The following is a 109326-nucleotide window of genomic DNA, read 5'->3' as shown; positions in this document are numbered from 1 at the left end:
GGACCTGGCTCCCGCGTTGCAGCGCGGCTTGGCGCTGATGATCGCCGGCGCCGCGGCGCGCACCAGCGGCTGACCGGCCCTCGAACGAGGTAAGGCATGCGGGCAAGCTCATTTGCTAGCATGTGGGCATGCCCTCCGACACCAAGCGGCAGTTCAGCGTCTACCTGCCGGCCGAGCTCATCCGGCGGGTGAAGCACGCCTCTGTCGACGCCGACGAGTCCCTTTCGGCCTACGTCGAGCGCGTGCTCGAGGACCACCTGCGACGAAGCGAGGAACGCCCGTGATGCGAGTGCTGCCGATCCGCTACAGCCCGGACGTCGAAGCCATGACCCGGTTCTACGCGGTCCTCGGCCTGAGCGTGGGGCCGGTGTCGCGGCCCGGCGGGTGGGTCGAGCTGCCCGCCGGCGGTGGCACGCTGGCCGTCCACCGGGGCGACGACGTCGGCCGGTGCGAGCTGGCCTTCGAGACCGACGAACTCCTGGAAGACGTCGCCGAGCGGCTGCGCGAGGCCGGGTACGAGCCCGGGCCCGTCATCGACGAAGGCTTCGGGCGCTCGCTGCGCGTCCCGGACCCCGACGGCGTCCGGGTGCAGATCAACGCCTACGACCGCGACCTGTACACGTGAGCTTGCCGGTGCGGGAGTCGCGGCTCCTCGCCGGAGGCGTCGTCGCGCTCGAATTCTCGGCCGCCGTCACCAGTTTCGTCGCTTCCACGCTGCTGCCGGTCGTCGCCCGTGACCTCGACGCGGGGGACCGGCTCGGGCTCCTGATCGCCGGCTCGACCCTCGGGTTGTTCGTCGCGCTGCCACTGGCGAGCCGGGTCCTCGGCCGGCTGGGCACGCGGGGCACGCTCGCCGCCGGGATGCTCGCCTACGTCGGCGGGCTCGTTCTCGCGGCCACCGCCCGGAACGCGGAGGTGTTCGCCCTGGGCCAGCTCGGCACCGGGCTCGCCAGTGGCCTGCTCGCGGTCTTCGGCGTCAGTTCCGCGATCCGGCACCTCGACGAACGGCTGCGCCTGCGCGTGGTCGCGGCGTCGTCGGCGATGTGGATCCTGCCCGCCCTCGTCGGCCCGGCCGCGACGCTGGGCCTCGAACACCTCGTCGGGTGGCGCTGGACCCTGCTGGTGCCGGTGCCCTTCGTCCTCTTCGGACGGTTGCTCGTCGTGCGCGCCGTCCGCGACGACCCGCCCGCCGGCGCCGCGCCGCGGCCGCTCGGCCGGACGTTGCTGGTGCCCCTGGGCGCGGCGGGAGTCGTGCTGAGCGAGGGGTGGTGGCCGCTCGCGGTCGCCGGCGCCGTGGTCGCCGCGGCCGGGATGGTCGCGATCCTGCCGGCGGGCACCGCCCGCCTCCGCCGCGGGACACCGGCCGCGCTCGCCGCGATGGTCCTGTTCGCGGTCGGCTACTTCGGTGCGGACAGCCTGATCACCGTCCTGCTGACAACGGGGTTCGGGATGAGCCTCGGCCAGGCCGCGATCGTCTTGAGCGCGGCCCCGCTGGCCTGGGCGGTGACGAGCCTGTTCGCGCGCCGCCTGCCCGCGACCGGCTTGGCCATGACGGCTCTCGGCACGGCCGTCCTGGCCGTCGGCGGCCCGTTTCCCGTGGTCCTCGCGGCCTGGACGATGGCCGGGATCGGCGTCGGGCTCGCCTATCCCGGCCTGTACGTCCGGGCGAGCACCGCCGGCCCGGCCGGGCTGACCGCGACGGAGCTGGCCACGGCGGTGATCACGGCCGAGTGCGTCGGGCAGCTCCTGGGCCGCGCGATCGGCGGCACCCTCAGCTCGGCCGGCGCATTGTCCGCCTCCTACGCGGTGTTCGCGGTCGCCCTGGCCGCGGCCGCCGCGGTCAGCCGAAGGTGACCCACGGGGACGTCTCCGTGTGCTCAAGTGCCGGAACCTGTGGCCGGAGGACAACCCGTGGGGCGCAAGTGAACGGCGCCTGCGTCAGGGGGTGCGGAACGCCCGGCGGTAGGCGCCCGGCGTCGTTCCCACCTGCGCGCGGAACCGGCGCCGGAGGTTTGACGGCCGACGTCAGGCCGACGCGGGCGGCGATCGCCTCCACCGGCAGGTCCGTCTCCTCCAGCAGCGTGCGGGCCTCCGTCACCCGGCGCGCCAGCAGCCACGCGCCGGGGCTCGTGCCGAGCTGGCCGGCGAAGCGCCGGGCGAGTGTGCGCGGCGAAACACCGGCGTGCGCCGCCAGGTCCGCCACCGACAACGGCGTCCCGAGCCGGTCGCCCGCCCACGCGAGGAGCCCGTCCAGGGCGTCCGGCGGCGGGGGCGGCGGGGCGAACTGCACCTGGCCGCCCTCGCGGTGGGGCGGCATCACCATGTGCCGCGCGACCAGCGCGGCGTGCGCGGCGCCGTGGTCCTTCCGGACGAGGTGCAGGCACAGGTCGATGCCCGCGCCGGCCCCGGCGCTCGTGGCGACGTCGCCGTGGTCGACGTACAGCACGTCCGGCTCCACGCGCACCCGCGGGAACTCGCGCCGCAGCTGCTCGGCGCGGCCCCAGTGGGTCGTCGCGGACCGGCCGTCCAGCAGGCCCGTGCGGGCGAGCGCGAACACCCCGGAGCAGATGGTGACGAGCCGGGCGCCCCGCGCGTGGGCCCGCAGCAGCGCGCGGCGGACGCGCGCGGGCAGTGGCGCCTCCACCGGTGCCCAGCCCGGGATGATCACCGTGTCGGCGGAGTCCAGCGCCGCGAGCCCGCGCGAGACGGACATCGCGTACCCGGCCGTCGTCGGCACCGGGCCGGGCGTCTCCGCGCACACCTCGAATTCGTAGTGCCGCGGCACCCCGGCCCGCGGCGTGCCGAAGACCTCGGCGGCGCAGCCGAGCTCGAACGTCGACTGCACCGGCCGCACCAGGGCCACCACGCGATGCATGGCAAGAAAGTACCCCAAGGTGTCTTCCCGGACACTGGTCCGGCCTCTGCCCGAGCGGGCACCGTGGCGGTCATGCACCCCGAGATCCTCGACCAGGACGGCTACACCTGGTCCACCGTCAAGGAAGCACCCGTCCGCGAACTGTTCCCCGGCATCCGCCTGCGTCCACTGTGGACCGGACCCACCGGCGCGCACGCGAACGTCCTGGAGATGGACGCCGGCACGTCGTGGCCGCGCAAGGACGTCCACGAACCCGGCCCGGAGGAGGTCTACGTCGTCGCGGGCACGTTCGACGACGGCGCGCGCGACCACCCGGCGGGCACGTTCCTGCACGCGCCGGCCGGGACGTGGCACGTGCCCGCGAGCGCCACCGGGTGCACCCTGTTCCTCTTCTACCCGGAGGGCTGAACGCCCCCGCCGCCGGTCCTTCGGCCCGGCGGCTCTGGTGCGGAGCGATCCGCTGCGGTACAACCGGAGGCGTGGCCGAGCGCGTACGGCGCCCCGACCAGCATGCCGCGGTGGAACGGGATGTGCTGGTGCGGTACCTCGACGCGTGGACGGCGAAGGCGCTGCGCTCCCAGCGCGGCGGCACGTACGTCGAGTGCGGCGGGTTCGCGGCCGACGCGCTCCGGGTCTTCGGCGAGTTCTCCGACCGGCTCGACGGGCACCACCTGGAGCTGGTGGTCGTCGGTTCGGCCGTGCCGGAAGGAGTGCCGGCGGGCCTCACCGTGCGGGTCGCCGACGATCCCCGTGACCTCGGGGTCACCGGGCCGGTGCTGACCCATTTGGACGGTCCCGGGGCGTGGCCGCTGGTCGCGCCGATGGCCCGCGGCAAGGGGCACGAGGTCGTGGTCACCGCGCCGGCGGGGGATCACGGCGACCACGGCTGCGCGATCGAACTGGTCGCCGAAGACGGCGAAGCGCGCGTGCTCGTGTTCGTCACGGCGGACGAGAAGCACCTCGCGACGTTCAAGAGCGAGCTGTGGGCGGTGGACGAGTTCGCGGGCATCCGCTACCGCGACCCGCGTGACGCCGAGGGAATCCTGGTCGACATCTCGCTGACGCCGCAGCTGCTGCCGTTGCGGCGGGCCCTGCTGGCGGAACTGACGCGGCGGGGGAGCCGGACGGTCGCGGAGCTGCAGCGGTTCACGCTGCTGGAGACGATCTACCGCCCGGAGGACGCGATCGGGGCGCTGACGTCGGCAGTGACGGCGGGGGAGGTCACGCGGGATCCGGAGAAGGGCCGGCTGACGCCGCGGACCGTGGTCGGCCTCCCGTAGCCGGTCGTGAGGGCGAAACAGGGCTGGAACACTGTTTCCCGCTCACGACGGCCGCGGCAGGGAGTCGGTCTCCAGAGCGGCTTCGCGCAGGGCCGCGGCGACCCGGGCCGCCGCGTCGGACAGGGGGCGCGGGAGGTGGGCGAGCAGGACCCGGCGTTGCTCACCGGGACCACCGCGGACGGCCAGCACGCGCACCCCGGCCGGCACGACGGCGCCGAGTGACCCGGGCACCGTCGTGATGCCGCAGCCGGCGGCGACGAGGTGCAGTTTCGCGAGCCAGTCGCGGGCGGTGTGGGCGATCTCGGGCCGTTCGTCCAGGCCGGGCCACACCCCCAGCACACGGTCATCGCCCGAGCCCCCGATCCAGCGTTGCCCGCGCAGGTCGGCCACGTCGACGTACTCCCGGCGGGCGAGCGGGTGGCTCGCCGGGACGGCCACGCGCAGGCTGCGCTCGGCCAGGGTGCGCAGGACCAACGCCGGGGTCTCGGTGTCCGGTGGGCGGAACGGCGGCGCCGAGGCCACCAGCGCGAGATCGAGGGTGCCGGCGCGCAGCGCGCGGACCAGTGCGGGCGTGCCGCCTTCCCGGCTGAGCACGGTGATCGCCGGGTGCGTGCGCCGCAGGGCGGTCAGCGCCCGGGGCAGCAGGTCGGCCCCGGCGGTGGGGAACCAGCCCAGCCGGACCGTGCCCTGCTCGCCGGGCAGCCCGGCCAGCTCGCGCGCGGTGGCGTCGAGCTGGTCGAGCACACCGGCGGCGCGGCGCACCACGATCTGCCCGGCCGAGGTGAGCCGCACGCCGTCGTGGCGCCGTTCGAGCAACGGCGTTCCCGCCGCGCGTTCCAGCGACGCGATCTGCCGGGAGACCGCGGACTGCGTGTAGCCGAGCGCGGTGGCCGCGGCGGTGAGCGTGCCGCGCTCGGCCACCTCGCGGAACACCCGCAGCGCGGTCAGCGAAGCGTCGGCGATGGTCATGACTTCTACGCATACCAGGTCTGCGTATCTTTCGCTTTTCGCATGGCCGAGCCGGACCTAGCTTGGAGTCGTGAACACGACCCCGAAAGTCGCTCTCGTCACCGGTGCCACCCAGGGCCTGGGCCTCGCCCTGGTCGAAGGGCTCGCGGCCCGGCTGTCCACAGCGGACACCGTCTACCTGACCGGCCGCGATGCCGGGCGCGTCACCCAGGCCGTCGAAGCCGTGCCGGCCGGCGGCGCCGAGGTCCGCGGTGAGGTCCTCGACGTCGCCGAGCCCGGCGCGTCCGGCCGCCTCGCCGCGAAGCTGGCCGAGCGGCACGGCGGCGTCGACATCGTCCTCGGCAACGCCGTCATGCGCGTCGGGCCCGACGACGACCCGCGCGCGATCGCACGCGACTACGCCGAGGTCAACAACTTCGGCACCACCCGGCTGCTGCGCGCTTTCGCGCCGATGCTGCGCGACGGTGGCCGGTTCCTCGTCGTGGCCAGCTCGTTCGGGACGCTGAACCACCTGGCGCCCGCGCTGCACGACCGGTTCGACGGACTGTCCTCATTGGACGAGGTGGACCAGCGGGTCGCCGCCTGGCGCGACGCGGTCGAGGACGGCAGCGCCCGCGCCGGCGACTGGCCGGGCTTCGTCAACATCCCGTCCAAGATCGGCCAGGTCGCGGCGGTGCGCACGCTCGCCGCCCGACGCCGTGACGACGACCTGGCGCGCGGCATCCTGCTCGCCGCCGTCTGCCCCGGGATGATGAACACGCCGACGTCCGCCCTGTGGTGGGACGTCAGTGCCGCGCCGAGCCCGGCGCAAGCGGCGGACCCCTTGCTGGACCTCGTGTTCCGGCCCGTCGATCCCGCTCAGTACGGCGAGCTGGTCCGCCACGGCGCCGTCCTGCCCTGGCGTTAGCCGAGCGTGGCGTCCAGCGAGCGCGACAGGACCGCGTCCAGGGCGGCCAGCGTCCCACCGTCGAGCACGAGGTGGCCGGCGGCGATGTTGGCCTCCAGGTGGTCCGCGCTCGCGGTGCCGGGGATGAGGTGGACGTTCGGGGCGTGGTGCAGCAGCCACGCCAGGCCGATCTGCGCCGGCGTGTGGCCGAGTTCGCGGGCGGCCGCCTGCACCGCGGGCTCGTCGGTCACCTTCGGCAGGCTCGGGAAGGCGCCGCCGAGCGGGAAGAACGGGACCCAGGCGATGTCGTGCTCGAGGCAGAGCGCGAGCATGTCCTCGTCTTCGCGGCCGACGAGGCTGTAGGCGTTCTGCACGCACGCGATGCCGGCCGGGAGCGCCCGGCGCAGGATGTCGAGGGTGACGCTGCTGAGGCCGATCGCGCCGATCTTGCCCTCGTCGCGCAGGGCGGTCATCACCGCGAGCTGGTCGTCGAGGCCGACGAGCTGGTCGCCCTCGGCCACCACGCCGGGGCGCCGGTCCGCGCGGCGCAGGTTCACCAGCGGGATGCGGTCGAGGCCGAGGGCCCGCAGGTTGTCCTCGACGCTGGCCCGCAGCTCCTCGGGCTTTTGCGCCAGGCGCAGCGGGATCGGGCCGCCGGGGTCGGGGTCGGCGCCGACCTTGCTGGCGATCAGGACGTCGTCCCCGGGCCGGACGGCCTCGCGGAGGACGTCGTTGACGAAGCCGTTGCCGTAGAACTGGGCGGTGTCGACGTGGTCGACGCCGAGGTCGAAGGCCCGGCGCAGCAGCGCGACGGCCGCGGCGCGGTCGCCGTGGAGGCGTTCGAGCTGCATCGCCCCGTACCCGACGCGGGAGACGGTCCGGCCGGCGAGCGCGCCGGCGCCACCCGGTCGCGGGGCACTTTCGGTGGAAGGCATGGGTAGTCCCGTCCTCGTGCGATGATGGTGAAGCGGAGGAACCTCCGCTAAGCCGACCGTAGCACAACCGGAGGTACCTCCGCTTTGACTCCGCCCGAACCTGACCGCCCGGTCCGCTCCGACGCGCGCCGCAACCGGGAAAAGCTCGTCGCGGTCGCGCGGTCGGCCTTCGCGACCGCCGACGGCACCGTCGCGCTGGAGGCGATCGCCCGCGAGGCCGGCGTCGGGATCGGCACGCTCTACCGCCACTTCCCGACCCGCGAGGCGCTCGTCGAGGCCGTCTACGCGGCCGAGCTGGACGACGTCACCGCGAGTGCCCCGGCGCTGCTCGAACAGCTCCCGCCGGAGGCCGCGCTCCGCGCGTGGATGGACCGCTACGCGGCTTTCGTGGAGACGAAGCGCGGAATGGCCGACGTCCTGCGCGCGAGCATGGCGTCCGGCCGCATCGCAACCCCGGCAACGCGCCGCCGCATCACCGCGGCGATCGGCGCGATCCTCGACGCGGGAGCCCGCGCGGGCACGCTGCGCGCGGGCGTCGACCCGGAAGACGTGACCCTGATGCTGCTCGGCGTGTTCCTGTCCACTTCGGCCGTCCAGGACGCGGAGCGGGTCGGCCGGATGCTCGACCTGATCCTCGACGCCGTGCGCCCGGTGCCCGGCACGCCTTGACCCGGCACGGCCGCGCACCCGGGTTTCTCCGCCTTTCCGGAAACGCGCCGAAGACGGCATTCACGGTGAAGCTGACGGACGGCGGGCCACCCGAGCCCGCCGCCCTTCCGCAGGGAAGCCCCCTCGGTAGTACGTTCCGCAAAACCGGGGGGTGATCAGCCGCCCGAACGGGGTTGCGGAAACGCACAGTATCCGGACCGGCGGGATTGATCCGCCATGCGGACCCTCACAAATCCCGTTTCGTGTTGCATGATGATTACTCCCCCGATCGTGGGGGCGTGTCGTGAGGGAGGACCTGACATGGGACAGGCTCGGGGCGAAGTCACCACGAGGATGGTCGATCTGAGCACGTTCCCCTTGGCCGAACTGCGCGGGAGTGACGACCCGGCGCTCCTCCGATCACTGCGGCAGCTCGCCGGCCGCGCCGAGTGCAGCCGGACCGGGTTGCTCCAGAACCAGGCACCGGACGCACGCTGAGCAGGGTTTAGGGAACCTGCGACCCGATGCTGGACACCCACCGGGTGTCACTGACGAACCTCGACGCGATGGCCGCGGGGCGGAGTGACGCTGCCGTCGTCGCGCAGCTCGGGCAAGCCGACCGCAGCCGGCGGCTGACGTTGCTGCGCGCGGTTCTCGACAGTGCGGCCGAGCTGAAGCCCGCGATGTCCCCGCTGCCGCCGCTCGACGAGGCGTGGGCGTTGCTGATCGAGGCGCAGCACTGTGATCCCGCCGCGACCGACCGCGTCCTCGCGCACCCCCACACCGGCCTGTGGGCGTCGAACGTCCTGCAGCGGCTGGCCGGTGGCGGGCTCGGCGACCCGCCGCTGTGGGCCGATCTCGGCGGCCTGCACCGGCTCGCCACCGCCGCGGCGATCCGTGCCGGGCACGACTTCCGCTCCCGGGTTCCGGTGTGGCGCGGCCGGCTCATGCTGCCCACTCTCGGGCTCGCCGACGTCCGCAGCCGCCGGGAATGGGATTTCGCGCAGGTGCACGCCGAACGCGGCCACGTCCTCGTGCGGGGCCCGGCCGGCAGCGTGCAGCTGCCCGACGACAGTTCCGCCGACGGCCCGGGCTGGTCCACCCTGCGCACCGTGCGCGCCGGTGACGGCGAGTTCGTCCTCGACGACCTTGACCCCTACCGCGAGTTCGACGGGCCCGTCCCGCCGCAGCGCCTCGACGCCGGCGAAGTGACGCGATGGGCGGAAATCCTGGGCGACACCTGGCAGCTGCTGACCGAGCACCACCCCGCGATCGCGGCCGAGCTGACCGCGGGGCTCACCACCCTCGTGCCGAGAGCGGCGATCGACCGGTTCACCCCCTACAGCGCGTCCCACAACGACGTCTTCGGTTCAGTGGTGCTGTCGCGCCCACCGGACGCGACGACGTTCGCGGCCACCCTGGTGCACGAGTTCCAGCACAACAAGCTCGGCGTCCTGCTGGTCCTCGTCGATCTGCTCGATCCCGCCGGGGACAACGACTCCCCGCGCCTCTACGCGCCGTGGCGCGATGATCCGCGGCCGGCCACCGGCCTCCTCCACGGCGCCTATTCCTTCCTCGGCGTGACCGCGTTCTACCGCGGGCACTACCCCGTCGAAAAAGGATTGGCGGCGAGGGCCGCGCAGTTCGAGTTCGCCTACCGGCGCGAGCAGACGGCCCACGCCGTGCGCACCTTGCTCGCGGAATCGGTCCCGTCGGCACTGGGGCGCCGGTTCCTGACGATCGCGGGGGAGCGGCTGCGCGAGTGGGGCACCGAGCCGCTGCCGGACGACATCGGGCACGCGGCCGGGCGGGCCACGCTCGACCACCGCCTGACCTGGCGGCTGCGGCACCTGCGGGTCGCGGACCGGGTCGTGGCGGAGCTGGCCGAGGCCTGGCTGCGGAACCGGCCGTGCCCGCCCGTCCCGGCGGTGCCGCCGGCTTTGGTGCCCGCACCGGGCTCCGCCGGGCACGCCCGGCTCACGCTCACCAGGACCTGGCTGACCGACCCGGACCTGTACGACGTCTACCGCGCCGAACCGGAGCTGGCGATGGCCGAGATCAGCGGGATGTCCGCCGCGGACCTGGCCCTCGTCGACGGCGACACCGTGACCGCGGCCGACCTCTACCGGCGGCGGCTCACGACCACTCCCGGCTCGACGGCCACGTGGGCCGGGTTCGCCTTGGCGACCCGGCACCCGGTGCTGCTGGGCCGTCCGGAACTCGTGCGGGCCGTGCACCGGGAAGTCCTGCGGCAGCGCGGGATCGCACCGGACCCCGACCGGCTCGCCCGCTGGCTCGGCTGACCCGCGACGGGAAAAGGCCCCCGGTCGAGGGAACGGATTCCCTCGACCGGAGGCCCGCGTGTCCGGTGGCCCGGTGCTAGATCTGCATCGGGTCGATGTCGCAGTTGGCGCGGTGGTTGAACTGCGCGTCCGCGGTCGCCGGGTGCTCCGAGCCGAGGACCTGGCGCAGCCGCTGGACCGCGTTCAGCTGGAGACCGTCCGCTTCTTCGCCGCGGCCGAGCCCCCGCAGGTCGAGTGCCTGGTTGACCAGCAGCGCCAACGTCGACGGGTGGTCCGCGCCGAGCACCCGCTCGGAACGTTCGAGCGTCGCCTGATCGAGTGCGTAAGCGCCTTCGTAGTCACCCGATTCGGCGAGGTCGCTCGCGTGGTTCGTCGCGCAGACCAACGTGAACGGGTGGTCCGCACCGAGCGCTTCGGTCATGTCGGCCAGTGCTCGTTCGCCCAGTTCGCGTGCCTGCTCGACGGAACCGAGCAGGCGCAACGTGACCGCGAGGTTGGTCGCGGCGGCCACGCTGAACGGGTGCTTTTCGCCCCAGCTCGCTTCGTAGAGGCCCTTGACGTGGTCGCCGAGCCGCCGCGCCTCGGCGAGGTTGCCGTCCTGGCGGTGCTCGATCGACAGGTCCATCGTCGCCGACATCGCGTCGGGGTGGGATTCCCCGTACTTGGTGACCAGCCCGTCGGTGGCCTCCATGGCCAGGGTGAGCGCCTTCTTGTCGCGGTGCAGACCCGCTTTGCGGTAGGCGATCGCGAGGTTCTTGATGGCCGCGAGGGTCATCGGGTGCCGGCCGCCCAGCTGCGAGCGCATCCGGCGGACGGTGTCCTCCTGCTCGGTGCGCGCCCGCAGGTAGTCGCCCGTCTCGCGCAGGTCGACCGACCAGTTGTCCAGGGTCAGCAACGTGTGCCGGTGGTCCGCGCCCAGGACGGTCTGCTTGCGCTGCGCCGTCCGCTCGTCGAGGTCGCGGGCGGCGGCGAAGTCGCCGACCAGCCGCAGGCTGAGCGCGTAGTTGTTGGCCGCGGCGAGCGTGTCCGGGTCTTCGTCACCGAAGCGGTCCAAGGCGCTCAGGTAGGCGAACTCGTTCATCTGGCGCGCCCGCTCGAAGTCACCCTTGGCGCGCAGGTCCGAGGCGACGCCGTGCATGGTGAGCAGCGTTTCCTCGTGTGTTTCGCCCAGGGTCTCCTGCATCAGCGCCAAAGTCCGCTCCGCGACGGTGCGGCCCTCTTCGAACCGGCCGAGCGCGCGCAGCATGCGTCCCCACCACCGCGAGACGACGAGCGTGTCGGGGTGTTTTTCGCCGAGCTTCTCGTTCCAGAACTGCGCGTAGTCCTGGGCCATTTCCAGGGCGCCCGCGGGGTCGCCGAAGGCGAAGAGGTAGTTGACCGCGTTGATCGCCATCCGGCGCACCCAGCGGTCGGTGCAGTTGCGGGCGTCGACGGCCCGGATGTGCGGGAGCAGTTCGGCGTAGCGCGACCAGTAGTCCACCGAGTCGGGCTGCTTGGGGTCGCGGTTGGCGAGCAGCAGGTGGGCGGTGTGGCGCACCCGCTCCTGGTCGTCCGGCCCGAGCTTGTTGCGCAGCACCAGCTGGACGAGGCGGTGCAGCTGCAACGTGTCGCTGCGGTGGTCGATCTTGGCGAGGCTGTAGCGGTTGATCTCGCGGATCGCGCGGCCCAGCTGGATGGGGTCGCCCAGGGTCTGCTCGAGCGCCTCGGAAGTCGGGACGTTGCGGACCCCGCTGAACATCGCGCGCGGAATGGGCTCCGGCGAGAAGAAGGCACACACTTCGAGCAGTTCCAGCGCGCCGGGGTTCTCGTCGCGCAGCCTGTCCAGCGAAACGTTCCACGCGGCTTCGACCGCGACGTCGTAGTCCGCCGGCGGCCGGGACTGGAGGAGTTCGGTGCGCTTGTTCTCGAACAGTTCCAGGTACTCGTCGGTCGCCATGCCGGTTTCGGCGCGCCAGGCCGCGGCCTGTTCGACGGCCAGCGGCAGGTCGCCCAGCACGGTGGCCAGCCGGTCGGCGTCCTCGTCGGCGAGGTCGCGGTTGCGCCGCTGGAGCAGTTCCCGGCTTTCCGAACGCCGGAAGACGTCCACCTCGACCGCCTGCGAAACTTCGGACCACTGCGGGTTCCGGGACGTGACGAGGATGTGGCCCTCACCGCGCCGCGGCCAGAACCGGCGGACGTCCTCGGGCCGGTCGGCGTTGTCGAACACCAGCAGCCAGCGGCGATAGGGCTCGCCGCCGCCCAGTGCCTCCAGCACGGCGGGCACCGCGGTGTCCACCGACTGCTCCACCGGAAGATCGAGCCGCTTCGCCAGTTTTACCAGCGACGCCTGGATTTCCGAAGGGTTCTCCGAGGGAATCCACCAGATCAGGTCGTATTCTTCGGCGTGCCGGTAGACGTATTCGACCGCGATCTGGGATTTGCCGATGCCGCCCATCCCGTGCAGCGCACCGGGCAGTACGGCCGTACGGGTCGATTTGGAGAGTTCACCGTGCAACGCGCGCAGGATGTCTCCGCGCCCGATGAAGTTGACGTTGCGCAGCGGAACGCCGCCCCAGACGGCGGGCTGCTGGCCGGAGTGGCGGACCTCAGTGCCCGCCTCCGAACTCGTGGTGGTCACTGAAATCCCTCGAGGCTTGATCGGTTCAGCTTGCGAATCGGATGCGGCGGACCTTACATCACCGTCAATCGCGCGCGGCGCGAGGTCGTTACGGGTGTTTCGGAACCGGTCCAAGGCTTCACCCAATCGGTTCGCCCTCCGGGTGTACGGTCCTGAGAGGGCTCTCAAAGTGTCACGCTGAACAGTCAACAAGGGTTCAGTGTGCGACGTAACCGCCGGTAGGTTTACTTCATCGGGCCTGCTCAGCACATCGCGCAGATTCGCCACCACCGGTTCTTGCGGGCCCAGGACGTCCTGGACCACCCGTTGGACCCGGGCGGTGTCCGCGCGCGACACCAGAGCCAGCAACCGCCGCCGCAGTCCCGGCGCGAAGTCGTACTCGACCGGGCTTCCGCCGTCCGGGTCCGGGGGGACGCGGTGCAGCAACCGGCTCAGCAGGATTTCCGCCAGGTGAGCGGGACGCGCCTGGTGCGTCAGGGTTCCGTGCACCGCCTGCATCACACGCAGGGTGAGCGGTGCCGCGGCCAGCAACCCGGCCAATCGGATCGCGGGCGAAGTGCCCGTGGCGAGGAACTTTTCCAGCCTTTCGGTGGGTGAAGGTGGTTCCTCAGTATGCTCCGCGTCATCCGCGATGTCTTCGTTCATAGGGGGGACCAGTACGGGGAGCCGCACGCCGGGAGTACCGGAGACCAGTTCGGCCCAGCGGCGCACGTGCCGGGGCTCCAGTTCCAGCACCGGGATCGGGTTCGCGGTGCCGGGGCGGACACCGCGCAAGGTCTGTGACACCACGCTCACGCCTGTCCAGCTCCAGCGTTCGGCAGGCAGGAGGTGGAAGAGCGTCACCGGGCAGGTTTTGGCCCACAGCGACAGGACCTCGAACATCGACCCGCTGCGCCACGCGGGGCCGACGCCGTCGCTGAGCACCACGATGACGCGCCGCCCGGTGGGGTCGGCCAATTGCGCCGGCTCGCAGCCGGTGCCCGGTGCGGTTTCCACGGACCGCACGACGGAATCGTCGGTGTCCACCGAAACCGTCTTGACGTCGGAAAACGCGCCCTGCCTTTCCAGCAGGGCGCGAAAGGCGCGGGAAGTGCGTTCCCAGAGCACCATGGAAGAACCGCGGTCGACGACCAGCACGACCTCGAACGGGTGACCGCGGGAGGGCCGGTGCACCGGTAGCCAGACCTTGGTTTCCGCCGCGGCGATCGCGGTCTCTTCCTCGTCCAGTTCGGTTCGGTGCTTCAGGCGGGCGACGCGGTTCAGCGGCCGCAGCGCCTTCGCCAGTCCCTGGGGCAGGCTCGGCGGAACCACCCGGGCCGGCGGGGGCGCCAAGGGTTTCGGCCGCGCGCGCGGCCGGACCGGGACCGGTTCGAGGGGGAGCGGGGGCGGTTCCGGGTGCTCCGGCGGCCGCGCCGGGTCCGGGCGGCCCGGCGGCGGGTGCTCGGCGCGGAACTCCGGTGGCGACTCGGGTTCCGGTTCCGGCTCGGGTGGGGCTGGTGGCGGGCGTTCGGGACGCGGCCGCGGTTCCGTTTCCGCGCGCGGCGGTTCGCTCGCCGCGATGCGGGCGGCGAGCCAGACCGCGTCGGCGATCTCGTTCGCGCTGAGCGCCTCGGTGGCGAGGCGGTCGACCGGGTCGGCCATCCCTCAGTCCGTTCCCCGGACGTTGAGCCGCCGCCACAGGGTGTCGCGCAGGACCCCCCAGTTCGCGTCGTGCTGGTGCGCGCCCGACGTCGTCAGGTGCAGGGCGTTGAGCAGCTGGTCGTTGGCGAGGCCGCCCTCCTGCCCGCTGCTGGTGAGGAACTCGTGGATGAGGTCGTCGCTGCGCGGCGGCACGTCGCGGAAGTGCGCGGCCACCATGCTCACCAGCTCTTCGAAGCCGGGCTGCGGCATGTCGAGCCGCAGGCAGCGGCGCAGGAACGCGGGCGGGAAGTCCCGTTCGCCGTTGCTCGTCACGACCACGACCGGGAAGGCGCGGCACTGGACGTGGCCTTCGCGCACGGTCGCCCGGCCGCCGCGGTCGTGCGTGAAGACGGTGACCTCGGGCTGGCTGGCGGCGATCCGGGTCAGCGGCTGGATTTCGAAGTCGCCGTCCTCGAACACCGACAGCAGGTCGTTGGGCAGGTCGATGTCCGACTTGTCGAGCTCGTCGATCAGGAGCACGCGCGGCCGGTCGTAGGGGAGCAGGGCGGTGCCGAGCGGGCCGAGGCGGACGAACCCGCCGATGTCCGCGCCCTCCTCGGTCGCCGCGGCCTGGACGCGGCCGATGGCGTCGTAGGTCCACATCCCGTCGCGGGACACGGTGCGGCTGCTGATCGGCCAGCGCAGCACGGGGCCGAGTCCCAGCTCCCGCGCGATCTTGTAGGCCAGGCTGGACTTCCCGGTACCGGGGTTGCCCGTGACCAGCAACGGGCGCCGGAGGTACAAGGCGGCGTTGACGGTCAGGACCTCTTCGAGCGTCGCGTCCCGCGACGAGGCTACGGCCGGCACCCCGAGCCGGCGGACGAACTCGGCGTCGGTCACCGGCGGGACGGGCAGCGCCGGCCCGCCGTCGAAGGTGCGCCAGCTGGGCGCGGCGGGCAGCTCGGGAGCGTCCTCACCGGCCGGCGGCGGCAGCCCGTGACCGCGGTAGACGCACCATGGCGGGATCTCGGCACCGCTCATCGGGCGGGCACCTCCTCGATCGGGGCCGCGGGGGGATCCTGCGGCTCGACGGGTCTGTCCGGGTCGTCCCAGAGGAGCGAAACCCGGCTGCCCACGTGGGAATCGGGCCGGGCCGCCTGCCGGGCCCGGCTGCGCAGCAGGCGCAGGTGTTCGACGAGCTCGGGCAGGAAGTCGCGCAGGGACTTGATCTCCGCCTCGAACGCCGACCGCGCGGCTTCGGTGCGGTGCCAGATCATCACCGGAATCCCGGTCCGGACGCCGACCAGCACCTCGCCGGGGTCCGCGCTGTCCGGCACCGAACGCAGCACGAGCGACACGACCTTCTTCTGCTCGGCCAGTTTCGCGTCGAGCGCGGTCAGGTGCCGCCGCTTCGCGCCGTCGCTCCACAGCCAGTGCTCTTCGGGTGTCGTCAGCCCGGCGGGCACCTTCTTGAGCAGGTCCCACCGCCGTCGCCATTCGCGGTGCCAGCGGGGCGAGCGAGCGCGGTCGAGGCTGCGGACGACCACCTGGTAGTGCAGCCCCAGCGGGCGCGGCAGCGAACTGCCCTCCTCCAGGTCCCACTGGTCCACGGGCAGGTTCAGCAGCTCGTACGGGAGCAGGAACTCGATCCGGATCGCGGAGGCGTCCCTGGCCCAGCCGGTCTCGGCCGCGGTGACCAGGTCGGCGACGTGTGCGCGGACGGCGTCGAGGTCTCCGGTGAACGGCTCGCTGCGCCGGGGCCGCCAGCCGGTCGGATCGTTGTGCCGCCAGTGCACGACGACGAGCCGGCCGGCGTCGAGCAGGTCCGGCTCGATGCGGACCACGAGGTAGGCGACGACCTCCTCCGGCGTGGCGGGTTCGGTGGCCTGAGCCAGCCGGACGGCCAGGATCTGCTCGGTCACGCCCAGCCGCGCGGCCTGCCGGTCGTTCCAGTCGCGCAGACCTTCGGCCCGCTGGTCGCCGGCCGCGGCCGCGAGGTACTCCACGAACAGCAGCAGCGGTGGAATCCCGTCCGGCTGCGCGTTCATCCGTTCGAGCGTCGCCAGTGCGTCCGCCGGCCGGTGGTCGGCCGAGGTCAGCTCGGCCGCGGGCCCGGCGGCGGCACGCACGAGTTCGGCCAGCCGGCTGCTGGGGTTCTCGCCCAGCAGGTTCAGCAGTTCCCGCCGGTCGTACTCGGTGACCAGATCGAGAGTGGCCATGTCTTCGACGGCGGCCCGAGCCCGTTGCACGGGGATGGACCCGGGCTCCATCTGTTCGACGGCATCGACGAAGGCCGCGAGCGCGCGCGGGTGCTGCCGCCGGCAGGCCTGCACGATGCCGATCAGGCTCGCCCGGGTGGTCGGCAGGTCCTCGACGACGAGCGGCATGCCGAGGTGGTCGGCCAGCAGTTCGAGACAGAGGCGCCGGCTGCCGGGATCGCGCAGGCACGGGATCTGCTCCAGGCAGTCGATGAGGAACGCGAGGGAACTCGGGTACTCAGAGCCGCTCCACGACGTCACCCCGCCCCCTCCCGCACCCTCCGGAAGTAACGGAATATCCCAGTAGTACCGGCGGGGACAACCGCTGAGGTGCTATCTCAACCGGACGGCCTATTGCAAGCGGCCGGACGGAGCCGGGGTTCTGGCGCTTCGTGACGGTTCTTGACGAGACGGCCACGGCCGAGCGGAGCCGCGTCCGGGTGTCTTCCATCCACCGCAGCACGTCCGACCAGTGATCCACATCGCCGGTCGATGGCGGCGATCGCCTCGGACGCGTCGTCGGCGGTGATGGGCTTCTTCGCGGCGATCTGTTCCGGATCCCGATCGGCTTCGTGCGCGATCCGGTTGCGCCGTTCGACGATCTCGAAGTGCCGATCTGGAGCCGTTCGAGGTGCCGGCCGGGCAGTATGACCGCCGTTCCGGAAAAAGAACGGGCCCGGCCGATCCCGAAGGATCAGCCGGGCCCGGCACCGAACCGGAATCAGACCAGATCGAACCGGTCCAGCTCCATGACCTTCGTCCACGCCGCCACGAAGTCCGACACGAACTTCTCGCGCGCGTCGTCGCTTGCGTACACCTCGGACAGTGCTCGCAGCTGGGAGTTCGACCCGAACACCAGGTCGACCGCCGTTGCGGTCCACTTCAGCTTGTCCGTGCCCGCGTCGAGGATCTCGTACACGTTCTCCTCGGACTCCGACGCCTTCCAGCGCGTTCCCGGGGAAAGCAGGTTGGCGAAGAAGTCGTTCGTGAGCACGCCCGGCCGGTCGGTGAAGACGCCGTGCTGCGTGGTGCCCGTGCCCAGCGCGCGCAGCCCGCCGACCAGGACCGTCATCTCCGGGGCCGTCAGGTTGAGCATGTACGCGCGCTCGACCAGGAGCGTCTCCGGCTGGAGCTTCTCGCCCGCCCGCAGGTAGTTGCGGAACCCGTCGGCGCGCGGCTCGAGCACCTTGAACGAGTCCGTGTCCGTCTGCTCCTGGGTCGCGTCCGTGCGGCCCGGGTGGAACGGCACGGTCGTCTCGACGCCGGCGTCGCGCGCCGCCTTCTCGACCGCCGCCGAACCCGCCAGGACGATCAGGTCCGCCAGCGAGATCTGCGCGCCGCCCGCCTCGTTGAACTCGCGCTGGATGCCCTCGAGCTTCGACAGGACCGTCGCGAGCTGCTCCGGCTGGTTGACCTCCCAGTTCCGCTGCGGCTCGAGGCGGATGCGGGCACCGTTCGCGCCACCGCGCTTGTCGGTGGAGCGGAAGCTGGCGGCCGACGCCCACGCGGTCGACACCAGCTGGGACACCGACAGACCGGACTCCAGCACCTTCGCCTTGAGAGCGGCGATGTCGGCGTCACCGACGAGCTCGCCCTCGACGGCCGGCACCGGGTCCTGCCACAGCTGCGGCTCGGCGACCCACGGGCCGAGGAAGCGGCTGACCGGGCCCATGTCGCGGTGCAGCAGCTTGTACCACGCCTTGGCGAACGCCAGCGCGAACTCGTCCGGGTTCTCCAGGAACCGGCGCGAGATCGGGCCGTAGACCGGGTCGAAGCGCAGCGACAGGTCCGTCGTCAGCATCGTCGGCTTGTGCTTCTTGGTGGGGTCGTACGGGTCCGGGATGATCTCCGGGGCGTCCTTGGCGACGTACTGCTTGGCGCCGCCGGGGCTCGTGGTGAGCTCCCATTCGTAGCCGAACAGGATCTCGAAGAAGCGGTTGCTCCACTCGGTCGGCTTGTCGGTCCACGTCACCTCGAGGCCACTGGTGATCGTGTCCGGGCCCTTGCCGCTGCCGTGGGTGCTCAGCCAGCCGAGGCCCTGGGCCTCCAGGTCCGCGCCCTCGGGCTCCGGGCCGACGTGGTCGTCGGCGACACCGGCGCCGTGGGTCTTGCCGAAGGTGTGGCCACCGGCGATGAGGGCGACGGTCTCCTCGTCGTTCATCGCCATCCGGGCGAAGGTCTCCCGGATGAAGTGGGCCGCCGCCTCGAAGTCCGCGCTGCCGCGGGGACCCTCGGGGTTGACGTAGATGAGGCCCATCTCGGTCGCGCCGACCTCGGGCGCCATCTCCGAGTCGCTGACGTAGCGCTCGTCACCCAGCCAGTCGTCCTCGGGGCCCCAGAAGATCTCCTCCGGCTCCCAGGTGTCGACGCGGCCGAAACCGAAGCCGAAGGTCTTGAAGCCCATCGACTCCAGCGCGACGTTGCCGGCCAGCACCAGCAGGTCGGCCCACGAGATCTTCTGGCCGTACTTCTGCTTGACCGGCCACAGCAGGCGGCGCGCCTTGTCGAGGTTGGCGTTGTCCGGCCAGCTGTTGAGCGGGGCGAACCGCTGGCCGCCGTCACCGGCGCCGCCGCGGCCGTCGTGGATGCGGTAGGTGCCCGCGGCGTGCCAGCTCATCCGGATCATCAGGCCGCCGTAGTGGCCGAAGTCCGCCGGCCACCAGTCCTGCGAGGTGGTGAGCACCTCGGTGATGTCCCGCTTGAGGGCCTCGACGTCGAGCTTCGCGAACTCCTTGGCGTAGGCGAAGTTCTCGCCGAGGGGGTTGCTCTTCGACGAGTGGGCGTGCAGCACCGTCAGGTCGAGCTGGTTGGGCCACCAGTCCTTGTTGGTGCGCGGACGGCCACCCGTCTTCGGCTGCGGCGAATCGATCGCCGGGTTCTCGCTCTCGCTGCCGTGCGAGGTCACCGAGTCGTGCGCGACCGGGCAGCCGGCCGCCGCCTTCTTGTCCACACCCTGTGCGCTCGAGGGGGTGCTGTCCTGGGTGTTGCTCATCTACTTCCTTCCGGAGCCGGCGTTCATTCGGGAGTTCGGGCGGCCGCGCAGCCGGGGCAGGTGCCCCAGTACACGACCTCCGCCTGGTCGATCACGAAACCGTGGTCGTCCGAGGCGGTCAGGCACGGGGTGTGGCCGACGGCGCAGTCGACGTCCGCGATCGCACCGCAGGTGCGGCACACGACGTGGTGGTGGTTGTCCCCGACCCGGGACTCGTACCGCGCGGTCGCGCCCGCGGGTTGGATGCGCCGCACCAGGCCGGTGTCGGTGAGCGCCCGCAGGACGTCGTAGATCGTCTGGTGCGACACCGTCGGGTGCTCGGCCCGCACCAGTTCGATCACCGTCTCGGTGTCGACGTGCGGGTGGTCCCGCAACGCGCTGAGCACGGCCAGCCTCGGCCGCGTCACCCGCAACGAGACCGCCCGCAGCTGCGCCTCGAAGTCGGTCATCACAGAGTTCACCCTAGGGGGCTTCTCTGGAATGAGTCAAGTTACGGCGGGGGGAATTTTCATGATCGTGTCACCGAGGGTGACGAGATCGACAGCTCCTGTCACTGGGACGGCGTACTGTACCGCGGCGCCGACTGGTCCGCACGTCGGTGCCGGGGCCCGCGAGGGAATGGGGCAGACCCCGGTGCCCCGACGGGCACCGCGCGCGCCATTCCGCCCGGGTCGTCGTACTTTCGAAAGAAGAAGATCTTTCCGTTTTCGCAGAAAGGAACCACAATGGTGGGCAAATGGACCAGAACAGCCATGACGACGACGGCCGCGGCGGCGAGCATGAGCCTTTTCGGTGCTCTTCCGGCGGCTGCCGCCGACGGCACCCGGCACTGCGTGCTGAACTCGGAAACCGGGGTGGAGAAATGCGCCACGGGAACCCAGCGTTCGGCACTGGTCGCGCAGGAAGCCGGCCAGGTCGTGCAGGGCACCTTCTTCGACGGGCCCGACTACACGGGGAACTCGCTGACGATCACCGGACCCGAACTGTGCAAGAAGGACGGCTGGGTCAACTGGCAGTTCGACCTCGGCGACGACTGGAAGAACAAGATCAGTTCCGTGCAGCCGTGGGGTGACTGCTGGGTCTGGCTCTACCCGGAGCCGAACCTCGGCGGCGACCGCGACGGCCCGTTCAAGGAGAACACCGGCAACGTCGGGTCCTTCATGGACGACCGCACCCAGTCCATCGGTTTCAGCTGAGCGAAGGAGTGATCACCATGACGGGCAAGCGCACCGCGTGGACGGCGGCGGGCCTCGGCCTGCTGACCGCCGCCGGCCTCGTCCTCACCGCGCCCGGCGCGTCGGCCGACGGTCAGCCCACCGCACGGGAACTGCTCGACAAGTGCGGCAACGGCACGGACTCGTGCGTGTTCCACCCGGCCGGCCCGCCGGAGGAGCACACCGGGGCCGGGCACCAGGTCGGCGAAGCGGCCTTCAACTGCACCGGCGACCTGCAGCGCAGCACGGTGAACTGGTCCGACACGACGGGCGAGTCGAACAGTTTCGGAGTATCCCTTTCGGCCGAATACGGATTCTCGGAAGTGTTCAAGGTTTCGATCGAAACTTCGTACCAGCACACCTGGGAGTCTTCGCACACCGAAGGACAGGCGACGAACGTCGACGTCCGGCCCGGGGAAAAGGGCTGGGTCGAACGCGCGCCGAAGATGCAGAAGGTGCACGGCACCTACGAAATGCATTTCCCGGACCGGTTCTACGACCACTACATCTGGTACCAGGACTTCGACGCGGACGGTCCGGTGCCCGGCTCGACCGGGGACATCACGCAGCGCACCGCGCCGATGACCGACCAGGAACGCGCCGAGCACTGCGGCTGAGCTCCCCGGCCGCCGCCGCGCGAGGGGTGCGGCGGCGGCCGGTTCGCCCACGCCGGGAATCATTTCCCGCCGCCGGACGCTGGGAGAGGTGTGAAGAAGATCGGTTTCCTCTCGTTCGGCCACTGGTCGGCGAGCCCGCACTCCGAGACCCGGTCCGCCGCGGACTTCCTGCACCAGTCGATCGACCTGGCGGTCGCGGCCGAGGAACTCGGCGTCGACGGCGCGTACTTCCGCGTGCACCACTTCGCGCGGCAGGCGGCGAGCCCGTTCCCGCTGCTCTCGGCGATCGGGGCGCGCACGTCGAAGATCGAGATCGGCACCGGCGTGATCGACATGCGCTACGAGAACCCGCTGTACATGATCGAGGACGCGGGAGCCGCCGACCTCATCTCCGGCGGCCGGCTCCAGCTCGGCATCAGCCGGGGATCCCCCGAGCAGGTGATCGAGGGCTGGCGCTACTTCGGCTACGCCCCCGCGGACGGGCAGACCGACGCCGACATGGCCCGGCAGCACACCGAGGTCTTCCTCAAGCTGCTCGACGGCGAGGGCTTCGCGCAGCCGAACCCGCGGCCGATGTTCGCCAACCCGCCGGGACTGCTGCGGCTCGAACCGCACTCCGAGGGCCTGCGGGACCGCATCTGGTGGGGCTCGAGCTCGAACGCGACCAGCGTCTGGGCCGCGAAGCTGGGGATGAACCTGCAGAGCTCCACGCTCAAGGACGACGAGACGGGCGAGCCGCTGCACGTCCAGCAGCGCAAGCAGATCGAGGCCTACCGGGAGGCGTGGCAGGAGGCCGGGCACACCCGCGAGCCGCGCGTGTCGGTCAGCCGCAGCATCTTCGCGCTGACGAACGACCGTGACCGCGCCTACTTCGGCGGCGACCGCAACTCGCGCGACCAGGTCGGCATGATCGACGAGAACACCCGCGCGATCTTCGGCCGCTCGTACGCGGCGGAGCCGGACGAGCTGGTGCGGGAGCTCAAGGAGGACGAGGCGGTCCAGGCCGCGGACACCCTCCTGCTGACCATCCCGAACCAGCTCGGCGTCGACTACAACGCGCACGTGCTGGAGAGCATCCTCACCCACGTGGCCCCGGAGCTCGGCTGGCGCTGACGCCCACCCGGCCCGGTGCCGTCGGGGCACCGGGCCGGTGGCGGTCAGCCGTGCGAAACCGTCAGGCCGTAGAACGCGACGCGCGCGCCCTTGGTCGTGCTGTCCGACGAGGACTGGTTGTACGAGCCCGCCTTGAAGTACTGCTTGTACGCCTTGAACGACGACGGGATCGAGTAGTGGGTGGTGCTGCCGTTGACCGTCAGGTCGATGGTGTTGCCGCCCGAGATGCCGATCGTGTACGTCCAGGTCTTGCCGATCGACACGTGCCCGACGGTGTGCGCCGTCTGGCCGCCGTCGGGGGAGTTCTCCGTGCCCAGGACGATGTCGCCGCTGGAGCGGTAGTACAGCTCCAGCAACGGTTTGGTCGACGAGCCGCCCGTGCCGAGGTGGACCTGGCCCACGCACACGTTCGACGTCACCGACACCACGCGCAGCGTCGCGCTCAGCTTGTGCGACCCGCTCAGCGACCAGTTCGCGGCCGAGCCGTCGCGGTTCATCTCGCGCAGCTCGGACCGCGCGTAGTTCGAGTTCGGGGTGGTGACGCCCTTCTCCGGCGCCCAGAAGGTCATCGCGCCGTCGCGGGTGTCGGTGTAGAAGTAGCTGTCCTGGAAGCCGTTCGGGCCCTTGAGCCGGGACGACGAGATCGTGGTCGGCGAGCCGGGGGAGCCCACCGGCTCCTGCAGCTGCCAGATTCCCAGGTCGAAGTTGCCGCCCGGGGCGACGGACGGGTCGGCCGCCCGCGCGGGGAGGGCGGCGCCGGCGAGCAGGGCCGGGACCGCCAGCAGGACGAGCAGGGAACGCACGCGCATCGAGGATGTCCTTTCACGGGATAAATGGTCTGGACAACTCGGCGGCGTGAGAAAACGTTAAGACGGCGTTGGCAGGTTGTCAAGGATTGACGGCGCTACCGTGCAAGCTGCCGGCCCGCCACCTGTGTCGGACAAAAACCAACCATCGTCGGCACATGGTCAGGAAGCGACTTTCGTAGCTAACCGCGACCACGGCTGGTCTGGTCTGCTCCCGGGTACCACCTCCACAGGTCCCCGAAGGGAGATGTTCATGCAGGTAGACGGACGTTCCGTGGTCCGGCGGGCCGTGACGGTCCTCGCCGCGGCCGGAGCCCTCGCCGTCGTCGTCGCACCCGGTGCTTCGGCCGGTGATCCGCGGATCGTGGGCGGTACGCCGACCACGATCGACGAGTTCCCGGCCACCGTGATCTTCAACGTCAACGGCGCGCAGCACTGCGCCGGCACCCTGGTCGCGAAGAACAAGGTGCTGACCGCCGCGCACTGCACCGACGGCGTCGAGGCAGCGCAGATGGAGATCATCGGCGGGCAGACGAAGCTCGGCGACACTTCCGGCACGAAGGCCGGCGTGAGCGACGTCTGGCAGAACCCGGACTTCACCATGAGCGGGATGCAGCACGACAACGCCGTGCTGACCCTCGACAAGGAGCTGCCGTACGAGCCGGCCACGCTGGTGCAGTCGGCCGGCGACGCCGCCTACCAGGCGGGCAAGGACGTCACGGTGGTCGGCTGGGGCACGACGTCCGAGGGCGGTGACGTCTCCGACACGCTGCTCGAGGTGACGGTCCCGGTGGTGGACAACGACACCTGCGCGGAGAAGTACAGCGCGGGCAGCACGACCTACGACAAGGCGTCGATGTTCTGCGCGGGCGTGCCCGAAGGCGGCAAGGACTCCTGCCAGGGCGACTCGGGCGGTCCCGCCTACGTCGACGGCAAGCTCGCCGGCATCGTCTCGTGGGGCGAAGGCTGCGCCCGCAAGGACTTCCCGGGCGTGTACACCAACGTCGGCAACGACTACCCGGTGATCAGCTCGCACCTGGGCTGAACCGAGGCGGCGGTGGATCAGGCCGGACAGCTGAAGTCGTGGTGGGGTGTCTTCAGCGTCAGCAGGTACTGGTCCACCACCCCCAGAGTGCACGGCGTGCGCCGGTAGGCCCCGTGCCCCGCGCCTTCGTAGGTGACCAGCGTGGTGTTCGCCGGCGCCTGGCGGTGGGCGTTCACGGCCCAGGCGTACGGCGTCGCCGGGTCGTAGCGGCTGGTCAGCAGCAGGATCCGCGGCGCTCGCGCGATGTCCAGCCGGTGCGGCGGGTTCGCGGGCGGGCCGGTGACACCGAGGCACGCCATGGCTTCGTCGTGGCCGATCGTGCTGCCGCGCATGATCGGCGACCGGCGCAGCTCCTCGGCGTACAGCGCCGAGTACCGCGTGAAGTCCCGGATCCGCAGGTCGAAGTCCTGGCAGACGACGGCGAGGCGGATCGACGGGTAGTTGGGCGTGAACTCTGCCCGCACCGGCGGAGTGCCGGCCGCGGTGTCGGCGATCACCTGGCCCACGTCGTCCCAGTCCGGGACCCGCATGTCCCGGTACACCTGGTCGCGCAGCCAGTTGTGCGGCAGCGGCATCCCGTCGGCGGCGACCTGGGCCTGACGCCAGGTCGCGAGCACGTCCCGGCCGTGCAGCGCGCAGGTCACCGTCCGTTCGCACCACGCGGTGAACTGCCCGAACAGCTCGTCCACGGCGGCGGCCCGGTCGCCGACGAAGTGCGCGAGATCCACGCTGTGGTCGATGACGCCGTCCAGCACCATCGCACGGACGTGGTCGCCGTACCGCTCGGCGTACTGCTGGCCGAGCAGCGTGCCGTAGGACGCACCGTGGAAGCTGATCTTCTCTTCGCCCAGCGCGCGGCGGACGGCGTCCAGGTCGCGGGCGTTGGTGGCGGTGTCGGCGTGGTCGAACAAAGGCAGGTACCGGGCCCGGCAGTCGGTGACCACCTGGCGGTTGATCGCCCGCAGCGCGGCGAACCGTGCCGGGTCGGCGGGCTCGTTGGCGGGCTCGGGCTGCGGGAGGTCGCAGTCGATGTACCCGCTCGCCCCGGTTCCGCGCAGGTCGAAGCCCACGATGTCGAGCCGGGCGGCGAGCTCCGCGCCGAAGTAGCCGGGGGAGAGCGGGATCTGCGCACCGGATGTGCCCGGGCCGCCGGCGTCTGCCACCAGGACACCGAGGCGGTGGGCGGGGTCGGTGGCGCGGTGCCGGGCCACGGCGAGGCCGATCGACGGCCCGTGCGGCCGGTTCCAGTCGAGCGGCACCCGCAGCGTGCCGCACTCGCCGTCGGGGACGCCGGGGATGTCCGGGTCGTCCGGGCAGGTCGTCCAGGCGATCGGGGACGGCGACCAGGCCGGGTCCGCGATCGCGGACGTCGCGCCGGTGAGCAGGAAAGCGCTTGCCAGGACAGCTCCGAACGCCCGCACGGCGCCCCCTCCACGTGTCGGTCCGCAGCCGACCGTAGGCCGCTCGCGGCGGGACCACAAGCGTTCCGGGGCGGGAAAGAACGAACCGGCCGGGCGCCGATCGTGCTTATGCTGGCGGCCTTCGTTCTCTCGCGAAAGGGTCCCCGCCATGGAACAACCCGAGAGCCACGCAGCCACCGCGACCGCCGACGGCGTCAACCGGCGCAGCCTGCTCGCCGGCGTCGGCGGTCTCCTCGCCGCCGGAGGAGCCGTGTCGGCGCTCGCCCCGCCCGCCGCGGCGGATCCCGCCGCCCGGCCCGAACGGAATCCGCGGGTCGAGGACCTGCTCAGGAAGATGACCCTCGCCGAGAAGCTGGGTCAGCTCCAGCTGGTCGGGACCGAAGACCTCGCCCGGACGTCGCTCGCGACGGGACAGCTCGGCGGGGTGTTCTCCGTGGTGGGTGCCGCCAAGCTGAACGCCCTGCAGAAGATCGCCGTCGAGCAGACGCGGTTGCGCATCCCGCTCATCTTCGGGCTCGACGTGATCCACGGCTACACCACGAACTTCCCGATCCCGCTGGCGCAGGGCGCGAGCTTCGACCCCGGCGTGCCGGCCGCCGACGCGACGGTTTCGGCGAAGGAAGCCCGGCGCAGCGGCATCCACTGGACCTACGCGCCGATGATGGACGTCACCCACGAGCCGCGCTGGGGGCGCATCGCCGAAGGGAACGGCGAAGATCCTTACCTGGTCAGTCAAATGGCCGTGGCGAAGGTCCGCGGCTACCAGGGCGGCGACTACTCGTCGCCGGACCGGCTCGCCGCGTGCGCCAAGCACTTCGTCGCCTACGGCGGCGCGGAAGGCGGCCGCGACTACAACACCGTCGACGTCTCGCTGCAGCGCCTGCACAACCTCTACCTGCCGCCGTTCAAGGCGAGCGTCGAGGCCGGCGTGGCGACCGTGATGGCCAGCTTCAACACCATCAGCGGCGTCCCCGCGCACGGCAACGGCTACGTCCTGCACGACGTCCTCAAGGGCGCGTACGGCTTCCGCGGGTTCGTCGTCAGCGACTACACCGGCATCGAAGAGCTGATCAACCACGGCCTCGCGGGAGACGGCGCTGATGCGGCGGCCGCCGCACTGCCGGCCGGGGTGGACATGGAGATGGTCAGCACCAACTACGTCAAGTTCGGGGAACAGCTGCTGGCCCAGCGGCGGATCACGCGCGACCAGATCGACGACGCCGTCCGCCGGATCCTGCTGGTCAAGGTCAAGCTGGGCCTCTTCGAGCGCCCGTACGTCGACGAGGCCGGCGAGGTGAAGGCGCCGTCGCCGGCCGCGCTCGCCGCGTCACGGCAGGCCGCCGGGCGGTGCATGGTGCTGCTCAAGAACGACGGGCCGGTGCTGCCGCTGGCCAAGTCGGTCGGCTCGGTGGCCGTGGTCGGCCCGCTGGGCACGGCGACCTACGACCTCAACGGCACCTGGTCGGGCCTGGGCACCGGCGCGGGCACGACCCCGCCGGTGACGGTGGTCGACGGGATCAAGGCCGCCGCGCCCGGGGCCACGGTGACCTACACCGCGGGCTGCACGGTCGACGGGACGGACACGAGCGGGTTCGCCGCCGCGCAGCAGGCCGCCCGCGCGGCCGACGTCACCGTCGTCGTGGTCGGCGAGACCGCCGCCATGAGCGGCGAAGCGGCCGCTCGCAGCAATATCGACCTCCCCGGCGTGCAGCAGCAGCTGGTGGCGGCGATCAAGGAGACCGGGAAGCCGTTCGTGGTGGTGCTGGTCAACGGCCGGCCGCTGACGATCCCTTACCTGCACGACAACGCGCCCGCGATCCTCGAAGCGTGGGCGCCGGGAGTGCAAGGCGGGCACGCGGTCGCGGACGTCCTGTTCGGCACGGTCAACCCGGGCGGCAAGCTGCCGGTGAGCTTCCCGCGCGCGGTCGGCCAGATCCCGATCTACTACAACCACGAGAACACGGGACGGCCCGCCGATCCGGCCAACAAGTACACGTCGAAGTACCTCGACCTGGAGACCGGGCCGCTCTACGAGTTCGGCTTCGGCCTGTCGTACACGACGTTCCGGGTCGACAGCCTGCGGCTTTCGGACACGCGGATGTCGATGCGCGGCGGCCGGATCCAGGTGAGCGCCCGGGTGACCAACACGGGCGGGCGCGCGGGCGACGAGGTCGTCCAGCTGTACCTGCGTGATCCGGTCGCCACCATCGTGCAGCCCGTCCGGCGGCTGCGCGGGTTCCAGCGGGTGACCCTGGACGCGGGTGCTGCGAAGACGGTGTCGTTCACCCTGACCCCGGACGACGTCGGCTTCTACGACAACGCCGCGAAGTTCCGCGTCGAGCCGGGGAAGATCGAGGTCTACGTGGGCACCAGCTCGGCGGCCACGCTGTCCGCGAGCTTCACCGTGGGGTGACGCCGAGGACGCAGGCGACCGGCGGATCGAGGTCGAGGGTCTCCACCCGCAGGCCGGTGAACCCCGCCTTCGTGAGCAGGTCCCGGAGTTCGCCCGCGGCCCTGGTCGTGGTGTCCCGGTTCGCGCCGGGGCACCGCGGCTGGGACGCGAGCGCGATGCGCCCGCCGGGGCGCAGCAGGCCCCGCAGCTCGCGCAGCCGCTGCGGGGGATCGGGCCAGAAGCCCGAGGAGTTCACGGCGAGGACCGCGTCGAGCGGTTCGCCGAACGACGGCAGCCGGTCGACCGAGGCGTGGATCAGCTCGATCCGGTCGGCCGCGGCTCGCGTGCGCCGGCTCGCGCGCTCGACCATGACCGCGGAGTGGTCGATGCCGTAGACGCGGCCCCGGGTGGCGCGGGCGGCCACTTCACCGAGGGCGATCCCGGGGCCGAAGCCCACTTCGAGCACCCGGTCGTCCGGCTGGACGTCCAGCAGTTCCACCACCCAGACGTTGCGCCGCCGGTTCGACCCCCGGTGGGCCATCACCCACCCGGCCACCCGCCCGCCGATGCCGCGCGGGTGGTGGAACTGCCCGATCATCCGTCGCTTGAGCCGTGTCATCACCATGCCGCGAGTCAACGGCTTCAAGTACGCTCGAAGTCAAATGCCCGAGGAGCTGCTGACGATCGGCGAGCTGGCCGCCCACACCGGCGTGGCCACTTCCGCGCTGCGCTACTGGGAGGAGCAGGGCCTCCTGCCGGCAGCCGAGCGGGTCGCGGGCCAGCGGCGTTACCCGCCTTCGGCCGTCGAGCTGGTCGGCGAGATCCTGATCTTCCGGGACGTCGGGTTCACCCTGCGCGAACTGAAGACCCTCATGGACCTGCGCACGTCGGCCGCGGAGGGCTGGCGCGAGCTGCACGAACGCAAGCTCACCGAGCTCGACCGGCGCATCGCCCGGGCCCAGGCCGCCCGCACGGCGATCGCGCACGGCCTGGCGTGCCCGCGCGAGGACGTCCACGACTGCCCGAACTTCCGCCGCGGAGTCGCGGCGCGCCTGGCGGGTGCCTCCTTGGAAGAGGCCCACTCGCACTGACGCGGCTACCGGACCGGGGCCGGAGTGCCGGTGCCCAGGGCGCGGGTGAACGTGTCCGGGATCCGGACGTCGTCGCGGCTCAGGTCGTGGACGCCGCGGTGGCCCAGCGCCAGCAGCGTCGAGTCGATTCCGTTGCGCAGGACGTCGAGGACGTTCTCGACGCCTGCCTGGCCGTTCGCCGCCAGGCCCCACAGGTACGCGCGGCCGATGAGGACGGCCCGGGCGCCGAGGGCGAGTGCCTTGACGACGTCGCTGCCGCGCCGGATCCCGCCGTCGAGCAGGACTTCCACCTGCTCGCCGACCGCGTCGGCGATCGCCGGGAGCGCCCGGATCGTGGCCGGCGTGCCGTCGAGGTTGTTGCCGCCGTGGTTCGACACGGAGAGCGCGCTGACCCCCGCGTCGACCGCGCGGCGGGCCTCGTCGACACGGATGACGCCCTTGAGGAGGAACGGCCCGTCCCACTCCGAGCGCAGCCAGGCCACGTCGTCCCACGACGGCGGCGCGGTCTGCATCCACTGGCCGTACGCCCCGAAGAACGTGGGGACCGGCGCCCCGGGCTCGGCCATGTTCGGCACGCTGAGGTCGGGCAGGCGGCGGGTGCGCGCGTAGTCCAGCAGCCACCGCGGGCGGGCCAGGCCTTCCGGCGCGAAGCGCAGCAGCTCGCGGAAGGTGAGCTTCTCGGGGATGTGCGGGCTGCCCCAGTCGCGGCTGTGGGAGAAGGACCAGTCGAGGGTGAGGATGAGGCCCGCGGCGCCGGCGCGGCGGGCGCGGTCCAGCCGGGCGAGGATGTCGTCACGGCCGCCGGTCCAGTAGACCTGGAAGAACGTGTCCGGGTTGGCGGCGACGACGTCCTCGATCGGCTTGCTCGCGAAGGAGCTCAGGCCCATCGCGGTGCCGCGCGCGGCGGCGGCGCGGGCGACGGCGACCTCGCCGTCCGGGTGCACCGCCTGCACGCCGGTGGGGGAGATGACCACCGGCAGCGAGATCTCCCGGCCGAGCACGGAGGTGGCGAGCGTGCGTTCGCCCGACATCCCGGCGGTGCGCGGCGCGAACGTCAGCTCGTCGAACGCGTCGAGGTTGTCCTTGAGCGTCAGGCCTTTCTCGGAGCCGGCGATCAGGGCCGAGTAGACGGACGCGGGCAGGCGCTTCTTCGCACGCCGCTGGGCTTCGGCGATCGATTCGAACCAGGTAGTGGTCATCGGTTTTCCTTACGGTCGACGCGCAGGGGGCGCCAGGCGATCTCGGGCAGGACCGGCGCGGCGGTCCGGTGGGTCAGGCAGCCGGCCCAGACGCCGGCGCCGTAGGCGATGTCGTCGGCGAGGGCGCCGGCGGTGTAGCGGACGGGGTCCAGGCCGGGCCGGTCGGCGAACCACCGGGTCAACGGCGGGCCGAGCAGCAGCGACGCGACGGCGGCGCGGCGTCCCCACCCGCGCGGCACCAGGAGCGCGGCCAGCGCCGGCGCGGCGAACTGCGTCCCGTAGCGGCCGGCGCCGAGCCAGGTCTGGTGGACGGCGGTGCCCATCGCGCGGACCACGCCTTCGGTGGGGATGTCGTGGTCTTCCAGGGTTTTCCGCATGGTCAGGACGGCGCCGGCGAAGCCTGCGGACGCGAGCAGGGGCCGCCGGGCGAGCAGCGCGGCGACGGTCAGAGCCGGCCACGGGTGCAGCACGAGCGGCGCGAGGTCCCCGGGGTGGCGCCGCGCGAGCGGGGCGGCGGAGGTGCCGTACCGCGCGCGGCGGCCGAGGAGCTCGCGCCAGGTCGCGGGTTCCTGGTGGCCGACGTGGACATCGGGGGCGTACCGGACCCGGTGGCCCGCGGCGTCCAGCCGCCAGACGAGGTCGACGTCCTCACCGACCCGCAGGTCCGGATCGAACCCGCCGATCTCAGTCAGGGCGGACCGGCGCGCGACGAGGGCGGCGGTGGGCACGTACGAGAGCCGGGTCCGGGGCGCGACCCGCGCGGGCCGGTCACCGAGGTCGAGGCCGCTGGTCGCTGGGGTGTACCACCCGGTCGTCTCGGGAGCCAGGGCGCGCACGCGAGGCGCGATCGCGGCGAGGAGGGGGTCGGCGAAGTGGGCGGCGAGCCGGTCCGCCCAGTTTCCGGTGGCGACGCAGTCACTGTCCACAAAGGCCACGAGCTCGGTGGAGACGTGGTGGAGTGCGGTGTTCCGCGCGGCACCGGGCCCGCGGTTGACGTCGTGACGCACGAGGTCCGCCCCGTGCGCGACGGCGACGGAGGCGATGGCGGCGGGATCTTCCGACCCGTCGTCGACGACGAGCACGGGGTGGGTGCCGCCGAGCGAAGCCAGACAGCGGGCGAGGGGGCCGGGCCGGTCGAGGACCGGGACGACGACGGTGAGGTCCGGAGGTTCGGCCGGTTCGGGAGGCACGGGCTGGGCGAAGCCGGCGTCGGTGAGCCGCCGGGCGAGCGCACCGGTGGCTGCGTCCTCGACGGGGCTGTGGGCGAGTGCTCGCCAGGCTCGTCGGCCGGCCGCGGTGAGGCGGAGGACGCGGGCGGGCGAGCCGCCGAACCAGAGATCATCGCGGAGCCGCTTGACGTCGGGATCGAGCACGATCCGGAAGCCGGCGGGAAGGGGCGTGGGCGCGGGGGCGCCGGCCGATAGGGTGCCGCGCGGGGGAGTCACAAGGCCAGCCCTCCGTCCACCGGCACCACCGCGCCGGTCGTCGCGCCGCTGTCGGGTTCGGCCAAGAACGCCAGTACCCGCGCGACCTCCGCTGGCTCCAACAACCTCCCCACCGGTTGCTGCGCGGCGAAATCCGATGCTCCGGACAGCCCGTACAGCCGGGCGCTCTCGGCGAGGATCGGGGTGTCGGTCGAGCCGGGGCTGACCGCGTTGGCCGTCACCCCGGTGCCGCCCAGCTCCGCGCCCAGCGCGCGGACCAGGCCGGCCACCCCCGCCTTTGCCGCGCAGTAGGCCGCCAGCATCGGCAAACCGCGCGTCGCGGCGGCGGACGCGACCGCGAGGAACCGGCCTGACCTCGGCTCCGGGCGGCGCAGCAGCGCCGGGATCGCCACCCGGGCCAGGTTGACCACCCCGCGCAGGTCCACGTCGAGCACCGCGTCCTCCTGCTCCGGCGGGACCTCCCACAACGGCACGCCCCCGGCGATCACCCCCGCCGCCGCGATCGCCACGTCGAGGCCGCCCCACCGCCGTTCCGCTTCCGCCACCGCGGCCGCCAGCGCCGCCGGATCCCGGACGTCGGCGACGAACGGCTCCGCGCCCGTCCGCGAGGCGACCGCCGTCAGCTCCGCCTTGCTTCCCAGCGCGTACGGCAGCGCCGGGTCGTCCGCGGCGACGTCGACCGCGAGCACGGCGTAGCCCTGACCGGCCAGGTGCGTCACCGTCGCGGCCCCGATCCCGCGCGCCGCGCCGGTGACGAGCGCGGTCCTCATCGCCAACCGTCCACAAGGGACACGAGCTGAACCGTCCATTCGTCCAGCAACGCGTTCCCTTCCCGAGCCGTCGCGGCGGTCGGGTCGCCGAGCACGCCGGTGCGGCTCACCGCGCGCACCCCGCCCTCCCTCAGCAGCGGCAGCACCTCGCCGAGCGGACGCCGATCGCCCGCCACGGCCTGGTCCATCCGTACGACGGAGGGCCGCAAAGCCAGCTGCAGCGCGGTTTCCGGACGCCCGGCATGCGGGTCGCTCGCCCACCGGGGCCGGAACACCTCGACGTCGTGCGACTCCGCCCGCAGCCGCGCGACCGCCCGGGCGACCGGTTCCGCGTTGCCGCCGTGCGCGGAGACGAACAGCAGCCGCGCGAACGTCTCCGCGGCGGACCGGCCCAGTTCCAGCAGGAGCAGCTCGGTCGCGGCCTGGCCGATCGAGAGCGTCCCGGCGAACCCGGCGTGCTCGCCGCTGGACCCGAACGCCACGGCGGGCGCCACCAGGACGTCCGGGCGCTTGTCCGAGAGCCGGTCGCACAGTGCGAGCGCGATGTCGGTGTCGGTCGAGAGCGGCAGGTGCGGGCCGTGCTGCTCGGTCGCGCCGACCGGCACGGCGAGGATCGCGCCGGCCGCCGCGCGCTCGGCCACGTCCGGCCAGGACAGCTCCGCGAGCCGCACGGTCAGCGCCTGAACCCGGCGAGCGGGTTCTCGTCGCAGGCCCGGTCCGGCGGCCGGCGCATGCCGATGGTGACCGGGACCGGCCGCCGCCGGTGGGAGTGGTCGAGCGACGGCTTCGGGACGCTCGTGACGCTCGCGAGGGCCAGTTCGCCGTGGCCCCGCACGCATTCCGGGTCCGGGCCGTCGAGCGGCAGGCCGGTGAAGAACTTCGCGGCCATGCACCCGCCGCGGCAGGCGTCGAACGCCGAACACGACTCGCACGCGCCGCCACTCTGCGGCGAACGCAGCGACGTGAACAGCTCCGATTCCCGCCAGACCGAAGTGAACCCACCACCGCCGCGGACGTTGCCGGCGAGGAAGGTGTCGTGGATGGCGAACGGGCACGCGTAGACGTCGCCGACCGGATCGACCAGGCAGACCACGCGCCCGGCGCCGCACAGGTTCAGCCCGGGCAGGTCGCCCTCGCCGTAGCCCGCGAGGTGGAAGAACGAGTCCCCGGTCAGCACGTTCTCGCCGTGCGCGACCAGCCAGTCGTACAGTGCGCGCTGCTGGGCGGCGGTCGGGTGCAGCTCGTCCCAGGTGTCGGCGCCGCGGCCGGACGGGCGCAGCCGCGTGATCCGCAGCTGGGCGCCGTAGCGGTCGGCGATGGCCTTGAACTCGTCGAGCTGGCCGACGTTGTGGCGGGTCATCACCACGGAGATCTTGAAGTTCTCGAAGCCGGCGTAGGCGAGGTGGCGCATCGCGCGGATCGCGGTGTCGTACGAGCCGGGGCCGCGGACGTGGTCGTTGACCTCGGCGGTGGCACCGTCGAGGGAGATCTGGACGTCGACGTAGTCGCTGCCCGCCAGCCGGCGCGCCACCTCGGGCGTGATCTTGACGCCGTTGGTGGAGAACTTCACGCCGACGTGGTGCTCGGTCGCGTAGTCGACGAGCTCCCAGAAGTCCGGGCGGACCGTGGGTTCGCCGCCGCCGATGTTGACGTAGAAGACCTGCATGCGCTCGAACTCGTCGATCAGCGCCTTGCACTCCGCAGTGGACAGTTCGCGCGGGTCCCGCCGTCCCGAGGAGGAAAGGCAGTGCACGCAGGAAAGGTTGCAGGCGTAGGTGAGTTCCCAGGTGAGGCAGATGGGGGCGTCGAGCCCGTACTGGAACTCGTCCACGAGGGACATCAGCGACTCCTCGGCTCGATCATGCGCGACGCGGCGAGGGCGGCCAGCGCCGCGCGGTACCTCGGCAGCTCGCCGGCTCCGACGCCGGCTTCGGTGCAGGCCGTCCGCGCGTCGGGCTGCTCGGCGAGGCCGCGGACGACGGTCAGGAGGGTCGGGCTCTTCAGGAAGGAAAGCCGGCGGGTCCCGAAGTGGTACAGCAGGGCGCCGAACCGCTCGGGCCGGATCGAGACCCGGTCGTCGAGGCGCCACGCGCCGTCCAGGTCGAAGCCCGCCGGCGAGTCCTCAGTAGACACCGCACATGCCGTCGATCGAGACCTCTTCGACCAGCAGTTCCTCGGTCAGGACCTCGTCGGTCCCGGCGGGTTCGGCGGTGGGTGCGTTCTCGGTCATCCTGACTCCTTCGGCAGAGATGATTTTCGGCACTCGGTGACGAATAGAGGGGAGGGTAATGTCACTCCGTGTCGATAATCAAGACTCGCGAGGGAACGGCACCCGGATGACCGATGACGTGCTCGCCCGGCCCGCGAACCGCCGGGGGCGCCCGCCGGGCACCAGCGCCCGGGAGCTCGAGCTCGCGGCGCTGCGGCTGTTCACCGAGCAGGGCTTCCACGAGACGACGGTCGACCAGATCGCCGCGGCGGCCGGCGTCAGCAGGCGGACGTTCTTCCGCTACTACGACGCCAAGGCGGATGTGCTCTGGAACGAGTTCGACACCGAGGTCGAGACGATCCGGTCACTGCTCGCCGACTCGCCCCCCGACCTGCCGGTGTTCGACGCGGTCCGCCGCGCGGTGCTCGAGGCCAACCACTACCGCGCGGACGACGTGCCGGAGCTGCGCCGCCGCATGACGCTGCTGAGCACGGTGCCCGACCTGGCCGCGAGCGCCGCGGTGCACTACGACGCGTGGGAGCGCGCGGTGAGCGCGTTCGTCGCCCGCCGGTCCGGGCAGCCGGAGGAGTCGCTCTACCCGCTGGTGGTGGGCCGCGCGGTACTGGCGGCCTGCCGCGCGGCTTACGACCGGTGGTCCGCGCGTGCGGACGCCGACTTGACGGTGTACCTGGACGCGGCGCTGCGGGCGCTCGCGGCCGGGCTCACCGACGACGTGCTGGGGATGGAGCCGGACCCGGTGCCGTAACGAGGGCGGTCACCTTCACCAGTCGCCGGCGGCGAGGACTTCGGGAAAGCCTTCGGTGAGCATGCGGCGGCGGACGCGGTGCAGCAGGCGGGCCATGAAGAACCCGCCCGCGCCGCGGAATCCCGTGTGACGGTAACTAAGGCGGGTGCCCGCCTCGGTCTCGGTCAGGTGGCACGTCACAGTGCTGGGCGGGTCGGTTTCCTGGTTGCGCCAGCTGAAGCTCAGGAGTTCGGGCTCGTCGGCCGCGAGGATTTCGCAGCGGACGGTGCCGTCCCAGCCCGGGACCGGCCGGCCGACGAAGCGGAACCGCGTGCCGACTTCCGGCGCGAACCCTTCGGGTCTGCCGCCGCGGCCGGTCGACGTCCAGCGCGGGACCAGGGCCGGGTCGGTGAGGGCGCGCCAGACCCGGGGGCGGGGCTGCGGGTACTCGCGGACGATCTCGAACTCGCTCATCGGTCACTCCATTCGTTACAGTCACTGTAAACAGTACTCCTGCTGTACGATGTCGTGGTGCTGAAACCCGAGACGCTGCGCGAGCGGCGGAAGCGCGAACTGCGGCAGCAGCTGTCGGACACGGCGACCGTGATGTTCCTGGAGCGCGGGTTCGACGCGGTCCGCGTCGCCGACGTCGCGCGCGCGTGCGGGGTCACCGAAAAGACGGTCTTCAACCACTTCGGCAGCAAGGAGGCGCTGCTGGCCGACCGCTGGGACACCCAGGTGGACGCGCTGAGCGCCCGGCTCGCCGACACCCCGCCCCTGGACGCGGCGCTCGAGGTGCTCGGCGAGGAACTCGACTTCCTGCTCGCGTCGGCGCGCCGGCACGGCTGGGAGGAGGTCCGCCGGTTCGGTGAGCTGATCCGCACCACCCCGGCACTGGTGGCCCACCACCGCGCGGCCCGCGACCGCCTGACGGAGGCGGCGGTCGAGGCGCTGGCGAAGCGGGCCGGCACGGCGCCCGACGACCCGATCGTCCGCATCACGGCGGCGGCGGTCACGGGACTGTGGAACGTGTACGCGCTCAGCCTCCAGCGGCACCAGTCGAAGGGCGCGGCCCGAGTGGCGCGGGAGGTCCGTGCGGACCTGGCCCGGGCGGCGGACGCCCTGAGGCAGGGCCTCTGACCGGCAACCGGGCGGTACGGCGCCGCCGGATGGCCGCCCGGCCTGCGCGCAGCGGCGGATTGTGACGCCATTTCGTCCCGGATTGCTTGTCGCCCGATGGAGTGACCGCCTACAGTTTTTCCTCCGGTTCCGGGGAGGAAACATGCACGCCAGACGCCGGTCGATCCGGTTCAGCGGCACGGAAGTCACCATCAGCGCGGCCCTCAAGGACGGCTTGTTCGGCAACGACCGCAAGCACACCTTCAGCGTCACCAAGATCAAGGACATCAGCAATGCCGAACCCGGGTTCTCGCGCCCCGGACGGCTGACGTTCACCGTCGAAGGTGCCTCCACCGACGTCGTGGAGAATCCCGCGAGCGGCGGCGACCAGGTGGACATGAACACGTTCTGTTACAACAGCGTGGACGCCGGCCAGGTCCGCAAGCTCGTCGCGGAGATCAAGAAGGCCATGGGCGGGTCCTAGGCGTACCCGTTGCGCTCCGAGGCGGCGAAGCTATACCGTGAGCAAACTAGAACAGGTTATAGTTTGAGGCGGGCCGGATCGAGGAGCGGACATGGCGAAGAAGGCGCCGCGCGGCGACGAAGCCGACTACGTCGTCGTCGGGTCGGGGAGCTCGGGGGCGGCGATCGCGGGCCGGCTGGCGCAGTCCGGTGCCAGCGTGATCGTCCTCGAGGCCGGGAAGAGCGACGAGCGGCTGCTGATCAAGAAGCCGGGCCTGGTCGGCCCGATGCACGCCGTGCCGCAGCTCAAGAAGCCCTTCGACTGGGGCTTCTACGGCATCCCGCAGAAACACGTTCTCGATCGCCGGATGCCGGTGCCGCGGGGCAAGGTCGTCGGCGGCTCCAGCTCCATCAACGGCATGGTCTACGTCCGCGGCAACCGTGCCAACTTCGACTCCTGGGCCGCCGAGGGCAACACCGGCTGGGACGCCGACAGCGTCAACGCCGCGTACAAGCGGATGGAGGACTTCGAGGACGGCGAGAACGCGTTCCGCGGCGCGGGGGGTCCGATTCGCGTCACCCGGAACAAGATCCCGCAGGAAGGCTCGCTGCAGTTCATCGAGGCCACCTCCGACGCGCTCGGCTGCAAGATCCTCGACGACTACAACGCCGAGTCCCAAGAGGGCGTCAGCCGGATGCAGCAGAACGCCGCCGACGGCCTGCGCTACAGCGCCTCCCGCGGCTACCTCCACCACCTCGCGCCGCCGACGCTCGAGCTGCAGTCCGGCGTGCTGGTGAAGAAGGTCCTCTTCGAGAACGGCCGCGCCATCGGCGTCGAGGTCGCCGACGGCCGGGGGAGCCGCGTCGTCCGCGCCGGCAAGGAGGTCATCCTCTCGGCCGGGTTCGCCGGCTCCGCGCAGCTGCTCATGCTGTCCGGGATCGGCCACGCCGAGCACCTCGAGGAGCACGGCATCGCCGTCCGCGCCGACTTGCCCGTCGGTGACAACATGCACGACCACATGTTCCACGCGCTGACGTTCCACGTGTCGTCCAGCAAGAACAAGGGCGCGGCGTCGTACTTCGCCCGCGGCCTGGCGCGTGAGCTGCTGAAGCCCGGCACCACGTTCCTGGCCAACTCCGTTTTCGAGGCGGTCGCCTTCCTCCGGACCTCCCAGGCCGACGCCGTCCCCGACCTCCAGCTGCACCTCCTGCCGTGGGCCTACGTCTCGCCCAACCAGGACGCGCCGATCCGCCACGACGTCGACAAGCGCCCGGCGCTCACCGTGCTGTCCACGTTGATCTACCCGAAGAGCCGCGGCACGCTGCGGCTCGCCTCGGCCGATCCCACGGCCGCCCCGCTGATCGACTTCCAGTACCTCTCCGACCCGGCCGACCTCGAAGTGCTCGCCGAAGGCTCGGAGATGGTCCGCGAGATCTTCGCGTCGAAGGCGTTCAAGGGCGCGGTCAAGGAGGAGATCCACCCGGGGACGAACCTGCGCGGCCAGGATCTGCGCGACGCGATCCTGAACCGCGCGACGTCGGTCTACCACGGCGTCGGCACCTGCCGGATGGGCGTCGACGAGCTCGCCGTCGTCGGTCCCGACCTCAAGGTGCGCGGCGTCGAGGGCCTGCGGGTCTGCGACGCCTCGATCATGCCGTCGATCACCGGCGGCAACACCAACGCGCCCGCCATCATGATCGGCGAACTGGGCGCGCACCTCGTTCTCGGGAGCGGATCGTGACCGTGACTCCGCTGCAGCTCACCCGACCGGCCTCGGTGACCGACGCCTTCCTGCGGCAGCTGGTCGCCCGCGTGCCGGGTTCGGCCGGCGAGACCTGGAAGCTCACCGAGGTCTACACCGGCGAGACGCTCGTCGAGCTGCCGCAGTCGACACCGGCCGACATCGAGCAGGCGTTCGCCACGGCCCGTGCGGCGCAGCGGAAGTGGGCCGCCACGCCGCTCAAGCAGCGCCTGACGGTGTTCAAGCGGGCACACGCGCTCTTCGTCGACCGCGCGCGGGCCGTCGCCGACCTCATCCAGGTCGAGAGCGGCAAGAACCGGCGGATGGCGATCGAAGAGACCTGCGACCCCGCCATGGTGATGAGCCACTACCTGCGGCGTGCCGCGAAGCTGCTGGCGCCGGTGAAGCGCGGCGGCCCGGTGCCACTGCTGACGACGTCGACCGAGGTCCGGCAGCCCAAGGGGGTCGTCGGCATCATCGCGCCGTGGAACTTCCCGTTCGCCACCGGCATTTCCGACGCGATCCCGGCGCTGATGGCCGGCAACGCGGTCGTCCTGAAACCGGACAACAAGACGGCATTGTCCCCGCTCTACGGCATCGAGATGCTGGAGGAGGCCGGGCTGCCGGAGGGCCTGTTCCAGGTCGTCTGCGGCGAGGGCCCCGACGTCGGCCCGACGCTCATCGACCAGGCCGACTACGTGATGTTCACCGGCTCCACGGCCACCGGGCGGGTGATCGGCGAGCGGGCCGGGCGCAACCTCATCGGCTGCTGCCTGGAGCTGGGTGGCAAGAACCCGATGATCGTGCTCGACGACGCCCACATCGCCGAAGCCGTGCGGGGCGCGATCTTCGGCGCGTTCGGCAACACCGGCCAGATCTGCATGCACATCGAGCGGATCTACCTGCCGCAGTCCCGCTACGACGAGTTCAAGGACGCTTTCGTGGCGGCCACGCGCGCGCTGGACGTCCGCGCGGCCTACGACTTCGGGCCCGACATGGGTTCGCTCGTCTCGCCCGAGCACCTGAGCCGCGTCAAGGAGCACGTCGACGACGCGGTCGCGAAGGGCGCGACCGTGCTGTGCGGCGGCAAGCCGCGCCCCGACCTCGGGCCGGCGTTCTTCGAGCCGACGATCCTCGAAGGCGTCACGAAGGACATGGTCTGCGGCGTCACCGAAACCTTCGGGCCGGTGATCGCCCTGCACAAGTACCGGACCGTCGACGAAGCCGTCGAACTGGCCAACGACACCGACTACGGCCTCAACGCGTCGGTCTGGAGCCGTGACATCGGCGCCGCGCGCGCGGTGGCGGCCCGCCTGGAGTCCGGCAACGTCAACATCAACGACATCCTCGCGACCGCGTTCGCCACCAAGGGGACGCCGTCCGGCGGTGTGAAGAGCTCCGGGGTCGGCGCCCGCCACGGCGACCAGGGCCTGCTCAAGTACACCGACGGGCAGAACCTGGCCGTGCTGAAGAAGCAGGTCATGGGCCCGCGGCCCGGACAGGGCTACGAGAAGTACGTCGAAAGCATGCTGTCCGGGCTCAAGCTCATGCGGAAGCTGCGGATCCGCTGATCAGTTGAGCTTGCGGGTGTCGGCGGGCAGGCCGCCGCCGGCGTAGACGTCTTCGGCGAGCTTGGCCAGCGCGGTCAGGGCGACGTTCTGGCTCCACGGCCCGTAGGACACGCGCGAGACGCCGAGCTCCTGCGCGCGCTTCAGCGGGATCGAGCCGGGGATGCCGATGAGGTTGACCTTGCGCTCGCCCAGCTCTTCGACGAGCCGCGCGACCTGGTTCTCGTCGAGCTTGCCGGGTACGAAGAAGTTGGACGCGCCCGCGTCGAGGTAGGCGCGGCCGCGGGTGATCGCCTCGGCCAGCGCGGTCTCGGGGTCGGTCTTGAGGAAGGCGTCGGTGCGGGCGTTGAGCACGAAGTCGACGCCGGCCTTCTGCGCGGCCGCGACGGCGGCTTCGACTGCCTTCACGGCTTCGCCCAGCGGCTTCATCTGGTCTTCCAGGTTGGCGCCGACCGCGCCGGCGTCGATCGCGCGGGCGATGGTGCCGCCGGGGTCGCCGTAGCCGGCTTCGAGGTCGGCGGTGACGGGCAGGTCGCCCGCGGTCCGCACGATCAGCGCGACCTCGGCGATCATCTCGTCGCGCGGGATCTTCTCGCCGTCGGGGTAGCCGCGCGAGGCGGCGATGCCGTGGCTCGGGGTGGCGAGGGCCTGCGTGCCGGGCGTCTCGGCGACGACCTTGGCGGTGATGGCGTCCCAGACGTTGACGACGAGCAGCAGCTCGGGCGCGGCGTGCAGCTCCTGCAGCCGGGTGGCCTTATCGGCGGTGGAAGTCATGCCGCCCAATCTAGAGCGGGCGGGCGATCTTCGCTTCAGCCGTCGACGAGGAGTCCACGCAGTGGTCCCTGCAGCCGGCCTGCCCGCCGGGAGACGCCGGGGAGCAGTACCAGCCGGTGGGTGCGTCGCTCACCGCGGCGTTCCCGCTCGGCCTGCTCCTCGGCCAGCGGCCGCCAGAGGTGGTCGACGACGTCCGCCGGGTCGCCGTCCACCTCGGCCACGTCCCGGCCGAGGTGCTCGGCCCACAGGCGCAGCCGCGTCGCGCGGACGACGTCGGGGTCGTCGGTCGCGATGTTGACTTCGGTGTCGTTGAACAGCGAGTGCTCGTTGAGGTTCGCCGACCCGACGGTCAGCCACTCGTCGTCCACGATGCCGAGCTTCGCGTGCACGTAGACGGGGGAGGAGGCGTCCCCGGTGTCGGCGCTGTGCGCGCTGATCGTCGTCGCGAGCAGGCGGCGGTTGCCGTCGTCGGCGTCGAGGAGCCGGCCCAGCTGGCCGCGGGTGGTGTCGGAGCCGTTGCTCGGCTTGCGCGGCAGCAGAAGGACCACGCGGAAGCGGTCGTCCGGCGGGTTCCGCAGCTTGTCGAGCAGCACTTCGGCGATCTCGGGCGACCAGAGGAACTGGTTCTCCAGGTAGACCAGCCGCCGCGCGGACCGCAACGCCCGCAGGTACCCGTCGAGGATCGTGAACTCGCCCTTCGGGGCGAAGTTGTAGGTGTTGTTCGGGACCGTGCGCAGCAGCTGGACGCGGCTGCCGCCGGCCGGTTCCGGCGCGTGCGGGGCCGGCAGGTCCTCGTCGGCGACCTCCGTCCACCGCCGCCGGAAGTGGTCCGCGACGTCGGCGACGACCGGCCCTTCGAGCCGGGACGCCAGGTCGTGCCAGCCGATCGGCCGCGGCGGGTGGTCGGGGCTGTCGTGGCGGTCGCCCTCCAGTGCGGTGAAGTCGACCCCGCCGACGAACGCGACCGCGTCGTCGACCACCACGAGCTTCTCGTGGTGGCAGTGCATGGTCCGTTCGCGGGAGTCCAGCACGCAGCGCACGGCCGAGCCGTCGGTGAACTTCCGCTGCTCGCGCCGGGCGAGCTTCCGCGTCGGCTGGAACGCCGGGACCGGCGGCCCGGCCCACAGCAGCACCCGTACCTCGACGCCGCGGGCGGCGGTCTCGGCCAGCAGCTCCCGCAGGGTGAGGGCGCCGGGCTCGCGCGTGAGCCGGAAGTCGGCGCTCGCGTGCCAGTTGGCGATGTGCACGTGGGACTTCGCGCTCCGGATGGCGTCCTCGATCGCCGGCAGGCTTTCCTCGCCGTCGATCAGGACCTCGACGCGGTTGCCGTCGCGGACCGCCGCCCGGCCGCCGAGCCGGTCCGCCGAGCCGCCGGGCTCGAGCACGTCACCCCAGCCGAGGTCGCGCAGCCGTCTCCGGTGGTGCGCGCACAGGACGTGCTCGAGCCCGTCACCCAGTCGTTCGTCCACCTTGTCCAGGAAGGAGTGAAAAGTCTTCATCCGTCCTATGGCACTACAGATCGGCGCGGTCCGCCGATCAGCGCCGGCCGCGCAGGGTGGCGCGGCCGGCGTACCGGGCCTCGGCGCCCAGCTCCTCCTCGATGCGGATGAGCTGGTTGTACTTGGCCGTGCGGTCGGACCGGGACAGCGATCCGGTCTTGATCTGGCCGCAGCCGGTGGCGACGGCGAGGTCGGCGATCGTCGTGTCCTCGGTTTCGCCGGAGCGGTGCGACATCACCGCGGAGTAGCCGGCCTTGTGCGCGGTGTCGACGGTGAGCAGCGTTTCGGTCAGCGTGCCGATCTGGTTGACCTTGATCAGGATCGAGTTCCCGATCCCGCGGTCGATGCCGTCCTGCAGCAGCTTGACGTTGGTGCAGAAGACGTCGTCGCCGACGAGCTGCACGCGGTCGCCGATCCGGTCGGTCAGCTGCTTCCAGCCGTCGTAGTCGTCCTGCGCGAGGCCGTCCTCGATCGAGACGATCGGGAACCGCGTGGTCAGCTCGTCGAGGTAGGCGACGTGCTCTTCGACGCTGCGCTTGATGCCTTCGCCGCGGTAGTCGTAGACGCCGTTGTCGTAGAACTCCGACGCGGCCGGGTCGAGCAGCAGCGCGATGTCCTCGCCGGGGGTGTATCCGCTCTCCTCGATGGCGCGGACGACGAACTCGAGCGCTTCGTCGGCCGAGGCGAGGTTGGGCGCGAAGCCGCCTTCGTCGCCGACGTTGGTGCCGTGCCCGGCCTTCTTCAGTGACGCGCGCAGGGTGTGGAAGACCTCCGAGCCCATCCGCACAGCCTCGGCGAAGGTTTCCGCGCCGACCGGGCCGATCATGAACTCCTGGAAGTCGATCGGGTTGTCGGCGTGGGCGCCGCCGTTGACGATGTTCATCATCGGCATCGGCAGCTGGTGGGCGAAGACGCCGCCGACGTACCGGTACAGCGGCAGCGTGTTCGCCGCCGCGGCCGCCTTCGCGACGGCCAGCGAGATGCCGAGCGTCGCGTTGGCGCCGACGCGAGCCTTGTTCGGCGTCCCGTCCGCGGCGATCAGCGCGGCGTCGACCTCGGCCTGGGCTTCGGCGTTCAGCCCGACGACCGCCTCGGCGAGCTCGGTGTTGACCGCGGTGACGGCCTTGCGGACGCCCTTGCCGTGGTAGCGCGCTTTGTCGCCGTCGCGGAGCTCGACCGCCTCCCGCGTGCCGGTCGAGGCACCCGAGGGAACCGCGGCGCGGCCCAGCGAGCCGTCCTCCAGCACGACGTCGACCTCGACGGTCGGGTTGCCCCGGCTGTCGAGCACCTCACGACCACGGACACGGGCGATTGCCGTCATTCCATCTCCTCGGAGTCGGTCCCCAGGGCACCGGCCGGAGCCGTCCCGCGACGCAGGCTAGCAGAGGATCTCTGAATCGATAAGGGGCGCTTCACCAGGGTGAGCACGAGGACGAGCACCAAGACACCCGCGCCGGCCCACATCGACTGCCGCCAACCGTCCACAAAGGATTCTCGCGCGGCATCGGCCACCGCCGGACCGGCCGCGACGGCGTTCGCGACGCCCCGGAGCGCGACCTCGGCCGGCACCCCGGCCAGCCGGGACTCGACGGCACCGCGGTAGCCGGCGGTCAGGATCGTGCCGAGCAATGCGACGCCGAGCGCCGTGCCCAGCTCCCGCGTGACGTCGTTGAGCGCGGACGCCACGCCCTGCTGGTCCCGGGGCAGCGAGCCGGTGATGGCTTCGGTCGCCGGAGTCATCGTCAGGCCCATCCCGAGCCCCATGAGCAGCATCCCGGGCAGGATCGAGAGGTAGCCGCCCTCGACGGAGACGAAGGCGGCCATCAGGCCCAGGCCCGTCGCGCTCACGACGAGGCCCGCCGCCATCACCGGGCGGCTGCCGATCCGGGCGGCGACCCGCGGAGCGAGGCCGGACGCGGCCATCATCAGCAGCGCCGTCGGCATCAACGCGCACGTGGCGCGGAAGCCGGACCAGCCGAGCACCGCCTGCAGGTAGGGGAAGAGGACCACGAAGATCCCCGCCTGGACGCCGAAGACGGCCAGCAGGGTCCCGGAACCGCCGGCCAGGCCGCGCTCGCGGAAGAGCCGGACGTCGAGCAGCGGTGCGGGGTGGCGCAGTTCCCACGCGGCGAACCCGGCGCCGCCGAGGACCCCGGCGGCGAGGCTCAGCAGGGTCAGCGGTGCCGTCCACCCGCGGTCCGGTCCTTCGTGGAGTACGAAGACCACCGCGACGACGGCGACCGACGACAGTCCCGCGCCGACCGCGTCGAACCGCTGCCGGTTTTGCGAGCGGGAGTCCGGCACCGACCGCAGGGTCACGACGGCGGCCGCCGCGGCCAGCGCGATCGGCAGCACGAACAGCCAGCGCCAGCTCGCGAGGTCGACCAGGACCGCCGAGAGGAACATGCCGAGGATCCCGCCTCCGCCGGCGACCCCGGTCCAGACGCCGATCGCCCGGGACCGCTCCTGGTCCGGGAACGTCGACGTGATGACGGAAAGGGTGACCGGCATGATCATCGCCGCGCCCGCGCCGGCGAGGAGCCGGGCCGCCAGCAGGGTTCCGGTGGACGGCGCGAGGCTCGCCGCGAGGTTCGCGACGCCGAAGAGCGTCAATCCGGTGAGCAGTACGGGTTTCCGGCCGAGGCGGTCGCCGGCCGCGCCGAGCGGCAGGAGCAGCGCGGCCAGCGTGATGGCGTAGCCGTTGACGATCCACAGGACGGTGGCCTGTGACGCGCCGAGCTCGACCGCGAGCTGCGGCTGGGCGACGGTGAGCCCGGAGACGGACGCGACCACCGCCATCAGGGCGAGGCAGACGCCGATCAGGATCGCGCGGCGCCGGCGCGGGTCGTCGATCGTGGTGTTCATGCCGTCCTCCTGGCCCGCACGACGACGTCGGGGCCGTGGTCGCCGGCGGTGCCGATCTCCCAGCCGTCGAGGAGCGCGGTGATGTCCGCCGCCGTGGCCGACGCTTCGGCGACGTGGTGTCCTCGCGCGTGGCCGACGACGAGCAGCGTGCCGCCGGGGGCGACCCATTCGGAGATGCGCTCGTAGAAGGCGAGCTGCGGCATCGCCGGGTGGGCGTAGTGGGTCGTGACCAGGTCGAAGTCCGTGCCGGGCGTCCAGGTCGTCAGGTCCGCCCGTACCCAGGCCACGGTGTTCGCCGCGGCTTGGTTGAGGGCTTCGATCGAGATGTCCACGGCCGTGACGGCCCAGCCGCGGGCGGCGAGCCAGCCGGCTTCGGCGCCCCGGCCGCAGCCGGCGTCCAGTGCGGTGCCGGGCGTGAGGCCGGCGATCTCGCGGACGAGGTGGGGGTTCGGTTCGGTGCCGTGGTGGCGGGCGTGCCGCCAGTGCTGGTCCCAGTAGGGCCGGTCGAAGTCGTTCACCCGGCCACCGTGCCTTCGGCACGACCGGATTGGCAAAGCTTCTTGCCGATCGGCAAAATGGGGGGATGGACGACTCGATCGACCGGGCCCTCGATGCCGTGGGGCCGCGGCTCAAGCGCCTCCGGCAGCAACGGGAGACCACACTCACCACGCTGGCCGAGCAGACCGGCATCTCGGCGAGCACCCTGTCCCGCCTGGAGGCCGGCTTGCGCCGCCCGACGCTGGAGCAGCTCCTGCCGCTCGCGCGCGCCTACGGCGTGACGCTCGACGAGCTGGTCGACGCGCCGCCGACGGGCGACCCGCGCGTCACCCTGCGGCCGATCGCGTGTGAGGACGGCTCGGCGATCATCCCGCTGACCCGGCGGCCGGGCGGGATCCAGGCGTACAAGTTCGTCCTGCCCGCCGGGGACCGCGAGCCCGAGCTGCGCACCCACGAGGGTCACGACTGGGCCTACGTGCTGAACGGGACGCTCCGCCTGGTGCTCGGCGAGCACGACCTCGTGCTCGGGCCCGGCGAGGTCGCGGAGTTCGACACGCGCACGCCGCACTGGTTCGGGGCCACGAGCGTCGGCCCGGTCGAGTTCCTGAGCTTGGTCGGGCGGCAGGGCGAGCGCGCGCACGTCCGCGTGACAAGTAGTCCGAAAACGTGATAGTCATGAACTTGGACTAATTGGAAGGGATGCCATGGCCGTCATCGAGCTGACCACGTTCACCGTCCGGGCCGACCGGACGTCGGCGATGCTCGCCGCGCGGCCCGGGATGCTGGCCGCGTTCCGGGAGGGACGCCGCGGGTTCGTCTCGGCGAAGCTGGTGCGGCTGGACGCCGAGACGTGGCTGGACGTCGTCGAATGGACCGACGACGCCGCGTGGGACGAGTCGAAGGCCAAGGGCGGCGACGACCCGCGGATCGCGGCGTTCTTCGGCACGATCGACGCGCTGGTGAGCGCGCGGCGCGGCGCCCGCTACGACGACGAGCGCGGGCGGGTGCGCACGATCGCCTACGGGCCGCACCCGGCGCAGGTGGGGGAGCTGTACCTGCCGCCGGGCGCCGGGCCGTTCCCGGTGGCGGTGCTGCTGCACGGCGGGTACTGGACGGCGATGTTCGACCGCCGTTCGATGACCCGCCTGGCCGACGACCTGGTCGCCCGCGGGTACGCCGTCTGGAACGCCGACTACCGCCGGCTCGGCGACGGCGGCGGCTGGCCCGCCACGTTCGAGGACACCGCGGCCGCGATCGACGCCGTCGCGGACCTGGACCCGGCGCTCGACCTCGCTCGCGTCACGGTGGTCGGGCACTCCGCCGGCGGCCACCTCGCGGTGTGGACCGCCCACCGCGCGAACCTGCCTGCGGGCGCGGCCGGGGCGGCGCCGAAGGTGGTCCCGGTGGCGGCGGTTTCGCTGGCCGGGGTGCTGGACCTGGCTGCGGCCGACCGGGCGGGGTTCGGCACGGTCCTCGCGGACCCGGCCGCCGAGCCACCGGCCGGGGCGCCGGAGCCCGCGTACCCGGAGTTCTGGCCGGCGGTCGTGGCGGGCGTCGGCGAAGGCGTGGTGAACCTGCTGCTGGGCGGCCACGTCGACGAGGTGCCCGAGCGCTACGCGGTCGCTTCGCCGAGCGAGCTGGGCGAGCCGGGAGCGCCGGTGCTGGTGCTGCACGGCGACGCGGACGACGTGGTTCCGGCCGTGTACAGCCGGACGTATGCCGAACATGCCGAGGGCGCCCGGTACGTCGAAGTCGCGGGTGCCGACCACTTCCACGTCATGGACCCGGCGCACGAGAGCTGGCAGCAGGTGGCCGGGTGGCTCGCGGAGCGCGTGTGACAGCCCGGGCCGCAGGTACCCGGACGGTCGGTTCGCGTGCCTGGAGGGTCGGTTCGCGTGATTGGACGGGCATCTCGTGTGATTGAGCGGGCATCACGTGTGATTGGAGGGGCATCACGTGTGAGTGTCAGTCGGCGGCCGGGGTGAGGTGGGCGCGCTGGTGCTCGGTGATGTCGGCCAGCGTGCGCTTGAAGCGTTCGTAGTCCTCGTGGCCCAGGCGGTCCGCGTGGCGGCGCTGGATGGCGGCCATGATCTCGTCCGCCGCGCGCATCTGGGCCAGGCCGCGCTCGGTCGGGCAGATCAGCTTCGCTCGGCGGTCACTCGGGTCCGGCCGGCGTTCGACGTACCCGAGCGATTCCAGCTCGTCGATCAGGGTGCCGATGATCTGCTTGTACTGCCCCGAAAGCCGGGACAGCTCGGTCGCCCGGACACCGTCGGCGTCGAGGTAGGCGAGCACCGCGCCGTGGCGGTGCTTCAGATCGTCGAACCCTTGGGAAGCCAGCGTGGCGAACAGCTCCCGCTGCACCGCGAACAGGAGCCGTCCCGAAAGGACACCCAGGTCGGGGTCCGTCGCGTTCCGCTCCGCGCGGGTGACCATCGGCTGCCCTCCTCACCGTCGGCCCCCACCTTAACGAGAGCCGGGCAGGAAGGCGGGGGCCCGGCGCGCCGGGGCGGCGCGCTCGAACGCCGCGGCGAAGGCGAGGACACGGGCGTCGGCCCAGCGGCCGGCGAAGAACGAGACGCCGATCGGCAGCGGGCCCGCGAACCCGGCCGGGACCGACACGTTCGGGTAGCCCGCGACGGCCGCCGGCGTCGACGAACCGAGGACGTACGCGTCACCGGCGGCGTAGTCGGTCTTCCACGCCGGGCTGTTGGTGGGCGCGACGATCGCGTCCAGGTGCAGCCGCGCGAGTGTCTCGTCGATCGACCGCCGCGCCAGCGAAGTGGCCGTCGCCCGCTGCTGCCGGTACGTCGGATCGCTCGGGGTGGCCGCGACCGCGGCCTGCTCGAACAGCTCCTGGCCGAACTTCGACAGCTCCATCGGGTCGCGGCGGTTGAAGGCGATCAGTTCGTTCAGCGTGGCGGGGTGCCCCGGCCGGTGCGTGAGGTAGGCGTTCAGGTCGCGCTTGAACTCGGTGAGCAGCGCCGGCGTCTCGGCGGCCCCGATCTGATCCTGGTACGGCAGGTCCACTTCGACGACCGTGGCCCCGCGGGCGGTCAGCGTCCGGACGGCGTCCCCGACGACCCGGTCGACGTCGGCGTCCAGGCCGGCCAGCCGCCAGACGCCGATCCGCGCCCCGCGCAGCGCACCCGGGTGCAGGAGCGCCGCGTAGTCCCGCGGCTGCCCGGCGGGGATCGCCGCCGTCGCGGGGTCGGCCGGGTCGCGGCCCTGCAGCACGGACAGCGTGACGGCGGCATCGACGACGTGCCGCGCCATCGGCCCGGCGGTGTCCTGTTCGGCGGAGATCGGCACGACGCCGGTCCGGCTGACGAGCCCGAGGGTCGGCTTTTCGCCGACGACGTCGTTGGCGCCGGCCGGGCACACGATCGAGCCGTCGGTCTCGGTGCCGATCGCGACCTGCGCCAGCGTCGCCGCGACGGCGGCGCCGGAGCCCGACGACGAGCCGCACGGGTTGCGGTCGAGGACGTAGGGGTTGTTCGTCTGGCCGCCGATCCCGGACCAGCCCGACGTCGCGTGCGTGGAGCGGAAGTTGGCCCATTCGGACAGGTTGGTCTTGCCGAGGATGATCGCGCCGCCGCGCTGGAGCCGGTCGACCAGCGCCGCGTCGGCGGCCGGGCGGCTGCGCGGCAGCGCCCGCGACCCCGCGGTGGCCGGCTGCGCGCGCGTGTCGATGTTGTCCTTGAGCAGCACCGGGATGCCGTCCAGCTGCCCGAGGGTGCGGTGCGCGCGGCGGCGGGCGTCGCTGGCGGCGGCGGCCCCGAGCGCACCGGGGTCGACGGCGACCACCGAGTGGACCTTGCCGTCGAGGACGTCGATGCGGTGCAGGTAGGCCGTGGTCAGCCGGACGGCGGTGAGACCACCGTGATCCATCCGCTGCTGGAGTTCGGGGATGGTGGCCGCGTCGAGGTCGAAACCCAGACCGGTTCGAGCAGCGGCGGAGGCGGGGACCGGGGCCAGGAGGGAACCGGCGAGGACGACGAGCACGGCGGCCGAGCGCAGACGATTCACGGCGTCCATCGGACTCCTGAACGCGGCGCCGGTCAACCCTCCGTTGGTCGGGCGCCTCTGTCCACAAGGGACTCGATGCCGGGCGGGAGGCTCGCGCGATCGGCCACGAACCCGACGATCGCCGTGCGCAGCGCCCGGACGGCCCGGGTGGGTTCGACCTCCTTGCGGTAGGCCAGCTGCACGATCCGGGTCATCCCCGCTTCCGGCACGAAGCGCGTCATCAGGAAGCGCTCGCCGGCGACGGTGCTCGGCACCACCGCGGACCCGACGCCGGCGCGCACCAGCTCCAGCACGGCGTCCATCTCCCCGCCCTCGATGGCGAACGACGGTTCGAACCCGGCCGTGCGGCAGGCGTTGACCGTCGCTTCCCGGACGTCGTAGCCGCGGCGGAACATCACCAGCGGGACGTCGGCGAGCTCGCGGACGTCGAGCCGGGCGCCCGCGCGCGGCACCGGTGCGTCCGCGGGGGAGATCACGACCAGCTCCTCGAGCAGCAGCGGGGTCGTCGCCAGGTGGAGGTCGCCGGACATCCGGGCCCCGGCCAGCAGGGCCAGGTCCAGCGCGCCTTCGGCCAGCCGCTGCCGGAGGTCGCCCGACCCGCTTTCGTGCAGCTCCAGCTGGATGCCCGGGTACCGGCGCCGGAACGCCGAGAGCATCGTGGGCAGCAGGCCGGTGCACAGGCTGGGCGGTGCGCCGAGCCGCACCCGGCCGCGGTCCAGCTCGTCCAGCTCCCGGATCGCGAGCCGCGCGGATTCGGTCTCCGCCAGGATCCGCCGCGCGATCGGCAGCAGGACCTCACCGGCTTCGGTGAGCGAGACGTTGCCGCGGATCCGGTGGAACAGCGGCGCGCCGAGATCGTGTTCGAGCGTGCGGATCTGCTGGGACAGCGAGGGTTGCGCGACCCGCATCTCTTCGGCGGCGCGGGTGAAGTGCCGGTGCTCCGCGACGGCGACGAAGTAGGCGAGCTGGTGCAGCTGCATCGCGTCATGATAGCTGCTGACTATCGAGGGCAGAGTCATGATGTCTTTGACCTCTGGTGCGCGCGCTCCTAACGTCGGTCAGGTGGCAAACGACCTCGCGGTGCGGCGGCGCTCGGACCTCCGCCGGTTCTGGGACTCGACGATCGGCAAGAAGATCGTCATGGCGGTGAGCGGCGCCCTGCTGCTCGCGTTCGTGTTCGCGCACATGGTCGGCAACCTGAAGACGTTCCTCGGTGCCGACGACCTCAACCACTACGCGCACTGGCTGCGGACCATCGGCGAACCGGTCCTGCACTACGCGTGGTTCCTCTGGATCCAGCGCGTGGTCCTGCTTCTCGCGCTCGTCCTGCACGTCACGGCGGCGGTGCAGCTGGTCCGGCGCGACCTGCGGGCGCGGCCGGTGCGCTACGTCCACCGGCGGCCGGTGCGCGCGACCTTCGCGACGCGCACGATGCGCTGGGGCGGCGCGACGCTCGCGGTGTTCGTCGTCTGGCACATCCTCGACTTCACCGTGGGCTCGGTGAACCGGGACTTCGTGCCGGGTGACCCGTACCACAACCTCGTGGCGGACTTCCAGGTCTGGTGGGTCAACGTGATCTACCTCGTCGCCCTCGCGATGCTCGGCCTGCACATCCACCACGGCTTCGCCAGCGCCGCGCGCACGCTGGGCGTCACCAGCGCGCGCCGGGAACGGGCGATCAAGATCCTCGGCAGCACGACGGCGGTCGTGATCGCGGGCGGCTACGCGCTCGTCCCGGTCGCGATCATGACGGGACTGGTGGACTGATGGCGGACTACCTGACCGGCGACCCGGTCGCCGACACCAAAGCACCGGCGGTTCCGCTGGAGAACCGGTGGGACGAACGGAAGTTCACCGCGAAGCTGGTGAACCCGGCGAACCGGCGCAAGCACCGCGTGATCGTGGTGGGCACCGGGCTGGCCGGCGGGTCGGCCGGGGCGACGCTGGCCGAGCAGGGCTACCACGTGGTGCAGTTCTGCTTCCAGGACTCGCCGCGGCGGGCGCACTCGGTGGCCGCGCAGGGCGGCATCAACGCGGCGAAGAACTACCGCAACGACGGCGACTCCGTGTACCGGCTGTTCTACGACACGGTGAAGGGCGGCGACTTCCGGTCTCGGGAGTCCAATGTGTACCGGCTGGCCCAGGTCTCGGCGCAGATCATCGACCAGGCCGTCGCCCAGGGCGTGCCGTTCGCGCGGGAGTACGGCGGCCTGCTCGACACGCGGTCGTTCGGGGGCGTGCAGGTGCAGCGGACGTTCTACGCGCGCGGCCAGACCGGGCAGCAGCTGCTGATCGGCGCCTACCAGGCGCTGTCCCGGCAGATCGACGCCGGGAACGTCGAGCTGCACCCGCGGACGGAGATGCTCGACCTGGTCGTCGTCGACGGCCGGGCGCGCGGCATCGTCGCGCGCGACCTGGTGACCGGGGAGATCGAGACGCACCTCGCGGACGCCGTCGTGCTCGCGACCGGCGGCTACGGCAACGTCTTCTACCTGTCCACCAACGCCAAGGGGTCGAACGCGACCGCGATCTGGCGGGCGCACAAGCGCGGTGCCTACTTCGCGAACCCGTGCTTCACCCAGATCCACCCGACGTGCATCCCGCGGTCGGGGGAGCACCAGTCGAAGCTGACGCTGATGAGCGAGTCGCTGCGCAACGACGGCCGCATCTGGGTGCCGAAGGTGAAGGGTGACACCCGGCCGCCGGAAGAGATCCCCGAGGACGAGCGCGACTACTACCTCGAGCGGCTCTACCCGAGCTTCGGCAACCTGGTGCCACGCGACATCGCGTCGCGCGCGGCGAAGAACGTGTGCGACGCGGGCCTCGGCGTCGGGCCCGGCGGCCTGGGTGTCTACCTGGACTTCGCCGACGCGATCGAGCGCATGGGCCGCCCGGCGATCGAAGCCCGCTACGGCAACCTCTTCGACATGTACCAGCGCATCACCGCGGAGGACCCCTACCGGACGCCGATGCGGATCTACCCGGCCATCCACTACACGATGGGCGGGCTGTGGGTGGACTACGACCTGCAGAGCACCGTCCCCGGGCTGTTCGTCATCGGGGAGGCCAACTTCTCCGACCACGGCGCGAACCGCCTCGGCGCGTCGGCGTTGATGCAGGGCCTCGCCGACGGCTACTTCGTGCTGCCGGCCACCCTCAACGACTACCTCGGGGGAACCCGGCTGGACGAGGTCCCGGCGGGCCACGACGAGGTCGCGCGCGTGGAAACCGAAGTGCGCGACCGGATCTCGCGGCTGCTTTCGGTGCGGGGGACGCGGTCGGTCGACTCGTTCCACCGCGAGCTGGGCCTGCTGATGTGGGACCACTGCGGGATGTCCCGCAGCCGCGAAGGCCTGCGCAAGGCCCTCGACCGGATCCCGGGGCTGCGCGCGGAGTTCTGGCGGGACGTCCGCATCCCCGGCGGTGCGGCGGAGCTGAACCAGGAGCTGGAGAAGGCGAACCGCGTGGCGGACTTCCTGGAGCTGGCCGAGCTGCTGCTGATCGACGCGCTCGCGCGGGAAGAGTCCTGCGGAGGGCACTTCCGCGAAGAACACCAGACCGCCGACGGTGAGGCGCGGCGCGACGACGAGCACTTCTCGTACGTCGCCGCGTGGGAGTACGGCGAGAAACCCGTGCTGCACCGCGAGGACCTCACCTTCGAGCACGTGCACCCGACCCAGCGGAGCTACACATGAAACTCACCGTCCGCATCTGGCGGCAGGCCGGCCCGGCCACCGAGGGCCGGCTGGTGTCCTACCCGGTCGACGACCTCAGCCCGGACATGTCCTTCCTCGAAATGCTGGACGTGCTGAACCAGGAGCTGATCGCGAACGGCGAAGAACCGGTGGCCTTCGACCACGACTGCCGCGAGGGCATCTGCGGCTCGTGCGGCGTCGTGATCAACGGGCAGGCGCACGGCCCGGAGCGCACGACGTCCTGCCAGCTGCACTTGAGGTCGTTCTCCGATGGTGACGTGGTCGACGTGGAACCGTGGCGCGCCAAGGGTTTCCCGGTGATCAAGGACCTGGTGGTCGACCGCTCGGCGCTGGACCGGATCGTCCAGGCGGGCGGGTACGTCAGCGCCCCGACGGGTAGCGCCCCGGACGCCCACGCGACCCCCGTCCCCAAGCCGGACGCGGATCTGGCGTTCGACAACGCGACGTGCATCGGCTGCGGCGCGTGTGTCGCGGCGTGTCCCAACGGCTCGGCGATGTTGTTCACCGCGGCGAAGGTGACACACCTGAGCCTGCTGCCGCAGGGCCAGCCGGAACGGGCCCAGCGGGTGCTGGACATGGTGGACACGATGGACGCGGAAGGCTTCGGCGGGTGCACGAACACCGGCGAATGCGTGGCGTCGTGCCCGAAGGGCATCCCGTTCGCCAGCATCGCGAGCCTCAACCGGGAGTTCCGGAAGGCGAGCCGCTCGGGTCGTGGCTGAGCGGCTCGCCGTCCGGTTCTCAGTGGCTCAGCGTTTCAGCGTGAAGGTGAAGCCGCCGGAGAGCTTGCCGCTCAGCCGGACCGCTGAAACGAGCTTTTCTTCCGTGATCAGCCGCTCCACTTCGGCCCGCGAAAGGCCGCACCCTTCGGCGATCAGCCGCACCGGCCGGACCGGGATCCGCGCGGCGAAGCGGACCTCGACGTCGATCACCTCGTGGTCCAGGTCCTCCGGGTCGCCGGTGTCGAGACGCCACGCGCCGTCCCAGTCGAGGGCGATGTGGTTGCGGCGCCGCAGCACCGGGTCCTGGAGGAGTTCGGCGGCGAGACCGGGGTCGTTGTTCTGCAGCCGGTCCAGCAGTTCCGGCCGGACGGAGCGCACGTTCACGCGCTCCAGGACCGTGAGCTTCACCGTGTCCCCGCACGCGGTACAGAGCGCGAGGAGCCAGGCGTCGAGGAGCTTGTGGTGGGCGTTGACGCGAAATTTGCCGTTCGCCCGGAACCGCTCGGCCCCGCACACGTGGCAGCGGCGGAGGACGAGCGGCAGGCAGGTGGGTACGACGACCCAAGTGACGAGCACAGGAGTACACCGGTTTCCGTGAGAAGTCCGCAGCAAAAGGCGGCGCGGCGCAGAGGCGCGACGCGCGACGATTCAGCACTCGGGGTGTCTCACGCGATGTACAACGGCACGTCCTTCGGCCAGGAGACGGGGCTCGACAGGACGATAGCGGCGCGCGGCGGTGGCGTTCCACCGATTTTCGCGCGCCGCCGGCTCGACGTCAGTTCTTGAGCTTGGCGTACACGATGACGTTGTCGAGGTAGTTCCGGTTGGCGGCGTCGTACTTGCCGCCACAGGTGATCAGGCGCAGCTCGGGCTCGGACGTGTTGCCATACACGGCTTCGGTCGGGAAGGACTTCTTCGCGATCTGGTCGACCTTCGTCACCTCGAACGTCAGCTGCCCGCCGTCGGCGCGGCCGACGTGCACGGGGTCGCCCGGCTTCAGTTCGTGCAGCCGCCAGAAGATGCCCTTGCGGTGGTCGCCGTCGATGTGGCCGAGGATCACCGCGGGCCCGATCTCGCCGGGCGTGGGGCCGTACTCGTACCAGCCGGCCTGCAGCGGCTGGTCGACCGGCGGCACCTCGACGGTGCGGTCGGGGTTGAGCCCGAGCGACACCAGCGTCGACTTCGCGTCGATCGCGGGGACGTCCAGCGCGGTCGGCAGGGACCGGCTCAGCCCGGCGGAGACGGGTGCCGGCGGCGGGGCGGCGGGCGTCGCCGTCGCCCCGCCGCAGCCGGCGAGCAGCAGGGCGGAGACGGCGGCGAGGAGGGCGCGGCGCAGCACCGGCTCAGCCCTCCGTGACGAGGCCGGCGAGGCTGCCGTCGCCGGTCTGCGGGGCACCGGCGGGAACGACGACGACCTGGCCGGGCCCGGCCGGCCGCGGCGGCGCCTCGGGAGCGCGTTCCTTCGACGGACCGCAGGTGACGGAGGCCAGCTTGACGTCGCCGCTGCCGAGGGCACCGGTCGTCTTGCCGCCGAGCAGCTTGACGTGCAGGGCGGTGACTTCCAGGGAGCCGTCGTAGCGCTGCTTCTGCTCGTTGACGATCAGCTCGGCGACGCCGGGGATGCCGAGCGTCTGGTTGGGCGAAGTGGCGGCGGGCAGCGTGCCGAGCCGGCCGAGGTTGACGCCGGCGAGGTCGCTGCTGCCGGTGACGTGCCCGTCGGCCGACCCGCAGCGGGCGCTGATCAGCCGGATCGACGGCACGCGCCCGGCGGCCGCGGCGAGCAGCGGCAGCGTCGCCTCGGCGACGCTCGCCTTGGCGGCCACGGAACCGGCACCGCCGACGACGGAGCTGCTGATCGCCTTGGCGGTGACGAGCCCCTTGAGCGGCACGTCGGCGACGCTCGCCTCGGCGGGGCCGGTGCTGCTCGACCCGGCCAGCTGCCCGGTGTCGACGGTGATCCCCTTGCCGTCGGTGAGCACCCCGGGCAGCAGGGAGACGCTCGCCGACGCGCCGAAGGCGGACCCGGTGACGGCGTCGCCGGCGGTGGCGACACCGGCGGAGCCGGTGAGCACGGCGACGGTCACGCCGGCCAGGCTCCCGGCTCGGAGCAGGGTCGTGCGCATGAAGAAAGTCCTTTCGCCGGAACGGAAAACGGGGAGACACCGCGGCGGGACGTGACCCGGCGGCGAGGGAAAGCCCGGCCACGCTATCAAAATCGCCACGGGGGGCAAGGATTCCTTGCGGCGGCGGGAATTCCGGCGTTCGCCAACGGTGATCTTCCGAGTCGCGGGAACCACGAAGCGGTCACGGTGGGGCGGGCTTTCCTGCCGTTCGTCGACAACCAGTAGTGCGCACTGCGGCATTCGGGGAGGGTCGACGCGGGATCAGACACGGACGAGTGATTACTCGGACGGGCGGCGGCGAACACGCAGGGTGATGTGACCACCACGGCCCCAGGCCCGATCCGCCGGCGGCGTGCAGGGAGGTCGCGAAAGAGTCATTCGCGACACTCGACCCGCGCCCGCCGCCCGCCGCCCGCCCGGCTTCCGGCTTCGCCCGCTGGCTTCTGGCTGCGGCCCGCTGGCTTCCGGCCGCTGGCGGCCGCCCGGCCCGCTGGCCGCCTGGCCCGCTGGCCGCCTGGCCCGCTGGCCGCCTGGCCCGCTGGCCGCCTGGCCCGCTGGCCGCCTGGCCCGCTGGCCGCCTGGCCCGCCGGCCGCCTGGCCCGCCGGCCGCCCGGCTCGGCCGCCCGCCCGCCCGGCCCGCCGGGCGCCCGGCCGGTCGGCCGCCCGGCCAGCCTGCCGGAATCGCGGCCCGGATGCAGTGAATGACCCATTCCTGTCGTCGGATGAGGTGAATGAGTCATTCATTGACGTCGCGCTCGCCGGCGGCGTCCGCTCAAGCCCGGTAGGGGCCGTGGTTCCCGAGGTCCGGGCTCACCCGCGGCGGCGGGCCGCTCTGCCCGGGCACCGGCGTCACGGTCGTCTGCTCGACCCCGGCCTCGGCGACCGGCTGGACGTACACCTCGCCCGGCCGGTCGGTCTCCCGCTCCTGGAAGTGGGTTTCGACGATCGTGTCCTGCCGGCGGCGGTTGAGAACGGCCAGGGTCAGCCCGTGGGCGACCGCCAGCAGCAACAGGAACACGCCGAGCCGGCCGACCAGCGCGGCCGTCGATCCCGACCAGCCGGGGCCCACCACCGACAGCAGGGCCAGGACGCCGAACGCGACCAGGTGGAAGACCGTCACCACCATCCACGCCATCGAGCGGGTCCCTTCGCCGCCGTCCGGGCCGCTCAGGTAGCGGCGGCCGCCGCGGTAGAGGATCTGGCCGTCGGCGATCACGAAGATCAGGCCGATGATCAGGAACCCCGGGAGTTCGTTGTCGGGCATCGTCTCCTCCTCCTTTCGGGCGGGGTACCCGGCGACCGCGTCCCGATGAGCCGCTTCACCGGATCGAGCGAAGACGGTCCTGGAGGGACTCCAGGTTTACGATCGCGATCATGCGATTCGCCATCAAGACCTCGCCCCAGAACACCGAGTGGGCGGACATGCTCGCCGTGTGGCAGGCCGCCGACGAGATCGAGCTGTTCGAGTCCGGCTGGACCTTCGACCACTTCTATCCCATCTTTTCCGATTCGACCGGGCCGTGCCTCGAAGGCTGGGTCACGCTCACCGCGCTCGCGCAAGCCACGAAACGGCTCCGGCTGGGCACGCTGGTCAGCGGGATCCACTACCGCCACCCGGCACTGCTCGCGAACATGGCCGCGACGCTCGACATCGTTTCGGGCGGACGGCTGGAGATCGGCATCGGCGCCGGCTGGAACGAGGAGGAGTCCGGCGCGTACGGCATGGAGCTCGGCACGGTCAAGGAGCGCAGCGACCGCTTCGAGGAAGGCTGCGAGGTGCTCGTCGGCCTGCTGACCCAGGAAACGACCTCGTTCCAGGGGAAGTACTACCAGCTGGCCGACGCGCGCAACGAGCCGAAGGGCGTGCAGAAGCCGCACCCGCCGATCTGCATCGGCGGCAGCGGCGAGAAGCGAACCCTGCGCACCGCCGCGAAGTACGCCCAGCACTGGAACTTCGTCGGCGGCACGCCCGAGGAGTTCGCCCACAAGCGGGAAGTGCTGCACCGCCACTGCGCGGACATCGGCCGCGACCCGGGCGAGATCACGCTGTCCTCGCACGTCCGCCTCGGTCCGGACGGCGACCACGCCAAGGTCGCGGCCGAAGCGGAGGCGCTCGGCGAAGCCGGTCTCGACCTCGCGATCGTGTACCTGCCGCCGCCGCACACCCCGGCCGTGCTGGAGCCGCTGGCGAAGGCGCTCGAACCACTGCGCTGAGCCGGGCCGGTGTCGCGGCGGGAAGCGCGGTTCTCACCCCGGCGTGCGGAGTCGATCACCCGGCCGAGTTGCCGCGAATTGCGCGACCCCGGACCCGGTGGGAGCGTCGGGAAACCGAACTGCTTTCCCACCACGGATCCAGGAGTCGCGCATGACCACCACCGAAATGCCCGCCGTGCACGAATGCACCGTCAGCGGCTGTTCCTACAACCACGACGGCTGCCACGCCTTCGCCATCACCGTCGGCGGCGACAACGGTTCCGCCGACTGCGGCACTTTCGTCCCGCTGAACACGAAGGGCGGCCTCGACCGCGTCGTGGCTCAGGTCGGCGCCTGCTCGCGGGCGGACTGCCGGCACAACTCCTCGCTGGAGTGCACGGCTTCGAGCGTCCGGGTCGGTCCGGGCGAAGGCGGGCACTCCGCCAACTGCCTCACCTTCACGAAGTAGTACTCGGCGTACCCGGCGCCGGTCGGCTCCCGGCCGGCGCCGCGGCGCGCCGTCGCACCAGATGCAACCCGGCGGCGGCCACGGCCCCCGCTGCCGCGACGACGCCCGTCGCCACCGGGCTCAGGGACTTCGACAGGCTCGGTGCCGTACTCGGCCCGAGCAGCCAGACCGCCAGCGGGATGACGTAAGCCACCGCCATCAGGCCACTCCACCAGCGGGCCGCGGGGGACCGCAGGGTGCGGGCCAGCACGATCGCGACCGGGATCCCGGCGAGCAACGCGAACTGGCCGGCGACCATGACCGGGAACGCCCACGCCGCGACGAGCACGGCCTTCGACGGGCGAGTGGGTGCGGACATCGCTTTTCTCCTTCGGGTTTTGGAGCTCAGCAGGGGCGGGCTTCGGCGGCGGCCTCGAGGTCGGCCAGCCAGAGGTCGAGACCGAGGGCGAGGTACTGGATGGCCGTGGCGGGGTCGGCCTCGACCTGCGCGCCCGTCCAGCTCTCCTCGGTGCGGACGACCACGCCGCCCCGGGCCGGGGTAAACGTCCAGACGTGGACGCCCCGGTCGATGCGCAGGCCGTCGCCGATCGCCGGGCCCGTCCAGCGGACGCACCGGCCGGGCTGGATCTGGCCGACGGTGGAGGTGATGACGAGGGTCGTGGCGGGGGAGGACGGCGTCGCCGGGGCCGGGGTCGTCCAGCGGAACCGCGAGCCCGGGTGCAGGGGGCCCGGGTCCGGCCGCTTCGCGCTGGTGACCGCGGCCTGCCAGCTCGGCCACCCCTCGACGCCGGTCTGCAGCTTCCAGACGGTGTCCACCGGCGCCTGGACGAACGTCTCCGTCCGGTAGTGCACCTGGGCAGCGGGATCGACGCCCTGACCTCGGCAGGTCAGCGGGCTCGCGGTGGCCGCGTCCGCCGGGGTGGCGGCGAAGAGGGCCGCGGCGGCCAGCGGGACGGCGAGCAGGGCACGGGCGGTCTTGACCATGGCGGGCCTCCTTGGTTTGTTAGTGGCTATCGCTCTAGTTAGAAGCTATAACTTGCAGTGGCTTAGTGTCAATAAGAAAAGTGATAGCCTCTAACTCAACCGGAAGGGAGCCGCTCATGACGGACGCGGGGCCGACCTCACGCGAGCGCTACCGGGCGCAGGTGCGCGCGGAGATCAAGCAGCACGCGTGGGAGCAGATCGCCGAGGCGGGCGTGCCGGCCCTGTCGCTCAACGCCATCGCCAAGAAGCTCGGGATGAGCGGACCGGCCCTCTACCGGTACTTCGCGAACCGGGACGACCTGGTGACGGCGCTCATCCGCGACGCGTACCGGAGCGTCGCGGACACGGTCCGCGCGGCCTACGACGGCGGGGCGGACCTGGCCGGGCTGGCGCACGCCATCCGGGACTGGGCCCGCGAGGACCCCCAGCGCTACTTCCTGATCTACGGCACGCCCGTCCCCGGCTACCACGCGCCCGAGGACACCACCGCGATCTCGCACGAGGTGATGGCGGTGCTCATCGAAGCCTGCGGGGCGCGGCCGGCGGAAGCGGCGCCGACGCCGTTCGACACGCACCTGGAAGACCACCGCGAGTGGGCCGGCGGCCACCCGGCGCCCGCGGCGGTCCTGCACCGCGCGCTGGCGTTCTGGACCCGCTTGCACGGCGTGCTCTCGCTCGAACTGGCCGGCCACTTCGCGGGCATGCGCTTCGACGCCGGCCTGCTGATCGACGAGGAAGTGGCCGCCCTCACCGCCGGGTGAGCGACGCGGGGCCGGCGCGCTCAGGCGGCGGACTTCGCGACCGGCGCCGGGCCGACACCGCCACGATCACTCGGCCGCTGTCGCCTCGTCGGCGGCGAGGCGGGGCCGCTGACCTGGGATCGCGCCGCCCGGCGCGGTGCTCGCCCGGGCGGTCAGGGGGTGAAGCAGCTCAGCGACGGGAGCGCGGCCGCCGAGCTGTCCGACAGCTCGACGAACCACACCAGCAGGTGGATCACGACGCCGACGACGTCTTCGGGCTCCCCGCGGGTCGCCAGCTCCACCTGGATGTCGCGGCTGGCTTCGTCGTCGCCGAGGGTCGCGAGCAGGGCGCGCAGCGCGGCCAGGGGCCCGGGCGGCAGCCGGTCCACCTCGACCGCCCGGGCCTGCTCGTCGGCCACGGCGATGGTGAAGATCGTCCCGGGATCGGCCGGGTGGCGGGCGCGGACCACGGCCGCGCACCGGCTGACCAGGTCCCCGGCGATCTCGGCGGGGACGTGCGGCGAGCCGGCGCGGGCGAGGACGTCCAGCGCGTCGGCCACTTCGTCGTACGCTCCGGCCAGAGCGGATTCGACGAGATCGGTGGTGAACTGCCGGACCGTCCCGGCGGAGTTCCGCTTCTCCGTCATCCGGTCGAGGTACCCGGCCGGCCCGGGCTTAACCGGTCAGCGCGGCTCCGGCAGCGCGAAGAGGGTGTGCTGGGCGGGGTCCTCCGGCTCGCCGCCGAGGCGCAGGCACTTGCGGCAGGTCACCGGCAGGTCGACCGGGGTGATCTCGCCCGCCGCGCCGAGCCCGGACCACCCCTGGTGGCAGGCGGGCGCGGGCAGGGTCAGCTCGTCGAGCCAGGGCACCCACGCCACCCGGTGGGCGACGCCGGACCGGCCGATCCGCAGCCGCATCCCGGTGAAGAGGCGGTGTTGCGCGGCCGCGAACCGTTCGGGGTCGACACGAGTGGCCGGGAACAGCGGGATCGGTTCGCTCACCAGTCCAGTATGCGGGGCCCGGGTGCGTGTGCGCGGTGGCCGGCCGGTCGGGGGGCGTGCCGCCCGGCCACCGCGAACGAACAACGAGAGGGCCGCTTCGCCGCGACTATGACGGCCGGGCGCCCGGTTCACCGATTCGGGTGACGCCGGCTCAGCCGGCGGCCAGCCAGTCGAGGTTGACCGAACCGGTGTCCCCCGCCGCGTACGACAGCGTGACCACCGGATCCCGGCCGGAGAGCGGGACGTCGGCGAAGGTCACGGTGCCCCAGTCGTCCCAGCTGTCGGAGACCTTCGGGAAGCTCACCTGCCGCAGCGGGCGGCCGTCCACCGACAGCGTCATCGTGCGGGCGTCGCTGTTGGCGTTGGCGTAGCGCACGGTGAGCGCGGTCGTCGCCGGGCCGGTCGACGTGCGGTGCAGCGTGAACGACGACGCCGCGCCCGGGGACCAGAGCCCGTCGAGGAACGCGCGGCCGGAGTAGCCGGTGTGGTTCACGTTCGTCTTCACGCCGCCGGTGTTGACCGCGTCCTCCGCTTCGAGGTGACCGGGGGCCGGGCAGCCGTCGACGGTGCCCGCGGTGTCGGCGCACCGGTCGGCCGCGTCGGGCACGTGGTCGCCGTCGCGGTCGCCGGCGGCCGCGCCGGTGAGCGTGATCGCGACGGTGTGGCTCCCGCTCAGCGTGGCCGGGACGGCGTTGCCCGGTGCGGGCCTGCCGTCGATCGTGAACGAGCTGACCCTGGTGCCCGCGCCGCGCAACGAAATCGTGAGGTTCGCGGCGCGGTAGCTCAGGTTCCGGAGGGTGACGTCACCCCAGCCGGCGGGGAGGCCGGGCGCGAACGTCAGGCCGCGGTCGGTGAACGTCAGACCGAACAGGCCGGTGTGGATCATGTCGAGGAACGCGGTGGCCGACCAGGTCTGGTCGGGTTCGGAGCCCCAGTGGAACTTCACGGTGTCGCCGAGCCGCTGGTAACCGCCGTCCACGACGCCGGTGCGGCCGTTGTAGATCTCCCAGAACCCACTGTTGTTGTCCGCCAGCTTCGCCAGGCGCGCGGTCTCCGATGCGAAGGCGCTCTGGTCACCCTGCCCGGCCAGGGCCTTGGCCCACAGCCCCTGCACGAGCGGCCACACGATCGCGTTGTGCCGGCCCGGTTGCGCGTCCGAATAGCGGTCCCAGTTCGGGAAGGTGTCGGGCATGCCCCACGGCATCTCCTGCGCGTGGGCGAGGATCGACCGGGCCTGGGCCGGGTTCGCGATGCCGAAGAGCAGGGCGAACGCCAGCCCGGTGCCTTCCTGGTAGGCGCCGCGGCTGCCGTCGGCGAGCAGCTGGTAGTCGTACAGTCCGGTCCGCGCGTTCCAGAAGTGCCGGTTGATCGCGGTCTTCAGCGCGGTGGCCTTGGTCCGGTAGCCGGCGATCTCCGCGCCGGGACGGCGAAGCTTCTCCGCCATGTTGGCCGCGTTGACGTAGGCGGCGTAGTAGACCTCGTTGGTGCTCAGGTACATCCCGCTCGCCACGCCCGGCCACGGCGAGCTGCCGGTGCTGACCGACTCGGTGGCGTCGGCGGGCGGCGCGGGGTAGCCCGCGATGCCGTCGTTGAAGAAGGACGGACCGGTGAACAGCCCGTACGTCGCGTTGAAACCGGCCGTGGTGGCGTGTTCGCGGATCGTCAGCGTGTTCGCCGTCGTCCGGTAGGCGTTGTCGAGGAACCCGCCGTCCCCGGTCACCAGGTAGTGGTGCCACGCGGCGCTCGCCCAGACGACCTGGTCCCACTGCTGGTCGTCCTGCTGCACGCGCAGGGCGCCACCGGCGTCCTTGTCGACGACCGCCCACAGCGTGTTCTTCGCGAGGGCGGGGGCGAGGAGGCTGGTCGCGTTCCAGCTGTTGATCGAGGCGTCACGGGTCCACGGCTGGTCGTAGCCCCCGCCCGCGCGGACGAGCCCGGTGGCCGGGTCGAGCAGGCCGCTCTTGCCGTACTTCGGGTCGTAGCCGATCGTGTTGGTGCGCAGCAGGTTGTCCAGCGCTTCGCGATAGGCCGTGCCGTACAGGGCTTGGCTCGCGGGGTTCGCGAACTCGAGCTGCGGAGGCGGCGGGCTCGCGGCCGCCGGGGTCGTGGGTGACACAGCGGCGATGACGCCACACGCGACAGCCACGGCGAAGACCGCCGAAGCGACCCGTTTCTTCATGCGCGTACCTCTTTCGGCGCCCGGGGGACCGGGGACAGTCCACCACGGAACGCGAGTTCTTCCCGGGGCACGCGGGAATCCTGTCCGTTTATGTCCGGCGGCCCGGACCGCCGTCACGGTCCGGTAAAGACCGTTGTGCCTGGTAGCACCGTGTGATCGGCTGTCGGGACCCGTGATCGAATCCGGTGAGGAGGGTCGGTGACGTTCTTCCTCTCGCGGCTCTTCGCGCGCTGGGTGCCCCACCGCGGCTGGCTCCTGCCGATCGCCGTGGTGGTGGTCGTGTTCGCGACGAGCTGGCCGCTGATGGCGCTCGCCGAACCGGCCGGCAGCGAGCTCGTCCGGCCCGGCAACTTCTGGTGGTACTTCGTCGTCACGACGACCACGGTCGGGTACGGCGACTTCTCGCCCGAGACGCTCGCCGGGCACGTCGTGGGCGCGTACGTCATCGCCGGCGGGCTGGCCACGCTCACGACGGTGTTCACGAAGCTCGCTTCGGTGCTGGAACAGGCGAAGGGACGGCGGATGCAGGGGACGGAGGCGACGCGGGCGACCGCCCACACGGTGCTGATCGGGTACGCGGCCGGGCGGACCGAGCGGATCGTGGCCCAGCTGCTGGCCGACGGCGTGACCGGGCTGGTGCTCTGCGCGGAGGTGCCGGTGCACCCGATGCCGGGGCAGCCGGTGGAGTTCGTCCGCGGCGAGCCGACGGTCGCCGCCGTGCTGGACCGGGCGGGGGTGCCGCGCGCGGCCGCCGTCCTGGTGGACATGGCCGACGACAACGAGGCGCTGGCCGTCGCGGTCACGGTGGACCACGCCAGCCCGGCGTCGCACGTCGTGGTCACGCTGCGCGACCTCGAGCGGGCGGAGCTGCTGCGGTACGTGGACCCGCGGATCCGGTGCGTGCAGTGGCACACGCCGCGGATGGTGACCGAGGAGCTGACGTCGCCGGGGATCGCCGAGGTCTACGCGGAGCTGATGACGGCCGGGGGAGCGGACACGTTCTCGGTGACGCTCCCGGAGTCCCTCGGCCGGCTGCCGGCGTCGCGCTGCCGGGTGGCGCTCGGGCGCGCGTACGGCGCGACGGTGCTGGCCGCGCGCACGGGGCAGGACCTGGTGGTGAACCCGGCGTGGGACGCGGAGCTGGCGGCGGGCGCGGTGCTGTACTACGTCGGCCCCCGGCGGCTCACGGGCGGAGAAGTCGAGACGGCTCTGCGGGACGCCGAGCTGTGATCCACGCGCTTTGTCCGGATTTCCGGCCGCCGATGGTGGCCGGTTCGGGCTGGGGGTTGCATACTGCGACCATGGCGCGAGGGAAAGCGGAGGTCGCGCGGTGAGTCCCCGGGAGGGGCCCCGCCCGAAGTTCGGCAGGATCGACCCGTTCTGCCTGATGGCGGTGCTGCCGGTGCTGCTGGTGGCCGGCATCCTCGGGTCGCTGGTCAACGTGGCCTTGGGGCTCGGGTGCGCGGTGTTCGCCGGGCTGATCGTGCTGTTCGACTCGTGGGCGAACCGCCCATCCCGGGCCCGCGAGCCCGAGCCGGAGCCGGAGAGGCGCGAGCGACCACCCCGCCCGGCGGCGGCCCGCCCCCCGGCGCGGCGCCCCGGCCCGCCCCCACCGCGGCCGCAGGTCCCTCGTGGGCAGGCCCCCCGGGCACAGGCCCCGCGCACGCAGGCGCAGCGCGCCCAGCAGCCGCCGCGTGCGCAGCCGCCACGGGCACGGCAGGCCCCGCGTGAGGCGCCGTATCACTGAGCGAGGGTTCGCACACGGCGGGTAGCCGGGTGCGAACTGCCTCGCGGTTGCGCAGCGCCCAGCCGTAGTACTGGTGTCGCGCGTCCGAGATCCGTCGACAGCAGCCTGGCGATGCGCCCGGGCGGCTGAAGGTGCCCTTCACTGCGTCAGATACGAGGAAGGGGACCTTCAGCTCGCGTGGCCAAACCCGTGCCGGCCTCACCTCAGTCCGAAGTGGACAGCGCTCACACCGCCCCCATGTCCAGCGACAGCCAATGCTCGGGCCGCAGGAACACCACGACGTGCTCCCCGAGCTGCGTCCGCTCGAACTCCAGGAACCCCGCCACCTTCTCCTCCGGCAGGTACCGTGCCGCCATTTCCCTGGCGCGCTCCGGGGAGTCCGGTTCCGTCCTCGTCACCGGCCCCTCCACCGACACGTACCGGACCGTCGGCGTGGTGCGCTGCGCCATCAAGCTGAACCGTCCCGCCGCTTCGATCGCCTTCATCTTGCGAGAACCCGGTGCCGTGCGCACCCAGAGCTCGCCGCCCGGGGTGTACTGGTACCAAAGGGGAACCGTCAGTGGCGCGCGGTCCGGCCGCTCGGTCACCGACAGCGCGCCGATGTGGGGTTCCGCCAGGAATCGCTCGCGTTCCGCTGCCGAAAGTGCCATGCGCCGCACGCTACCTCGCACCCCCGACAAGAATTCACGTGTCGAGGAGCGCGAACACCTCGTCGACCGCCCACCGACGCGAAGACAGACCCTGTTCGTGGTGGTAACGGAGGTACGTCTCCAAGACCGCGCGGTTGGCCGAAATCCCGTACGGCCACCAGTCCGGGCCGAACTGCGGCTCGTTGCGCTCGACCAGGGCGTGCATCCACGGCACCATCGTCGGCACCTGGTACAGCCGGCGACCGCGCCGGTACCGGTCGGCCGCCGCCGACGCCGCCTCCGAGAACAGCCGGTAGACGCCGGGGGCGTGCTCCAGCAGTTCGCGCCGGATCACCACCGCGTGCATGATCGGGAAGATCCCGGTGCGCCGGTGGTAGTCGCGTTCCACCGGCTCGAAGTCGGGGAACAGCCGGGCCACGTCCGGGGCGCCGTCCAGCACGCACTGCGGGACGTTGGCCGAGAAGAGCGCGTCGATCTCGCCCGTGGCCAGCAGGTCGCCCAGCGCCCGGTCCGTGGTCGTGACCGGCACGTCGTCCGGGTGCGGGTGCGGGATGAAGCCGAACGGCGCCGACGGGCGGTCGAGCCCGCCGATCACCCACTCGTTGCGCGCGGGCTCGAAGCCGTACTCATCGCTGAGGATTCCCTTGGCCCACACGCCGGAGTCCTGGCCGTAGGTGCCGAACTCGCCGATCGTCCGGCCCACGAGGCCACCCGGTCCGGTGATGCCCGACCGGGTGTTGACGAAGACGCACGAGTGCCGGAACACCCGGTTCGGGAAGATCGGCAGGGCGACGTACGGCAGGCCGGACTCCAGCAGCCGGAGGTAGAACGTCAGGCCGAGCTCGCCGACGTCGACCCGCCCGCCGGCCACCCGCTCGAAGATCTCCGGCAGCGTGGCGGCCGTCGTGACGTCGACGTCCGGCCGATCGAACAGGGCCTGGGTCGTGTCGTACCGGTAGCACGCGATCGTGAGAGTCATACCGGGGATCGTCGCCCGCCGGGACCGGGTGGGTCCAAGTCCGGCTCGGTCGATCCGATACCGCACGGGTATCGTGTCACGGTGGATCTGCGCTCGCTCGGGTACTTCGTGGCCGTGGCCGACGAGCGGCACGTCGGCCGGGCGGCGAGCCGCCTGCACATGACGCAGCCGCCGCTCAGCCGGGCGATCCGGCAGCTGGAGGACGAGCTCGGCGCGGCCCTGTTCGACCGGACCCCGAAGGGCGTCGCCCTCACGCCCGCCGGCGCGGCGCTCTACGGCGAAGCGGACGCGCTGCTGAAGCAGGCCGCGCGGATCCGCGGCCGGGTGACCGCCGCGGCGGGCGCGGCCACCCTCACGATCGGGACCCTGGCCGACGCGGCCGAGCACGTCGGCGGCCGGCTGGTCCCGTTGTTCCGGGAGCGCCACCCGCACGTCGACGTCCGCGTGCACGAAGCGGACCTGAGCGACCCGACGGCGGGTCTGCGCGCCGGGCTCGTCGACGTCGCGCTGACGCGGACTCCTTTCGACACCACGGGAATCGGCTCGCAGGTGCTGCGCTCGGTGCCGGTCGGGGTGGTGGTCCGCGACGACGACCCGCTCGCCCGCCGCCGCTCGGTGGCGGCGGCCGGGCTGGCCGGGCGCCGGTGGGTCCGGCTGCCCGACGGGACCGATCCCGCCTGGACCGCCTACTGGACCGGTGGCGCGCCCGGCGACGCGGCACCGGTGCTGCGGACCGTCCAGGAATGCCTGCAGGCGGTGCTGTGGAACGGAACCACGGCGCTCGCCCCGGTCGACCAGCCCCTGCCGGCCGGGCTGGTCGTCGTCCCGCTGGCGGACCGGCCGCCGAGCGACCTCGTCGTGGCGTGGCCGAAGGCCGGCCGGAGCCCGCTGGTCCGCAGCTTCGTCCAGGTGGCCTGGGCCGGCTACCGGGACTGACCGGGCACTCAGGCGCCTTGGTGCTCCGCCATGTACCGGGCGTACCAGGCCGGCCATTCCGCGTCGTACTCCCCGGTCTCCTTCTCGTGTTCGCCGTGCGCCGCCGCGGCCTCGCGCAGCGAGCGCTCCAGCTCCTGCGCCGAGCCGTACGTCACGCCGTCGACCCGCCCGGGGAACCGGGCGGTGATCTCCTGCAGCAGCCACGTGTTGCCGTCCGGGTCGCTGAACGACGCGAACGACGAGTACGTGCCGCGGCCGGGGTGCGCGCCCGGGGCGAACGCGCCGGTCTCGTCGCGGTGGAAGACGTCGCTGACGTCGACGCCGTGGCCGGCGAGCTCCTTGCGGGCCGCTTCGATGTCCTCGACGACCAGGTAGGTGCTCCGGACCGACCCCGGGGCGGCGTCGGTGATGCCGGTGCCGAAGTGGACCGACGCCGGCGACCCCGGCGGGGTCAGCTGCACGACCCGCGAGGCGCCGAACTCGATGTCGGCGTCCTCGCGCCAGCCGAGGGTCTTGTAGAAGTGCTTGGTCCGGTCGACGTCGGCGACGGGCAGGACCACGACTTCGAGCTTCATGTCCATGATCGGGAACTCCTCCGGTGCGGCGGCAGGGGACTCGGTGCCGCTCGAGACCACTCTCCCGCGCATCCGGCCCGGTTCGCCCCAGGGAGACACCCTGGTCATTCACCCGGGCCCGGTAATGTTCCGGACCATGTCGGGTCAAGGGCTCCTCGGCCGGGACGACGAACGCGCGGTGCTCGACCGGCTGCTCGCCGACGCGCGGGCGGGGGCGGGCCGGGCGCTCGTCCTGCGGGGCGAGGCCGGCATCGGCAAGACCGCCTTGCTGGAGCACTTCACGGCCCGGGCGGCCGGGTGCCGGATCGCGCGGGCGATGGGCGTCGAGTCCGAGCGGGAACTGCCGTACGCCGGGCTGCAGCAGCTGTGCGCGCCGTTCCTCGACCGCCTGGACCACCTCCCCGGCCCGCAGCGCACCGCCATCGGCACGGCGTTCGGTCTGACTTCCGGCGAGCCGCCGGACCGCTTCCTCGTCGGCCTCGCGGTGCTGACCCTGCTGGCCGAAGTGGCCGAGGAGGAGCCGGTGGCCTGCGTGATCGACGACGCGCAGTGGCTCGACCGCGTGTCCGCGCAGACCCTCGGGTTCGTCGGCCGGCGGCTGCTGGCCGAACGGGTCGCCCTGCTGATCGCCGTCCGGGAGCCCGCCGGCGAGCTCGACGTCGCCGGGCTGCCCGACCTCGAGGTGCGCGGGCTGGGCGACGCCGCGGCCCGCGCGCTGCTGGACTCCGTGCTCAAGGGCCCGGTCGATCCGCGGGTCCGCGACCGGATCGTCGCCGAGACCCGCGGCAACCCGCTCGCCCTGGTCGAGCTGCCCCGGTTCCGGACGGCCGCGGAGCTCGCCGACGGGTTCGAGCAGCCGGGTGTCCTGCCGCTGGCCGGGCGGATCGAGCAGTGCTTCCTCCAGCAGCTGGCCCCGTTGCCCGCCGACACCCGGCGGCTGCTGCTGACCGCGGCCGCGGAGCCGCTCGGCGACGCCACGCTGCTCTGGCGCGCGGCCGGCGAGCTCGGCCTGGGTGCCGACCCGGCGGCCGCGGCCGAGGCGACCGGGCTGATCGAGTTCGGCCCGCGGATCCGGTTCCGGCACCCGCTGGTGCGCTCGGCCGTCTACCGGTCGGCGCCGGCGCGGGAGCGACTGGAGGTGCACCGGGTGCTGGCGGCGGTGACCGACGCGGCCGTCGACCCGGACCGCCGCGCGTGGCACCGCGCGCAGGCGACCGTCACCCCCGACGAGGACGTCGCGGCCGAGCTCGAGCGTTCCGCGGGACGAGCGCGGGCGCGCGGTGGCCTGGTCGCGGCGGCCGCGTTCCTCGAGCACGCCGCCGCTTTGACACCCGACCCGGCGCGGCGTGCCCGCCGTGAACTCGCGGCGGCGCGGGCGAAACGCGGCTCGGGCGCGCTCGAAGCGGCACTCGGGTTGGTGAGCGCGGCGGAGGCCGGGCCGCCCGACGCCGTCCGGAGCGCGGAGGCCGACCGGCTGCGCGGCCAGGTCGCGTTCGACCAGCGGCAGGGGAGCGAGGCGGCCCGGCTGCTGCTGCGAGCCGCCGGTCACCTCGCCCCGGTCGACGCCGGACTGGCGCGCGAGACCTACCTGGAGGCGCTGGGCGCGGCCGTCTGGGCCGGGACCGGGCTCACCGAAGCGGCCGAAGCCGCGTGCGCCGCCCCGCCGGCGCGGGTACCGCCGAGCGCCGCCGACCTCGTGCTGGACGCGCTCGCGACCCGCCTCACCGCCGGCTACGAGACCGCGGCGCCGCGGCTGACCCGCGCCGTCGAGGCCGTTCAAACCCTCGACGTCGCGACCGAGGACACCGACCGGGTGCTGTGGCTGCTGGGCAACCGCGCCGGCGGCACGATCGCCACCGAGGTGCTCGACTTCGCGGCCGGGCGGGCGCTGGCGGCGCGTCAGGTCCAGCTCGCGCGCGACACCGGCGCGCTCGTCCAGCTGCAGTTCGCGCTCAACTTCCTGGCCAACCACGAGCTGCTGGCCGGCGAGCTGGCCGCGGCGGAGACGATGGTCGAGGAGGACCGCCTGCTCGCCGACGTGACCGGCGGCCCGCCGGTCGGCTACAGCGCGATCCTGCTCGCCGCGCTGCGCGGCCGCGAGGGGCCGGCGTCCGAGCTGATCGCGGCCGCGGCGAAGGACGCCGCAGCACGCGGCCAGGAGCGGGTGGTGACGTTCGCCGACTACGCGAACTCCGTGCTGTGCAACGGGCTCGGCCGGCATGACGCGGCTCGCGACGCCGCCCGCCGGGTGTTCGAGCGCGATGCCGTCGGCCACCAGGCACTCGCCACGGCGGAGCTGGCGGAGGCGGCGTCACGGACGGGCGACTCTTCGCTGGTGACGGCTGCGCTCGACCGGTTCGAGGTCCGGGCGGCGGCGACCCCGAACGCGTGGACGCGCGGCCTCACCGCCCGGCTGCGCGCGCTGGCGGGCATCGAGCCGCACCGCCACCACCGCGAGTCGACCGACCTGCTGGCCGGGACGCCGCTGCGCGTGGAGGTGGCTCGCGGCCACTTGCTGCACGGGGAATGGCTGCGCCGCGAAGGCCACCGCGCCGAAGCCCGCGACCACCTGCGCACGGCACACGACCTGCTGGCCGCGATGGGTCTCGAAGCGTTCGCCGACCGGGCGCGGCGCGAGCTGCTCGCGACCGGCGAGACGGTCCGCAAGCGCACCGCGGAGCCGACCGGCGAGCTGACCCCGCAGGAGCTGCAGATCGCCGCACTGGCCCGGGAAGGGTTCTCCAACCCGGAGATCGGCACCCGGCTGTTCCTCAGCCCCCGCACGGTGGAATGGCACCTGCGCAAGATCTTCGGGAAGCTCGGGATCAGCTCACGGCGCCAGCTGCGCGACACGGCGCTCGCGCGCTGACCGCGGGTCCCCGGCGCGGAGAGGTCCGCACCGGGGACGCCGGCTCACTGGCAGGCTTCGCAGTCCGGGTCGTCGATGCGGCAGGCCGCGCCGTCGGTGAGCTCGAAGTCGAAGTCGTCGAGCGCGGGCACCACCGGGGTGGTGGACGGTTCGGCCGGCGTGGTCGTGGCGGACATGGCCCTCCCTAGGGATTCGTACGGTTCCTACCCTCTGTAGCGCCCAAGATCGACGCGCATTCCGTGACGCGGAGCACACCCGTTCTGGTAGCTTCCCGGCATGCGCCTCGCCTACGCCCGGACGCTCGCGATCTTCGCATCCCTTCTGATGTTTTCCCTGGTCAGTCCACCCGCGAACGCGTCCCCGCGGGCCGGTTGCGAATGCTCGACGCCGTCGATCGACCGGCTGCAGCAGTGGCTCGCCAGCGGCGAGGGCACGACCGTCCCGCCCACCGGGAGCCTTCTCGTCCCCGAAGGCCACCGGTACGCGGCGAAGGTGACGTTCCTCAACCCGGAGTGGCACGTGGTCGTCGTGTGGCTCGGCAACCAGTTCGAGGCGCAGGCGGATCTCTCCCGCTCGGCCGGCTTCTGGCTGACCTACAGCGCGACCGACGACCTCTACGTCCAGCTGCGCCCGGCTTCCCACTGGAGCGGCGGCGACAAGTGGCTCACGCTGGTGCCCTCGACCCGCGGGAAACTCGTCAGCAAGTTCTTCGGCTTCCAGCCCGAAGCGTGGACGTCGCTGCCGGAGCTGGGCACCCCGGCGTACTCGTTCGCGTCGGCGCTGACCGAGGCTCGCGGCCTGGTCTTCGTGGGCAAGACACCCAACCGGCTCGAGTTCCGCGGTCTGCGCGTCGACGGCTACCGGCCGCCTTGCCTCTGAAGCGAAGCACCGGTCAGCTGTGGGCGGAGATGGCGTCCTCGGCCGTCGGGTAGGTCGGGAAGAAGTCCGCCAGGCCGGTCAGGGCGAGGGTGCGCGTGAGCCGGGCCGGAACCGCGACCAGCGCGACCTTCGCCTCGGCTTCCTCGGCGACGTTGCGCGCCGCGATGAGCGCCGAAATGCCGCTGGAGTCGCAGAAGCTCACGTCCGCCAAGTCCACCACCAGCAGCTGCCCTGGGGTCAGCGTGAGCCCGGCGATGTGCGCGCGGAGCCGGGGCGCGGTGGCCACGTCGAGCTCGCCGCGGACGGTCAGGACCGGGCCGCTGGCCGCCGGCTCGGTCGAAGTCGAGAAAGCGCTCGTCATGGCTGGTCGCCTCCGGACTGGGGGATGCTGAACGCCAGCAGGGCGGTGTCGTCCTCGACGCCGTCGCCGAAGCCGGCCAGCAGGTCGGTGACCGCCTCGACCACCGCCGGAGCGGTGGCCGGGGCCAAGCCGGTCAGGTCCGCGCGCAGCTGCTCCTCGCTGTAGCGAGCGCGGCCGTGCGTACGGGCTTCGGTCAGCCCGTCGGTGTAGAGGAGCACGGCGTCGCCGGCCTCCAGGCGCACGTCCACCGCGGCGAAGCGCGCGGTGGGCAGGGCGCCGACCAGCTGGCCGCCCCGGATCGGCACGAACGTGGCCGTCCCGTCGGCCCGGATCAGCAACGCCGGTGGGTGGCCGCCGCCGGCCAAGGTGAGCGTGGCGCTGTCCCCGTGCGGGCGGATGCGGCCGTGGATCACCGTGCAGTAGCGCGGATCGGTGCCGCGGAACTGCTGGCTGAGCACCGTGTTGAGCGTGCCGAGCGCGACGGTCGGGTCCGGGTCGTGGACCGCGGCCGCCCGCAGCGTGTAACGCGCCAGCGACGTCACGACCGCGGCGGGGGCGCCCTTGCCCGAGACGTCGCCGAGGAAGAACCCCCACGTGCCGTCGTTGATCGGGAACAGGTCGTAGAAGTCGCCGCCCACCTGGTCGGCCGACGCGGGGTGGTAGTACGCCGCCACCTGCATCCCGGGCACTTCGGCCAGCGCGGGCGGCAGCAGCGTCTGCTGCAGCGTCTTCACCAGCCGCTGCACCCGGTCGCGTTCACGCTCGGCTTCGTCGCGCGCCCGCAGCAGCTCCTGCTCGTAGGCCCGCCGGTCGCTCGCGTCGAACACCGTGGTGCGGATCAGCTGCGCCTCGCCGTCGGAGCCGGTCTTGACCGTCGAGGTCACCAGCACCGGCAGCCGGCCGCCGCTCGCCGTCTTCATCTCGAAGGCGACGCCGCCGAGCTCGCCCTGCATGCGCAGCAACGGCGCGAAGTGCGTCTCGTGGTACAGCCGGCCGCCGACCGTGAGCAGGTCGGAGAACCGGCGGCGCCCGACGATCTCCTCCCGGTCGTGGCCCAGCCAGCCGAGCAGCGTCGCGTTGATCTTCGCGATCGTGCCGTCCAGCAGCGTCGAGAGGTACCCGCAGGGGGCGTTTTCGTAGAGGTCTTCCGCGCTGTCCTCCAGAAGTGCCGAAAACGCGGGGTCCGCGTTTTCCCGGTCGCCGGCATCGGCTTCGCACATCATGGGCCGCTCACGAACCCAGTGATCGCGGCCACGGTGGCTTCGGGGGCGCTCAACTGCGGGCAGTGCCCGATCGCGTCGAGGGTCACCAGGCGGCTGCCCGCGATGTTCTCGTGGGTGAACCGGCCGACTTCCGGCGGCGCGATGGCGTCTTGGGCGCATTCGACGACCAGTGTCGGCACGGAAACCTTCGCCAGGTCGGCGCGGTTGTCGGAGAGGAACGTGGCCCGAGCGAAGACGCGCGCGATCGCGGGATCGGTGCGGCAGAAGCTGTTCGTCAGCTCCTCGCCCAGCTCCGGGCGGTCCGGGTTGCCCATGATCACCGGCGCCATCGCCGCCGACCAGCCCAGGTAGTTCGACTCCAGTGCCTCGAGGAGCTCGTCGATGTCTTCGCGGCTGAACCCGCCGCGGTAGTCCTCGTCGTCGATGTAGCACGGGGACGGCGTGAGCAGCACCAGCTTCGCGAACCGGTCCGGCTCGTGGTTGGCGGCCAGCACCGCGATCATCGCGCTGACCGAGTGCCCGACGAGCACGACGTCGGTCAGGTCCAGTTCGTGGCACAGGGCCAGGACGTCGTCGGCGTACCCGTCGAGCGTGCCGTAGCGCTCCGGGGTCCAGGCCGACAGGTCCGAGCGCCCGGCGCCGGTGTGGTCGAACAGCACGACGCGGTACTGCTCGGCGAGGGCGGGGACGACGAGGCGCCACAGGTTCTGGTCGCAGCCGAAGCCGTGGGCCAGCAGCACCACCTGCCCGTTTTCGCGGCCGGTGACGACGACGTTGTTCCTGGCGCGCATGCTCACCGGGCACATCCTGCCACCCAGGGACCGGCGGCGTGCTCCCCGCCGTGGGTTGTTTGAGGTCCACCGGAAGTGGGTACGCCACACTGGTTTGAAGGAGTGTGAGAACCATCCCGACGCGCGAGCTCGGCACGGGTACCGACCAGCCGGCACAGGTCCGGGAGTGGGCCCAGGGTCTGCTGACCGGCCTGGATCCGGAGCGCCTCGCCGACGCGGTGATGGTGCTCGACGAACTGGTTTCGAACGCGCTGTGCCACGGCACCGCCCCGATCCGCGTGCGGCTCGTCCGGGCGGCGCGGCACCTGAGGTTCGAGGTCACCGACGCCAGCCCCCGGCCGGCCCGGCCACGGCCGCCGGACATCGAGGGCGGGCGGGGCCTGATGCTGGTCGACGCGTGCAGCCGGGACTGGGGCCAGTGGCGGCACGACGCCGGCAAGACCGTCTGGGCCGAACTCGCCGGAGACTGAACCTTCTTCGCCGCGGCGATGGGGTCGAGGCCGCGTTCGTCCTGAATGGACAGACCACGCGTCCCGGGTGGTCCGGTCGCGGTGCTGTCCGGTTACTTGCGCGGGGTGATTTGTCCGGTACCTATCTTTTGTCCTGTCCGACGAAAGTCGGTACCGCCGGTCCCGGCCACGGATCACCCTCGGGCGCACCGGAACACCGGATCCCATCGCGACCGGCGTGGCCATCCCTCGCGCCGGTTTCCCTCGTGAAAGCGAGTACCCGGCATGCGCACAAGAAACCTGCTCGCCCGCTCCGCCACCACCCTGGTGGCCGCCGCCGCGGTCGCCGGCTTCCTGACCAGCCCGGCCGCCGCCGTCACCATCGACGGCTACTCACCCGACGTGCAACGCGACGCGGTCGCTTCCCTCGCGGCGGACGCCGGGATCAGCGAATCCGCCGCCGTCGCGTTCCTGCGGACCCAGGCCGCCAGTGCGGAGACCCTGCACCAGGTCACCGCCGCGCTCGGCTCGCTAGCCGTCGACGGCTACCTCGACGCGGCCGCGAAGCCCGTGGTGAACGTGCTCGACCAGGCGGCCGCCGACCGGGTCCGGCTCACGGGGGCGCAGGCCCGGCTGGTCAAGCACTCGAGCGCGGCTCTGGCGGGCGCGCAGGACGCCCTGCAGGCGCTGCCCGCGGTCGCGCACACGTCGATCGGCCTCGACCCGAAGACCAACCAGGTCGTGCTTACCGTGGCGGACGCGGCGCGCGGCACCGACGCCCTGCTGAAAGCCGCTTCCGCACTCGGCGACCGCGTCCGGGTGGAGCGCGTCGCGGGCGAGCTGCACGCCGCGATCTACAACGGCGAAGCCATCACCGGCGGCGGCACCCGCTGTTCGGCCGGCTTCAACACCAACCGCGGCGGCGTGAACTACATCGTCGACGCCGGCCACTGCACGCGCGCGGTGTCGCAGTGGAACGTCGGCCCGTCGCAGGGTTCGAGCTTCCCGGGCAACGACTACGGGCTGATCCGCAACACCACCGGCAGCGCACCCGGCGCGGTCACCCTGTGGAACGGCTCCACCCAGCGGATCAGCTCGGCCGGCACCGCGACGGTCGGCCAGCGCATCAGCAAGAGCGGCAGCACCACGCACCTCACGTCCGGCTCGGTCACGCGGACGAACGTGACGGTGAACTACGCCGAAGGTTCGGTGTCGCAGCTGATCCAGACCAACGCGCTGGTCAACCCGGGCGACTCGGGCGGCTGCCTGTTCGCCGGCAGCGTCGGCCTCGGCATCACGTCCGGCAAGGGCAGCGGGACGTCGTTCTTCCAGCCGGTCGGCGAGGCGCTGAGCGCGTACGGCGTCAGCCTCAACTAGTCACGCCGGCTGCGGCCGAACGCCATCCGGTAGATCACCAGGATGATCAGCGCGCCGAGGATCGCCAGACCCCAGGTGCGGAGGTCGAAGAAAGTGCCGAGGTCGGTGTGGAAGAGGGTCTTGCCGACCCAGCCGCCGACGAAGGCGCCGCCGATGCCGAGCAGGATCGTGATGATGCAGCCGCCGGGGTCCTTGCCCGGCATGAGGGCCTTCGCGATCACGCCCGCGATGAGCCCGAGCACGATCCAGCTGATGACGCCCACGGGTGCCTCCGTCCGCCTGTCTTCCTGACGGCACAGGATGGCAGGCGGACGGCACCCCGGCGCGATCAGCCACGCCGACGTGACGGGCGTCTCAGTCGGCGGTCTTCACACGGCCGAGGCCGCCAGCCGCCGCAGCCCGGCGGCCGCCGGGCTGTCCGGCTCGGCCCGGTAGACCACCAGGGTCTGCTCGTCGGCGCCGGGGACGGTGAACGCGTGCTTGGCCAGCTCCAGCTCGCCCGCCGTCGGGTGCGTGAACCGCTTGACGGCGGTGGTCGTGCGCCGCGCGTCGTGGCGGCTCCAATGGCGGGCAAAAGCCGTGCTGCCGGCGGTGAGTTCGCTGACCAGGCCGGTCAGCCGCCGGTCGTCCGGAGCGGCGCCGGCGAGGCGGCGCAGGATGGCCGTGACGTTGCCCGCCATCGCTTCCCAGTCGGGGTGCAAGGCGCGGGACGCGGGGTCGAGGAAGAACGAGCGGAAGAGGTTGGTGCCGGGGGCGTAGCGGGGAGCCAGCGCGACGGCCAGTGCGTTCGCGGCGAGCACGTCGAGGTGCCGTCCCCAGACGAGCGCCGGGGTGTCCGGCCAGGCGTCGATCAGCTCCTGCAGGCCCGGCGCGAGGCGCTCGGGCCCGGCGGCGCCGGCGCGCGGCGGGTGGACGAGCCGCCGGAGGTGCGCCTCGGTGTCGGCGTCCAGCCGGAGCGCCCGCGCCAGCGACGTGAGCACCTGCTCCGACGGGTTCCGGTCCCGGCCCTGTTCGAGCCGGGTGTAGTACTCCGGGCTGACCCCGGCGAGGGCGGCCAGCTCGTCGCGGCGGAGGCCGGGCACCCGGCGCTCGGCGAGGTCGGGGAGGCCGGCGTCGGCGGGCCGGACGAGCCCGCGCCGCGCCCGGAGGAACTCGCCGAGGCGGTTCGTCATGATCACCAGGATAGCCCGGGTGGCCCTGGCGCGGCCTGGTCCGCCCGGCGCCGGTGACCCAGGCTCGCGCCATGAGCACTTCTCGGGTGGCACTGGTGACCGGTGCGAACAAAGGACTCGGCTTCGAGGCCGCGCGGGGGCTCGCGCGGCTCGGGTGGGCGGTGCTGCTCGTCAGCCGCGACCCGGCGAAGGGCGCGGAAGCGGCCGCCCGGCTGCCGGATCCGGTCACGCCGGTCCGGCTGGACGTCACGTCGGCGGCGGACGCCGACGAGGTGGCCGCCCTGATCCGCGGCCGGTACGGCCGGTTGGACCTGCTGGTCAACAACGCGGGTGCGGTCTTCCGCACCGAGCCCGCCGAGCTGACGGCGGCGGATGCGCGGCGGACGTTCGAGACGAACCTGTTCGGCGCGGTCACGATGATCCACACGTTGCTGCCCCTGCTGCGCGCGGCCGAGCGGCCGCAGATCGTCAACGTCGCCAGCACGACGGCATCCCTGGCGCTGACGACGGCACCGGGTTCGACGTTCGCGGCGGCCACGGACACGATCGCGTACGCCTCGGCCAAGAGCGCGCTGGTGATGGCCACGGTCCGCTACGCGACGGCGTTCGCGGCGCGTCCCGAGCTCGCCCACGTGCGCGTCAACGCGGTGACGCCGGGGCGCATCGCGACCGACCTCAACGGGCACACCGGGCCGCGGACCGCCGGACAGGGCGCGACGGTGATCCTCGACCTGGCCGCCGCGGGAGCGGACGCACCGACCGGCGCGTTCCTCAACGAGGACGGCCCGGTGCCGTGGTGACCAAGCTGCTCCGTCCGGGTGACCATCGGTAACGAGTCAATCGCTCTCGGCGTCTGGTTTTTCGGTGCCTGCTCTTCCGGGACCCCGACGACGCGGAGGCCGTGGATGAAGATCGACCTGTTCAACGAGATCCAGAACCCGCGGCCGTGGCCCGAAGGGCACGAACAGCTGCGGTTCCGGCAGGCCATCGAACAGGCCGTCCTCGCCGACGAGCTCGGCTACGGGTGCTGGTGGCAGGTCGAGCACCACGGCGCGGGGGAGTTCAGCCTGTCGTCGGCGCCCGAGCTGGTGCTGGCCGCGCTTTCGCAGCGCACCAGCCGGATCCGGCTCGGGCACTCCGCGGTGCTCGCGCCGGGCCGGTTCAACCACCCGATCCGCGTCGCCGAGCGGGCCGCGACGCTCGATCACCTCAGCGGCGGCCGGGTGGAGCTCGGCCTGACCCGGTCGACCATCCCGGAGTGGCGCCTGTTCGGCATCGAGCCGGAGGACGCTCGCGCGCAGACGCGGCAGGCCTTCGAGATGGTGCCGAAGATGTGGACGTCCGAGCGGTTCTCGTGGGAGAGCGACGACTACCGCGTCGACGACGTCCCGATCGGGCCGAAGCCGCTGCAGCGGCCGCACCCGCCGCTCTGGCAGGCGGCGGCGAGCCCGGCGTCGTTCGAGGAGGCCGGCCGTCGCGGGGTGGGCGTGCTGGGCACGACGATGTGGGAGTCGCTGGAGCGGGCGAGCCGCCTGATCGGCCTCTACCGCGCGGCGGCGGCGGAATGCACGGCGCCGGTCGGGGCGTTCGTCAACGACCAGGTCGGGTTCTTCACGTTCGTCCACTGCGCGGAGACGGACGAAGAAGCGATGCGCAACGGCGCGGCGGCGGCCGCGGCCTGGTACACGGTGACGGCGTTGACGTTCTTCGAAGCGGCGACGGAGTTCGTGCGCGCCCATGCCCGCAACGAGGAGCTGATGAAGTCCCCGGGCCTCACGGGCGACTTCCTGCGCGGCGAGGCGGCGGCCGCGCCGTCGGAGGCGAACCTCCTGATCGCCCGGATCCTCCAGGGCGAGCAGGTGCGCGACGAAGAGGTGTTCGAGGTGCTGAGCGCGCAGGACTCGCTGATCGTGGGCAGCCCGGAGACGTGCCGCAAGAAGCTGCGCGCGTACGCGGACCTGGGCATCGACCGGCTGATGTGCCTGCAGCAGATCGGCGGCATCCCGCACGAGAAGGTGCTGAAGAGCATCCGGCTGATCGGGGAGCTCATCCCGGACCTGGCGTGAACGCCGTGAAGGCCTCCTTACCGGCTCTTATGGCCGGGAAGGAGGCCTTCACAGCTTTCCGCAGACCCGAAGCTACGCCGTGAAGCCGCCGTCGACCGGGAGGACCACTCCGCTCAGGTGGCTCGCCCGGTCGCTCAGCAGGAACGCCGCCGTCGAGCCGACTTCCGCCCCGGTGCCCACCTTCCGCAACGGCGTCGCCGCGATGCGGGCCTCCACGCCGCCCGGGATCGTGCGGCGCAGCTCGGCCAGCATCGGGGTCTCCGTCGGGCCCGGCGCGATCACGTTGACCCGGATGCCCAGCGGCCCGAAGTCGTGGGCGGCCGTGCGGGTCAGGCCGATCACCGCGTGCTTCGTCGCCTGGTACGCGCCCATGCCCGAACTCCCGCGCACGCCGCCGATGCTGCTGACGTTCACGATCGACCCGGCGCCCTGGCGCTCCATCACGGCGACCTCCGCGCGCAGGCACAGCCACGTGCCCTTCACGTTCACCGCCATGATCCGGTCGAAGTCCGCTTCGGGCACCTGGTCGAGCCGGCCGCCGCCGCCCATCGCCGCGTTGTTGAACGCGCCGTCGAGGCGGCCGAACCGCGAGACCGTCGCCGAGACGAACTCGTCCACATCGGACGCCGAAGAAACGTCACCCGTCGTGTACGCGACGTCGTAGTCGCCGAGCTCGGCAGCGAGCTTCGCCAGCGGCTCCTCGTGCCGCGCCACCAGCATCACCGAAGCGCCGTCCTCGGCGAACACCCGCGCCGCGTCCGCGCCGATCCCCGAACCGGCCCCGACGACCAGGACCACCTTTCCGGTCAGCAGGCTCATGCTTCTCCTCCTCGCAGTGCCAGCATCGCGCGGGCGTCGGCCGGGGTGGCGATGGGCTTGCCGAGATCCTCCACCACCGCCCGGATCTTCCGGACCTGCTGGGCGTTGCTCTCGGCGAGCTTCCCCTTGCCGATCCACAGGCTGTCTTCCAGGCCGACCCGCACGTGCCCGCCGAGCCACGCGCTGTGCGTGCCGAAGCCCAGCTGGTCACGGCCGGCGGCGAACGCCGAGAACGCGTAGTCGTCGCCGAAGAGCTTGTCCGCGATGCGGACCATGTGCTCGAGGTTCGCGTGGTCGGCGCCGATCCCGCCGAGGACGCCGAACACACCCTGGATCAGCAGCGGCGGTTTCGCCAGCCCGAGCTCGGCGAAGTACGCCAGCGAGTACAGGTGCCCGATGTCGTAGCACTCGTACTCGAACCGGGTCCCGGACTCGCCGAGGGTCCGCAGCGTGTGCTCGATCTTGTCGAAGGTGTTCACGAACGGCTTCGAGTAGGTGTTGAGCACGTACGGCTTTTCCCAGTCGTGCTTCCACTCCGTCACCTTGCCGGCGATGCCCGAGTAGACGAAGTTCATCGATCCCATGTTCATCGACGCGAGCTCCGGGCGCAGTCGATACGCGGCCGCGAGCCGTTCGTCCATCGTCATCGAGGACGCGCCGCCCGTGGTGATGTTGACGACGGCGTCGGTCTCCGCGGTGATCCGCCCGACGATCTTCTCGAAGACGTCCGGATCGGGCGTCGGCCGCCCGTCCGGCTCCCGGGCGTGCAGGTGCACGATGGCCGACCCGGCCTCGATGGCCGCCAGGGCGGCGTCGGCGACTTCGTCGGCGGACAGCGGCAGGTACGGGCTCTGCGACGGGATGTTCACCGAGCCCGTGATCGCGGTGGTGATGATGACCTTTTCGGCCGTGCGCATCAGTTCTCCTCTTCGGCGAGTGCGCGGTAAGCGTCCAGCTTCGCGTCGTCCAGCGGACCGACCAGGCTCAAGGCCACCTGCGTCGCGCCCGCGTCGTACTGCGCCCGCACCGCCTCGCGCACCTGGCCGGGCGTGCCGTACGCGACGAGCGCGTCGAGCAGCCGGTCGGACCCAGGTGGTGCGAGGTCGGCCTCGGTGAAGCCGAGCCGGGTCAGCTTCGCGATCTGGTGGGGGAGCGTCAGGTAGTAGGCGAGCCGATCCCGGGCGACCTCGCGGGCGGCGGAGCGCGACCGGCCCACCACCGCCCACTGGACGACGGACAGGAAGAGGTCCGCCCCGACCGTCTCCCGCGCCCAGCGGGTGTGCTCCGGCGTGACGAGGAACGTGATCAGCCCGTCGGCGCGTTCGGCCGCGAGGCGCGTGATCCCCGCCGAGTAGGCGCCGAGGACCCGCGGCACCCCGGTGGCCACCTTGTCGACGCCGTCGAGGTACTCGCGCAGGAACGGGAGCGGTCCGACCCCGCGTTCACGGACCGCTCCACTGACCCCGAGCCCCAGCACATAACGCCCGGGGTAGCCCGCCGCGAGGTCCCGGGCCGCCGACCCGGCGGACTTCGGCACGCGTTCGAGCGCTCGCGCGACGCCGTTGCCGACGATCAGCCGGGACGTCGACCCGAGCACCAGCGCCGCCGTCGTGAACGCCTCCCGCCCGGCGACCTCCGGGATCCAGACCATGCGGTGGCCGTACTCCTCGAGCGCCCGCACGAACCGCACCACGCCGTCGTGGTCCAGGTCGTCCGGCTCGGCGATCGACAACGCCGTGCGCGGCAGGGACAGCGTCATGCGGTCGCGTCCCGGAACGCCCGGACCAGGCCGCGGGCGGCGTCCGCCAGCATCGTCGTGTCGTTGCCGAGCAGGACGAAATCGCAGCCGTCCCGCACCGCCTGCGCGGCTTTGTCGGGCACGCCGCCGAACGCCAGCCCGCAGCGCTTCCCGGCGTCGTGGGCGGCCGCGATCGCCGAGGCGATCAGGTCGAGCACGTCCGGCGACGCGGGTGTCGAGCCCATCGACATCGACAGGTCCGCCGCGCCGACGAACACGGCGTCCACCGTGTCCAGCGCGAGCATTCCGGGCGCGGCCTTGATCGCCTCGACGCTCTCCAGCTGCGGGATGCACAGCACGTCGTCGTTGCCCGTCGCCAGGTACTCGGCGTTGGGTCGCAGTCCCCATGCTCCGGCCCGGCTGGTGCCGCCGGCGCCGCGGACGCCGTGGGGCGGGAACCGGCACGCCCGCCCGACGGCGGCCGCCTCTTCGACCGTGTCGACGTGCGGGACGAGGATGCCCATCGCGCCCGCGTCGAGGATCTTCTGGATCGTCGACGGCGTCTTGTCCGGCACCCGGACGATCGGCGTCATGCCCAAGGCCGCGGCGGTGTTGATCAGCCGGTACGCCGTCACCAGGTCCAGGGGTGCGTGCTCCAGGTCGACGACCACGAAGTCGAACCCGGCGAACGCCATGATCTCGGCCGGCTCGGTCGAGGCGATCTTCAGCCAGGTGCCGACAGGAGTGGCTTCGCGGGTGAACAGCCCGCCACCGGTGCGCCCGCTCACGGCTGTGACATCCGGGGCTTCGCCCCGGGCCGGGGGCTCTGCCACCCGGAGCCCCCGGAAAGCGGCATCGGGTAATCGTCGGCGTTCAGGACCCAGCCCGGCTTTTCCGAGAAGTCCACGCGCGGCGGGCTGAAGATGTCGATCAGCTGGTTCACACCCGGGTCGCTCGCCTCGGACGTGTGCACCGTCGGCGGCGGGATGATCGTGACCGACGGGCTGCCGATCCGCACGTGCTCGTCCTCGCGCCAGGTGGTGCTGTCGGGCAGCCACGGTGTGCGGATGTGGTGGACGTATTCCCCTTGCACGGCCAGGGAAAGCTGCTCGAAGTCGTCGTGGTGGTGCGGGGAGAGCTTGTGCGGGTCGCGCGGCCCGTCCTGCAGCGGCAGGAAGTTCACCATGAACGACCGGGTGCGGAAGATCCGCCCGAACCGCTTCGGGTCGTCCGGTACCTCGGACAGCGGGTAGAAGCGGACACGCGGTTCGGCGGGTGCCGGCCAGCGCTCCAGCAGCGTCACGCGCGGGTGGTCCTCGGCGTAGGCGTCCGCGTTGGCTACCCGATCCCGCCAGGCCGGTTCGGTCGCCTCGACCAGCCGGACCAGCGGACCGTCGCCGTGCACGCTGATCCGCGACGCTCCGGGCGGGACGACGACGAGCCCGGGTTCGGCGATGCGGGTGGCGCCGTCGCCGGTCAGCACGGTGAACGCGGGGGAGGCGCCGGTGACGACGATCGCCAGCTCGCCGTCCAGGGTGCCGTTGTCGAGGTCGTCGCCGTCGCGGGCGTCGGTGTGGATGAGGATGACGTTCTGCGCGCGCACGACCGGGGTCGCGCGCAGGTCGAGGTACTGCGCGGCGGTGATCGCGGCGCCGCTGTCGGGCCGGGCCGCGGTGGCCAGCGCCGAGCGGGGATCGTCCTTTTCGTACACGGCGAGTCCTTTCAGGCGTCGAGGTTCAGCAGGTACGCCGGGTTGTCGCGGACCATCCGCCGCAGGTCCTTCTCCGGCAGACCCAGGTCGAGCAGCGCTTCGCCGACGCGCAGCCACGCGTCGACCGGCTTCGGGTTGGCCTTCTGGCCGAAGTCCGACGCCAGGACCGTGTGCTCCGGGCCGAGTGCCTCGATCCAGGTCAGCAGGTTCTTCGGGTCCCACTTCTGGGTGCCTTCGGGGTCGTACATGCCGACCTCGTGCTCGATGAACGCGCCGAGCTCGATCAGCTCGCGGCACACGGCCGGGTCGGCGCCGATGACGAAGTCCGGGTGGCTGACGACCATCCGCTTCATGCCCCGCTCGTGCGCTTCCCGGAACAGCGTCCGGATGTACTCCGGGTACATGTGCCCGCCGTTGAGGACGGCCTGCTGCTCCTTGATCTCGTCGAGGATCTCGAGCGCCTCGGGCTTGAGCACGCCTTCGCCGTCGACGATGTCGATGCGCTCCAGCGTCAGCGGGACGGTGGTGGTCGGGAAGGCGCCGTCCTCGGGGTGGCAGTCGATGTGCCGGCCGGAGGAGATGGTCGGGAACCAGACGACCTTGCCGCCCATGCGCAGGGTCATCCGCACGGCGTGGACGTTGAGCCCGCCGACGGTGCTGTTGAGCGCGATGCCGCCGAAGGCCTGCGCCTTGACGTCGGCGAGGCGTCCCTTCATGGCGAGGATGTCCATCTGGGTGTTGTGGTGGTGGGACTTGGCGACCATGGCGCGCATCCCGATCCGGGCGCCGTCCTGGGCGGCCTCGACGTGGTCGAAGCGGCGGGGGAACGGGCTGGGGCCGGAGTGGACGTGCATGTCGACCAAGCCGTCCAGGACGGAGGCGATGGCGGGACGCGAACTCATGAGCGGCCTTTCGGTTCACATTATGAAGTCAAAGTTCACTATAGGACCGGCTGTCAACCCTGTGACCGCTCTTGTGCATCGACGGACGCATATTTAGAGTGTCTGACGTTCACTTGGTGAACATTCAGTTCGGAGCAACGGAGGACGCTGATGTCCACACCGCCCAGCGCCGCAGCGGCGGCCGCCCGTCCCGGCACCCCGCACGGCCCGGACGTCACCAAGGTGCGCGCCGCGATCCGCGGCGGGACGCTCGCCTACTTCGTCGACCAGTTCGACATCTACCTGCCGATCGTCGTGCTGGCCCCGGCGACGGCGTACTTCCAGGCGGCCAACCTCAGCGCGAGCACGACGGCGCTGCTGGCGTCCCTGGTGTTCGCGTCCACGCTGATCGGCCGGCCGCTCGGCGCGATCATCTTCGGCCACTTCGCCGACACGGTCGGGCGCAAGCGCACGACGCTCGTCGCCGTCGGCGGCTTCGGCATCATCACGCTGCTGACCGCGTGCCTGCCCGGGCACGAGACGATCGGGATGTGGTCGGTCGGCATCCTCATCGCACTGCGGTTCGTCGACGGCATCTTCCTCGGCGGCGAGTACACGACGGCGGTGCCGCTGGCGATGGAGTGGAGCCCGAAGCACAAGCGCGGCCTCTACGCCTCGATCATCACGTCGACCTCGCCGGCCGCGTACGCGGTGATCGCCGCGATCACGCTGCTGATGCTGCAGCTGCTGCCCTCCGCCGGGCTGCACAGCGCGTACGTCCAGTGGGGCTGGCGGATCCCGTTCTTCGTCGGCGCGGCGCTGGCGGCCGTGCTGTTCCGCTACTACCAGAAGCAGGTTCACGAGCCCCCGGCCGAGCTGACCGGCGAGAAGCACAAGCTCCCGTTCGTGCGGCTGGTGAAGAAGTACCCGCGGGCGCTGGGCCAGGTGTTCATCCTGATGACCGGCACGTGGCTCGCGACCAACATGGAAGCCGCCGTGACGCCCGCGCAGCTGAAGGCGCACCTGGACCTGTCGAGCAAAGAGGTCACCATGACCATGCTCGTGATCAACGCGGCCGCCGCGCTGTCCTACCCGGTGTTCGGCGTGCTGTCCCAGCGCATCGGCCGGCGCCGGTTCTACATCGGCTACGGCTTGGCGATGGTCGTGGTCGGCGCGGGGTCCTACACGCTGCTGATGGCTTCGAACGGCGGCTTCGGCGCGGCGCTCGGCTTCGGTGTGCTCATCGGGGTGTTCACCGTCGGCACGTTCGGCCCGATCGCGGCGTACCTGACCGAACGGTTCCCGGCGAGCATCCGGTCGACCGGCTACGGCGTCGGCTACAGCCTCGCGCTCATCGCCCCGGCGTTCTACCAGTTCTACCTGCAGCGGTTCGACGGGGTGCTGCCCGCGCACCTCGCCCCGGGTGTCCTCATCGTCCTCGCCGGCCTGCTGATCAGCCTCGGCGGCTTCCTCGGCCCGGAGACCAAGGACGTCGACATGGCCGACGACAGCACGATTCCCGCACTGTCCTGAATGGACATCTGCGGGCTGGCCGCCGCCAACCCGGTGTGGGTCGGCTCGTCCGAGCTGACCATGACCCTCGACGGCATCGTCGCCTGCGTCGACGCGGGCGCCGGTGCCGTCGTGGCGAAGTCGGTGAACGAAAGCGCGGCGGCCCGGCGCCAGCTGGACATCGCGGACTACGCCTTCGTCTCCGGCGACCGGGGAGTGCGGCCTCCGGGCCAGGCGTACCTCGGTGACGGCCTGCTGAACCGGTCCGGGCTGGCACAGGTGGACCTGGACGACTGGCTCGGGATATTGGCGGCGGGCGTGGCTCACGGCGCGGCGCGGGACTGTCCGGTGGTCGGCAGCATCACCCTCGGCGACCCGGCCGCGGCCGCGCGGATCGGGCGTGCGCTGGCTTCGGTGGTCCCGGCGGTCGAGCTGAACATCGGTGCCCCGCACGGCCGCGAGGCGCGCGCGGTGCGTCAGCTGACCGAAGTGGACGGTGTCGCTGCCGCCGTGCGGACGGTGCGCGCGGCCGTCGGCGTTCCGTTGTTCGTGAAGCTGCCGGGCCAGGCCTCCGACGTCGTCGCGCTGGCCAGGGCCGCCCGCTCGGCCGGCGCGGACGCGGTCGGGCTGGTCGGCCGGTACCCGGGTTTCCTGCCCGATCTCGACGGCGGCTCGGTGCTCGGGTCGTGGGGCGCGTGGAGCTCACCGGGCTGCCTCCCGATGAGCCTTTACTGGGTGAGCAAGGCTTTCACGGCGTTGGACGTGCCCATCATCGGCACCAGCGGCGCCCGCACCGCGACGGACGTGCTGCGGTTCCTCGCCTCCGGCGCACGGGCGGTCGAGGTCGTCACGGCGTTGTGGATCGGCGGGCCCGCGGTGCTCCGGGAACTGGTGGACGGCGTTTCCCGGGTCGGCGACGACTTCATCGGCAGCGCGCTCGCCGGAACACGGGAGTACGCCGACGTCCCACCGGCGCCGTCCCCGGCGTGGGTGCCCTACACCGCGCGCTGGACGTCGTCGGGCCGGTAGTGCCCGCCCAGTTCGTGGGTGAGCTCGCGCGCGGTGTCGACCACGACCCGCAGCTCGGGGGTGTCGTCGCCCATCGACAGCGTGTTGTCCGGGCCCACGATCGCGATCGTGGCGCAGATGCCGTACTCGTCGAAGACCGGCGCGGCCACCGCGACGATGCCGGGCGTGCTCATGGCCGAGCAGTGGCCGGCCGCGCGCACCCGTTCGACGTCGGCGCGCAGTTCGTCGCGTGCGGTGCCGGAGAGGGTGCCGATCAGCCGTTCCATCGACAGCTGGTCGGCGTGGTAGGCGAGGAAGACCTTGCTCTGCGCGGTGTCCAGCGGCAGGTGGCTGCCGACCCGCACGGACACGATGACGATGGTCGAGGCGTTCTCCTCGACCCGCGAGACCACCGGGCCGGTGAGACCCCAGAGGCTGAGCACGACGCTGGTCTGCGTGGCGCGCGAGAGCGCCTGCATGTGCCGAGGCGCGAGGTTGACGACGCGGCGGTGCCCGATCGCGAACGCGCCGAGCTGCAGGAGCAGTCCGCCGGGCACGTAGCCGCCGTCGGCGCTGCGTTCCAGCAGGCCGGCCGCGACGAGCGAGGTGCAGTACCGGTACGCCGTGGTGCGGTTCAGGCCGAGCCGTTCGGCGACCTGGGCGGCGGTGACGTCGGGGGTCGCCGGGTCGAACAGCGAGAGGATCTGGCTGACCCGGCTCACCGCCTGGATGTCCGCCTGGTCGGCACGGGCGTCCGGGGACCGCGTCGGTTTGGTCACGGGAAGCCTCCGCCGGAAGTCTGGAATCGCTGTTCACTTCGTGAACACGGATATCAGGCTACCGGACCGGACGCTTCCCCTTGACCCATCGGATCAATCTCCCGTGAAAGTCGGGTCCGTGACAAGTTCACGCCACTCTTTGTCAACTGGTCAGGTCTAGACATCCGATGGATCGCCGACCTAGTCTGGCCATCGTCCACCCCGTCTCGCCGCCGCCGGGCTCGTGGCCGCGGTCCGTCACCAGGAGAGTCATGACGTTTCGCGGTCTGGTCCTCGCGGTCGCCGTCGTTTCCGGCACGGTGGTGGCGGTTCCGGCCGCCGGGGCCGACGGGTGCGCCGGGCCGATCCGGCCGGCCACCATCATGACCGTCCGCTCCTGCGACAGCCCGGACCGCGTCGTCGCGAAGGCCGCGGCCGTCATCCCGCGGAAGGGGCAGCTGGCCTGGCAGCAGCGGCCGGTCACGGCGTTCACGCACTTCGGGATGAACACCTTCACCGGCCGCGAATGGGGTTCCGGCGCCGAGCACGAGTCCACCTTCGCGCCGCCGGCCGTCGACACCGCCCAGTGGATGCGGTCCCTCAAGGCCGCCGGCGTCACGCAGGTGATGCTCACCGCCAAGCACCACGACGGCTTCGTCCTCTACCCGACGCGCTACACCAACCACTCGGTGGTCACGAGCCCGTGGTGGCTCACCCCCGGGTGCGCCGACCCGGCCCGCGACGCGGCGGAAGCCGCGCGGAACCAGGACCCGGCCGCCTATTGGCAGACGCGGAACACCCGCTGCGCCAACCCGCGCGGGGACATCCTGCGCGACTACGTCGACTCCGCGCGCGCCGCCGGGCTCAAGGTCGGCGTCTACCTGTCGCCCGCCGACGGCGCGGAGCTGCCCAAAACGTTCTTCGCCGACGAGGTGCGGCGCATCGAAGCGAAGGTCGCGGCCGGGCAGCCGTTGAGCATCGAAGAACAGGCCACGTACGAAGACCGCGCGAGCGCGCCGCGGGGGCAGGGCCGCTACGGGACGAACAGCCCGGTCACCCGCCGGACCATCCCGACGCTCGTGCCGCACGACGACCGCGCCGCCGCGCTCGCTCTGGGCAAGCTGCCGAGGTTCACCGTCGACGAGGACGACTACAACGCCTACTACCTCAACCAGATCTACGAGCTGTTCACCCAGTACGGCCCGATCGACGAGCTGTGGCTGGACGGCGCGAACCCGTGGCGCGACCACGGGATCAGCGAAACCTACGACTTCACGACGTGGTTCAAGATGATCCACGCGCTGTCCCCGGACACCGTCACCTTCGCCGGGCCCGCAGGGGTGCGCTGGGTCGGCAACGAGGCCGGGCAGGCACGCGAGACCGAGTGGAGCGCGCTCCCCACCACCGGGGACCCTCGGACGGCGCACAACGAAGAGCTGTTCCTCGGCGGCGCGACCGCATCGGATCTCGGGTCGCGGCAGAAGCTGGCCGATCCGTCGGTGCGGTACTTGCAGTGGGCGCCCGCGGAGTCGGACGTCTCGATCCGGCCCGGCTGGTTCTTCCACCCCTCCGAACAGCCGAAGTCCGCCGCGCAGCTCGTCGAGATCTACCGCCGGACGGTCGGGCGCAACTCGTCGCTGCTGCTCAACGTGCCACCGGGGCCGGACGGCCGGATCGCGCCCGCCGACACCGCCGCGCTGGCCGGGTTCGGCCGGGCCATCGCCCGGACGGAGGGCCGCAACCTCGCCGTTGGTGCTCCCGGTGCCGTCACGGACTCGTCGGTCACCACGGCGGAACCCCTGGACCGTCCTCTCGACGTCCGGCTGCCGCGGCCGGTCACGTTCGACCAGATCCGGCTCGGCGAGGACATCACCCGCGGCCAGCACGTGGAAGGCGCGCTCGTGCAGGCCGAGGCCGGCGGCACCTGGCAGACCCTCGCCACGGTGACCACGATCGGCTACACCCGCCTGGTGACGCTGCCCGCGCCGGTGACCTCCGCGCACCTTCGCGTCGTCGTCACGCAGTCCCGCGCCACGCCGTACCTGGCCACCTTCGCGCTGTACCGCACCGCCAGCTGAAAGGGAGTCATGACCCGTCGCCGAGCCCTGTTCGCCGCCGTCGTCACGGTGGCCGCCACCCTCACCGCCGCCGGACCAGCCGTCGCGAGTGGCGCGTTACCCGGCGTCTCGCCCACGCCGCAGCAGATCACCCGGACGTCCGCGGACGTGTCGCTGCCGTCGTCGGTCACGCTCGTCACCGACGCCACCACGGACCCGGCGGCGAGGGACTTGCTGACCTCGCTGTTGCACGACCACGGTGTCCAGCGGATCACTTCCGGCGGCCACGGTCCGACCGTGCGCCTCGGCGGGGCGTCCGACGAAACGCCATCGCAGGCCGAGGGGTACGCGCTGAGCGTGTCCCGGGCCGGGATCACGATCGCCGGCCGCGACGGCGCCGGGCAGTACTACGGCGTGCAGACGCTGCGGCAGCTGTTCGTCCGCGCGGGACGCGGGTGGGCGGTGAGCGGCGCGGCCGTGCGCGACTGGCCGAACATGGCGCTGCGCGGGTCGATCGAAGGCTTCTACGGTCCGCCGTGGACGACCGCGGACCGGCTTCGGCAGATCGCTTTCCTCGGCGAGGTCAAGGCGAACACTTACATCTACAGCGCGAAGGACGACACCTATCTGCGGGCGCGCTGGCGTGACCCGTACCCGGCGGACGAGCTGGCCACGCTCGGGCAGCTCGTCCGGTCGGCCGCGGCCCACCACGTCGAGTTCACGTACGCGCTCTCGCCCGGCGTCTCGGTCTGCTTCTCGTCGCCGGCGGACATCGCGGCGGTCGAGGCGAAGTTCCAGGCGGTGTACGACCTCGGCGTCCGGTCGTTCTCGATGCCGTTCGACGACATCTCGTACACGAAGTGGAACTGCGACGCCGACCAGGCGGCCTTCGGAGCGCCCGGCCAGGCGGCGGCCGGCACGGCCCAGGTCTCGCTGCTCAACACGATCACCGAGAAGTTCGTGCAGACCCACGACGGCGTCCGTCCGTTGCAGACGGTGCCGACGGAGTACAGCGACCTGAAGGATTCGCCGTACAAGACCGAGCTGCGTGAGCACCTCGACCAGTCGGTGGTGGTGCAGTGGACCGGAACCGACGTGGTCCCGCCGAGCGTGACGACGGACGAGGCCGCGCAGGTATCGGCGGTGTACGGGCGCAAGGTGTTCCTCTGGGACAACTACCCGGTGAACGACTACGAGCAGTCGGCGGGTCGGCTGCTGCTCGCGCCCTACGCGCAGCGGGAGGCGGGGCTTTCCCGGTACCTCAACGGAATCGTCGCCAACCCGATGAACCAGGAGGCAGCGAGCGAGGTCGCCGAGTTCGGCGCCGCGGACTTCGCGTGGAACGACGCGGGTTACGCACCTTCGCGATCGTGGCCGCAGGCGTTGGCGCGTCTGGCGGGCGGTGATCCGCGGGCATCCGCCGCTTTGGCCGTCTTCGCGGACCTCGAGCACCTCGCGCCGACGTTCGGCCCGACGCCGTGGCAGCCACAGGCCCCGGTGCTGGCCGCCCGGGCTGCCGCGTTCTGGTCGCGGTGGAACGGTGGTGACCACCATGCTTTGTCCGATCTGCGCGCGTACGCGGTCCAGATCCGCGACGCGGCTGGGGTGATCCGCGGTGGGCGAGTGCAGAGCGCGTTCGTCGCGGAGGCGGGGCCGTGGCTGGACGCGACGACGTTGTGGGGCGATGCGCTGGTGACCCGGCTGGACGCGCTCGCGGCGTCTTCCCGGGGTGATCACGCTCGCGCTGCGCGGCTCACCGCTCGTGCGGACGACTTGGTGACGCGGGCGCAGGCGGTGAAGACCGGCAACACGAACCGGTGGGGTGTCCGGCAGGCGCTTGTGGGTGATGGCGTTCTCGACACCTTGCTTGTCCAGCTTCGGGAGCGGTCATTAAGTCGGTGAGCGGGCGGAGTTGGTTTCCGGGACGGTTGCGCCGCGGCGACGATTGATTTTCGCTCAGCCGGGTGCCGGGTGCCGGGTGCCGGGTGCCGGGTGCCGGGTGCCGGGTGCCGGGTGGACCCTTTGTGTAGCGCGTGGGTTTAGGCCCGTAGCCGGTGGGCTGCGGGCCTTTCCCGTGTTCGGTTGTTCAGGCTGCGAATGGGAGTGGTTGGTGGAGGTTGTTGCGCCGGGGTTTTCGGCGTTTGTCCAGGAACACCGGTGGCAGGAACTCCGGTAGACCGTCGGCGGCGATGCGGACTTGCCAGCCGGAGCGGTGCAGGAGCCGGTGGTGGTGGGCGCACAGCAGGACCACAGCGAGATGCTCGAAGAGCCGTGCGACAGAACGATATCCGAACAACTCCATCACACCGCGCAACTCGATCTCCGCCAGCAGAGAACCGATCTCAGCCTCGGCAGACCGCACAACAGTGAGCAGCGCAGAGACACGGTTGGTCAGAGCCACCGCATCCGCTTGCCACACCGTTTCCCTGTCCACACAACAAGATTACCGAAGATCGAACGTATGTCATCACTCGATCAGGCGAGAACAAGACTGCGGCAGTGGCGAAGCCGTGTCCCTAGAACTGAGCAACCCCGACATGCACAAAGGCAAGCAGCGAACCAGGCCCCACGAGAAGGCAAACCCCGATCCCACCAAGAAGAGGCTCATCACGACGGTACATCGCGACAAAGAACCCCACACCAACGACAACGGTAGCAACAAGAAGAGACAAGACAACAGCAGACATGAGAGTCCTCCGGGCAGCAGCGAGCACGACACCGAGAACCGGTGCCGGAGAAGGGATTCAGCTCACCGAAGACGGAGGCCCACGACTGGACGGCGCAAGAAGCGGAGCGCCGGCGTAGGAAGACTCACGAGAAGACCGAACAAGAGACCACGGCGAAGCAACCCAAGGACCGTCCGAAGAAGGCCCCACAGCCCAAGGAATCGAAGCCGGCAACCGAGGCGCCGCATGCCGACCCGAAACCAGAACCTGCGACTGCGAAGTCGCCACCACCGGACCATCGGAAGCACCCGGTACCGCATGGACGACCGGCGCCCCGGAAAGGAACAGCAGGACAGCAAGCAGCAACCCGAGACGGCACTGCCGCCTCGGGTCGCGCTGCTGAACAAGAGGTCCGATACCGCCAGGCTACCTCAGCCGCCGCCGTAGGTGGCCTGGGTGACCGCGAAGACGTTGCGGTTGCCCGCGCCTTCCTGCAGGGACCACAGGAGGTCCGCGCTGGCGTCGTCCTCCCAATAGGACAGGCTTTCACCGCTGCTCACCCACGAGAACGTGGACGGGCCGGCGGACGGCGTCCAGTAGTACAGCTGCTTGCTGCCGGACGAGTTGAACCACCAGCGCCCGTTGTGCGACGCCACGCCGTTGAGCTTGTACCAGGGCAGCTGCAGGGCCTGGCTCGCCGTCGTCGTGGCGGCGAACGTGCCGGACGAGGCGAACGGGTACCGGATCGCCCGCGGGGCGCGGTTCGGGTAGTCGGTGCAGCCGGACGGGCACGTGTACTCCGTCATGACGATCGACTTGCTCACCCGGTCCAGGGAGATCGACGACCACGCCAGGTTCGTCCCGGACGTCGTCTTCGAGGTGATCGAACCCACCTGGGGCAGGACGTACGCGTAGTTGTGCGCGTAGTACGTGCTGCCGGTCTGGTGCCCGATCTGGTCGGCCGTGCCACCCGTGTTCGTCTTGAGGATCTTCCGCATGTCGAAGACCCGCATGCCCTTGCCGGTGTCGGCGACGTAAAGGTAGTCGCCGTACCAGGAAACGCCGCCGGCGTGGATCGGGATGTCCTTGAAGTCCGGTGCCGCCGCCGTGCCGGTCGGCTCGACCAGCAGGACCTTGCGGTACTGGTTCGGGTAGGTGGCGTCCCAGTCGACCAGCGTGATGCGGCTGCGGGTCTGGCCGCCGTCGCAGCCGTCCTTGGTGTACCAGCTGACCACGACGAGCTGGTGCCCGTCGTAGTTGCCGCTGTTGGCCGTGCCGACCGCGTCCCGGCTGGTCGTGATGCCCTGCGGGTAGTTCGTGCAGTCGGAGTTGTCCCCGCTGTCGAACCGGAAACCCGTGGACAGCCCGGCGACGGAGAACGACGACGGCAACGCCGTGCGGTCGTGGTTCGCGTTGTCCATGACGGTGTGGACGGCCGCGGTGCCCAGCGTCGACGCCAACGCGGTGTTGACCGCGTCGAACTGGTTGTAGTTCGCGGTCAGGGTGTACTGCGAGGCGGGCAGGGTCGCCGGCCCGGCGGCGGCGAGCGCCGTCGGCGGAGCGGCGACCAGACCTGCGAGGATGCCCGCCGCGAGGGCGGCTTTGCCTAATCGGTGGCGCAATGACATGTGACCCCCAGTAGTCCGATCAATGCCCGGGACACAGTAGAACCGGGCGGGGTGAATGGGCAACAACTTCTTGGCGAACAGGGGAAGATCTTTTCCATCGTGCCGCCGCGACGGGTGCGCCGCGGCGGCCGGGGAGCGATCACCAGCCGGACGGGACGTAGGCCCAGCCGAGGTAGTCGGAGCGCTGCGCGTACGTGCTCGTCTGGTACACCGACGGGCCAGTGCTGATCGCGACGCCGCCGCCGAGCGCGAGCATGATGTGGCCGTTGCTGGTCGTGCTGGTGAAGAACACCGCGGTGCCGGCCGGGGCGACCGAGCCGGTGTGGATGCGGCCGTTGGCCTTCTGCCACTGGTAGTGCGTGGTGGCCGACGCGAACCGGCCGCTGGTGCCGAAGGCGCGTTCGACGAACAGCTCGCACTGGTTGTTCCAGTCCGTGTGGCCCAGGCGGGCCTTGGCGAACGCGATCGCGCTGTCGGCCCGCGGGTCCGCCGGATTGGTCGAACCGCCCGGCTTGAGGCCGTCGGTGTCGCAGTGCGGGACCCCGCTGACGAACCCGTCGGTCCCGGTCTTGACGAGGGCGTCCGGCACCCACAGGTTGTCGCTGGTGAAGTCCCAGATCTCGTCCGACGCGATGGCCTGGCAGACCACCGGCACCGAGGCCCCGGTCAGGTACTTGTCCGCCACGCTGCCGGCCGCGTCCGCCGCGTCACCCTTCTTCGCGCGGCCGTTGATGGCCGCCTTCGCCGGGAACGCGTGCGGCGTCGTGCACTGCGGCGCGACCATCGACGTCGAGCCGGTCTTGACGTAGGCGTCGGGGATCCACAGGCCGTCCGTGGTCAGGTCCCAGATGGTGCTGCCGCCGTAGTCCGGGCCGGTGTCCTGGCACGCCAGCGTCACCGACGTCCCCGACGGGTACATGTTCGCGATGCGCTGCTTGCCCACCGCGACGTCCGGGTCCTTGACGGTGCGACCGTCCACTGTGGTCGTGACCGGGTAGGCCGACGCGGCCTGGGCCGCGGGCGCGGCCAGTCCGGTGATCGCGACGGCCAGGCCGATCGTGGCCACCGCCGTCTTGAGTGTGGTTCTCACTTGTCCTCCAGAACGATTCCGTGCGGCGAATGGTCGGCGGTACCCGTACAAGAGCCGTACAAGCGGTCAGGGCGGCCTAGTACTTTCCGCCTATCCCGGAGTCCCCGAAGATCGGATGTGCGCGGACCGGCGATCGGCGAGTCTCGGAAGCGAGACACCGACGTGAGGAGAAGAACCATGCATCCGGCCGCCCTGGTCCAAGGCCACGAGGAAACCTGGTCGTGGCTCGTGCCCGGCCTGATCGGCGCGATCCTGCTGGCCTTGGTCGGGCTGTTCCTGGCCGCGCTGGTCAGCATCCTCGGCTCGCGGCTCACCGGCGGCATGAAGCTCGTCTGGGTGATCTTCGCGTTCTGCGCGCCGTTCCTGGGCAGCCTGCTGTGGTTCGTGTTCGGCCGTCGTGACGCGTACGAGCCGGTGCGCCGGTGATCGTCGCGGAAGGGCTCGCGAAGACCTACCGCGGCGGCGCCGGCGTCGAAGATCTGTCGTTCACCGTGCGGCCCGGCGTCGTGACCGGCTTCCTCGGGCCCAACGGCGCCGGCAAGTCGACGACGATCCGGCTGATGCTCGGCCTGACCCGCGGCCGCGGCCGCACCACCTTCGGCGGCCTCACGTACGCGGAAGTCCCGGGTCCACTGGGGACGGTCGGGGTGCTGACCGACGCGGCGGCGGTGCACCCCGCGCGGCCGGCCGCCGCGCACCTGCGGATGGTCGCCGCGGGCGGGGGCCTGCCGGCGCGGCGCGTGCGGGAGGTCCTGGCGACCGTCGGCCTGGAGCCGGTCGCGCGGACGCCCGCCGGCCGGTTCAGCCTCGGCATGAAGCAGCGGCTCGGCCTCGCCACGGCGCTGCTCGGCGACCCCGAGTACCTGATCCTCGACGAGCCGGCCACCGGGCTCGACCCCGAAGGCGTGCGGTGGATCCGCGACCTCCTGCGGCGGCTGGCGGGGGAGGGCCGCACGATCCTCGCGTCTTCGCACCTGCTGGCCGAGATGGCACTGCTCGCCGAGGACCTGATCGTCATCGGCGCCGGGCGGCTCGTTTCGGCCGGGCCCCTGGACGAGTTCGTCCGTCGGCACGCGCGCGCCGACGTCGTGGTCCGTGCCGACCGGCCGAGCGCGCTGATGGTCGCGCTGGCCCGCGACGGGCTGCGGGTGCGGCAGGAAGCCGCCGACCTGGTCGTCGACACCGCCGATCCCGAACGCGTGGCGGCGATCGCCGGGCTGGCCGGCGTCGGCGTGCGCGAGCTGTTCGTGCGCCGGAGCGGCCTGGAGGACGCGTTCCTCGCCGCGACCGCGGCCGCCGTCCGGCACCGGGGGGAGCTGCCGTGAAGAACGCGCTGGCGTACGAATGGGTGCGGGCCCGATCGCTGCGCTCGACGTGGCTGCTGCTGGCCGGCGCCGGGGTGCCGCAGTTCGCGTCGGGCCTGTACTGGGGTCTCAAACGCGACCTCGGCGACCTCGACGCGTTCACCTCGGCGTTCGGCCTCGTCGACCGGCTGGGGGCGCTGCTGGTCGCCGCGATCGGCGTCGCCGCGGCCGGGCTCGACCACCAGCACGGCACCCTCGCGACCACGCGGCTGGTGCTGCGCTCGCCGGTGCGGATCGTCGCCGCGCGGGCGCTGGTCACCGGCGGGCTCGGCCTGCTGGGCGGGGTGCTGATGGTGGTGCTGACCGCCGCCGGGGTGCTGACCGGCGGCGGCGCCCTGCCTGCCGGCGCGGGGGCGGCAGGCAGGGCGGTGGGCGGGGTGCTCGCGCTGACCGTCCTGTCCGGACTCGCCGGGGTCGCGCTCGGCGGGCTGCTGCGGCACACCGGGCTCGCCGTCGGGGTGTTCGCGGTGTGGACGTTCGTCGCCGAGACGACCCTCTCCGCGCTCACCGGCGTACCGGCGACCACGCTGCCCTTCAGCGGCACGGCGTTGTCCGCCCTGCCGGGGACCGCGGTCTTCGTCGCGCTGGTGGTGTTCGCTCTGGGAGCGACCACGTTCACCCTGGCTCGCCGTGACGGCTGATCCGGCGCGCCCTAACCTGAACACGATGAAGCGCTGGCTGAGCTGGTGGGACGGCCGGGCCGTGCTGCTCGCGCTCGACGTCGCGGTGGCCGCGGCCGTGATCGTGGTGACCCTGACCGGCGGCGACCCGCGCGACCCGCACCCGGCGCTCTACGTCCCCGCGGTGTTCGTGTCGGGGCTCGCCCTGCTCACGCGGCGGCGGTGGCCGTTCCTCGTGCTGCTGGTCGCGGTGGCGTGCATGCCGGCCGGGGTGACCCTGCTGCCGCTGATGGTGGCGCAGTACTCGGTCGCGGTCCGGCACGGCGTGAGCGTCGTGACCGGCCTCGCGGTCGTCGTCGCCGGTATCGCCGGGAACGTCGTGCCGGTGCTGCGGAACCCGGCGAGCTTCACCCTCGTCGTGCTCGTGCTGGGCTTCTTCGTGCTCGGCCCGGCGCTGGCCGGGCTGTGGATGCACCAGCGCGCCGCGCTGCTGGGCGTGCTGCGGGACCGCGCCGAGGAGGCCGAGCGCACCCGGACGCTGCTGGCCGACCAGGCCGTCTTCGCCGAACGACGGCGGATCGCGCGGGAGATGCACGACGTCGTCGCGCACCGGGTGACGGCGGTCGCGCTGCAGGCCGGGGCGCTGTCGCTGCGGGCGCCGGACGAGCAGACCGAGCAGGCCGCCGAGACGATCCGGGCCACCAGCGCGGTGGCGCTCGACGAGCTGCGCGCCGTCCTGCGGGTGCTGCGCGACGACGCCCCGGACGCGGGCCCGGGGGTGCTCGCGTCGCTCGAGGACCTGGTGGCCGAGGTCGCGGCGACCGGCGCGCGGGTCGAGCTGACGCTGCCGGACCCGCTGCCCGCGGTCCCCGACCAGGTCGACCGGGCCGTCTACCGCGTGGTGCAGGAGTCGCTGACCAACGCGGGCAAGCACGCGCCGCACGCGGCGGTCGACGTCCGGCTGGCCGTCACCGGCGACCGGCTGGCGGTCGAGGTGACGAACCGGCTGACCCCGCACGGCGGTGCCGTCCCGGGGTCCGGCTACGGCCTGGTGGGCATGCGCGAACGCGTCGAACTGGCCGGGGGCGACCTGCGCACCGGCCCGACGGGCGACGGCCGGTTCCGGGTGCTGGCGTGCTTTCCGGTGGGGGAGGGACTGTGACGGTCAAGGTCGTGCTGCTGGAGGACGAGGAGCTGGTCCGCAGCGGCATCCGGATGATCCTCGAGTCGGCCGACGACGTCGAGGTGGTCGCCGAGGACACGAACGGCGCGCGGGCGGTCGAGCTGACCGACCGCTTCCGGCCGGACGTGGTGCTGACCGACGTCCAGATGCCGAAGGTGGACGGCATCGAGGTGGTCCGGCGGCTGGCCGCGCACCCGGCGGCCCCGGCGGTGGTGGTGCTGACGACGTTCGACGTCGACGAGTACGTGTACGCGGCCCTGCGCCACGGCGCGGCGGGGTTCCTGCTGAAGGACACACCGCCGCGCGAGCTGGTCAACGCGGTCCGGGTGGTGGCCCGCGGCGAGGCGATGCTGTCCCCGAAGATCACGAAGCGGCTGTTGACGGACTTCGCTTCCGGCGGAGGGAGTTCGCGGGCCCGGCGCCGGCTGGCTTCGCTGACGCCGCGCGAGCACGACGTCGCCGTCCACATCGGACGCGGGCTGAGCAACGCGGAGATCGCCCGCGCGCTCGTGGTGAGCGAGTCGACGGTGAAGGTCCACATCGGACACATCATGGCCAAGCTGGAGGCGGCGAACCGCACCCAGGTGGCGATCCTGGTCCACGACGCCGGCCTGAGCTGACCCGGTGCCCAAAGGTCTTGAATGAGTCATTCAGGACCTCCGAAGACCTGCATGACTCATTCAAGACGTTGCGGCCCGGCGTTCGAGGATCTTCAGGGACTGCTCGCACCAGCGGAGGTTCTCCCGCTCGAACGACAGCCCGCGCATCAGCGTCAGGTACGGCCCCACCCGCTCGGCGTTCGCGAGGTAGTCGTCCTCGAAGCGGCCGTCCAGCAGGCCCGCCCGGAGGCGCTCGTAGCGGGCGATCTTCGTCTCCGCCCGGGTCATGCGCTCCTTCAGCGCCTGGCGGACCGCCGCCTCGTCGCCGGCGTCGACGGCCTGGACCTGGATCAGCAGCTCGTCGCGGATCACGCCCGGGCGGGGCGGGCGGGCCGTGAACTCGTCGAGGGCCCGCTCACCCGCCTCCGTCAACGAAAACAACCTCTTGTCCGGCCGCTTCTCCTGGCGGACCAGGCGGGCGCGGACCAGGCCGTCCGCGGCCAGCCGGTCCAGCTCGCGGTAGAGCTGCTGCGGTGTCGCCGGCCAGAAGTTCGCCACGGACGCGTCGAAGCCCTTCGCCAGGTCGTAGCCGGACGCCTCACCCTCCAGCAGCGCCGCCAGTAGTGCGTTGCGCAGTGACATAGTCAACTAGTTGAGTGCTTCGCGCTGGATCTGGTCGAACTGGGCCGCCATCGCTTCCGACAGCGCCTGCGCGGCCGACAGCGGGCGGACCATCACCGTGAACTCGTCGATCAGCCCGTCGTCGTCGAAGTGCAGGAAGTCGCAGCCCTCGACGCGCGCGTCACCGATCCGGGCTTCGAAGACGAGCGCGTGGTCACGACCTTCGCCGCCGCTCAGCTCGCGTACGTACCGGAAGTCTTCGAACACCCGCAGCACGCCTCGCAGGATCGCGGCCGTGATCGCCTTGCCCGGGTACGGCCGGAACGCCACCGGGCTCCGGAACACCACGTTCTCGGCCAAGGTCGCGGCCATGGCGTCGGGATCACGGGCCTCGACGGCCTTGCGGAAGCTGGTCATGCCTCACCTCTCATAGTCAACAAGTTGACTATGAGCTTACCCGCACGGGTGGCGCGGGCCACCCGTGCGGTGCGGTCACGACCGGGCCAGCCAGTCGGCGAGCTTCGTCTCCGCGAGCGTCGCGCCCGGCCCGGGCAGGAGCTCCTCCGGTCCCGGCACCGCGCCGAAGTACGGCGCCTCGGGGTCGGTGACGACCTCGCGCGGGTCCTCGCGCGCGGTCAGCACCGTGCGCACCCACTCGTCGAGGCCGAAGACCTCCGGGCCGGCGATCTCGGTGCGGCCGCCGATCGGCTGCCCGGCCGCGGTCCGGGCGACGGCGGCGGACACCTCGGCCGCCGCCATCGGCTGCACGCCGGCGCCGGGCAGCCGCACGACGCCGTCGGTGGTCGAGGTGTCGGCGATCCCGCCGGCGAACTCGAAGAACTGCGTCGCCCGCACGATCGAATACGGCAGGCCCGACTCGGTGATCAGCTTCTCCTGCGCGACCTTGGCCCGGAAGTACCCGACGTCCGGCTGCCGGTCGGTGCCCACCACCGACAGCGCGACGTAGTGGGTGACGCCCGCTTCCTTCGCCGCCGCCACGAGGTTCCCGGTCGAGGTGCGGAAGAAATGCATGACGTCGTCGTCGGCGAACGACGGCGAGTTCGAGACGTCGATCAGGACGTCCGCGCCCGGCAGCACCTCCTTCAGCCCTTCGCCGGTCAGGGTGTTCACGCCGGTGCTGGGGGCGGCGGCGACCGCCTCGTGGCCGTGTTCGGCCAGCCGCGCGACCACGTTCGTGCCGATCAGGCCGGTTCCGCCGATGACGACGACCTTCATGTCCGTTCCTCCCGTTCGGCGCCCGCCCGGACGGCCCGGGAGGTGCGCACCAGTCAAGACAAGACAGCGCTCTCGTTCGTGACAACCGGCGATGGATACGCTGCCGTTCGAAACCCGTCGTCGGAAGGGATCCGCGCGCATGGAGGACACCGGCCTCGAGGACGCGACCGCTGTCTTCGCGGAGGTGCGGCCGCGGCTGTTCGGCATCGCCTACCGCATGCTCGGCAGCGCCGCCGACGCGGAGGACCTGCTCCAGGAGGTCTGGCTGCGCTGGCAGGCCAGTGACCGGGCCGCGGTGCGCACCCCGGCGGCCTACCTCGCGACGACGACCACGCGGCTGGCGATCAACGCGACCAAGACGGCCTACGCGCGGCACGAGACCTACGTCGGGCCGTGGCTGCCAGAGCCGGTGGACACCGCGGCCGATCCGCAGCTGGGGGCCGAGCGGGGCGCCGCGCTGGAGCTCGCGGTGCTGCTCCTGCTGGAGAAGCTCACGCCGACCGAGCGCGCGGCCTACGTGCTGCGCGAGGCCTTCGACTACCCGTACGCCCAGATCGCCGAAATCGTGCAGACGACGGAGGTGGCGTCCCGGCAGCTCGTCAGCCGCGCGCGCAAGCACCTCGCCGCGGGGCGGCGCACGCCGGCCGCGCCGCCCGAGCAACGGCGGCTCCTGACCGCGTTCGTGACCGCCGCCCAGGAAGGCGACTTGTCGACACTGGAGGAGCTGTTCGCGGCCGACGTGATCAGCTACTCCGACGGCGGCGGTGCGGCCCGCGCCTCGCGCATCCCGGTGCGCGGCGCGACGACGGTGGCGAAGTACGTCCGCGCGTTCCGCGACCGCTTCTGGGTGGGCGTGACGATGACCCCGGCGCTCGTCAACGGCGCGCACGCGATGCTGCTCTCCCGCGACGACGAGGTGTTCACGGTGCTGACGGTGACCGCCTCGACGGAGGGCATCGACCAGGTGCTGTGGATGATGAACCCCGCCAAGCTCACGGCGGTCGCCGCCGTATAACGCCCTACACGCCGGCGCTCTTGGGCTCGTACTGGGCCCGCAGCGCCTTCTTGTCCGGCTTCCCCAGCCCCGTCATCGGCAACGACGCCGCGACGATCACCTGCTTCGGCACGTGCACCGGGCCCTTCCGCTCCCGCACCGCCGCCTGGATCTCACCCGTCAGCTGCTCGATCGCGGCGTCGTCGGCGGCCGCGCCGGAGCGCAGGACCACCACCGCCGTCACCGCCTCGCCCCACTTCTCGTCGGGGGTGCCGATCACGCCGACCTGGGCGATCGCCGGGTGCTCGGCCACCACGTCCTCGACCTCGCGGGGGAACACGTTGAACCCGCCCGTGACGATCATGTCCTTGACGCGGTCGACGATGAACCAGAAGCCGTCCTCGTCCTCGCGGGCGACGTCGCCGGTGTGGAGCCAGCCGTCGCGGAACGTCTCCGCCGTCACCTCCGGCAGGTTCCAGTAGCCGGCCGCCAGCAGCGGGCCGGCCACGCAGATCTCCCCGGGTTCGCCGGGGGCGACGGGAGTGCCGTCGGGGCCGAGCAGCGCCGTGCGGAGGAACGCCGACGGGCGCCCGCACGAGGACAGCCGCGCGTCGTCGTGGTCGCCCTTGGCGAGGTAGCTGATCGCCATCGGCGCCTCGGACTGGCCGTAGTACTGCGCGAAGATCGGCCCGAACCGGTCGATCGCCTCCTTCAGGCGCACCGGGTTGATCGACGCGGCGCCGTAGTAGACCGTCTGCAGCGACGACAGGTCGCGCGTGCGCGAGTCGGGGTGGTCCATCAGGGCGTAGAGCATGGTCGGCACCAGCATGGTGGCCGTGATCCGCTCCTCCTCGATGATCCGCAGGACGTCGGCGGGGTCGAACTTCGGCACGACGACCAGGGAGCCGCCCTTCAGCAGCGTCGGGGCGAAGAACGCCGCGCCGGCGTGGGAAAGCGGCGTGCAGATGAGGAACTTCGGTGCCTCGGGCCACTCCCATTCGGCGAGCTGGATCTGCGTCATCGTCGCCATCGCCTGCGCGGTGCCCATGACGCCCTTGGGCTTGCCGGTCGTCCCGCCGGTGTAGGTGATCGAGACGACCTGGTCCGGCGGCAGCGTGGCGGGCTTCAGCGGGCCCGGCTCGAACTTCGCGGCGGTCGCGGTCAGGTCCGTGCCGACGTGGGCCAGCGGCTCGGGCACCGGCCCGATGGTCAGCACCTGGGTGAGCCCCGGCACCTTCTCGAGCAGGCCGAGCGCGCGGTCGACGAACGCCGGCACCGGGTCGATGATCAGCGTGGTGATCCCGGCGTCGCCGAGGATGTAGGCGTGGTCGTCGAGCGAGCCCAGCGGGTGCAGGGCCGTCCGCCGCGACCCCTGCAGCTGGCCGGCCGCGATGATCAGCAGGACCTCGGGGCGGTTCAGCGACAGCAGCGCCACCGCCGCGCCCGTGCCGGCCCCGAGCTCCTCGAAGGCCTGGGCGTACTGGCTGACCTGCTCGGCGGTCCCGCCCCCGGTCATCGCGGTCTCGCCCAGCACCATCACCGGCGTGTCCCGGTGGCGCTTCAGGGCGGAGACGACCAGATGCCCGAGGTGGTTCGGATACCGCATCGCCTGCTCGTCCATCCCGGTCCCTTCCACGGCGTCAGACTAGAACACGTTACTGTTTTCGGCACTATACCCGCAGGGCGCAAGGGGTGTCCGTCTCCTGGCTCGGTGGAACAGGTTTCATCGCCGGGAACGTCCTTTAGCCCGCCCGACGGGCGCCGCTGGGCTGAGCGGAGCCACTTCCTTGTGCCGCCGCCACCGGGGCCGCTACGTTCGGTGATCGGCAGCCGATGGCGGGGGACACCGTGGCGACGAAGTCGGTGCGCATCCAGGTGCTGGGTCCGGTGCGGGCGTGGCGCGACGACGCGGAGCTCGAGCTCGGGCCACCCGGCCGCCGCGCGGTGCTCGCGTTGCTCGCGCTCGCCGGCGGCGACGCCGTCGCCCGGCGCGAACTCGTGGACACGCTCTGGGGCGACCGGCCGCCGCCGAGCGCGGTGAACGTCGTCCAGACGCACGTGAAGCACCTGCGCCGGCTGCTCGAACCCGGGCGGGCGCCGCGGTCCGGCAGCGGGGTGCTGCCGCACATCGGCGGCGGGTACGCGGTGCGGCGCGACGCCGTCGACGTCGACCTGTGGCGGTTCCGGGCATTGATCGCCGAGGCGAACGACGCCCACCACGAAGCCGACATCGCCCGCGTCGCGGCCGCACTCGGCGAAGGGCTGCAGCTGTGGCGAGGCCGTCCCCTGGCCGATCTCCCCTCGCTGGCCGCGCACCCGAAGGTCGTGTCCCTCGTCGCGGAGCGCCGGGAAACGTTTTCCCGCTACGCCGACGCGATGATCGCCGCCGGTGCGGCGGCCGAGGTCCTGCCCCGGATCGCCGAAGCCGCCGCCGAGCAGCCGCTCGACGAATCCGCGCAGACCCTGCTGATCCGCGCCCACCACGCCCTCGGCCAGCGAGGGGAGGCGTTCCGGCTCTACCGGCGGACGCGCGTCCGGCTCGTCGAGGAGCTCGGCATCGATCCCGGGCCGGAGCTCCTGTCCGCCCATGCCGCGTTGCTGCACGACGACGGCGTCCCGGCCGCGGAACCGGCCGGGGCCCGGCCCGCGCAGCGGATCCCGAAGCAGCTGCCCGCCGAACCCGGCGGATTCACCGGCCGGGCCGCAGAATTGTCCTTTTTGGACAGGGTACTCGCCGCGCGCGGGGCGATCGCGGCGATCTCCGGCACCGCGGGCGTCGGCAAGACGGCGCTGGCCGTGCGGTGGGCCCACCGCGTGCGCGACCGGTTCCCCGACGGGCAGCTCTACGCGAACCTGCGCGGCCACGCGGCCGGCGCCCCCGCGGCCCCGATCGAAATCCTCGCCCAGTTCCTCGCCGCGCTGGGGATCCCGCCCGAACGCGTGCCCGCCGACGCGGAAACCGCGGCGGCCCTGTACCGGACCCTGACGACCGACCGGAAGATCCTGGTGCTGCTGGACAACGCCGCCGGTGCGGAGCACGTCCGGCCGCTGCTGCCCGCCGGGCCCGGGTGCCTGGTGGTGGTGACCGGCCGCGACCGGATGACGGGCCTGGTCGCCGTGCACGGCGCACGCCGGCTCACGCTCGACGTGCTGAACCCCGAAGACGCCGTCGAACTGCTGGGTGACGTCCTCGGCCGCGAGCGGGTGCGCGAGGAGCCGGAGGCGGCCGCCGAGTTCGCGAAGCTGTGCGTCCACCTCCCGCTCGCGCTGCGGATCGCCGCGGCCAACCTGGCCGATCGGCCCGGCCACGGCATCGAGGACTACGTCGCGGAGCTGCGGGAGGGCAATCTCCTGGCCGCGCTCGCCGTGCAGGGCGACGAGCAGACGGCCGTGCGGACCGCGTTCGACCTTTCGCACGCCGCGCTGCCCGCCGACGCGCGGCGGGTGTTCCGGTTGCTGAGCCTGGTCCCCGGCACCGACGCGGGCACCGAGGCCGTCGCCGCGCTCGCCGGCACCGAGCCGGCGCAGGCGGGCGTGCTGCTGGAAAAGCTCGCCGGCGCGCACCTCGTCGAGCAGCACCTGCCGGGCCGCTACCGCTTCCACGACCTCCTTCGCCGCTACGCCGCGGAGCAGGCCGAGCCGGACCGCGACGGCGCGCTCGGCCGGTTGTACGAGTGGTACCTGGGGTCGGTGGACGGCGCGGCCCGCCTGCTCTACCCGCACATGCTGCGGCTGCCGGTACCCGAGTCCGGCAGCCGGTTCACCGGGCTCGGGGAGGCGTCGACCTGGCTGGACGCCGAACGCGGCAACCTCGTCGCGGCTATCCGATACGCGGCCGACGCCGGACCGCGGCCGAGGGCGTGGCTGCTCGCGGACGCGCTCCGGGGCTACTTCTGGATGTGCATGCGCCGGGTCGAGTGGGCGGCCGCCGCGGAAGCCGGGCTGGCGGCCGCCGAGGCCGCCGGGGATCCGCGGGCGCGGGCCGTCTCCCGGCTCAGCCTCGCCGACCTGCAGTTCCGCCAGGGCCACTACCGGCCGGCCGTGCGGCTCTACACCGCCGCGCTGCTGCTGGCCAGGCAGGCGGGCTGGCCCGAGGCGCAGGCCGCCGTGCTCGGCAACCTCGGCTGCGTCTACTGGCAGTCCGGGCGGCTCGCCGCGGCGGCGTCCCGGTTCGAGCGCGGGCGGGCGCTGAGCCGCCGGATCGGCCAGGTCGCGGGGGAGGCCGTCGCGTTCGCCAACCTCGGGCTCGTCCACTGGGAGATGGGCCGGCTGGTGGCGGCGGCCGAGCACTACGCCCAGGCGCTGCAGCGGTTCCGCCGGATCGGGTCCCGCTACGGCGAAGCGATCAACCTCGCCAACCTCGGGCAGACGCAGCGGGCCCGCGGGCAGCCGGCCGAGGCAGCCGAACTGCTCGGCCGGTCGCTGCGGCTGCAGCGCGAGGCGGGAAACCGCGGCGGCGAAGCCGAAACCCGCAGCAGGCTCGCCGCGGCGCACGCCGACCTGGGCCGTCGCGACGAGGCTCTCGAGGGTGCTCGCGCCGGCCTGGCCCTGGCCCGCGAAACCGGCGACCCGCGGACCGAAGCGGAGGCGCTGGCCGTCCTCGGAACCGTCCTGCACCGCACCGGCGACCGGGCGGACGCGATCCGCCGGTACGGCCAGGCCCTCGACCTGATCCGCGAAACCGGCGACCGCTACCCGGAAGCCGACGCACTGATCGGCCTGGCGGCGGCCGCCGGCGACCCCGCCCCGGCACGTCAGGCTCTCGCGCTGGCCGAGCGGGCGGGCTACGGGGCGCTTCAGGGCCAGGCCCTGACGGTGCTGGCCGGCATCCTGCTGACCCAGGGCGACCCCGGCGAGGCCGCCGGGCACGCCCGCCGGGCGCTGGCGGTCCACCGCGAGACCGGCCACGGCACCGCGGAGGCACTCGCGGTGCTGGACCGTTGCGGCGCGTGATCGGTACCCGGCCGGCCGGCTCGCGTACCCGGGTGGACGACACGGCCGGGGTGACACCGGACGCCGTGTCGACCACCCGGATACGCGTGTCGTCGCAGGGACGCGTGTCGTCCGGCCGGCTCCGGGGCTACGGGTGGATGCCGGTGGCGTCCACCGTGTACGTCCCGTCCGGGTGGAGGGTGACGATCGCCCACGGGGTCACGCCCTTGGCCCCGATGTCGCCCGGGCAGGAGAACTCGCTCAGGTTGAACGCCGTGCGGGCCCGGCCGTCCGGGGACTTGGTCACCGACTCCTCGACGCTGCCCACCCAATGGCAGACCGGGGCGATCACCTGGTGCGTGATCACCGGGTCGACCGACACGATTTCCGTTCCCTCCGCGCACCAGGACACCTGGTACGTGTAGCTCCAGACGTCTTCGAGGGCGAGTTCGATCGGTTCGATGGTCCAGCAGGTCTTCTCCGCGGCCCCGGCCGCGGCGCCCGTGGCGAACGGGATGGTGGCGAGCAGCGCCGCGGTGGCGGCCGTGAGCGCTCCCAGTCTGCGTCCGATGGTCATCTCGTACCCCCTGTTTTCCGGCTGTGGTCCCACTGTTCTGGCTCGGGAAGCGGCCCGCAAGACGCCGTTCCGCCCAGTCCAGCCGTCGTCCAACGGCTGTCCAGTTCGCCCGAATAGCTTCGTCTCGCCCACGGAAGCTCCAGGAGGGGAACCACCCATGAAGGCACGGTTCAAGAGAGGGATCGCCGCCGCGGCCGCGGTCCTGTCGGCCGCGGCCGGCGTCTCGGTCGCCACGGCGGGCGACGGCGTGGCGCAGGCGGCGGGGCTGCAGACGTTCGGCATCACCGCCGACGGCACGCTGATGGCCATGTTCACCACCGACCGCCCGCAGGTGCTCAACTGGGTCCGGGTGGTCACCGGGCTCAGCGGCGACACCGCGCTGATCGGGATCGACATCCGCGTCCAGAACAACACGCTGTACGGCGTCGGCAACTACGGCGGCATCTACACCATCACCACGCCGCCGGTCACGGCCGACGTCGTCGTCAAGAAGGTCTCCCAGCTCACCGTCCCGCTGTACGGCACCAACTTCGGCGTCGACTTCAACCCGGCCGCCGACCGGCTGCGGGTGGTCAGCGACAACGGCCAGAACCTGCGGCACAACCTCAACGACGGCACGACGATCGAAGACACCACCCTCACCACCCCGCCGGGGACCGGCCCGGCCCGCGGCGTCACGGCGTCGGCGTACACGAACAACGACCTCAACCCCGACACCGCGACGACGCTGGCCGGCCTCAACACCACGACGGACCAGGTGGTCATCCAGTCGCCGGCCAACAACGGCACCCTGGCCCCGACCGGCGCTCTCGGCGTGGATGCGACCCCGAACGCGGGCCTCGACATCTACAGCGATCTGGTCAACGGCAAGACGGTCTCGGCGACGGCGTTCGCGACGATCATCCCGGCCGGTGGTTCGGCGACGCTGTACAGCGTGAACCTGCTGACCGGCGCGGCGAGTGCGGTGGGCCAGCTGCCGCTGGCCATCACCGACCTCGCGGTCGCGCTCGACACCAACTGAAACCCGGCCGCGGGGGGAGGAAAACCAACGGGGGGGGGGGGGGGTTGGGCTGCAGAAAGGGGAGGGGGGGGGGGGGGGAGAGGGAGAGGGTGAGCCCCCCGCAC

The 109326-nt window shown here is 72.1% G+C and carries 108 protein-coding genes and 2 pseudogenes (1 of these 110 cut by a window edge); 50 read left to right on the top strand and 60 right to left on the bottom strand.

Annotation, left to right across the window (positions count from 1 at the left end; genetic code table 11):
- The 4 genes in view from ACZ4TR_RS13400 to ACZ4TR_RS13385 are tightly spaced (at most 55 nt apart) and all read left to right on the top strand, a layout consistent with a single transcriptional unit that may run on beyond the window.
- Positions 1–73 carry the 3' end of a TetR/AcrR family transcriptional regulator gene (locus tag ACZ4TR_RS13400; RefSeq protein WP_465287270.1) on the top strand. 599 nt of this gene lie to the left of the window's left edge, so 73 of the gene's 672 nt are visible here — the last part of the coding sequence; the start codon falls outside the window, past its left edge; its stop codon occupies positions 71–73.
- A 55-nt stretch (positions 74–128) separates the two neighbouring features.
- Positions 129–284, top strand: coding sequence for a CopG family transcriptional regulator (locus ACZ4TR_RS13395; RefSeq protein WP_465287269.1), 156 nt, complete (start codon positions 129–131; stop codon positions 282–284).
- A complete protein-coding gene (locus ACZ4TR_RS13390) occupies positions 284–625 on the top strand; it encodes a VOC family protein (RefSeq protein WP_465287268.1) in 342 nt (113 codons plus the stop codon). The genes ACZ4TR_RS13395 and ACZ4TR_RS13390 overlap by 1 nt, the downstream gene beginning before the upstream one ends.
- On the top strand, positions 622–1854 hold the full coding sequence (locus tag ACZ4TR_RS13385; RefSeq protein WP_465287267.1) for an MFS transporter: 1233 nt from the start codon (positions 622–624) through the stop codon (positions 1852–1854). The genes ACZ4TR_RS13390 and ACZ4TR_RS13385 overlap by 4 nt, the downstream gene beginning before the upstream one ends.
- 84 nt (positions 1855–1938) lie before the next feature.
- Here ACZ4TR_RS13385 and ACZ4TR_RS13380 read toward each other — a convergent pair.
- A pseudogene (locus ACZ4TR_RS13380) lies at positions 1939–2875 on the bottom strand (GlxA family transcriptional regulator).
- Between the two features lie 72 nt (positions 2876–2947).
- Between ACZ4TR_RS13380 and ACZ4TR_RS13375 the strand changes: the two are divergent.
- Positions 2948–3283: a cupin domain-containing protein gene (locus tag ACZ4TR_RS13375; RefSeq protein WP_465287266.1), complete on the top strand. Its 336-nt coding sequence runs from the start codon at positions 2948–2950 to the stop codon at positions 3281–3283.
- A gap of 110 nt (positions 3284–3393) precedes the next feature.
- Positions 3394–4155, top strand: coding sequence for a hypothetical protein (locus tag ACZ4TR_RS13370; protein ID WP_465287265.1), 762 nt, complete (start codon positions 3394–3396; stop codon positions 4153–4155).
- A 42-nt stretch (positions 4156–4197) separates the two neighbouring features.
- Here ACZ4TR_RS13370 and ACZ4TR_RS13365 read toward each other — a convergent pair whose 3' ends face one another.
- Positions 4198–5124, bottom strand: coding sequence for a LysR family transcriptional regulator (locus ACZ4TR_RS13365; protein ID WP_465287264.1), 927 nt, complete (start codon positions 5122–5124; stop codon positions 4198–4200).
- Between the two features lie 70 nt (positions 5125–5194).
- Between ACZ4TR_RS13365 and ACZ4TR_RS13360 the strand changes: the two genes are divergently transcribed.
- Positions 5195–6031, top strand: coding sequence for an SDR family NAD(P)-dependent oxidoreductase (locus ACZ4TR_RS13360; RefSeq protein WP_465287263.1), 837 nt, complete (start codon positions 5195–5197; stop codon positions 6029–6031).
- On the opposite strand, the gene ACZ4TR_RS13355 is transcribed toward ACZ4TR_RS13360, so the two are convergent.
- Positions 6028–6945, bottom strand: a complete 918-nt coding sequence (locus ACZ4TR_RS13355) for an aldo/keto reductase (protein WP_465287262.1) — start codon at positions 6943–6945, stop codon at positions 6028–6030. The two genes, ACZ4TR_RS13360 and ACZ4TR_RS13355, sit on opposite strands and share 4 nt — an antisense overlap.
- 84 nt (positions 6946–7029) lie before the next feature.
- Between ACZ4TR_RS13355 and ACZ4TR_RS13350 the strand changes: the two genes are divergently transcribed.
- The 3 genes from ACZ4TR_RS13350 to ACZ4TR_RS13340 all read left to right on the top strand — a co-directional run bounded on the left by ACZ4TR_RS13350 (position 7030) and on the right by ACZ4TR_RS13340 (position 9896).
- On the top strand, positions 7030–7614 hold the full coding sequence (locus ACZ4TR_RS13350; protein ID WP_465287261.1) for a TetR/AcrR family transcriptional regulator: 585 nt from the start codon (positions 7030–7032) through the stop codon (positions 7612–7614).
- 300 nt (positions 7615–7914) lie between these two features.
- Positions 7915–8091 (top strand): hypothetical protein, encoded by a 177-nt coding sequence (locus tag ACZ4TR_RS13345; RefSeq protein ID WP_465287260.1) that lies wholly within the window; start codon positions 7915–7917, stop codon positions 8089–8091.
- Between the two features lie 26 nt (positions 8092–8117).
- A complete protein-coding gene (locus ACZ4TR_RS13340; protein WP_465287259.1) occupies positions 8118–9896 on the top strand; it encodes an HEXXH motif domain-containing protein in 1779 nt (592 codons plus the stop codon).
- A 76-nt stretch (positions 9897–9972) separates the two neighbouring features.
- On the opposite strand, the gene fxsT is transcribed toward ACZ4TR_RS13340, so the two are convergent.
- The 5 genes from fxsT to ACZ4TR_RS13315 form a co-directional block, all read right to left on the bottom strand.
- Entirely contained in the window at positions 9973–14154 is a 4182-nt protein-coding gene (gene fxsT, locus ACZ4TR_RS13335) for an FxSxx-COOH system tetratricopeptide repeat protein (RefSeq protein ID WP_465287258.1), read from the bottom strand.
- 3 nt (positions 14155–14157) lie between these two features.
- Positions 14158–15174, bottom strand: coding sequence for an AAA family ATPase (locus tag ACZ4TR_RS13330; RefSeq protein WP_465287257.1), 1017 nt, complete (start codon positions 15172–15174; stop codon positions 14158–14160).
- Positions 15171–16652: a VMAP-C domain-containing protein gene (locus ACZ4TR_RS13325; RefSeq protein ID WP_465287256.1), complete on the bottom strand. Its 1482-nt coding sequence runs from the start codon at positions 16650–16652 to the stop codon at positions 15171–15173. Before ACZ4TR_RS13325 ends, ACZ4TR_RS13330 begins: the two co-directional genes overlap by 4 nt.
- A gap of 460 nt (positions 16653–17112) precedes the next feature.
- Positions 17113–19383, bottom strand: a complete 2271-nt coding sequence (gene katG, locus ACZ4TR_RS13320; protein ID WP_465287255.1) for a catalase/peroxidase HPI — start codon at positions 19381–19383, stop codon at positions 17113–17115.
- 23 nt (positions 19384–19406) lie between these two features.
- On the bottom strand, positions 19407–19832 hold the full coding sequence (locus ACZ4TR_RS13315) for a Fur family transcriptional regulator (RefSeq protein ID WP_465287254.1): 426 nt from the start codon (positions 19830–19832) through the stop codon (positions 19407–19409).
- Positions 19833–20135: 303 nt separating this feature from the next.
- On the opposite strand from ACZ4TR_RS13315, the gene ACZ4TR_RS13310 reads away from it, so the two are divergent.
- The 3 genes from ACZ4TR_RS13310 (at position 20136) to ACZ4TR_RS13300 (ending at position 22327) form a co-directional block, all read left to right on the top strand.
- A complete protein-coding gene (locus tag ACZ4TR_RS13310) occupies positions 20136–20579 on the top strand; it encodes a hypothetical protein (protein WP_364521907.1) in 444 nt (147 codons plus the stop codon).
- A gap of 17 nt (positions 20580–20596) precedes the next feature.
- Positions 20597–21214 (top strand): hypothetical protein, encoded by a 618-nt coding sequence (locus ACZ4TR_RS13305; protein WP_465287253.1) that lies wholly within the window; start codon positions 20597–20599, stop codon positions 21212–21214.
- Positions 21215–21304: 90 nt separating this feature from the next.
- Positions 21305–22327, top strand: a complete 1023-nt coding sequence (locus ACZ4TR_RS13300; protein WP_465287251.1) for an LLM class flavin-dependent oxidoreductase — start codon at positions 21305–21307, stop codon at positions 22325–22327.
- A gap of 44 nt (positions 22328–22371) precedes the next feature.
- On the opposite strand, the gene ACZ4TR_RS13295 is transcribed toward ACZ4TR_RS13300, so the two are convergent.
- On the bottom strand, positions 22372–23136 hold the full coding sequence (locus tag ACZ4TR_RS13295; RefSeq protein WP_364521913.1) for a polysaccharide lyase family 7 protein: 765 nt from the start codon (positions 23134–23136) through the stop codon (positions 22372–22374).
- A gap of 250 nt (positions 23137–23386) precedes the next feature.
- Between ACZ4TR_RS13295 and ACZ4TR_RS13290 the strand changes: the two genes are divergently transcribed.
- Positions 23387–24178, top strand: a complete 792-nt coding sequence (locus tag ACZ4TR_RS13290) for a serine protease (RefSeq protein WP_465287250.1) — start codon at positions 23387–23389, stop codon at positions 24176–24178.
- Between the two features lie 17 nt (positions 24179–24195).
- Here the strand turns inward: ACZ4TR_RS13290 and ACZ4TR_RS13285 are convergent, their stop codons facing one another.
- On the bottom strand, positions 24196–25599 hold the full coding sequence (locus ACZ4TR_RS13285; RefSeq protein ID WP_465287249.1) for an alpha/beta hydrolase: 1404 nt from the start codon (positions 25597–25599) through the stop codon (positions 24196–24198).
- A 148-nt stretch (positions 25600–25747) separates the two neighbouring features.
- Between ACZ4TR_RS13285 and bglX the strand changes: the two genes are divergently transcribed.
- Positions 25748–28012, top strand: a complete 2265-nt coding sequence (gene bglX, locus ACZ4TR_RS13280) for a beta-glucosidase BglX (RefSeq protein ID WP_465287248.1) — start codon at positions 25748–25750, stop codon at positions 28010–28012.
- Here the strand turns inward: bglX and ACZ4TR_RS13275 are convergent.
- Positions 27999–28616: a class I SAM-dependent methyltransferase gene (locus ACZ4TR_RS13275; RefSeq protein ID WP_465287247.1), complete on the bottom strand. Its 618-nt coding sequence runs from the start codon at positions 28614–28616 to the stop codon at positions 27999–28001. The genes bglX and ACZ4TR_RS13275 overlap by 14 nt on opposite strands.
- A 37-nt stretch (positions 28617–28653) precedes the next feature.
- Here ACZ4TR_RS13275 and ACZ4TR_RS13270 point away from each other — a divergent pair, with 37 nt between their 5' ends.
- The gene (locus tag ACZ4TR_RS13270; RefSeq protein ID WP_465287246.1) at positions 28654–29082 is read left to right on the top strand and encodes a helix-turn-helix domain-containing protein; all 429 of its coding nucleotides are present in this window, start codon (positions 28654–28656) and stop codon (positions 29080–29082) included.
- 5 nt (positions 29083–29087) lie between these two features.
- On the opposite strand, the gene mftD is transcribed toward ACZ4TR_RS13270, so the two are convergent.
- From mftD to mftA, 7 genes are all read right to left on the bottom strand, one after another.
- On the bottom strand, positions 29088–30281 hold the full coding sequence (mftD, locus tag ACZ4TR_RS13265; RefSeq protein ID WP_465287245.1) for a pre-mycofactocin synthase MftD: 1194 nt from the start codon (positions 30279–30281) through the stop codon (positions 29088–29090).
- A complete protein-coding gene (gene mftF / locus ACZ4TR_RS13260; RefSeq protein WP_465287244.1) occupies positions 30278–31654 on the bottom strand; it encodes a mycofactocin biosynthesis glycosyltransferase MftF in 1377 nt (458 codons plus the stop codon). The genes mftD and mftF overlap by 4 nt, the downstream gene beginning before the upstream one ends.
- 68 nt (positions 31655–31722) lie before the next feature.
- Positions 31723–32496 carry a mycofactocin-coupled SDR family oxidoreductase gene (locus ACZ4TR_RS13255; protein WP_465287243.1) on the bottom strand — a complete coding sequence of 258 codons (774 nt, stop codon included), beginning with the start codon at positions 32494–32496 and terminating at the stop codon, positions 31723–31725.
- Entirely contained in the window at positions 32493–33167 is a 675-nt protein-coding gene (gene mftE / locus ACZ4TR_RS13250; protein WP_465287242.1) for a mycofactocin biosynthesis peptidyl-dipeptidase MftE, read from the bottom strand. The genes ACZ4TR_RS13255 and mftE overlap by 4 nt, the downstream gene beginning before the upstream one ends.
- A gap of 2 nt (positions 33168–33169) precedes the next feature.
- The gene (mftC, locus tag ACZ4TR_RS13245) at positions 33170–34336 is read right to left on the bottom strand and encodes a mycofactocin radical SAM maturase (protein ID WP_465287241.1); all 1167 of its coding nucleotides are present in this window, start codon (positions 34334–34336) and stop codon (positions 33170–33172) included.
- On the bottom strand, positions 34336–34629 hold the full coding sequence (mftB, locus tag ACZ4TR_RS13240; RefSeq protein ID WP_465287240.1) for a mycofactocin biosynthesis chaperone MftB: 294 nt from the start codon (positions 34627–34629) through the stop codon (positions 34336–34338). Before mftB ends, mftC begins: the two co-directional genes overlap by 1 nt.
- Complete coding sequence (mftA, locus tag ACZ4TR_RS13235) at positions 34619–34726, bottom strand: mycofactocin precursor MftA (RefSeq protein WP_465287239.1); 108 nt, start codon at positions 34724–34726, stop codon at positions 34619–34621. The genes mftB and mftA overlap by 11 nt, the downstream gene beginning before the upstream one ends.
- Positions 34727–34832: 106 nt before the next feature.
- On the opposite strand from mftA, the gene mftR reads away from it, so the two are divergent.
- Positions 34833–35471 carry a mycofactocin system transcriptional regulator gene (gene mftR / locus ACZ4TR_RS13230; RefSeq protein WP_465287238.1) on the top strand — a complete coding sequence of 213 codons (639 nt, stop codon included), beginning with the start codon at positions 34833–34835 and terminating at the stop codon, positions 35469–35471.
- A 15-nt stretch (positions 35472–35486) separates the two neighbouring features.
- On the opposite strand, the gene ACZ4TR_RS13225 is transcribed toward mftR, so the two are convergent.
- On the bottom strand, positions 35487–35924 hold the full coding sequence (locus ACZ4TR_RS13225) for an SRPBCC family protein (RefSeq protein ID WP_465287237.1): 438 nt from the start codon (positions 35922–35924) through the stop codon (positions 35487–35489).
- 57 nt (positions 35925–35981) lie between these two features.
- Between ACZ4TR_RS13225 and ACZ4TR_RS13220 the strand changes: the two genes are divergently transcribed.
- From ACZ4TR_RS13220 to ACZ4TR_RS13205, 4 genes are all read left to right on the top strand, one after another.
- On the top strand, positions 35982–36590 hold the full coding sequence (locus ACZ4TR_RS13220) for a TetR/AcrR family transcriptional regulator (RefSeq protein ID WP_465287236.1): 609 nt from the start codon (positions 35982–35984) through the stop codon (positions 36588–36590).
- 142 nt (positions 36591–36732) lie between these two features.
- Positions 36733–37053 carry a hypothetical protein gene (locus tag ACZ4TR_RS13215; protein WP_465287235.1) on the top strand — a complete coding sequence of 107 codons (321 nt, stop codon included), beginning with the start codon at positions 36733–36735 and terminating at the stop codon, positions 37051–37053.
- Positions 37054–37144: 91 nt separating this feature from the next.
- The gene (locus ACZ4TR_RS13210; RefSeq protein WP_465287234.1) at positions 37145–38773 is read left to right on the top strand and encodes a GMC family oxidoreductase; all 1629 of its coding nucleotides are present in this window, start codon (positions 37145–37147) and stop codon (positions 38771–38773) included.
- The gene (locus ACZ4TR_RS13205; protein ID WP_465287233.1) at positions 38770–40344 is read left to right on the top strand and encodes a succinic semialdehyde dehydrogenase; all 1575 of its coding nucleotides are present in this window, start codon (positions 38770–38772) and stop codon (positions 40342–40344) included. The genes ACZ4TR_RS13210 and ACZ4TR_RS13205 overlap by 4 nt, the downstream gene beginning before the upstream one ends.
- On the opposite strand, the gene ACZ4TR_RS13200 is transcribed toward ACZ4TR_RS13205, so the two are convergent.
- The 5 genes from ACZ4TR_RS13200 to ACZ4TR_RS13180 are packed head-to-tail and all read right to left on the bottom strand — an operon-like array spanning position 40345 to position 45997.
- Positions 40345–41115 (bottom strand): isocitrate lyase/PEP mutase family protein, encoded by a 771-nt coding sequence (locus tag ACZ4TR_RS13200; RefSeq protein WP_465287232.1) that lies wholly within the window; start codon positions 41113–41115, stop codon positions 40345–40347.
- Between the two features lie 35 nt (positions 41116–41150).
- Positions 41151–42614, bottom strand: coding sequence for a phospholipase D-like domain-containing protein (locus ACZ4TR_RS13195; protein ID WP_465287231.1), 1464 nt, complete (start codon positions 42612–42614; stop codon positions 41151–41153).
- 37 nt (positions 42615–42651) lie between these two features.
- Positions 42652–43935: a phosphopyruvate hydratase gene (gene eno / locus ACZ4TR_RS13190; protein WP_465287230.1), complete on the bottom strand. Its 1284-nt coding sequence runs from the start codon at positions 43933–43935 to the stop codon at positions 42652–42654.
- Entirely contained in the window at positions 43932–45479 is a 1548-nt protein-coding gene (locus ACZ4TR_RS13185) for an MFS transporter (protein WP_465287229.1), read from the bottom strand. The genes eno and ACZ4TR_RS13185 overlap by 4 nt, the downstream gene beginning before the upstream one ends.
- Complete coding sequence (locus ACZ4TR_RS13180) at positions 45476–45997, bottom strand: class I SAM-dependent methyltransferase (protein WP_465287228.1); 522 nt, start codon at positions 45995–45997, stop codon at positions 45476–45478. The genes ACZ4TR_RS13185 and ACZ4TR_RS13180 overlap by 4 nt, the downstream gene beginning before the upstream one ends.
- A 65-nt stretch (positions 45998–46062) precedes the next feature.
- Between ACZ4TR_RS13180 and ACZ4TR_RS13175 the strand changes: the two genes are divergently transcribed.
- Both ACZ4TR_RS13175 and ACZ4TR_RS13170 read left to right on the top strand, forming a co-directional pair.
- Entirely contained in the window at positions 46063–46647 is a 585-nt protein-coding gene (locus ACZ4TR_RS13175; RefSeq protein WP_465287227.1) for a helix-turn-helix domain-containing protein, read from the top strand.
- A 34-nt stretch (positions 46648–46681) separates the two neighbouring features.
- On the top strand, positions 46682–47815 hold the full coding sequence (locus tag ACZ4TR_RS13170) for an alpha/beta hydrolase family protein (RefSeq protein ID WP_465287226.1): 1134 nt from the start codon (positions 46682–46684) through the stop codon (positions 47813–47815).
- Positions 47816–47942: 127 nt separating this feature from the next.
- On the opposite strand, the gene ACZ4TR_RS13165 is transcribed toward ACZ4TR_RS13170, so the two are convergent.
- From ACZ4TR_RS13165 to ACZ4TR_RS13155, 3 genes are read right to left on the bottom strand one after another with little or no spacing between them, the layout of a single operon-like run.
- Entirely contained in the window at positions 47943–48413 is a 471-nt protein-coding gene (locus tag ACZ4TR_RS13165) for a MarR family winged helix-turn-helix transcriptional regulator (RefSeq protein ID WP_465287225.1), read from the bottom strand.
- Between the two features lie 30 nt (positions 48414–48443).
- Complete coding sequence (locus tag ACZ4TR_RS13160) at positions 48444–50015, bottom strand: amidase (protein ID WP_465287224.1); 1572 nt, start codon at positions 50013–50015, stop codon at positions 48444–48446.
- A gap of 23 nt (positions 50016–50038) precedes the next feature.
- Entirely contained in the window at positions 50039–50986 is a 948-nt protein-coding gene (locus ACZ4TR_RS13155; protein WP_465287223.1) for a LysR family transcriptional regulator, read from the bottom strand.
- Positions 50987–51068: 82 nt separating this feature from the next.
- On the opposite strand from ACZ4TR_RS13155, the gene ACZ4TR_RS13150 reads away from it, so the two are divergent.
- From ACZ4TR_RS13150 to ACZ4TR_RS13140, 3 genes are read left to right on the top strand one after another with little or no spacing between them, the layout of a single operon-like run.
- Positions 51069–51773, top strand: a complete 705-nt coding sequence (locus tag ACZ4TR_RS13150) for a succinate dehydrogenase cytochrome b subunit (RefSeq protein ID WP_364521971.1) — start codon at positions 51069–51071, stop codon at positions 51771–51773.
- Positions 51773–53701: a fumarate reductase/succinate dehydrogenase flavoprotein subunit gene (locus ACZ4TR_RS13145; RefSeq protein ID WP_465287222.1), complete on the top strand. Its 1929-nt coding sequence runs from the start codon at positions 51773–51775 to the stop codon at positions 53699–53701. Before ACZ4TR_RS13150 ends, ACZ4TR_RS13145 begins: the two co-directional genes overlap by 1 nt.
- Entirely contained in the window at positions 53698–54444 is a 747-nt protein-coding gene (locus ACZ4TR_RS13140; RefSeq protein WP_364521975.1) for a succinate dehydrogenase/fumarate reductase iron-sulfur subunit, read from the top strand. Before ACZ4TR_RS13145 ends, ACZ4TR_RS13140 begins: the two co-directional genes overlap by 4 nt.
- A 27-nt stretch (positions 54445–54471) precedes the next feature.
- Here ACZ4TR_RS13140 and ACZ4TR_RS13135 read toward each other — a convergent pair whose 3' ends face one another.
- The 4 genes from ACZ4TR_RS13135 to ACZ4TR_RS13120 form a co-directional block, all read right to left on the bottom strand.
- Entirely contained in the window at positions 54472–55020 is a 549-nt protein-coding gene (locus ACZ4TR_RS13135) for a DUF1062 domain-containing protein (protein ID WP_465287221.1), read from the bottom strand.
- A gap of 199 nt (positions 55021–55219) precedes the next feature.
- Complete coding sequence (locus tag ACZ4TR_RS13130) at positions 55220–55783, bottom strand: class F sortase (RefSeq protein WP_465287220.1); 564 nt, start codon at positions 55781–55783, stop codon at positions 55220–55222.
- A gap of 4 nt (positions 55784–55787) precedes the next feature.
- Complete coding sequence (locus ACZ4TR_RS13125; protein WP_465287219.1) at positions 55788–56567, bottom strand: choice-of-anchor P family protein; 780 nt, start codon at positions 56565–56567, stop codon at positions 55788–55790.
- A gap of 772 nt (positions 56568–57339) precedes the next feature.
- Positions 57340–57831, bottom strand: a complete 492-nt coding sequence (locus ACZ4TR_RS13120; protein ID WP_465287218.1) for a hypothetical protein — start codon at positions 57829–57831, stop codon at positions 57340–57342.
- A gap of 110 nt (positions 57832–57941) precedes the next feature.
- On the opposite strand from ACZ4TR_RS13120, the gene ACZ4TR_RS13115 reads away from it, so the two are divergent.
- The gene (locus ACZ4TR_RS13115; RefSeq protein ID WP_465287217.1) at positions 57942–58781 is read left to right on the top strand and encodes an LLM class F420-dependent oxidoreductase; all 840 of its coding nucleotides are present in this window, start codon (positions 57942–57944) and stop codon (positions 58779–58781) included.
- A 151-nt stretch (positions 58782–58932) separates the two neighbouring features.
- Positions 58933–59229, top strand: a complete 297-nt coding sequence (locus tag ACZ4TR_RS13110) for a DUF1540 domain-containing protein (protein WP_086673666.1) — start codon at positions 58933–58935, stop codon at positions 59227–59229.
- On the opposite strand, the gene ACZ4TR_RS13105 is transcribed toward ACZ4TR_RS13110, so the two are convergent.
- Positions 59219–59587 carry a hypothetical protein gene (locus ACZ4TR_RS13105; RefSeq protein WP_465287216.1) on the bottom strand — a complete coding sequence of 123 codons (369 nt, stop codon included), beginning with the start codon at positions 59585–59587 and terminating at the stop codon, positions 59219–59221. The genes ACZ4TR_RS13110 and ACZ4TR_RS13105 overlap by 11 nt on opposite strands.
- 26 nt (positions 59588–59613) lie before the next feature.
- Entirely contained in the window at positions 59614–60213 is a 600-nt protein-coding gene (locus ACZ4TR_RS13100; protein WP_465287215.1) for an SRPBCC family protein, read from the bottom strand.
- Between the two features lie 116 nt (positions 60214–60329).
- Between ACZ4TR_RS13100 and ACZ4TR_RS13095 the strand changes: the two genes are divergently transcribed.
- Positions 60330–60974 (top strand): TetR/AcrR family transcriptional regulator, encoded by a 645-nt coding sequence (locus ACZ4TR_RS13095; RefSeq protein ID WP_364525459.1) that lies wholly within the window; start codon positions 60330–60332, stop codon positions 60972–60974.
- Positions 60975–61126: 152 nt separating this feature from the next.
- Here ACZ4TR_RS13095 and ACZ4TR_RS13090 read toward each other — a convergent pair whose 3' ends face one another.
- From ACZ4TR_RS13090 to ACZ4TR_RS13080, 3 genes are all read right to left on the bottom strand, one after another.
- Entirely contained in the window at positions 61127–61600 is a 474-nt protein-coding gene (locus ACZ4TR_RS13090; RefSeq protein ID WP_465287214.1) for a hypothetical protein, read from the bottom strand.
- Positions 61601–61636: 36 nt separating this feature from the next.
- Positions 61637–61954 carry a hypothetical protein gene (locus ACZ4TR_RS13085; RefSeq protein WP_465287213.1) on the bottom strand — a complete coding sequence of 106 codons (318 nt, stop codon included), beginning with the start codon at positions 61952–61954 and terminating at the stop codon, positions 61637–61639.
- A 151-nt stretch (positions 61955–62105) separates the two neighbouring features.
- Positions 62106–64133: a glycosyl hydrolase family 65 protein gene (locus ACZ4TR_RS13080; RefSeq protein ID WP_465287212.1), complete on the bottom strand. Its 2028-nt coding sequence runs from the start codon at positions 64131–64133 to the stop codon at positions 62106–62108.
- Between the two features lie 198 nt (positions 64134–64331).
- Between ACZ4TR_RS13080 and ACZ4TR_RS13075 the strand changes: the two genes are divergently transcribed.
- Entirely contained in the window at positions 64332–65363 is a 1032-nt protein-coding gene (locus ACZ4TR_RS13075; protein ID WP_465287211.1) for an ion channel, read from the top strand.
- A 100-nt stretch (positions 65364–65463) separates the two neighbouring features.
- Positions 65464–65880, top strand: a complete 417-nt coding sequence (locus tag ACZ4TR_RS13070; RefSeq protein ID WP_465287210.1) for a hypothetical protein — start codon at positions 65464–65466, stop codon at positions 65878–65880.
- Between the two features lie 224 nt (positions 65881–66104).
- On the opposite strand, the gene ACZ4TR_RS13065 is transcribed toward ACZ4TR_RS13070, so the two are convergent.
- Positions 66105–66530, bottom strand: a complete 426-nt coding sequence (locus tag ACZ4TR_RS13065) for a pyridoxamine 5'-phosphate oxidase family protein (protein WP_465287209.1) — start codon at positions 66528–66530, stop codon at positions 66105–66107.
- Between the two features lie 34 nt (positions 66531–66564).
- Positions 66565–67509, bottom strand: coding sequence for a substrate-binding domain-containing protein (locus ACZ4TR_RS13060; protein WP_465287208.1), 945 nt, complete (start codon positions 67507–67509; stop codon positions 66565–66567).
- A gap of 81 nt (positions 67510–67590) precedes the next feature.
- Here ACZ4TR_RS13060 and ACZ4TR_RS13055 point away from each other — a divergent pair, with 81 nt between their 5' ends.
- Entirely contained in the window at positions 67591–68445 is an 855-nt protein-coding gene (locus ACZ4TR_RS13055) for a LysR family transcriptional regulator (protein ID WP_465287207.1), read from the top strand.
- Between the two features lie 8 nt (positions 68446–68453).
- Here ACZ4TR_RS13055 and ACZ4TR_RS13050 read toward each other — a convergent pair whose 3' ends face one another.
- The gene (locus ACZ4TR_RS13050; protein WP_465287206.1) at positions 68454–69092 is read right to left on the bottom strand and encodes a VOC family protein; all 639 of its coding nucleotides are present in this window, start codon (positions 69090–69092) and stop codon (positions 68454–68456) included.
- A 64-nt stretch (positions 69093–69156) separates the two neighbouring features.
- Between ACZ4TR_RS13050 and ACZ4TR_RS13045 the strand changes: the two genes are divergently transcribed.
- A complete protein-coding gene (locus ACZ4TR_RS13045) occupies positions 69157–71889 on the top strand; it encodes a helix-turn-helix transcriptional regulator (protein WP_465287205.1) in 2733 nt (910 codons plus the stop codon).
- Positions 71890–71933: 44 nt separating this feature from the next.
- Here the strand turns inward: ACZ4TR_RS13045 and ACZ4TR_RS13040 are convergent, their stop codons facing one another.
- The gene (locus ACZ4TR_RS13040; protein WP_364525487.1) at positions 71934–72065 is read right to left on the bottom strand and encodes a hypothetical protein; all 132 of its coding nucleotides are present in this window, start codon (positions 72063–72065) and stop codon (positions 71934–71936) included.
- 100 nt (positions 72066–72165) lie between these two features.
- Here ACZ4TR_RS13040 and ACZ4TR_RS13035 point away from each other — a divergent pair, with 100 nt between their 5' ends.
- Positions 72166–72768 (top strand): hypothetical protein, encoded by a 603-nt coding sequence (locus tag ACZ4TR_RS13035; RefSeq protein WP_465287204.1) that lies wholly within the window; start codon positions 72166–72168, stop codon positions 72766–72768.
- A gap of 13 nt (positions 72769–72781) precedes the next feature.
- Here the strand turns inward: ACZ4TR_RS13035 and ACZ4TR_RS13030 are convergent, their stop codons facing one another.
- The 3 genes from ACZ4TR_RS13030 to ACZ4TR_RS13020 are packed head-to-tail and all read right to left on the bottom strand — an operon-like array spanning position 72782 to position 75149.
- Positions 72782–73129 carry an STAS domain-containing protein gene (locus tag ACZ4TR_RS13030; RefSeq protein ID WP_465287203.1) on the bottom strand — a complete coding sequence of 116 codons (348 nt, stop codon included), beginning with the start codon at positions 73127–73129 and terminating at the stop codon, positions 72782–72784.
- On the bottom strand, positions 73126–74349 hold the full coding sequence (locus ACZ4TR_RS13025; RefSeq protein ID WP_465287202.1) for a PP2C family protein-serine/threonine phosphatase: 1224 nt from the start codon (positions 74347–74349) through the stop codon (positions 73126–73128). The genes ACZ4TR_RS13030 and ACZ4TR_RS13025 overlap by 4 nt, the downstream gene beginning before the upstream one ends.
- Positions 74349–75149: an alpha/beta fold hydrolase gene (locus ACZ4TR_RS13020; RefSeq protein ID WP_465287201.1), complete on the bottom strand. Its 801-nt coding sequence runs from the start codon at positions 75147–75149 to the stop codon at positions 74349–74351. Before ACZ4TR_RS13020 ends, ACZ4TR_RS13025 begins: the two co-directional genes overlap by 1 nt.
- Before the next feature lie 98 nt (positions 75150–75247).
- Between ACZ4TR_RS13020 and ACZ4TR_RS13015 the strand changes: the two genes are divergently transcribed.
- Positions 75248–75613: an ATP-binding protein gene (locus ACZ4TR_RS13015; protein ID WP_465287200.1), complete on the top strand. Its 366-nt coding sequence runs from the start codon at positions 75248–75250 to the stop codon at positions 75611–75613.
- Positions 75614–75877: 264 nt separating this feature from the next.
- A complete protein-coding gene (locus ACZ4TR_RS13010; RefSeq protein WP_465287199.1) occupies positions 75878–76969 on the top strand; it encodes a S1 family peptidase in 1092 nt (363 codons plus the stop codon).
- On the opposite strand, the gene ACZ4TR_RS13005 is transcribed toward ACZ4TR_RS13010, so the two are convergent.
- Both ACZ4TR_RS13005 and ACZ4TR_RS13000 read right to left on the bottom strand, forming a co-directional pair.
- The gene (locus ACZ4TR_RS13005) at positions 76966–77232 is read right to left on the bottom strand and encodes a GlsB/YeaQ/YmgE family stress response membrane protein (RefSeq protein WP_364525507.1); all 267 of its coding nucleotides are present in this window, start codon (positions 77230–77232) and stop codon (positions 76966–76968) included. The genes ACZ4TR_RS13010 and ACZ4TR_RS13005 overlap by 4 nt on opposite strands.
- A gap of 105 nt (positions 77233–77337) precedes the next feature.
- Positions 77338–78141, bottom strand: coding sequence for a helix-turn-helix domain-containing protein (locus ACZ4TR_RS13000; protein ID WP_465287198.1), 804 nt, complete (start codon positions 78139–78141; stop codon positions 77338–77340).
- A 71-nt stretch (positions 78142–78212) separates the two neighbouring features.
- On the opposite strand from ACZ4TR_RS13000, the gene ACZ4TR_RS12995 reads away from it, so the two are divergent.
- On the top strand, positions 78213–78941 hold the full coding sequence (locus tag ACZ4TR_RS12995; protein ID WP_465287197.1) for an SDR family NAD(P)-dependent oxidoreductase: 729 nt from the start codon (positions 78213–78215) through the stop codon (positions 78939–78941).
- 105 nt (positions 78942–79046) lie between these two features.
- Positions 79047–80207: an LLM class flavin-dependent oxidoreductase gene (locus ACZ4TR_RS12990; protein WP_465287196.1), complete on the top strand. Its 1161-nt coding sequence runs from the start codon at positions 79047–79049 to the stop codon at positions 80205–80207.
- A gap of 72 nt (positions 80208–80279) precedes the next feature.
- On the opposite strand, the gene ACZ4TR_RS12985 is transcribed toward ACZ4TR_RS12990, so the two are convergent.
- The 6 genes from ACZ4TR_RS12985 to ACZ4TR_RS12960 are packed head-to-tail and all read right to left on the bottom strand — an operon-like array spanning position 80280 to position 85377.
- Positions 80280–81026: an SDR family NAD(P)-dependent oxidoreductase gene (locus tag ACZ4TR_RS12985; protein WP_465287195.1), complete on the bottom strand. Its 747-nt coding sequence runs from the start codon at positions 81024–81026 to the stop codon at positions 80280–80282.
- Positions 81023–81943, bottom strand: a complete 921-nt coding sequence (gene kce, locus ACZ4TR_RS12980; RefSeq protein ID WP_465287194.1) for a 3,5-dioxohexanoate:acetyl-CoA acetone transferase — start codon at positions 81941–81943, stop codon at positions 81023–81025. The genes ACZ4TR_RS12985 and kce overlap by 4 nt, the downstream gene beginning before the upstream one ends.
- Entirely contained in the window at positions 81943–82785 is an 843-nt protein-coding gene (locus ACZ4TR_RS12975) for an LLM class flavin-dependent oxidoreductase (RefSeq protein ID WP_465287193.1), read from the bottom strand. The genes kce and ACZ4TR_RS12975 overlap by 1 nt, the downstream gene beginning before the upstream one ends.
- Positions 82782–83552 (bottom strand): HpcH/HpaI aldolase family protein, encoded by a 771-nt coding sequence (locus ACZ4TR_RS12970; protein WP_465287192.1) that lies wholly within the window; start codon positions 83550–83552, stop codon positions 82782–82784. The genes ACZ4TR_RS12975 and ACZ4TR_RS12970 overlap by 4 nt, the downstream gene beginning before the upstream one ends.
- Complete coding sequence (locus ACZ4TR_RS12965; RefSeq protein WP_465287191.1) at positions 83549–84475, bottom strand: cupin domain-containing protein; 927 nt, start codon at positions 84473–84475, stop codon at positions 83549–83551. The genes ACZ4TR_RS12970 and ACZ4TR_RS12965 overlap by 4 nt, the downstream gene beginning before the upstream one ends.
- An 11-nt stretch (positions 84476–84486) precedes the next feature.
- Positions 84487–85377, bottom strand: a complete 891-nt coding sequence (locus tag ACZ4TR_RS12960; RefSeq protein ID WP_465287190.1) for a DUF6282 family protein — start codon at positions 85375–85377, stop codon at positions 84487–84489.
- 150 nt (positions 85378–85527) lie between these two features.
- Between ACZ4TR_RS12960 and ACZ4TR_RS12955 the strand changes: the two genes are divergently transcribed.
- Both ACZ4TR_RS12955 and ACZ4TR_RS12950 read left to right on the top strand, forming a co-directional pair.
- Positions 85528–86889, top strand: a complete 1362-nt coding sequence (locus tag ACZ4TR_RS12955; RefSeq protein ID WP_465287189.1) for an MFS transporter — start codon at positions 85528–85530, stop codon at positions 86887–86889.
- Entirely contained in the window at positions 86890–87897 is a 1008-nt protein-coding gene (locus ACZ4TR_RS12950; protein WP_465287188.1) for a hypothetical protein, read from the top strand. It begins immediately after the preceding gene.
- On the opposite strand, the gene ACZ4TR_RS12945 is transcribed toward ACZ4TR_RS12950, so the two are convergent.
- A complete protein-coding gene (locus ACZ4TR_RS12945) occupies positions 87864–88655 on the bottom strand; it encodes an IclR family transcriptional regulator (protein ID WP_284740686.1) in 792 nt (263 codons plus the stop codon). The two genes, ACZ4TR_RS12950 and ACZ4TR_RS12945, sit on opposite strands and share 34 nt — an antisense overlap.
- 251 nt (positions 88656–88906) lie before the next feature.
- Here ACZ4TR_RS12945 and ACZ4TR_RS12940 point away from each other — a divergent pair, with 251 nt between their 5' ends.
- Both ACZ4TR_RS12940 and ACZ4TR_RS12935 read left to right on the top strand, forming a co-directional pair.
- A complete protein-coding gene (locus ACZ4TR_RS12940; protein ID WP_465287187.1) occupies positions 88907–90712 on the top strand; it encodes an alpha-L-fucosidase in 1806 nt (601 codons plus the stop codon).
- A gap of 9 nt (positions 90713–90721) precedes the next feature.
- Complete coding sequence (locus tag ACZ4TR_RS12935; RefSeq protein ID WP_465287186.1) at positions 90722–92593, top strand: beta-N-acetylglucosaminidase domain-containing protein; 1872 nt, start codon at positions 90722–90724, stop codon at positions 92591–92593.
- A 184-nt stretch (positions 92594–92777) separates the two neighbouring features.
- Here the strand turns inward: ACZ4TR_RS12935 and ACZ4TR_RS12930 are convergent.
- The 3 genes and pseudogenes from ACZ4TR_RS12930 to ACZ4TR_RS12920 form a co-directional block, all read right to left on the bottom strand.
- Positions 92778–92942, bottom strand: a pseudogene (locus ACZ4TR_RS12930) (HNH endonuclease); the annotation flags it as partial.
- 846 nt (positions 92943–93788) lie between these two features.
- On the bottom strand, positions 93789–94985 hold the full coding sequence (locus ACZ4TR_RS12925; RefSeq protein WP_465287185.1) for a hypothetical protein: 1197 nt from the start codon (positions 94983–94985) through the stop codon (positions 93789–93791).
- 139 nt (positions 94986–95124) lie between these two features.
- A complete protein-coding gene (locus tag ACZ4TR_RS12920) occupies positions 95125–96075 on the bottom strand; it encodes a hypothetical protein (RefSeq protein ID WP_465287184.1) in 951 nt (316 codons plus the stop codon).
- 177 nt (positions 96076–96252) lie between these two features.
- Between ACZ4TR_RS12920 and ACZ4TR_RS12915 the strand changes: the two genes are divergently transcribed.
- The 5 genes from ACZ4TR_RS12915 to ACZ4TR_RS12895 are packed head-to-tail and all read left to right on the top strand — an operon-like array spanning position 96253 to position 99862.
- Positions 96253–96501, top strand: coding sequence for a PLD nuclease N-terminal domain-containing protein (locus ACZ4TR_RS12915; protein ID WP_465287183.1), 249 nt, complete (start codon positions 96253–96255; stop codon positions 96499–96501).
- A complete protein-coding gene (locus tag ACZ4TR_RS12910; RefSeq protein ID WP_364529501.1) occupies positions 96498–97400 on the top strand; it encodes an ABC transporter ATP-binding protein in 903 nt (300 codons plus the stop codon). The genes ACZ4TR_RS12915 and ACZ4TR_RS12910 overlap by 4 nt, the downstream gene beginning before the upstream one ends.
- A complete protein-coding gene (locus tag ACZ4TR_RS12905) occupies positions 97397–98080 on the top strand; it encodes a hypothetical protein (protein WP_465287182.1) in 684 nt (227 codons plus the stop codon). The genes ACZ4TR_RS12910 and ACZ4TR_RS12905 overlap by 4 nt, the downstream gene beginning before the upstream one ends.
- Before the next feature lie 25 nt (positions 98081–98105).
- Positions 98106–99221, top strand: coding sequence for a sensor histidine kinase (locus ACZ4TR_RS12900; RefSeq protein WP_465287181.1), 1116 nt, complete (start codon positions 98106–98108; stop codon positions 99219–99221).
- Positions 99218–99862: a response regulator transcription factor gene (locus tag ACZ4TR_RS12895; RefSeq protein ID WP_364528798.1), complete on the top strand. Its 645-nt coding sequence runs from the start codon at positions 99218–99220 to the stop codon at positions 99860–99862. The genes ACZ4TR_RS12900 and ACZ4TR_RS12895 overlap by 4 nt, the downstream gene beginning before the upstream one ends.
- A 60-nt stretch (positions 99863–99922) precedes the next feature.
- Here ACZ4TR_RS12895 and ACZ4TR_RS12890 read toward each other — a convergent pair whose 3' ends face one another.
- The 3 genes from ACZ4TR_RS12890 to ACZ4TR_RS12880 form a co-directional block, all read right to left on the bottom strand.
- A complete protein-coding gene (locus tag ACZ4TR_RS12890) occupies positions 99923–100483 on the bottom strand; it encodes a PadR family transcriptional regulator (protein ID WP_465287180.1) in 561 nt (186 codons plus the stop codon).
- A gap of 6 nt (positions 100484–100489) precedes the next feature.
- Positions 100490–100879 carry a nuclear transport factor 2 family protein gene (locus ACZ4TR_RS12885; RefSeq protein ID WP_284740673.1) on the bottom strand — a complete coding sequence of 130 codons (390 nt, stop codon included), beginning with the start codon at positions 100877–100879 and terminating at the stop codon, positions 100490–100492.
- 75 nt (positions 100880–100954) lie between these two features.
- Complete coding sequence (locus ACZ4TR_RS12880; RefSeq protein ID WP_465287179.1) at positions 100955–101698, bottom strand: SDR family oxidoreductase; 744 nt, start codon at positions 101696–101698, stop codon at positions 100955–100957.
- Between the two features lie 139 nt (positions 101699–101837).
- Here ACZ4TR_RS12880 and ACZ4TR_RS12875 point away from each other — a divergent pair, with 139 nt between their 5' ends.
- A complete protein-coding gene (locus ACZ4TR_RS12875) occupies positions 101838–102713 on the top strand; it encodes an RNA polymerase sigma-70 factor (protein WP_465287178.1) in 876 nt (291 codons plus the stop codon).
- A gap of 4 nt (positions 102714–102717) precedes the next feature.
- Here the strand turns inward: ACZ4TR_RS12875 and fadD8 are convergent, their stop codons facing one another.
- Entirely contained in the window at positions 102718–104328 is a 1611-nt protein-coding gene (gene fadD8 / locus ACZ4TR_RS12870) for a fatty-acid--CoA ligase FadD8 (RefSeq protein ID WP_465287177.1), read from the bottom strand.
- Between the two features lie 197 nt (positions 104329–104525).
- Between fadD8 and ACZ4TR_RS12865 the strand changes: the two genes are divergently transcribed.
- Positions 104526–107645 carry an AfsR/SARP family transcriptional regulator gene (locus ACZ4TR_RS12865; RefSeq protein ID WP_465287176.1) on the top strand — a complete coding sequence of 1040 codons (3120 nt, stop codon included), beginning with the start codon at positions 104526–104528 and terminating at the stop codon, positions 107643–107645.
- A gap of 127 nt (positions 107646–107772) precedes the next feature.
- Here ACZ4TR_RS12865 and ACZ4TR_RS12860 read toward each other — a convergent pair whose 3' ends face one another.
- Complete coding sequence (locus ACZ4TR_RS12860; protein ID WP_465287175.1) at positions 107773–108201, bottom strand: hypothetical protein; 429 nt, start codon at positions 108199–108201, stop codon at positions 107773–107775.
- 157 nt (positions 108202–108358) lie between these two features.
- Here ACZ4TR_RS12860 and ACZ4TR_RS12855 point away from each other — a divergent pair, with 157 nt between their 5' ends.
- Positions 108359–109222: a DUF4394 domain-containing protein gene (locus ACZ4TR_RS12855; RefSeq protein ID WP_465287174.1), complete on the top strand. Its 864-nt coding sequence runs from the start codon at positions 108359–108361 to the stop codon at positions 109220–109222.
- Positions 109223–109326 lie beyond the last annotated feature (104 nt).

It is taken from the genome of Amycolatopsis sp. NPDC028719 (genome assembly GCF_055565395.1).
This window is presented reverse-complemented; position numbering and strand designations above follow the sequence as displayed.

What these genes read in the sequence shown, in the direction of transcription:
- ACZ4TR_RS13395 (WP_465287269.1), top strand. Translation starts at nt 129, where the DNA reads ATGCCCTCCGACACCAAGCGGCAGTTCAGCGTCTACCTGCCGGCCGAG.
- ACZ4TR_RS13390 (WP_465287268.1), top strand. Translation starts at nt 284, where the DNA reads ATGCGAGTGCTGCCGATCCGCTACAGCCCGGACGTCGAAGCCATGACC.
- ACZ4TR_RS13375 (WP_465287266.1), top strand. Translation starts at nt 2,948, where the DNA reads ATGCACCCCGAGATCCTCGACCAGGACGGCTACACCTGGTCCACCGTC.
- ACZ4TR_RS13365 (WP_465287264.1), bottom strand. Translation starts at nt 5,124, where the DNA reads ATGACCATCGCCGACGCTTCGCTGACCGCGCTGCGGGTGTTCCGCGAG.
- ACZ4TR_RS13355 (WP_465287262.1), bottom strand. Translation starts at nt 6,945, where the DNA reads ATGCCTTCCACCGAAAGTGCCCCGCGACCGGGTGGCGCCGGCGCGCTC.
- ACZ4TR_RS13345 (WP_465287260.1), top strand. Translation starts at nt 7,915, where the DNA reads ATGGGACAGGCTCGGGGCGAAGTCACCACGAGGATGGTCGATCTGAGC.
- ACZ4TR_RS13340 (WP_465287259.1), top strand. Translation starts at nt 8,118, where the DNA reads ATGCTGGACACCCACCGGGTGTCACTGACGAACCTCGACGCGATGGCC.
- fxsT (WP_465287258.1), bottom strand. Translation starts at nt 14,154, where the DNA reads ATGGCCGACCCGGTCGACCGCCTCGCCACCGAGGCGCTCAGCGCGAAC.
- ACZ4TR_RS13330 (WP_465287257.1), bottom strand. Translation starts at nt 15,174, where the DNA reads ATGAGCGGTGCCGAGATCCCGCCATGGTGCGTCTACCGCGGTCACGGG.
- katG (WP_465287255.1), bottom strand. Translation starts at nt 19,383, where the DNA reads ATGAGCAACACCCAGGACAGCACCCCCTCGAGCGCACAGGGTGTGGAC.
- ACZ4TR_RS13315 (WP_465287254.1), bottom strand. Translation starts at nt 19,832, where the DNA reads ATGACCGACTTCGAGGCGCAGCTGCGGGCGGTCTCGTTGCGGGTGACG.
- ACZ4TR_RS13310 (WP_364521907.1), top strand. Translation starts at nt 20,136, where the DNA reads ATGACGACGACGGCCGCGGCGGCGAGCATGAGCCTTTTCGGTGCTCTT.
- ACZ4TR_RS13305 (WP_465287253.1), top strand. Translation starts at nt 20,597, where the DNA reads ATGACGGGCAAGCGCACCGCGTGGACGGCGGCGGGCCTCGGCCTGCTG.
- ACZ4TR_RS13295 (WP_364521913.1), bottom strand. Translation starts at nt 23,136, where the DNA reads ATGCGCGTGCGTTCCCTGCTCGTCCTGCTGGCGGTCCCGGCCCTGCTC.
- ACZ4TR_RS13290 (WP_465287250.1), top strand. Translation starts at nt 23,387, where the DNA reads ATGCAGGTAGACGGACGTTCCGTGGTCCGGCGGGCCGTGACGGTCCTC.
- bglX (WP_465287248.1), top strand. Translation starts at nt 25,748, where the DNA reads ATGGAACAACCCGAGAGCCACGCAGCCACCGCGACCGCCGACGGCGTC.
- ACZ4TR_RS13275 (WP_465287247.1), bottom strand. Translation starts at nt 28,616, where the DNA reads ATGGTGATGACACGGCTCAAGCGACGGATGATCGGGCAGTTCCACCAC.
- ACZ4TR_RS13270 (WP_465287246.1), top strand. Translation starts at nt 28,654, where the DNA reads ATGCCCGAGGAGCTGCTGACGATCGGCGAGCTGGCCGCCCACACCGGC.
- mftD (WP_465287245.1), bottom strand. Translation starts at nt 30,281, where the DNA reads ATGACCACTACCTGGTTCGAATCGATCGCCGAAGCCCAGCGGCGTGCG.
- ACZ4TR_RS13255 (WP_465287243.1), bottom strand. Translation starts at nt 32,496, where the DNA reads ATGAGGACCGCGCTCGTCACCGGCGCGGCGCGCGGGATCGGGGCCGCG.
- mftC (WP_465287241.1), bottom strand. Translation starts at nt 34,336, where the DNA reads ATGTCCCTCGTGGACGAGTTCCAGTACGGGCTCGACGCCCCCATCTGC.
- mftA (WP_465287239.1), bottom strand. Translation starts at nt 34,726, where the DNA reads ATGACCGAGAACGCACCCACCGCCGAACCCGCCGGGACCGACGAGGTC.
- mftR (WP_465287238.1), top strand. Translation starts at nt 34,833, where the DNA reads ATGACCGATGACGTGCTCGCCCGGCCCGCGAACCGCCGGGGGCGCCCG.
- ACZ4TR_RS13225 (WP_465287237.1), bottom strand. Translation starts at nt 35,924, where the DNA reads ATGAGCGAGTTCGAGATCGTCCGCGAGTACCCGCAGCCCCGCCCCCGG.
- ACZ4TR_RS13215 (WP_465287235.1), top strand. Translation starts at nt 36,733, where the DNA reads ATGCACGCCAGACGCCGGTCGATCCGGTTCAGCGGCACGGAAGTCACC.
- ACZ4TR_RS13210 (WP_465287234.1), top strand. Translation starts at nt 37,145, where the DNA reads ATGGCGAAGAAGGCGCCGCGCGGCGACGAAGCCGACTACGTCGTCGTC.
- ACZ4TR_RS13200 (WP_465287232.1), bottom strand. Translation starts at nt 41,115, where the DNA reads ATGACTTCCACCGCCGATAAGGCCACCCGGCTGCAGGAGCTGCACGCC.
- ACZ4TR_RS13195 (WP_465287231.1), bottom strand. Translation starts at nt 42,614, where the DNA reads ATGAAGACTTTTCACTCCTTCCTGGACAAGGTGGACGAACGACTGGGT.
- eno (WP_465287230.1), bottom strand. Translation starts at nt 43,935, where the DNA reads ATGACGGCAATCGCCCGTGTCCGTGGTCGTGAGGTGCTCGACAGCCGG.
- ACZ4TR_RS13185 (WP_465287229.1), bottom strand. Translation starts at nt 45,479, where the DNA reads ATGAACACCACGATCGACGACCCGCGCCGGCGCCGCGCGATCCTGATC.
- ACZ4TR_RS13175 (WP_465287227.1), top strand. Translation starts at nt 46,063, where the DNA reads ATGGACGACTCGATCGACCGGGCCCTCGATGCCGTGGGGCCGCGGCTC.
- ACZ4TR_RS13170 (WP_465287226.1), top strand. Translation starts at nt 46,682, where the DNA reads ATGGCCGTCATCGAGCTGACCACGTTCACCGTCCGGGCCGACCGGACG.
- ACZ4TR_RS13165 (WP_465287225.1), bottom strand. Translation starts at nt 48,413, where the DNA reads ATGGTCACCCGCGCGGAGCGGAACGCGACGGACCCCGACCTGGGTGTC.
- ACZ4TR_RS13160 (WP_465287224.1), bottom strand. Translation starts at nt 50,015, where the DNA reads ATGGACGCCGTGAATCGTCTGCGCTCGGCCGCCGTGCTCGTCGTCCTC.
- ACZ4TR_RS13155 (WP_465287223.1), bottom strand. Translation starts at nt 50,986, where the DNA reads ATGCAGCTGCACCAGCTCGCCTACTTCGTCGCCGTCGCGGAGCACCGG.
- ACZ4TR_RS13145 (WP_465287222.1), top strand. Translation starts at nt 51,773, where the DNA reads ATGGCGGACTACCTGACCGGCGACCCGGTCGCCGACACCAAAGCACCG.
- ACZ4TR_RS13140 (WP_364521975.1), top strand. Translation starts at nt 53,698, where the DNA reads ATGAAACTCACCGTCCGCATCTGGCGGCAGGCCGGCCCGGCCACCGAG.
- ACZ4TR_RS13125 (WP_465287219.1), bottom strand. Translation starts at nt 56,567, where the DNA reads ATGCGCACGACCCTGCTCCGAGCCGGGAGCCTGGCCGGCGTGACCGTC.
- ACZ4TR_RS13120 (WP_465287218.1), bottom strand. Translation starts at nt 57,831, where the DNA reads ATGCCCGACAACGAACTCCCGGGGTTCCTGATCATCGGCCTGATCTTC.
- ACZ4TR_RS13115 (WP_465287217.1), top strand. Translation starts at nt 57,942, where the DNA reads ATGCGATTCGCCATCAAGACCTCGCCCCAGAACACCGAGTGGGCGGAC.
- ACZ4TR_RS13110 (WP_086673666.1), top strand. Translation starts at nt 58,933, where the DNA reads ATGACCACCACCGAAATGCCCGCCGTGCACGAATGCACCGTCAGCGGC.
- ACZ4TR_RS13105 (WP_465287216.1), bottom strand. Translation starts at nt 59,587, where the DNA reads ATGTCCGCACCCACTCGCCCGTCGAAGGCCGTGCTCGTCGCGGCGTGG.
- ACZ4TR_RS13100 (WP_465287215.1), bottom strand. Translation starts at nt 60,213, where the DNA reads ATGGTCAAGACCGCCCGTGCCCTGCTCGCCGTCCCGCTGGCCGCCGCG.
- ACZ4TR_RS13095 (WP_364525459.1), top strand. Translation starts at nt 60,330, where the DNA reads ATGACGGACGCGGGGCCGACCTCACGCGAGCGCTACCGGGCGCAGGTG.
- ACZ4TR_RS13090 (WP_465287214.1), bottom strand. Translation starts at nt 61,600, where the DNA reads ATGACGGAGAAGCGGAACTCCGCCGGGACGGTCCGGCAGTTCACCACC.
- ACZ4TR_RS13080 (WP_465287212.1), bottom strand. Translation starts at nt 64,133, where the DNA reads ATGAAGAAACGGGTCGCTTCGGCGGTCTTCGCCGTGGCTGTCGCGTGT.
- ACZ4TR_RS13065 (WP_465287209.1), bottom strand. Translation starts at nt 66,530, where the DNA reads ATGGCACTTTCGGCAGCGGAACGCGAGCGATTCCTGGCGGAACCCCAC.
- ACZ4TR_RS13060 (WP_465287208.1), bottom strand. Translation starts at nt 67,509, where the DNA reads ATGACTCTCACGATCGCGTGCTACCGGTACGACACGACCCAGGCCCTG.
- ACZ4TR_RS13050 (WP_465287206.1), bottom strand. Translation starts at nt 69,092, where the DNA reads ATGCGCGGGAGAGTGGTCTCGAGCGGCACCGAGTCCCCTGCCGCCGCA.
- ACZ4TR_RS13045 (WP_465287205.1), top strand. Translation starts at nt 69,157, where the DNA reads ATGTCGGGTCAAGGGCTCCTCGGCCGGGACGACGAACGCGCGGTGCTC.
- ACZ4TR_RS13040 (WP_364525487.1), bottom strand. Translation starts at nt 72,065, where the DNA reads ATGTCCGCCACGACCACGCCGGCCGAACCGTCCACCACCCCGGTGGTG.
- ACZ4TR_RS13035 (WP_465287204.1), top strand. Translation starts at nt 72,166, where the DNA reads ATGCGCCTCGCCTACGCCCGGACGCTCGCGATCTTCGCATCCCTTCTG.
- ACZ4TR_RS13030 (WP_465287203.1), bottom strand. Translation starts at nt 73,129, where the DNA reads ATGACGAGCGCTTTCTCGACTTCGACCGAGCCGGCGGCCAGCGGCCCG.
- ACZ4TR_RS13025 (WP_465287202.1), bottom strand. Translation starts at nt 74,349, where the DNA reads ATGTGCGAAGCCGATGCCGGCGACCGGGAAAACGCGGACCCCGCGTTT.
- ACZ4TR_RS13010 (WP_465287199.1), top strand. Translation starts at nt 75,878, where the DNA reads ATGCGCACAAGAAACCTGCTCGCCCGCTCCGCCACCACCCTGGTGGCC.
- ACZ4TR_RS13000 (WP_465287198.1), bottom strand. Translation starts at nt 78,141, where the DNA reads ATGACGAACCGCCTCGGCGAGTTCCTCCGGGCGCGGCGCGGGCTCGTC.
- ACZ4TR_RS12995 (WP_465287197.1), top strand. Translation starts at nt 78,213, where the DNA reads ATGAGCACTTCTCGGGTGGCACTGGTGACCGGTGCGAACAAAGGACTC.
- ACZ4TR_RS12990 (WP_465287196.1), top strand. Translation starts at nt 79,047, where the DNA reads ATGAAGATCGACCTGTTCAACGAGATCCAGAACCCGCGGCCGTGGCCC.
- ACZ4TR_RS12985 (WP_465287195.1), bottom strand. Translation starts at nt 81,026, where the DNA reads ATGAGCCTGCTGACCGGAAAGGTGGTCCTGGTCGTCGGGGCCGGTTCG.
- kce (WP_465287194.1), bottom strand. Translation starts at nt 81,943, where the DNA reads ATGCGCACGGCCGAAAAGGTCATCATCACCACCGCGATCACGGGCTCG.
- ACZ4TR_RS12975 (WP_465287193.1), bottom strand. Translation starts at nt 82,785, where the DNA reads ATGACGCTGTCCCTGCCGCGCACGGCGTTGTCGATCGCCGAGCCGGAC.
- ACZ4TR_RS12960 (WP_465287190.1), bottom strand. Translation starts at nt 85,377, where the DNA reads ATGAGTTCGCGTCCCGCCATCGCCTCCGTCCTGGACGGCTTGGTCGAC.
- ACZ4TR_RS12955 (WP_465287189.1), top strand. Translation starts at nt 85,528, where the DNA reads ATGTCCACACCGCCCAGCGCCGCAGCGGCGGCCGCCCGTCCCGGCACC.
- ACZ4TR_RS12950 (WP_465287188.1), top strand. Translation starts at nt 86,890, where the DNA reads ATGGACATCTGCGGGCTGGCCGCCGCCAACCCGGTGTGGGTCGGCTCG.
- ACZ4TR_RS12940 (WP_465287187.1), top strand. Translation starts at nt 88,907, where the DNA reads ATGACGTTTCGCGGTCTGGTCCTCGCGGTCGCCGTCGTTTCCGGCACG.
- ACZ4TR_RS12935 (WP_465287186.1), top strand. Translation starts at nt 90,722, where the DNA reads ATGACCCGTCGCCGAGCCCTGTTCGCCGCCGTCGTCACGGTGGCCGCC.
- ACZ4TR_RS12925 (WP_465287185.1), bottom strand. Translation starts at nt 94,985, where the DNA reads ATGTCATTGCGCCACCGATTAGGCAAAGCCGCCCTCGCGGCGGGCATC.
- ACZ4TR_RS12915 (WP_465287183.1), top strand. Translation starts at nt 96,253, where the DNA reads ATGCATCCGGCCGCCCTGGTCCAAGGCCACGAGGAAACCTGGTCGTGG.
- ACZ4TR_RS12900 (WP_465287181.1), top strand. Translation starts at nt 98,106, where the DNA reads ATGAAGCGCTGGCTGAGCTGGTGGGACGGCCGGGCCGTGCTGCTCGCG.
- ACZ4TR_RS12890 (WP_465287180.1), bottom strand. Translation starts at nt 100,483, where the DNA reads ATGTCACTGCGCAACGCACTACTGGCGGCGCTGCTGGAGGGTGAGGCG.
- ACZ4TR_RS12885 (WP_284740673.1), bottom strand. Translation starts at nt 100,879, where the DNA reads ATGACCAGCTTCCGCAAGGCCGTCGAGGCCCGTGATCCCGACGCCATG.
- ACZ4TR_RS12880 (WP_465287179.1), bottom strand. Translation starts at nt 101,698, where the DNA reads ATGAAGGTCGTCGTCATCGGCGGAACCGGCCTGATCGGCACGAACGTG.
- ACZ4TR_RS12875 (WP_465287178.1), top strand. Translation starts at nt 101,838, where the DNA reads ATGGAGGACACCGGCCTCGAGGACGCGACCGCTGTCTTCGCGGAGGTG.
- ACZ4TR_RS12865 (WP_465287176.1), top strand. Translation starts at nt 104,526, where the DNA reads ATGGCGGGGGACACCGTGGCGACGAAGTCGGTGCGCATCCAGGTGCTG.
- ACZ4TR_RS12860 (WP_465287175.1), bottom strand. Translation starts at nt 108,201, where the DNA reads ATGACCATCGGACGCAGACTGGGAGCGCTCACGGCCGCCACCGCGGCG.
- ACZ4TR_RS12855 (WP_465287174.1), top strand. Translation starts at nt 108,359, where the DNA reads ATGAAGGCACGGTTCAAGAGAGGGATCGCCGCCGCGGCCGCGGTCCTG.